At 62.6% G+C, this 115343-nt stretch carries 95 protein-coding genes and 1 tRNA gene (1 of these 96 running past the window's edge); 39 read left to right on the top strand and 57 right to left on the bottom strand.

Features of this window, described 5'->3' with window-relative positions; translation table 11 throughout:
* The 5 genes from OJ996_RS18905 to OJ996_RS18885 all read right to left on the bottom strand — a co-directional run.
* A protein-coding gene (locus OJ996_RS18905) for a DUF3431 domain-containing protein (RefSeq protein WP_264515218.1) crosses the window boundary here: on the bottom strand, positions 1-1522 show its 5' portion. Its footprint begins 413 nt before the window's first position; 1522 of the gene's 1935 nt are visible here — the first part of the coding sequence; its start codon is at positions 1520-1522; its stop codon lies beyond the left edge, outside the window.
* Between the two features lie 56 nt (positions 1523-1578).
* Positions 1579-2352 (bottom strand): hypothetical protein, encoded by a 774-nt coding sequence (locus OJ996_RS18900; protein ID WP_264515217.1) that lies wholly within the window; start codon positions 2350-2352, stop codon positions 1579-1581.
* Between the two features lie 70 nt (positions 2353-2422).
* Entirely contained in the window at positions 2423-3301 is an 879-nt protein-coding gene (locus tag OJ996_RS18895; RefSeq protein WP_264515216.1) for a hypothetical protein, read from the bottom strand.
* A 273-nt stretch (positions 3302-3574) separates the two neighbouring features.
* Positions 3575-4072 carry a twin-arginine translocation signal domain-containing protein gene (locus OJ996_RS18890; protein ID WP_264515215.1) on the bottom strand — a complete coding sequence of 166 codons (498 nt, stop codon included), beginning with the start codon at positions 4070-4072 and terminating at the stop codon, positions 3575-3577.
* Positions 4073-4553: 481 nt separating this feature from the next.
* Entirely contained in the window at positions 4554-7061 is a 2508-nt protein-coding gene (locus tag OJ996_RS18885; protein WP_264515214.1) for a phosphocholine-specific phospholipase C, read from the bottom strand.
* Positions 7062-7236: 175 nt separating this feature from the next.
* On the opposite strand from OJ996_RS18885, the gene OJ996_RS18880 reads away from it, so the two are divergent.
* Positions 7237-9174: an RNA polymerase sigma factor gene (locus OJ996_RS18880; protein ID WP_264515213.1), complete on the top strand. Its 1938-nt coding sequence runs from the start codon at positions 7237-7239 to the stop codon at positions 9172-9174.
* 31 nt (positions 9175-9205) lie between these two features.
* Here the strand turns inward: OJ996_RS18880 and OJ996_RS18875 are convergent, their stop codons facing one another.
* A complete protein-coding gene (locus OJ996_RS18875) occupies positions 9206-9613 on the bottom strand; it encodes a hypothetical protein (protein WP_264515212.1) in 408 nt (135 codons plus the stop codon).
* A 101-nt stretch (positions 9614-9714) separates the two neighbouring features.
* Here OJ996_RS18875 and OJ996_RS18870 point away from each other — a divergent pair, with 101 nt between their 5' ends.
* Entirely contained in the window at positions 9715-10761 is a 1047-nt protein-coding gene (locus OJ996_RS18870) for an AEC family transporter (protein ID WP_264515211.1), read from the top strand.
* 17 nt (positions 10762-10778) lie between these two features.
* Here OJ996_RS18870 and OJ996_RS18865 read toward each other — a convergent pair whose 3' ends face one another.
* The gene (locus tag OJ996_RS18865; protein ID WP_264515210.1) at positions 10779-11189 is read right to left on the bottom strand and encodes a hypothetical protein; all 411 of its coding nucleotides are present in this window, start codon (positions 11187-11189) and stop codon (positions 10779-10781) included.
* 263 nt (positions 11190-11452) lie between these two features.
* Between OJ996_RS18865 and OJ996_RS18860 the strand changes: the two genes are divergently transcribed.
* From OJ996_RS18860 to OJ996_RS18850, 3 genes are all read left to right on the top strand, one after another.
* Entirely contained in the window at positions 11453-11971 is a 519-nt protein-coding gene (locus OJ996_RS18860) for a hypothetical protein (protein WP_264515209.1), read from the top strand.
* Between the two features lie 12 nt (positions 11972-11983).
* Positions 11984-12853, top strand: a complete 870-nt coding sequence (locus tag OJ996_RS18855) for an NmrA family NAD(P)-binding protein (protein WP_264515208.1) — start codon at positions 11984-11986, stop codon at positions 12851-12853.
* A 105-nt stretch (positions 12854-12958) separates the two neighbouring features.
* On the top strand, positions 12959-14470 hold the full coding sequence (locus OJ996_RS18850) for a beta-propeller domain-containing protein (RefSeq protein ID WP_264515207.1): 1512 nt from the start codon (positions 12959-12961) through the stop codon (positions 14468-14470).
* Here OJ996_RS18850 and OJ996_RS18845 read toward each other — a convergent pair.
* From OJ996_RS18845 to OJ996_RS18835, 3 genes are all read right to left on the bottom strand, one after another.
* Positions 14467-15438 (bottom strand): hypothetical protein, encoded by a 972-nt coding sequence (locus OJ996_RS18845; RefSeq protein ID WP_264515206.1) that lies wholly within the window; start codon positions 15436-15438, stop codon positions 14467-14469. The genes OJ996_RS18850 and OJ996_RS18845 overlap by 4 nt on opposite strands.
* A 524-nt stretch (positions 15439-15962) precedes the next feature.
* Positions 15963-17180, bottom strand: coding sequence for an AAA family ATPase (locus OJ996_RS18840; protein ID WP_264515205.1), 1218 nt, complete (start codon positions 17178-17180; stop codon positions 15963-15965).
* The gene (locus OJ996_RS18835) at positions 17177-17467 is read right to left on the bottom strand and encodes a hypothetical protein (RefSeq protein ID WP_264515204.1); all 291 of its coding nucleotides are present in this window, start codon (positions 17465-17467) and stop codon (positions 17177-17179) included. Before OJ996_RS18835 ends, OJ996_RS18840 begins: the two co-directional genes overlap by 4 nt.
* A gap of 352 nt (positions 17468-17819) precedes the next feature.
* Between OJ996_RS18835 and OJ996_RS18830 the strand changes: the two genes are divergently transcribed.
* The 4 genes from OJ996_RS18830 (at position 17820) to OJ996_RS18815 (ending at position 24635) form a co-directional block, all read left to right on the top strand.
* Positions 17820-18638: an IclR family transcriptional regulator gene (locus OJ996_RS18830; protein WP_264515203.1), complete on the top strand. Its 819-nt coding sequence runs from the start codon at positions 17820-17822 to the stop codon at positions 18636-18638.
* Positions 18635-21595, top strand: coding sequence for a PSD1 and planctomycete cytochrome C domain-containing protein (locus OJ996_RS18825; RefSeq protein WP_264515202.1), 2961 nt, complete (start codon positions 18635-18637; stop codon positions 21593-21595). Before OJ996_RS18830 ends, OJ996_RS18825 begins: the two co-directional genes overlap by 4 nt.
* Positions 21596-21700: 105 nt before the next feature.
* On the top strand, positions 21701-23155 hold the full coding sequence (locus OJ996_RS18820; RefSeq protein ID WP_264515200.1) for a DUF1501 domain-containing protein: 1455 nt from the start codon (positions 21701-21703) through the stop codon (positions 23153-23155).
* Positions 23156-23876: 721 nt separating this feature from the next.
* Positions 23877-24635 (top strand): nuclear transport factor 2 family protein, encoded by a 759-nt coding sequence (locus OJ996_RS18815; RefSeq protein WP_264515199.1) that lies wholly within the window; start codon positions 23877-23879, stop codon positions 24633-24635.
* Between the two features lie 36 nt (positions 24636-24671).
* Here the strand turns inward: OJ996_RS18815 and ypfJ are convergent, their stop codons facing one another.
* Positions 24672-25565: a KPN_02809 family neutral zinc metallopeptidase gene (ypfJ, locus tag OJ996_RS18810; RefSeq protein WP_264515198.1), complete on the bottom strand. Its 894-nt coding sequence runs from the start codon at positions 25563-25565 to the stop codon at positions 24672-24674.
* A 156-nt stretch (positions 25566-25721) separates the two neighbouring features.
* Here ypfJ and OJ996_RS18805 point away from each other — a divergent pair, with 156 nt between their 5' ends.
* From OJ996_RS18805 to OJ996_RS18795, 3 genes are all read left to right on the top strand, one after another.
* Positions 25722-26225, top strand: a complete 504-nt coding sequence (locus tag OJ996_RS18805) for a hypothetical protein (protein ID WP_264515197.1) — start codon at positions 25722-25724, stop codon at positions 26223-26225.
* Between the two features lie 2 nt (positions 26226-26227).
* Positions 26228-26761, top strand: coding sequence for a carboxypeptidase-like regulatory domain-containing protein (locus OJ996_RS18800; RefSeq protein WP_264515196.1), 534 nt, complete (start codon positions 26228-26230; stop codon positions 26759-26761).
* A gap of 131 nt (positions 26762-26892) precedes the next feature.
* Positions 26893-28245 (top strand): basic secretory protein-like protein, encoded by a 1353-nt coding sequence (locus tag OJ996_RS18795; protein WP_264515195.1) that lies wholly within the window; start codon positions 26893-26895, stop codon positions 28243-28245.
* A gap of 42 nt (positions 28246-28287) precedes the next feature.
* Here the strand turns inward: OJ996_RS18795 and OJ996_RS18790 are convergent, their stop codons facing one another.
* Both OJ996_RS18790 and OJ996_RS18785 read right to left on the bottom strand, forming a co-directional pair.
* A complete protein-coding gene (locus OJ996_RS18790) occupies positions 28288-29310 on the bottom strand; it encodes a BPSS1187 family protein (RefSeq protein ID WP_264515194.1) in 1023 nt (340 codons plus the stop codon).
* A gap of 5 nt (positions 29311-29315) precedes the next feature.
* The gene (locus OJ996_RS18785) at positions 29316-30431 is read right to left on the bottom strand and encodes a serine hydrolase domain-containing protein (RefSeq protein WP_264515193.1); all 1116 of its coding nucleotides are present in this window, start codon (positions 30429-30431) and stop codon (positions 29316-29318) included.
* A gap of 111 nt (positions 30432-30542) precedes the next feature.
* Between OJ996_RS18785 and OJ996_RS18780 the strand changes: the two genes are divergently transcribed.
* Positions 30543-31247, top strand: a complete 705-nt coding sequence (locus OJ996_RS18780; protein ID WP_264515192.1) for a pseudouridine synthase — start codon at positions 30543-30545, stop codon at positions 31245-31247.
* Between the two features lie 2 nt (positions 31248-31249).
* On the opposite strand, the gene OJ996_RS18775 is transcribed toward OJ996_RS18780, so the two are convergent.
* Positions 31250-33199 (bottom strand): choice-of-anchor Q domain-containing protein, encoded by a 1950-nt coding sequence (locus tag OJ996_RS18775; RefSeq protein ID WP_264515191.1) that lies wholly within the window; start codon positions 33197-33199, stop codon positions 31250-31252.
* A 122-nt stretch (positions 33200-33321) separates the two neighbouring features.
* Between OJ996_RS18775 and OJ996_RS18770 the strand changes: the two genes are divergently transcribed.
* Both OJ996_RS18770 and OJ996_RS18765 read left to right on the top strand, forming a co-directional pair.
* Positions 33322-33774 carry a cupin domain-containing protein gene (locus tag OJ996_RS18770; protein WP_264515190.1) on the top strand — a complete coding sequence of 151 codons (453 nt, stop codon included), beginning with the start codon at positions 33322-33324 and terminating at the stop codon, positions 33772-33774.
* Between the two features lie 46 nt (positions 33775-33820).
* A complete protein-coding gene (locus OJ996_RS18765) occupies positions 33821-34447 on the top strand; it encodes a lipocalin family protein (protein ID WP_264515189.1) in 627 nt (208 codons plus the stop codon).
* A gap of 13 nt (positions 34448-34460) precedes the next feature.
* Here OJ996_RS18765 and OJ996_RS18760 read toward each other — a convergent pair whose 3' ends face one another.
* Positions 34461-36056, bottom strand: a complete 1596-nt coding sequence (locus OJ996_RS18760) for an OpgD/OpgG family glucan biosynthesis protein (RefSeq protein ID WP_264515188.1) — start codon at positions 36054-36056, stop codon at positions 34461-34463.
* Positions 36057-36264: 208 nt separating this feature from the next.
* On the opposite strand from OJ996_RS18760, the gene OJ996_RS18755 reads away from it, so the two are divergent.
* Positions 36265-38124, top strand: a complete 1860-nt coding sequence (locus OJ996_RS18755) for a choice-of-anchor tandem repeat GloVer-containing protein (protein ID WP_264515187.1) — start codon at positions 36265-36267, stop codon at positions 38122-38124.
* Between the two features lie 69 nt (positions 38125-38193).
* Here the strand turns inward: OJ996_RS18755 and polX are convergent, their stop codons facing one another.
* The 4 genes from polX to dnaX all read right to left on the bottom strand — a co-directional run bounded on the left by polX (position 38194) and on the right by dnaX (position 42924).
* Positions 38194-39927 (bottom strand): DNA polymerase/3'-5' exonuclease PolX, encoded by a 1734-nt coding sequence (gene polX / locus OJ996_RS18750; protein WP_264515186.1) that lies wholly within the window; start codon positions 39925-39927, stop codon positions 38194-38196.
* A gap of 63 nt (positions 39928-39990) precedes the next feature.
* Positions 39991-40998 carry an endonuclease/exonuclease/phosphatase family protein gene (locus OJ996_RS18745; RefSeq protein ID WP_264515185.1) on the bottom strand — a complete coding sequence of 336 codons (1008 nt, stop codon included), beginning with the start codon at positions 40996-40998 and terminating at the stop codon, positions 39991-39993.
* A gap of 29 nt (positions 40999-41027) precedes the next feature.
* Positions 41028-41330 carry a YbaB/EbfC family nucleoid-associated protein gene (locus tag OJ996_RS18740; RefSeq protein ID WP_264515184.1) on the bottom strand — a complete coding sequence of 101 codons (303 nt, stop codon included), beginning with the start codon at positions 41328-41330 and terminating at the stop codon, positions 41028-41030.
* Positions 41331-41358: 28 nt separating this feature from the next.
* Positions 41359-42924 carry a DNA polymerase III subunit gamma/tau gene (gene dnaX, locus OJ996_RS18735; RefSeq protein ID WP_264515183.1) on the bottom strand — a complete coding sequence of 522 codons (1566 nt, stop codon included), beginning with the start codon at positions 42922-42924 and terminating at the stop codon, positions 41359-41361.
* Positions 42925-43063: 139 nt separating this feature from the next.
* Here dnaX and OJ996_RS18730 point away from each other — a divergent pair, with 139 nt between their 5' ends.
* Complete coding sequence (locus OJ996_RS18730; RefSeq protein ID WP_264515182.1) at positions 43064-43474, top strand: DoxX-like family protein; 411 nt, start codon at positions 43064-43066, stop codon at positions 43472-43474.
* Here OJ996_RS18730 and OJ996_RS18725 read toward each other — a convergent pair.
* From OJ996_RS18725 to OJ996_RS18710, 4 genes are all read right to left on the bottom strand, one after another.
* Positions 43453-43716, bottom strand: a complete 264-nt coding sequence (locus OJ996_RS18725; RefSeq protein WP_264515181.1) for a hypothetical protein — start codon at positions 43714-43716, stop codon at positions 43453-43455. The two genes, OJ996_RS18730 and OJ996_RS18725, sit on opposite strands and share 22 nt — an antisense overlap.
* Positions 43717-43877: 161 nt before the next feature.
* Complete coding sequence (locus OJ996_RS18720) at positions 43878-44633, bottom strand: class I SAM-dependent methyltransferase (RefSeq protein ID WP_264515180.1); 756 nt, start codon at positions 44631-44633, stop codon at positions 43878-43880.
* Positions 44630-45385, bottom strand: a complete 756-nt coding sequence (locus OJ996_RS18715; RefSeq protein ID WP_264515179.1) for a DUF2071 domain-containing protein — start codon at positions 45383-45385, stop codon at positions 44630-44632. Before OJ996_RS18715 ends, OJ996_RS18720 begins: the two co-directional genes overlap by 4 nt.
* Positions 45386-45447: 62 nt before the next feature.
* The gene (locus OJ996_RS18710; protein ID WP_264515178.1) at positions 45448-46815 is read right to left on the bottom strand and encodes a hypothetical protein; all 1368 of its coding nucleotides are present in this window, start codon (positions 46813-46815) and stop codon (positions 45448-45450) included.
* 169 nt (positions 46816-46984) lie between these two features.
* On the opposite strand from OJ996_RS18710, the gene OJ996_RS18705 reads away from it, so the two are divergent.
* From OJ996_RS18705 to OJ996_RS18685, 5 genes are all read left to right on the top strand, one after another.
* Positions 46985-47890, top strand: a complete 906-nt coding sequence (locus OJ996_RS18705; protein WP_264515177.1) for a tRNA1(Val) (adenine(37)-N6)-methyltransferase — start codon at positions 46985-46987, stop codon at positions 47888-47890.
* An 88-nt stretch (positions 47891-47978) separates the two neighbouring features.
* Entirely contained in the window at positions 47979-50729 is a 2751-nt protein-coding gene (locus tag OJ996_RS18700; protein WP_264515176.1) for an ATP-dependent DNA ligase, read from the top strand.
* Between the two features lie 54 nt (positions 50730-50783).
* Positions 50784-51347: a 2'-5' RNA ligase family protein gene (locus tag OJ996_RS18695; RefSeq protein WP_264515175.1), complete on the top strand. Its 564-nt coding sequence runs from the start codon at positions 50784-50786 to the stop codon at positions 51345-51347.
* A 71-nt stretch (positions 51348-51418) separates the two neighbouring features.
* Entirely contained in the window at positions 51419-52549 is a 1131-nt protein-coding gene (locus OJ996_RS18690; RefSeq protein WP_264515174.1) for a hypothetical protein, read from the top strand.
* 94 nt (positions 52550-52643) lie between these two features.
* Positions 52644-53114, top strand: coding sequence for an SRPBCC family protein (locus tag OJ996_RS18685; protein ID WP_264515173.1), 471 nt, complete (start codon positions 52644-52646; stop codon positions 53112-53114).
* Positions 53115-53169: 55 nt separating this feature from the next.
* Here OJ996_RS18685 and OJ996_RS18680 read toward each other — a convergent pair whose 3' ends face one another.
* The 4 genes from OJ996_RS18680 to OJ996_RS18665 all read right to left on the bottom strand — a co-directional run bounded on the left by OJ996_RS18680 (position 53170) and on the right by OJ996_RS18665 (position 55784).
* A complete protein-coding gene (locus OJ996_RS18680) occupies positions 53170-53580 on the bottom strand; it encodes a YqhG/Tai3 family protein (RefSeq protein ID WP_264515172.1) in 411 nt (136 codons plus the stop codon).
* Between the two features lie 46 nt (positions 53581-53626).
* A complete protein-coding gene (locus OJ996_RS18675) occupies positions 53627-54652 on the bottom strand; it encodes an arabinan endo-1,5-alpha-L-arabinosidase (protein WP_264515171.1) in 1026 nt (341 codons plus the stop codon).
* 55 nt (positions 54653-54707) lie between these two features.
* Entirely contained in the window at positions 54708-55346 is a 639-nt protein-coding gene (locus OJ996_RS18670; protein ID WP_264515170.1) for a PEP-CTERM sorting domain-containing protein, read from the bottom strand.
* 96 nt (positions 55347-55442) lie between these two features.
* The gene (locus OJ996_RS18665) at positions 55443-55784 is read right to left on the bottom strand and encodes a winged helix-turn-helix transcriptional regulator (protein ID WP_264515169.1); all 342 of its coding nucleotides are present in this window, start codon (positions 55782-55784) and stop codon (positions 55443-55445) included.
* A gap of 165 nt (positions 55785-55949) precedes the next feature.
* Between OJ996_RS18665 and OJ996_RS18660 the strand changes: the two genes are divergently transcribed.
* Complete coding sequence (locus OJ996_RS18660) at positions 55950-56186, top strand: hypothetical protein (RefSeq protein WP_264515168.1); 237 nt, start codon at positions 55950-55952, stop codon at positions 56184-56186.
* Between the two features lie 65 nt (positions 56187-56251).
* On the opposite strand, the gene OJ996_RS18655 is transcribed toward OJ996_RS18660, so the two are convergent.
* The 7 genes from OJ996_RS18655 to OJ996_RS18625 form a co-directional block, all read right to left on the bottom strand.
* Positions 56252-56644: a YciI family protein gene (locus OJ996_RS18655; RefSeq protein ID WP_264515167.1), complete on the bottom strand. Its 393-nt coding sequence runs from the start codon at positions 56642-56644 to the stop codon at positions 56252-56254.
* A gap of 22 nt (positions 56645-56666) precedes the next feature.
* Positions 56667-57062, bottom strand: a complete 396-nt coding sequence (locus OJ996_RS18650; protein ID WP_264515166.1) for a YciI family protein — start codon at positions 57060-57062, stop codon at positions 56667-56669.
* Positions 57063-57207: 145 nt separating this feature from the next.
* Positions 57208-58476, bottom strand: coding sequence for an RNA polymerase sigma factor (locus tag OJ996_RS18645; RefSeq protein WP_264515165.1), 1269 nt, complete (start codon positions 58474-58476; stop codon positions 57208-57210).
* Between the two features lie 328 nt (positions 58477-58804).
* Complete coding sequence (locus tag OJ996_RS18640; RefSeq protein WP_264515164.1) at positions 58805-58984, bottom strand: hypothetical protein; 180 nt, start codon at positions 58982-58984, stop codon at positions 58805-58807.
* Positions 58981-59754, bottom strand: a complete 774-nt coding sequence (locus OJ996_RS18635) for an ATPase (RefSeq protein WP_264515163.1) — start codon at positions 59752-59754, stop codon at positions 58981-58983. The genes OJ996_RS18640 and OJ996_RS18635 overlap by 4 nt, the downstream gene beginning before the upstream one ends.
* Positions 59755-59980: 226 nt before the next feature.
* Positions 59981-61417 (bottom strand): SGNH/GDSL hydrolase family protein, encoded by a 1437-nt coding sequence (locus tag OJ996_RS18630; protein WP_264515161.1) that lies wholly within the window; start codon positions 61415-61417, stop codon positions 59981-59983.
* 203 nt (positions 61418-61620) lie between these two features.
* On the bottom strand, positions 61621-61806 hold the full coding sequence (locus tag OJ996_RS18625; protein ID WP_264515160.1) for a hypothetical protein: 186 nt from the start codon (positions 61804-61806) through the stop codon (positions 61621-61623).
* A gap of 174 nt (positions 61807-61980) precedes the next feature.
* Between OJ996_RS18625 and OJ996_RS18620 the strand changes: the two genes are divergently transcribed.
* On the top strand, positions 61981-62649 hold the full coding sequence (locus OJ996_RS18620; protein ID WP_264515159.1) for a YceH family protein: 669 nt from the start codon (positions 61981-61983) through the stop codon (positions 62647-62649).
* A 231-nt stretch (positions 62650-62880) separates the two neighbouring features.
* Here OJ996_RS18620 and OJ996_RS18615 read toward each other — a convergent pair whose 3' ends face one another.
* The 9 genes from OJ996_RS18615 to OJ996_RS18575 form a co-directional block, all read right to left on the bottom strand.
* Positions 62881-63045 carry a hypothetical protein gene (locus tag OJ996_RS18615; protein ID WP_264515158.1) on the bottom strand — a complete coding sequence of 55 codons (165 nt, stop codon included), beginning with the start codon at positions 63043-63045 and terminating at the stop codon, positions 62881-62883.
* An 84-nt stretch (positions 63046-63129) separates the two neighbouring features.
* Positions 63130-64881 carry an NACHT domain-containing protein gene (locus tag OJ996_RS18610; protein WP_264515157.1) on the bottom strand — a complete coding sequence of 584 codons (1752 nt, stop codon included), beginning with the start codon at positions 64879-64881 and terminating at the stop codon, positions 63130-63132.
* Positions 64882-65078: 197 nt separating this feature from the next.
* Positions 65079-66458, bottom strand: a complete 1380-nt coding sequence (locus tag OJ996_RS18605) for a hypothetical protein (protein WP_264515156.1) — start codon at positions 66456-66458, stop codon at positions 65079-65081.
* Between the two features lie 23 nt (positions 66459-66481).
* Positions 66482-68461, bottom strand: a complete 1980-nt coding sequence (thiC, locus tag OJ996_RS18600; RefSeq protein WP_264515155.1) for a phosphomethylpyrimidine synthase ThiC — start codon at positions 68459-68461, stop codon at positions 66482-66484.
* 519 nt (positions 68462-68980) lie between these two features.
* Positions 68981-71596, bottom strand: a complete 2616-nt coding sequence (locus OJ996_RS18595; protein WP_264515154.1) for a c-type cytochrome domain-containing protein — start codon at positions 71594-71596, stop codon at positions 68981-68983.
* Positions 71597-71741: 145 nt separating this feature from the next.
* Complete coding sequence (locus tag OJ996_RS18590; RefSeq protein WP_264515153.1) at positions 71742-72146, bottom strand: hypothetical protein; 405 nt, start codon at positions 72144-72146, stop codon at positions 71742-71744.
* A gap of 118 nt (positions 72147-72264) precedes the next feature.
* Entirely contained in the window at positions 72265-75075 is a 2811-nt protein-coding gene (locus tag OJ996_RS18585; RefSeq protein ID WP_264515152.1) for a PSD1 and planctomycete cytochrome C domain-containing protein, read from the bottom strand.
* Positions 75076-75145: 70 nt separating this feature from the next.
* The gene (locus tag OJ996_RS18580) at positions 75146-75646 is read right to left on the bottom strand and encodes a type II secretion system protein GspG (protein ID WP_264515151.1); all 501 of its coding nucleotides are present in this window, start codon (positions 75644-75646) and stop codon (positions 75146-75148) included.
* Positions 75647-75782: 136 nt separating this feature from the next.
* On the bottom strand, positions 75783-76541 hold the full coding sequence (locus OJ996_RS18575) for a YwaF family protein (RefSeq protein ID WP_264515150.1): 759 nt from the start codon (positions 76539-76541) through the stop codon (positions 75783-75785).
* Positions 76542-76785: 244 nt separating this feature from the next.
* On the opposite strand from OJ996_RS18575, the gene OJ996_RS18570 reads away from it, so the two are divergent.
* Together OJ996_RS18570 and OJ996_RS18565 are read left to right on the top strand one after the other, a co-directional pair.
* On the top strand, positions 76786-77013 hold the full coding sequence (locus OJ996_RS18570) for a hypothetical protein (protein WP_264515148.1): 228 nt from the start codon (positions 76786-76788) through the stop codon (positions 77011-77013).
* On the top strand, positions 77013-77282 hold the full coding sequence (locus OJ996_RS18565) for a type II toxin-antitoxin system RelE family toxin (protein WP_264515147.1): 270 nt from the start codon (positions 77013-77015) through the stop codon (positions 77280-77282). Before OJ996_RS18570 ends, OJ996_RS18565 begins: the two co-directional genes overlap by 1 nt.
* A gap of 96 nt (positions 77283-77378) precedes the next feature.
* On the opposite strand, the gene OJ996_RS18560 is transcribed toward OJ996_RS18565, so the two are convergent.
* On the bottom strand, positions 77379-79781 hold the full coding sequence (locus OJ996_RS18560) for a PPC domain-containing protein (protein WP_264515146.1): 2403 nt from the start codon (positions 79779-79781) through the stop codon (positions 77379-77381).
* Between the two features lie 36 nt (positions 79782-79817).
* A complete protein-coding gene (locus OJ996_RS18555; RefSeq protein WP_264515145.1) occupies positions 79818-81149 on the bottom strand; it encodes a DUF1501 domain-containing protein in 1332 nt (443 codons plus the stop codon).
* Between the two features lie 130 nt (positions 81150-81279).
* Here OJ996_RS18555 and OJ996_RS18550 point away from each other — a divergent pair, with 130 nt between their 5' ends.
* Both OJ996_RS18550 and OJ996_RS18545 read left to right on the top strand, forming a co-directional pair.
* Positions 81280-83823, top strand: a complete 2544-nt coding sequence (locus OJ996_RS18550; protein ID WP_264515144.1) for a protein kinase domain-containing protein — start codon at positions 81280-81282, stop codon at positions 83821-83823.
* A 44-nt stretch (positions 83824-83867) separates the two neighbouring features.
* Positions 83868-84806, top strand: a complete 939-nt coding sequence (locus OJ996_RS18545) for a phytoene/squalene synthase family protein (protein WP_264515143.1) — start codon at positions 83868-83870, stop codon at positions 84804-84806.
* A 1-nt stretch (position 84807) separates the two neighbouring features.
* Here OJ996_RS18545 and OJ996_RS18540 read toward each other — a convergent pair whose 3' ends face one another.
* From OJ996_RS18540 to OJ996_RS18515, 6 genes are all read right to left on the bottom strand, one after another.
* Positions 84808-85524 carry a hypothetical protein gene (locus OJ996_RS18540; protein ID WP_264515142.1) on the bottom strand — a complete coding sequence of 239 codons (717 nt, stop codon included), beginning with the start codon at positions 85522-85524 and terminating at the stop codon, positions 84808-84810.
* Positions 85525-85620: 96 nt separating this feature from the next.
* The gene (locus tag OJ996_RS18535; protein ID WP_264515141.1) at positions 85621-88968 is read right to left on the bottom strand and encodes a helix-hairpin-helix domain-containing protein; all 3348 of its coding nucleotides are present in this window, start codon (positions 88966-88968) and stop codon (positions 85621-85623) included.
* A 708-nt stretch (positions 88969-89676) separates the two neighbouring features.
* On the bottom strand, positions 89677-90438 hold the full coding sequence (locus tag OJ996_RS18530) for a hypothetical protein (protein ID WP_264515140.1): 762 nt from the start codon (positions 90436-90438) through the stop codon (positions 89677-89679).
* A gap of 10 nt (positions 90439-90448) precedes the next feature.
* Positions 90449-92008, bottom strand: coding sequence for a S8 family serine peptidase (locus OJ996_RS18525; RefSeq protein ID WP_264515139.1), 1560 nt, complete (start codon positions 92006-92008; stop codon positions 90449-90451).
* A gap of 102 nt (positions 92009-92110) precedes the next feature.
* Positions 92111-92827: a hypothetical protein gene (locus OJ996_RS18520; RefSeq protein WP_264515138.1), complete on the bottom strand. Its 717-nt coding sequence runs from the start codon at positions 92825-92827 to the stop codon at positions 92111-92113.
* 86 nt (positions 92828-92913) lie between these two features.
* Positions 92914-96267, bottom strand: coding sequence for a helix-hairpin-helix domain-containing protein (locus OJ996_RS18515; RefSeq protein WP_264515137.1), 3354 nt, complete (start codon positions 96265-96267; stop codon positions 92914-92916).
* Between the two features lie 377 nt (positions 96268-96644).
* Between OJ996_RS18515 and OJ996_RS18510 the strand changes: the two genes are divergently transcribed.
* Both OJ996_RS18510 and OJ996_RS18505 read left to right on the top strand, forming a co-directional pair.
* Entirely contained in the window at positions 96645-98105 is a 1461-nt protein-coding gene (locus tag OJ996_RS18510) for a PLP-dependent transferase (protein WP_264515136.1), read from the top strand.
* Between the two features lie 190 nt (positions 98106-98295).
* Positions 98296-98520 (top strand): hypothetical protein, encoded by a 225-nt coding sequence (locus OJ996_RS18505; protein WP_035602756.1) that lies wholly within the window; start codon positions 98296-98298, stop codon positions 98518-98520.
* Between the two features lie 142 nt (positions 98521-98662).
* On the opposite strand, the gene OJ996_RS18500 is transcribed toward OJ996_RS18505, so the two are convergent.
* Positions 98663-99817 (bottom strand): substrate-binding domain-containing protein, encoded by a 1155-nt coding sequence (locus OJ996_RS18500; protein ID WP_264515135.1) that lies wholly within the window; start codon positions 99815-99817, stop codon positions 98663-98665.
* A gap of 96 nt (positions 99818-99913) precedes the next feature.
* On the opposite strand from OJ996_RS18500, the gene OJ996_RS18495 reads away from it, so the two are divergent.
* The 8 genes from OJ996_RS18495 to OJ996_RS18460 all read left to right on the top strand — a co-directional run bounded on the left by OJ996_RS18495 (position 99914) and on the right by OJ996_RS18460 (position 109047).
* On the top strand, positions 99914-101281 hold the full coding sequence (locus OJ996_RS18495; RefSeq protein WP_264515134.1) for a sugar porter family MFS transporter: 1368 nt from the start codon (positions 99914-99916) through the stop codon (positions 101279-101281).
* The gene (locus OJ996_RS18490; protein ID WP_264515133.1) at positions 101268-101741 is read left to right on the top strand and encodes a hypothetical protein; all 474 of its coding nucleotides are present in this window, start codon (positions 101268-101270) and stop codon (positions 101739-101741) included. The genes OJ996_RS18495 and OJ996_RS18490 overlap by 14 nt, the downstream gene beginning before the upstream one ends.
* A 31-nt stretch (positions 101742-101772) precedes the next feature.
* Positions 101773-103665 carry a thrombospondin type 3 repeat-containing protein gene (locus OJ996_RS18485; RefSeq protein WP_264515132.1) on the top strand — a complete coding sequence of 631 codons (1893 nt, stop codon included), beginning with the start codon at positions 101773-101775 and terminating at the stop codon, positions 103663-103665.
* A 67-nt stretch (positions 103666-103732) separates the two neighbouring features.
* Complete coding sequence (locus tag OJ996_RS18480; protein ID WP_264515131.1) at positions 103733-105589, top strand: glycoside hydrolase family 32 protein; 1857 nt, start codon at positions 103733-103735, stop codon at positions 105587-105589.
* Between the two features lie 128 nt (positions 105590-105717).
* On the top strand, positions 105718-106143 hold the full coding sequence (locus tag OJ996_RS18475; RefSeq protein WP_264515130.1) for a hypothetical protein: 426 nt from the start codon (positions 105718-105720) through the stop codon (positions 106141-106143).
* Positions 106144-106225: 82 nt separating this feature from the next.
* Positions 106226-106298, top strand: a tRNA-Ile gene (locus tag OJ996_RS18470).
* Between the two features lie 151 nt (positions 106299-106449).
* Positions 106450-106986 (top strand): hypothetical protein, encoded by a 537-nt coding sequence (locus OJ996_RS18465; protein WP_264515129.1) that lies wholly within the window; start codon positions 106450-106452, stop codon positions 106984-106986.
* A 1146-nt stretch (positions 106987-108132) separates the two neighbouring features.
* Positions 108133-109047: a YceI family protein gene (locus OJ996_RS18460; RefSeq protein WP_264515128.1), complete on the top strand. Its 915-nt coding sequence runs from the start codon at positions 108133-108135 to the stop codon at positions 109045-109047.
* Between the two features lie 3 nt (positions 109048-109050).
* Here the strand turns inward: OJ996_RS18460 and OJ996_RS18455 are convergent, their stop codons facing one another.
* From OJ996_RS18455 to OJ996_RS18445, 3 genes are all read right to left on the bottom strand, one after another.
* On the bottom strand, positions 109051-109905 hold the full coding sequence (locus tag OJ996_RS18455; protein ID WP_264515127.1) for an ROK family protein: 855 nt from the start codon (positions 109903-109905) through the stop codon (positions 109051-109053).
* A 10-nt stretch (positions 109906-109915) separates the two neighbouring features.
* Positions 109916-110548, bottom strand: a complete 633-nt coding sequence (gene eda, locus OJ996_RS18450) for a bifunctional 4-hydroxy-2-oxoglutarate aldolase/2-dehydro-3-deoxy-phosphogluconate aldolase (RefSeq protein WP_264515126.1) — start codon at positions 110546-110548, stop codon at positions 109916-109918.
* Positions 110549-110652: 104 nt separating this feature from the next.
* The gene (locus OJ996_RS18445; RefSeq protein WP_264515125.1) at positions 110653-111423 is read right to left on the bottom strand and encodes a 3-keto-disaccharide hydrolase; all 771 of its coding nucleotides are present in this window, start codon (positions 111421-111423) and stop codon (positions 110653-110655) included.
* Positions 111424-111557: 134 nt separating this feature from the next.
* Between OJ996_RS18445 and OJ996_RS18440 the strand changes: the two genes are divergently transcribed.
* The gene (locus OJ996_RS18440) at positions 111558-111935 is read left to right on the top strand and encodes a hypothetical protein (RefSeq protein WP_264515124.1); all 378 of its coding nucleotides are present in this window, start codon (positions 111558-111560) and stop codon (positions 111933-111935) included.
* A 1-nt stretch (position 111936) separates the two neighbouring features.
* On the opposite strand, the gene OJ996_RS18435 is transcribed toward OJ996_RS18440, so the two are convergent.
* Both OJ996_RS18435 and OJ996_RS18430 read right to left on the bottom strand, forming a co-directional pair.
* Positions 111937-114078, bottom strand: a complete 2142-nt coding sequence (locus OJ996_RS18435) for an AMP-binding protein (protein ID WP_264515123.1) — start codon at positions 114076-114078, stop codon at positions 111937-111939.
* 135 nt (positions 114079-114213) lie between these two features.
* Complete coding sequence (locus OJ996_RS18430; RefSeq protein ID WP_264515122.1) at positions 114214-114870, bottom strand: hypothetical protein; 657 nt, start codon at positions 114868-114870, stop codon at positions 114214-114216.
* Positions 114871-115343: the final 473 nt, after the last annotated feature.

Below are 115343 nucleotides of genomic sequence, written 5' to 3'. Positions count from 1 at the left end.
ACTCGGTTCGAACGGCCAGACCCCGAATCCATTCGTCATCCTGTAATTCTCTCAGAAGCCAAGGAGGCGTGTGGTTATCATCCTTATACATGCCGGTGAGCGCCTGGACGTCCTTCCATGCGTCGCGGTGACGAAGCAATGCCAAGAAGTTAGGACTGTGCGGGAATGGATCGCCTTGGACGAAGATGGTCCAGTTCTCGCCGCTGTCGTGAGGGTAAGATTGCAGATGATGCAGATAGGTGTCCGCCTCCCGACCGCGGTTGGGCAGGACCTGCAGGTGGTTGATCCGCTCCAGCAGGCGCGGGTCGGAGATCTCGGGGCCTTTGTTGTAGACCGCGATGGTGATGTCCTCCGGAACCTCGAGCAGCCATTCGAGGTCTTCCCGATAGCGTGCCACTGCAAGGGTAGCTCGACCTTTCTCCCATTCCCGGGCGGGCTCCGGGATAAGATTCCGCCGCGAGGCCAGCTTGCTTTTCCTCAGCCTGTCCAGGATCGGGCTTTCAGCAGCCTTCGGATGGCGCTGCTTGAGCAAGGCGGAGATGCGGCTGGGTTGCCCGAAATAGATGACCTCGCTTGCCGGGTTGGCCCAAGTCACGTATTCGATGTCGAGCGTGAACCAGTGACTCGGTGAAGGACCCGCCCCGATGGCCGGATAAAAAGTAGCCACCCCGGTTTCTGCCCAGCGCGGGTAGACCGCTGCATTGAGAAACCATTCGTCGAAGCCATAAGACGGCCAGTTGCTGCCGAAGATCGGAAGATGCACGGTTGCCTCGCCGTTCTGGATAGTACATTGGCAGGGCATGGTTTCCTTGCTCGAGTGCCACAGGAACGCCCTCATGAGCAAGCCGATGGGACGGCCGCCACGAACCCCGAAGTGACAGGCGTTCATGGTCCGGTAGAAGCCGGGGTCATCGTTGTTCGCTACTCCGCCGTAGACATACGGAGCCCGCCACAGGCCCAGACCGGATGAGAGGATTTCCTCCGTGCGGACGATATCGTGAATCACCATCGGTGCGCGATCCGAATCCGTAATGGTAATCAAACGATCCTCTCCCTCTTCGATGGCGAGGAAACGCCACATTGCGCCGGGATTATGGCGGAGGGAGGAGCCCTTCATCAGAAAGACCTCGCAGCCAGCGGACACGAGGTCCTCGACGAGGAACCGCAGATCCGCTGCGAGATAAACCCGGAAGACGACATCGGGACGATCGGCTCCCAGCGACTTTGCGCCATCGATCAGGGGCTGGACGTAGTGGTCCCAAGGGGCGAAGCGCGAAACCAAGCCCTGCTTCCGGGCGTCCTTCATCAGCTCCCGGGAGATCGGAGGCAGATCTCCTTCCGCTGTGGTGCTGTTCTTCCAGAAGAGGCTGGCAGCCACGAGATGGCGGCCTTCCCGCGGATTGATGATCTCGGCGACACCGCACCATTCCTCAAGCAGGGCATGATCCTCGGGGGTCGCCTTCTGCTGGAACTCTTCGACCTGTTCGTCCGTAAAAACCGGAAAAATATCCGTCCAACTCATTTGGGCATTCGATTGAAAAAGGTTCCGTGGTCCGGTGTTGCCGGGGCCTTGGGGGGCTAGCGCTCTAGCAGTCTCATGAGCGTGCCCTCGTCGTCGGTGTGGAAATGGGTGATGAACTTCGCCTGCATCGCGAGGACCTTCTCTCCGTTCCCGCAGCCGCAGAAGTGCATGGCAGGCGCGCGCATCACTTCCATGAACGAGGGTTGATCATAATAGAAAGTGATAGGGGGATTGGAGATCTCCTTGGTCTGATAGGTGGTATCCAACAGCAGGCGGTTCCAAGCGGGTTGGTCCCCCCATTTCCTGCTATAGGGGATCTGTTCATCGATACGCTCCCACTCTTCCATCACGGCGTTGAAATACTCGCCCTTGATAATGAAGGATCCGCTGTTCACGCCGGGTGCGGCCAAGTCCCTGCCCTCGGATTCGGACAGGTAGGTGTTGAACTGCGGCAAGCTGATGCACCGGTTGGGTTCGCAGGCGTAGCGGATGATCTCGGGCCCGGTGAACCAATCATCGATCTTCGAGTTGATGATGAAGTCGCAATCGAGGAACATCACCCAATCGTAGCCCTCGGTAGAAAGCAGGTGTCGTGCGACATATTTGGACTTGAAGCAATTCTCGAGCGAAAGAGGGGTGTCGATTCCGATCTCCTCGACATTCTTCTGGGGATAGTCGAAGATCGGCGAGGTGCCGTTGTGAAGTATCTTCATGTCGCCTTCGAAGCCGCAGCGCTTGAGGCTAGCGACCAGCATCCTGGCCTGTTGTCGATAGACTTGGAGTTGATCCCGATCGATGGCGATGGTGTAGAAGAGAACTTTCGGAGGCATGTGGGGGTGGAAAGAGCGAGAGATGGAAGGCAGCCCGAGACGAGTGCCAAGAGGGCATTTCGCCGTGCCTTCATTTGAAGATGCCAAGATAAGAGTCCTTGGTTTCCTGATCGAACTCGGCGTTCTGAATGATGCTCCGGATTTGCTCGCGCTCAAACTTCGAGCGGGAGGCGATTTGGTTTAGAGTGGAGGCTCTTAGAGCCGGATCGGTGATCGAGATCGCCCAGACCACGGCGGATTGCGGTTCCGTACGTGCCACCGCTTTCGCCAAACCCGCCGCGCCCGCGTCACGAACCGTGCCCTCTTGGGATTCGAGCCATCGGGCTGCTTCGATGGGGCTCGTATTTCCCCACGCCTCCAAGGCCGGTTCGGCAATTCGGTTGATATTGGGGAGTTCCTTGTTGGCGGACAGGTAGGCAGCGGCAGCGGCGGGATCCTTCGTAGCCACTTGCCGGATGGCCGAATCACCGATACTTCCTTTCGGCACGATTCCCCCTTGCATCAGAAGCCCAACGATCTCAAGCGATTGGTCCACGCTGGTTTGCGAAGCTCCGCCGGACACGATCGAGCTGAAGATGATGTCCTGATTGAGCCCGAGCGCCGCGATCCTCTGGGGATCAGCGAGAAGGCCCTTGAGAGCTCGGGAATCCTGCTGCTGTGACAAGCCGAGCAGATATCCTGCCGAGAACTCGTCCTTCAGTCCCTGATCGGAGACAGAGCGGAGGAAGCTTTCAGCCAAAACGGGGTCCAGTGCTGCATTCCTTCCGATCAATGAGTATCCCTTTTGCAGATGTCCCTCTTGAGGAAGGCCCTTCAACCATTCGATGGACGCGCCGAGGTCTTCTTTCGAGTAGCGATCGGCGAACTCGCCGAGGAGTGTCTCGTAGAAGGGGCCGACCGGCATTGACTCAAGCGCCCTCTTGCAGGTTTCGATATCTCCCGATCTCATCAGGGCGATCCCGGAACGTTTCTGATCCTTGGAAGGTGGCCCCGAATGAGCGAGCAGGTCTTTTAGCAAATTCTCGCTCGCATCACCCGGAGCCTTGTCCCGATGCGTTTTGCCGATTTCGGGTTTATTGGGCTCGTCGCGCCTCTCCGTCACTCCGTCCGGCCTCTTCTTTGTTTCCGTCGTGGCTTCCCCCTTTTGCTCGCTGCATGAGACGAGAGGGAGCAAGGCGAGAAGAAGAAATCGGAGGTGTGACTTCATGGCCGGTCTAGTCAATTAGTAGCTGTAAGTAACAACCGACCTGAACACCCAGCGGAAATGCCAGCCGTTCGCCCCGCTTGAGATGATCTGCGGCGCTGTATCGTCGATTGATGGGTTGGTGGTTATCGTTTTTGTGGGGGTCGGGGCGGGGGAGTCAACCTCTATGTAGTCATTATCGACGAGGAGCGCATTGCTTGATGTCGGAGTCTTGTTCTCCGGCCAAGATCTTTCGGCTTTATCCTTGTCTCCGACATAATTTGAATTCGTCGAGTAATTCTCCGGTGTGGGCCGGGGGTTCTCATTGTCTTCGAGGTGGACGTCGCCGTCGATAGTGACCTCATACTCCTCTCTTGAGAGGACGGTTTCCTTTGCTCCGCTTCCGCTGGTGCCGCTGCCATTGGTGGCGAGGGCGATTCCTTGGGAAAGCATGGTGATGGCGCCAACGGTCAGCGCCGAGTTCTTCATGAAGCCGCGACGAGTGAGCGAACTGGAGGGGATCTTAGGATCGTTCATTGGGTTGGTAGTTATGCTTTAGAGCTTCTGATAAAAACTCTATGTGGCTGTTAGTCGGCAAGTATTTTGTGTGTACAGAAATCAGAAAATCACGACTCAATTTATCGTTGTATCGATTCTTATGAGTTCTAATTTCTGATGCTGTGTATTGGTTGTCAGGTGGTTGCTTGTTGTTGTGTCTGATTTTGAGGTTGGTCTCGATGGGTCGGGTTTGTTCCGTGTCCTGTTAAAGCGTGAGTTGATTGTAGGTGGTCAATCTCTGTTCTGATTGTACCCTCTTCTGCGGGTGCTCGGCTGTGCACGCTCACCGGGAAAGACCTGATCCTCAGTTTATGTGAAGGGGATAGCCTTCCCTTGATTTCGGGGGCGGGCAGCGTGTGGCGACGCCGCCGCTTTTCTTTACGACAAATGATGTGGGCCGCACTTCCGCCTGCTGGAGGGAGTCGCGACCAATCGAGAGACCTAAGGTAAGGGCCTCTTCTCAGTTCTCCGCGCCCAGCGCTTCGCGTTCCCGGCCGATCAGGGGATCGCTGGTGCCGTGCTCGCCGGTCTCGATCCGCCCGGCGTAGCGGCGGGAGAAGCGGGGGGCTCCGGCGATGGCGATGCCGAGGTCATACCAGCGCGAGCTCTTGGCGAGATCGAAGGGCAGGCTTTCCTCCGTGCCGGGTGCGAGGACGCGGGTGAGGGGATGGCTGCCGTAGGCGTGGTCGGTGATGGTGATCTCACGCGTTTCGGCATCGCGGTTCACGATGCGCAGCAGCAGGCGGCCACCGGAGTAGCTCGCGGAGACCTCCACCATGGGATCCGCGGCATCACCCGCATACTCGCGGTAGAAGCCATTCGGTCCGTAAGTACGAAGATGATAGTAGTTGTCCGGGAAGAGCGCCAACGGCCACTCGTAGGCCACGCTGCCGCCTGCCTTCACGGCGAAGGACCAGCGGCGGCACTCCTCCTGCGGGGCGGGGGCATCGGTATAGCTCGCGGCATCGTCGGCATGCGTCCAGCCGGGGGCGTAGACTTGGAAGGGAGAGCCTGCCGACTTCGCGCCGAAGCTCTTGTCGGAGGCCTCGAAGACGATGCGGAAGACTCCCGCCTCCCGCTGCAGGCCACCCTCGGCATGCAACTCGTAAGGTAGGGCACAGGAGGGCCGCGTGCCGGGCTCCTGGCGCGGTAGCAGCGGCGTGGTCCACGGGTTCTCGCGAATCTGCGCGATCTCCTCCGCTCCCAGCTTCCGGAAGCCCGCGGGGTTCTCCATGAAGCGCGCGCGGTGGATGCCCTCCACGAAGGCATCGCGGTCCACCGGCAGCGGGTGCTTGTCGCCCGCACCATCGTGCTGGCGGAAGGCGGCTGTTAGATCACCGCAGACGGTGCGCCGCCATTCGCCGATGTTGGTTTCCTTCACCTCGTTCCCGGTTTTGCGGCTCAGGAAGACCTCCAGGAATTGCAGCACGGAGGTGTGATCGAAGACCTGCGAGCAGACATAGCCGCCGCGGGTCCAAGGTGAGGCGATGACCATCGGCACGCGATAGCCGAGGCCGGTGGGCAAGCCCTTGGAATCCTGCTCCAGTCGCGTGTTCACCCCTGCCGATGCCGCGCCGCTGCCGGGCAGGTCCGGGTCCGGTGCCACGAAGGGCGGCACGTGGTCGTAGTAGCCGTCGTTCTCGTCGTAGGTCAGGATGAAGATGGTCTTCCTCCACTGCTCCGGATTCTTTGTGAGGATATCCAGCACCTCCGCCACATACCATGCGCCATACCAGGGTGCGCTGGGGTGATCGGAGAAGTTCTCCGGTGCCACGATCCATGAAACGGTCGGCAGCGTGCCCTGATCCACATCCTGCCGGAGCTGGTGCAGTACATCGCCCGCAGGCACATGCGTCTCGCGCAGTTCCTCGCCTTCCAGATACTGGATGGTGGTAACCTTGCGGTAGTCGGGATCGCCCGTGTTCACGGTGAAGGCCTTCCGGTGCAGGCGCTGCTCACGCTCGGGCAGGCGGGCGAAGTTCTCCGGCGAGCAGCGCTCGATCTCCACCGCCAAGCCATCGATCTGGGCCTGCAGCTTCTCCTGCCGCGTCACGATCTCTTCCGGCGCGAGCCCTTCCGGCGGGGCCTGCTCGGCCTTCTCGCGCAAGGCGGCCAAGCGCTCGCGCAGGGCGGCGACGCGCTGCGGCGAAAAGTCCACGTGATACTGCGAGAAGTACTCCAGGGGGTTATCGCCGAAGTTCGCCACCCACGAGGCCTCCAGCGGCTTCAGTCCCGTGGGGTGATCGATCTCGTTCTGATAGACCTTCCACGAGATGCCGTGCTCCTCCAGCCGCTCGGGGAAGGTGGGCCAGTCGATGTGGGTCACGTGATCCGCCTGGCCATTGCTGAGCAGCACCGGGCTGGCGGGATCGCGCGGATCGCGGCTGGTGCCGGTCCAGAGGTAGAGGCGGTTCGGCGTGGTGGAAGTTTGCAGCGAGCAGAAGTGCTGGTCGCAGATTGTGAAGGCATCCGCGAAGGCGTGGTAGAAGGGGATGTCACGACGGTCATAGTAGCCGAGCGTGAGCGGCATGCCGGCGTAGGCCTCGATGCCGGATTCCATCACCGGCAGCCAGCGGTCGTGCTTGCCGTGATTGCCCGCGGCCACCTCCGCGAAGCGGCTGTGCGGCAGGCAATTCATCCACGTGGAATTCGACTCGTGGATCTTCAGTCCGAAGGGCGCGTAGGTATCGCCCTGCGCATCCGTCTGCAGCCACACCGGATTCCCGCCGGGAATGGTGATCGCCCGCGGGTCATCGAAGCCGCGCACCCCGCGCAGCGTGCCGAAGGCGTGGTCGAAGGAGCGGTTCTCCTGCATCAGGATCACCACGTGCTCCGCATCGTAGAAAGTGCTGCCCGCCGCGGGCTCGATCCCCAGCGCCTTCGCGATCGAGGCCGGTAGCGCGGCCATCGCTCCCATCCCTCCGGAGAGGAGTCCGGCCTGCTTCAGGAAATCACGGCGTGACGGCATGCCCGCGATTCAATCAGCCCGGGCAGGCACTTGGAATTGGCTTTTTCGCCGGGGGAGTAGGCAAAATGGGTGGGCGGGAGGATTCTCCGAAAAAATCCCGTTCGGTTTGCCAGAACGGCTCCGCATAGGAGATGACACCCGCACATGCCACAAGGCATGGCGCGTCCCCTGGACCATGAACCCGCACGCCACGATCGAGGACGCCGAGCTCCTGAAGCTGTTCTTCCGCACCCGGAACGAGGGGCACCTGCGCGTGCTCATGGAGCGGCACCTGCCGCTTGTTTACTCGGTGGCGCTCCGTGTCTCGGACAGCCCGGAGCTGGCGGCGGAGGCGGCGCAGGATGTCTTCCTGAAACTCACCCGGAGCAACGAACTACTCATGACGCGCGGCATCCCCTTTATCGCCTGGCTGCACCGCAGTGCCCGGCATCGCGCGCTGGACCTGCTGCGTTCCGAGCGGGCGCGGCGGCAGCGCGAGCGGATCGCGGTGGAGCTGGCGGCCCTGCCTGCGGGCGAGTCGCTCTCCGCGGAGGCGCTGGGCATGCTGGACGAGGTGATCGGGGAGTTGCCGGTGCGGGACCGCATGCTGGTGCTGGAGCGCTTCTTCTCCGGGCGCACGCTGGCGTCGCTGGCGGTGCCGCTGGGGCTGACGGAGGATGCGGTGCGGATGCGGCTGAACCGGGCGCTGGAGAAGATGCGCGCGCTCTTCGCGGCGCGGGGCATCGCTACCACCACGGCGCTGCTGGCGGCCGCGCTGCCGCTGCAGGCGATCGTGCCGCCGCCGGTGTCACTCGCGCTGGGCGTGAAGGTGAAGGTGCTGGCGGAGAGTTCCGCTGCCGCGGGCTCTTCCGCTTGGGTGGCCGGGTTGCTGGGATTTCTCGCGGGCATTCCACGACCGGTGGCCGTGGCGGGGCTGTTAGGCGTCGCGGGCATCGCCGGCGGCATTTATCATTTGATGGCGGAGCCTGCGCCGGTGCTTGCTGATGCCGGTTCATCCGGCTCCCTTCCTGCGTCGGCGCGGTCCTCACCGGCGTCTGTCGCGGCACTGAGACCGGTATCCCTGCACGACGAGAAACAGCGGCTCGATCTGATCCGGCAGTGGCTCATGGATACGAGCCCGGAAGATCGTGATAGCGACCGGCGCTTGATGATGGCGGTCAACCAACTCTCGGTGGCGGGCACCCGCGAACTGCTGGCCGACCGGGAACTACTGAAGGACGTGCAGGGCCCGGAGCGCGAGGACGAGTTTCCGAATCCCATCTACCCCCGCCGCGGAAGCGCGGAGCACCTGCTGTGGCTGCACTACGCGAAGCTGGCTCCGCAAGAAGCCATCGACTTCATGGTCGCCACGGATCTCCCGGCCCACGGAATCCTGGTGAATGCGGCTCCGGTGATCGAAGGAGTCGCGAAGGTGGATCCGCAACGAGTGATCGACCTGATCAAGAATCCGCCCGGGGAATTGCCTCAGTCGCTGGGATTGGGTGGCTGCTTCGAGATCGTCTTGCCGATGCTCGTGAAGCACTCGAAGGAGGAAGCCTACGAGCTCATCCACCATCTTGAGCCCATGTCGCAGAAGGACTGGTATCTTGCTTATGTCGGCAGCCTCGGGCCGGACACGGATTGGCCGGCGGAGCGGGCCCGCTTGGATCGTGACTTCCCCGTCTATTCCGAGATCGGCTTCCGGCTGGAGGGCGTCCATGGCAATATGGCCGGGTTGTGGGCCTGCACGGATCCGGATGCGGCCTTCGCCTGGATCGCCACAGCGGAGAAGGACGCTTGGGAAGGCTACTTCGAGGCCACGTTCATCTGGCTGCAACGGGACCCGGCGGACGCGCTGCGCTGGCTGAAGACTTGGGAGCCGCCGGGCATCGACAAGAGCACGGTGTTCGCGAAGGTCCTGGTCTTCGGTGGTGCGGATGAGATCCGCTACGTGGACGGGCTGCTGGAGATGATCCCGGACCCGGCGATGCGGACGGAGACGATCCGCAAGGTCATGGAGAACATGGGCAAGGGGATGGAGCGGGAGTCTCTGGAGCATCTCAAGAACTCCCCGCTGCTGGATCCGGAAGCGAAGGCGGTGATCGACGAAATGATCGCGGGAAAGGCGTGGTAAGGGGGGCTCCGGGTGGGGGAAACTACTTCGCTCACCGCGCCTGAAGTTGGCGCGGGTTGAGCTCGTGCCTTGCGGGATCGACCAGCCATACGTCGACCTGCTGGGTGAAGTACACGTTATCTTCCTGCGGGTAATGACTGATGCGGCCACGCATGACGACGAGCTTCCCACCGAAAGCCTGTGTAACCACGAACGGGCCGGGCTGGGTCTGATACGGATTGGCCAGAAGCTTTCCCAGAATCTTGAGATCGAAGCGATCCGGTCGCGTGAGTCCGCGGGCGACGATGATCTCCCGCGCGTCCTCCCGCAGTTCCGGCGGGAGTTGGGTCAGCTCGGGCACCGGGACGGAGAGATACATCGAGCGCCCGCACCATGCCACGTAGCCCAGCAACAGCAGGGTGATGCCGCCGAAGAAGAGGAGCGCGCGTTTGCGTTTCATGCCCGATTGCCCGGGAGGGTGAGCGGTAGCGGGGCATTCCGCAAGATCCGACGGGTAGCCGCGTGCAGCCGGAGGCACGAGAGTGCTTCCGCCATGCGTGAATGATCCGGCTTGTTGCCCGCGCTTGGCCTGCCAATGCTCCGCGCGTGGACGCATCGAAGGCGGTTCTGGCGGCAGTCCTGCCAGTGTATTTGTTGATTCTGGCCGGGGCCTTCCTGCGGAAGATCGGAGTGCTCAAGAAGGAGCAGGACGAGCCCGTCTTCCACCTCGTCTTCAGCGTGCTCTACCCCTGCCTGATCCTGGACAAGATCCTGGGCAGCGAGAGCGTGAAGCAGCCGGGCGGCGTGCTCTGGGGCATCGGCGCGGGCTTCGTGCTCACGGTGCTGAGCTTCGGCGGAGCATGGCTGGCGGCGGGCCTGCTGCGCTTCCAGAAGGGCAGCGGCAAGCGCACCTTCACCCTCTCCGCCGGGGTGCAGAATTTCGGCTACACGGCCATCCCTGTGGTGGAGCAGGTGTGGGTGGGCGGCGGCGCGCTGGCCATGCTCTTCGTGCACAATCTGGGAGTGGAGCTGGCGATCTGGTCGGTGGGGGTGATGCTGCTCTCCGGGGACCGGCAGATCCCGTGGCGTCGCCTGCTGAATGGCCCGGTGGTCTCCGTGCTGCTCGGCCTGATCCTGGTGGGCAGCGGCGTGGATACCTTCCTGAATCCCGCGCCGGAGGGCTGGGTGCCGGACAATTGGTTCGAGGGCGGCATCTACGGTCTCGGAGCCGCGCTGCGGAAGACGATGGGCTGGCTCGGCGCCGGGGCCTTCCCGGTGGCGATCCTGATTACCGGCGCGGTGATGTTCGATCTCGTCGCGGCGGAGAAGCCCTCGCTGAAGGTGGTGCTTGGCGGCTGCGTGGTGCGGCTGGCGGTGCTGCCGCTCTTCCTGCTGGCCGCGGCCAAGTTCCTGCCCGCCCCGCTGGCGCTGAAGCAAGTGCTGGTGGTGCAGGCCGCCATGCCCTCCGCCATGACGCCGATCATGCTCGCGCGCATCTACGGCGGCAGGCCCGGAGTGGCCGTGCAGATCGTCATCGCCACCACGGTGGTGAGCTTGTTCACCCTGCCCTTCGTGATTGTGTGGGCTATGAAGTGGGTGGGGATCTAGGTGCGTTTCCCGCAGCGCTATGCGCCGGGCAGCAGCACTGTTCCGCCGTCCTTGCGGGACCACTCCAGTTCGCTCAGGTCGATCGCCAGATCGCTCAGGTAGCCTTCCCGTTCGCGATCGTCCGCGGGGCGCGGGAACTCCGCCCGGATCTTCACGGTGCCGCCCACGATTCCCACCCGCGTGGCGATGTAGCCGGGGGTGCCGTGATGGCTGCACTTCAGCGTCTCGGTGTATTCGCCGTGCGCGCTCACCGAGCCTTCCTCCGCTTCCACCGCATGGTCGGTGAAGGATAGGCCCGCGATCCGGCAGGAGAGCGTCTCCGGCTGCCCGTCGTTCAGCCGCTGCTTCTCGGCGAGATCACGCACCACGTCCTCGAACTCCTGCGATTCGAGGTGCTCCATCAGGGGCCGCTCGGGTTCCTCACTCATGTTCCGGGATGGGGCGGACATCGGAGTTGCGGTCGATCGGTGTTGGCATGTGGCAAGTGCCGCAGCTTTCGTGCCGAATGCCGCCCGTGCTCCAAGGACCCGATACCTTGCCTATAGGGCGAGCGTTCTGCAATCACGCTCTGCAAAAAGACGCCCCGGGCGCGCCATGCCGGTGGCAGCGCTGTGGCGAAGGTGCCTAGGGCCGTATCGCATCTCCCGCTCATCTTGCCGCGGGGCACGGATCCCGCTGGGAGCATGGGAATATGAGCGCTCCATCCCAAGACCCGAAGCCCGGTCACGCCCCCGAATTCCATCCCGATCCGATCACCGGCGAGCCCGGCGCACATCCGCTGGGCACCGGCATCGGTGCGGCCGGAGGGGCGGCTGCCGGTGCCGCCTTGGGCGCGCTCGGCGGACCCGTGGGGGCCTCCATCGGCGGAGTGATCGGAGCCATCGCCGGAGGTCTGGCGGGCAAGGGTGTGGCGGAGAAGATCGATCCCACGGCGGAAGAGGCCTACTGGCGGGAGAACTTTCATCGCGAGCCGTACTACGAAGAGGACAAGGACTTCGCCGACTACGGGCCCGCCTACCAGATGAGCGTGGCGCGCTATGAAGAGGACGCCCGCTTTGAAGATCACGAAGCCGCGATGGCCGAGGAATGGGACAGCGCCAAGGGCAGCTCGACCCTCCACTGGCTCCAAGCCCGTGCCGCAGCGAAGGCCGGCTGGGACCGGCTGCACCGCCGCCGCGATGGCAGCGTGGGCGACGAGGGACCGATCTAAGCGCTTCCCGTCATGCACATCATCCTTGGCGGTACCGGGCACATCGGCTCGGCTCTCGCAGGCCTCTTGAGCGTGCGCGGGGAGGAGGTCACCATCATCACGCGCAGTGCCGACAAAGCGCGGCGCTGGCGCGAGAAGGGCGTGCAGGCCTCGGTGGCGGACGTGCACGACACGGCATCCCTGCGCTCTATCTTCCGGCGGGGACGGAAGCTCTTTCTGCTGAATCCGCCTGCCGATCCGGCGACGGATACGGATGTGGAAGAGCAGCGAAGCCTCGACGCGATCATGGAAGCGCTGGAAGAGAGCGGGCTGGAGAAGGTGGTCGCGGAATCGACCTATGGCGCACAGGCCTGCGAGCATTGCGGCGATCTCGGCATCCTCCACTCGATGGAGCTGCGGCTGGCCGCGAAGGGCATCCCCTTCAGCATCCTCCGCGGGGCCTACTACATGAGCAATTGGGATGCGGCGCTGGAAATGGCGCGGGATGGAGGCGTGGTGCAGAGCTTCTACCCGGCGGACTTCGCGCTACCCATGGTCGCTCCGCGGGACATCGCGAAGGTCGCGGCACTCCGGATGACCGCGCCGGTCGGGGAGCAAGGCACCTGGCATGTGGAAGGGCCGGAGCCCTACACGGCGGGAGATGTGGCCGCGGCCTTCGCCCATGCGCTGGACCGCGAGGTGCGGGTGGAGGTGGTGCCGCGGGAGCAGTGGCAGAGCACCTTCCGTAGGGCCGGGTTCTCGCAGCCCGCTGCGGAATCCTATGCGAAGATGACCGCGCTGACGCTCGACCAGCACTACACCGTGCCCGGCGAGCCGGTGCGGGGCCAGACCACGCTGAAGCAATACATCTCCGATCTGGTGTGGAAGGGGCAGGGGAGCTAAGGCGGAGGGTGCCCCTATCCTCCCCGCTTGCCGATAACCTAACTTCTCGACGGACCGGCGCGGGGGGCTACAGTCGGAGCGTTCATCCTCCCATGACCCCCTCCCATGAACACAAACCCTCCCCCGGTGTACGCCGCGGGTGCGATCCCGGATCGCGCCCCATCCCCCTCCCACAGGCAGGCTAGGCCTTCCCTGCGATCCCTCGTCCCGGCACTGGCATTCGCGCTGCTCGCGGCGCTGCCGGCATCCGCCACCACGGGCACGATCTACTACAACAGCTATAGTACCGCGCCCGCCATGAACGTGCGCGCGATCGGTGTGGATGGCTCGAACGCCCGCACCATTTCCCTGCCGGTACCATCGCCCGCGCTGCCGGTGGTCTCGCGGGATGGCCGCTGGCTGCTCACCAGCTCCGGTGGCCCGCTGGCGCACGTGATGCTCAGCCAGAATGTCTTCCGCACCGATTTGACGAATGGCGCGACCACGCAGGTGACCCGCTTCATGGACACCTACTCGGACGGTATCACCATCTACGAGAACCCTCAGGGCGAGCCGGAGTTCGATACCTACTCCTACTACACCACCCACCTGCCGAACCATAAGGCCTTCTCGCCCACCGGGGACCGCGTCGCCACGCTCGATCTGGCCGCCGTCTCCGGGAAGCAGCCGGGCGGTGTGCGGCTCCCGGCGACGCAATCGCCCGTGCTGGAGGTGTATCCCGTGCCGCAGACCACCCCGGTGGCCACCTGGCTGGCGGGCGGCACCGAGCGCACCGGCGTGAACCAGGCGGGGGACGGGCTGGACTGGCATCCCACCCGCGAGGAGATGGTCGGAACCTTCCGCTCCAATATCCCTCTCACCAGCAATATCAGCTCGGGAGGCTTCACGGAGGGCACGGTGCTGCAGGTCTATGCCAGCTCCGGCACGACTCCGCTGCTGCGCCCCCTCACCGCACCCACGGGACGGTCCTACTATGACTTTAGTAATTTTTACATCCAGAGCGAGACGGAGCAGGACTACGCGCCCTCCATCTCGCGGGATGGCAGCAAGGTGGCCTACGTGCGGAACACGCTGTTCTCGGATTCACGGGTCGCCGGGGGCGCCATCCGGCTGGTCCGCTGCGCCATCCGCATCATCAACTACGACGGCAGCGGCGACCGCGAGCTGATCGCCTTCGGGAACAACTTCTGGATCACGAAGCTCGCCTGGTCGCCGGACGGCACGGAGATCGCCTTCGATGCCGCGCCGCGCCTGGTCTCGAACGGGCTGGAGTTGCAGATGGGGAACATGGCACAGTCCGCCATCTACATCGTGAAAGCCAGCGATGCCGCCCACCGCTTGCTGGTGCCCGCGCCTGCCGCGCATCCCACCTGGTCACCGCTGGGGGCCACGCTGCCGGCGGATCTGCCGCTGGTCCGTGCGGTGCGGGCCGGGAGTACGCTCCAGCTCCAGATGTCGAATCTCACGGTCGCGCGGCAATACGACATCGAGGTGAGCACGAATCTCGGGCAGTGGACCACCGACCAGACGATCACCGCCGCCGCGGCCAGCCAGACGGTGAACTACACCATTGCTCCCGGCGTGCGGGCCCGCTTCTTCCGCGTGCGCCCGCGCTAGCGCGCCGGCAGGTCGAGCCACCATACCCGCGACAGGTCACCGCTGCCCGCATGCCGCTGCCCCGGGAGGCGGCAGGGGTGCTCCGGCCTGCCGATGAGTCCGGCATCGATGCGGAGCTCCGCGGCGGCCATCCGCAGGGATTCCACCGCTGCCGCCGCCGGCGTGTGGAACCATGCGTGCAGGCTCTTGCCGCCGGTGTGCAGGATGGCCGCGAGCTCCCAGCGCGACTGGTCCCGCAGCCAGCGGATCATGGCGAGCGAGTCCGCCAGGTGCGCCGCCATTTCCAGCGCACCCGCGGGCTTCACGCCGCCGAAGCCATCGAAATCCAGCACGGTATAGGGCGCGTGAAGTACGGCATCAATCGTACGTGAGACCGTGCCGGGCCGCCACAGGGCGGGGGAGACCATGGGGCCGATCCCAGCATCCACCGCGGCCTGCCACTCTGCACGGGTCCGCCAGTGCGCGGCATGGGCAGGGCCGGAGTGATGCACCTCCCCGGTCCAGAGCCGTGCCTTCGGCGGGTAGAGCGTGGCGAGGAAGTGGCGCGGATCGGAGACGACCCGCGGGCCGTCCGGACGCTGCGGGGAGTCCTCCCACACCTCCACGCGCGGCCACGGATGAGCAGCCAGCAACTCGCGCAGGGTGCTCCGTGCGCTGCTGCGGAGTTCTGCCCGTTTCTGCTCGCGTGCCTGTTCGCGGGCACGCTGTTCGCGCCAGCGGCGGCGCTCGCCATCATCCCTGCGGCGCTCCGCCATCACCCCGGCCAGAGCGAAGATCCGGCGGCGGTGCTCGCCATCGCCCGGGTGCGCGGCGCAGGCGAATTTCCCGCTGGGGAAGATCACCAGATGTTCCGCCCGGCGGTCCTGCTGGTTCTCCGCGCAGGCCGGGCAGCGCGCGATGAGCTTCCCCGCACGCTGGCGCACGCGCTCCAGCAGGGAGGGATCGAGATGGGATTCGGTATCGGTCATGTATGTGTTTTGTTAGAGTCGGGTGATCTGGGAGCGCGGAACTCCGGCTTTGCGGAGTGGTCCGACACGAAACTCCTCTCTCCTCGGACAAGCTCCGGCCCGCAGAAGCCACCCTCGATGCGCTCGGCATCACGAGGCAGGAATGGATATCGCCGGTGGCTTCTTCTCAGACCGCCAGTGGTCACCCGCTACAAGGGTGCTTCTGCGGGCCGGAGGCTCCGCGCTCCCGGGCGCTGACGCGTCTGCGTTCGCCAATCGAGCCGCAGGCTGCACGCAGTCCAAGGCGGCGGTGCCGCGTCCGCGTCCACCGGCAGATGCGGCATTTTACGGGAGAGTCTGTCCCATCCGTCCCACTACCCTAGGGGTGTGGGACGGATGGGATGGAAGCGGTGGAGTCGCGGTGGGGTTACTGTAAATATAGTAGTATATTTTATACACTACCCATCCCTTCATTTGCGCCACCCTCTTGCCATTGCCGTCCCGTCCGTCCCACACCCCTAGGGTAGTGGGACGGACGGGACAGGCTAGGCCTCCTCCTTCCACCACAATTTGCCATCAGCGTCCTCGACGATGTTGTCCGGGAACTGCTTCAGGATCCTATATGCCGTGCTGCGACTACACAGTTCAGCATTCACCAGTCGCGCGGCGGCCTTTCCGATGGGTTCTCCGGCCATGCCCGCGAGCACTTTCCTGATCGAGGCGAAGGGGACCGCGGTTCCCTTCGCTCCCGCCTCCGCCCCTTCCAGAAACCCCGCCATATCAAACTCCGGATTCGGCTCAAACAAGCCGTTCCTCCGGAACCACGCGCTGGGGGCGCCCTCCGCGCCGTCGTTGTTCTTGCAGCAGGTCAGCACCACGGTGTCGTCACTCACGTCATTGCTCGCGGCTTCCAGGGCGAAGACGCAGCGGGCGGAGCTGCCGATCTGGTAGCTACCTGCCAGCTCGTGCAGAAGCTCGCGGCCCTGCTTGCGCCCGGCGTCCCCGCTCTTCTTCCGCATGTGGTGGATGACCAGCAGCGCGGGCTTCTCCGCCGGGTCCTCCGGCAGGCATTCGAAGACGGCGTCCAGCGCCCCGCGGTAGTCCGCCTGCTTGTCGCCATCCGCCGCACGGTTCCAGGGATCGATGATCACCAGCCCCGGCTTGAAGCTGGCGATCTTCTCCCGCAGCTCCTGACGGAAGCCCGGCTCCTGGAAGGCCAGCCCGTAGGTGGGGGGAGGGGTGATGCCCACCCAGCCCTCCAGCCGCTCCTCCTGCCCGCGCATCGCTTCCACCAGCTCCTCCTTCAGCCGGTAGGGGCCGTTCTCGCACTGGATGATCAGGGTGCGGAAGCGGGCATGGACGGGATAGCCCAGCCACGGCACCCTGCGGGCCCCGGCGATGGCCAGACCCAGCGCGGCCCGGCTCTTGCCCACCCCCGGCCAGCCGCCCAGCACGGTCAGGTTCCCGCGGGCGAGGTGGCACTCGCCCATCAGCCGGAAGTCCGCGGGCGGCTGGAAGTTCAGGAAGTCCGAGACCGTCCAGACCTGTAGCCACTGGCGCTTCGCCACTGCCGGGGCTGGCGCATAGGACTGCGAGGCCCGCGCGATGGCCGCCTCCGCTTCCGCATCCGCCGCGGCATTGGCTGCCAGTTGCTCCGCGATCTCCTCCTCCGACCTGCCCGCCCCGCGCATGAGCGCCTCCACGGTGATCGGCTTCGCATTCTCCTGTCCCGGGTAGTAGGGGATATTGAAGCTAAAGCTCATGCCGCACCTCCTTCCTGAGCGGCTTGCGACTGCGCTTGCTGCTCCGCCGCCAGCTGGTCCAGATAGGCGCAGAGGCTGGGGAAGGAGATCAGACGCGTCCCCGTCGCCTTGCCCGGCGGGCACAGGCTCACCGACTTCACCCGCCCGTCCCGGATCATCAGCGCCGCATGCGCTTGGCCGATCCCGAACAACTCCTTCACCTGCCGCGGGCGGATCCACTCCGGATCGCGCACCTCGTTCTTCATCCCTGCAATCGTTCCTCCTTGTTCAATGTGTCGTCCTGACATGTGTGCAGATGAACATGTGGTGCCGGGTCTTGGCTAGGGGCGCGTTCCTTGCCGGCCTCACTTCGGAAATTTCCCATTTTGGATCTAACTCCCGGAATTTCACCCATCTGCTTCCGGCTCAATCACTGGTGCTGATCGGTGGCAAAATCCGGGTCCCCACTGGTCCAATCCGCTTTGCTCAAATCGGGAATTTCCCCGGTCCCGGATTCCTCCTGAGAACCGCTGCCCGGCAGCGGCGAAACAAGCGTTGGGATTGTGTTTGGAAATGTTGGAATTTGAGGGCGATTTCTCGGTTAGAAACTTGAAAGGGGGGTGTGGATTCCTTTGTATTGGGAGGCGCACGCCGTTTCATATGACAAACGAATCTGACTGGGAAAACAACTCCGACAACCCCCGGGCCCGCTACATCGTGCCGAACCTCGATCGTGCCTTGGTCATGCTCGAGCTTCTGAGCTCCCGCCCGGAGGGTATCAACGTGAGTGACTTGGGCGTGGAACTGAAGATCCCGAAGAACAGCGCCTTCCGCATCGCGGTGACGCTGGAGAACCGGGGCTTCCTGGAAAAAGTGGAGAATACCAAACGCTATCGCCTCACCCCGCGCCTGCTGATCCTCGGCGCGATGTCGGTGACGGATGCGAATCTTTTCGAGAAGTCGCTCGATGTGATGCGCCGCCTGCGCGACGCCACCGGCGAGACCGCCCTGCTCGGCACCTTCGCCGATGACGAGGGCGTGGTGCTGGACCAGGCGCTGGGCACGCACCACTTCAAGTTCGCGGTGGATCCGGGCACCCGCTTCTGCCTGCACACCGCCGCCCCGGGCAAGGCGATGCTGGCCGGCCTGCCGGAGAGCGAGCGCGTGGCCCGCGTCTCGCGCCTGAAGATGCCGCGCTTCACGCCGAATACCATCACCTCGCACGATGTGTTTTTAAAGCATCTGAATGAGGTTGCGGCCCGCGGCTATGGCTTTGATCTTGGCGAGGAAATGGAAGGGCAGACCTGCATCGGCGCCGCTATCCGCGGTGCTACCGGTGCCGTGATCGCGGCCCTGTGGATCACCGCACCATCCTCGCGGATTCCGGATGGCCAGCTCGATGCCTTCGGTGCCGTGGTGAAGTCCCACGCCGATGAGATTTCGAGCCGGTTCGGCGCTGTTCTTTCCCAGATTGCATGAGGTACTTGTGGGTCATCGGACTTGGAGTCGCTGGAGCTTCCGCCCTCGGGCAGGAGTCTAACAGCGAGGGCGTGGAGTTCTTCCGCACGGAGGTGAAGCCGATCCTGGAGCAGAACTGCTTCAAGTGCCACGGCGGCACCGACGAGAAGGGCCACCCGAAGGTGAAGAGCGGACTGCAGCTTCTCAGCCGTAAAGGGCTGATGAAGGGCGGTGCGCATGGAGCCGCCATCAACGAGTCCGAGCCCGCGAAGAGCCTGCTGCTGGAGGTCATCTCCTACCAGAACGAGGACCTGCAGATGCCGCCGCGCGGCAAGCTGGCGGAGGAAGAGATCGCCAAGATCACCAAGTGGCTGGAGATGGGCGCACCGTGGACTCCCGAGGACGCGGAGCTCATGGTGGAGGTGCACGATCCGCTCGCCGGCGTGACCGAAGTCAACGAGAAGACCAAGGCCCACTGGTCCTACAAGCCGATGGAGCGGCCCCCGGTGCCGCAGGTGGCGGATGCCGCTTGGAACGCAAACCCGGTGGATGCCTTTCTGCGCGCGAAGATCGACGAGAAGGGCCTGCAGCCGGTGGGCGAGGCCTCGAAGCCCGCGCTGCTACGACGTCTCTCGTACGACCTGACCGGCCTGCCGCCCTCGCTGGAAGACATCAAGGCCTTCGAGGCGGATACTTCTCCGGATGCCTGGAGCAAGCAGGTGGACCGCCTGCTGGCCTCCCCGCAATACGGCGAGAAGTGGGCCCGCCACTGGCTGGACTTGGTGCGCTATGCGGAATCGAACGGCTTCGAGCGCGATAACGAGAAGCCCTTCGTCTGGCGCTACCGCGACTACGTGATCCGTAGTTTCAACCAGGACAAGCCCTACGACCGCTTCGTGATGGAGCAGATCGCGGGCGACGAGTTGCCAGACAAGACGGCGGACTCGCAGATCGCCACCGGCATGCTCAAGCTGATGGCATGGGACGACGAGCCCGCCGACCGCAAGCAGCACTTCTTCGACGTGATGGACGACAATGTCCGCACGGTGACGGAGGGCTTCCTGGCCATGACCGCGGGCTGCGCGCGCTGCCACGATCACAAGGGCGACCCGATCCCGCAGTCCGACTACACCAAGTTCGTGTCCTTCTTCCGCGGCATCGAGCCGATGGGGAAGGGGGGCAAGCAGACTCAGTTCATCGAGTCTCCCGAGTTCGAGCAGGAGCGGGATGCCCGCATGGTCGAGCTGAAGGCGGAGGAAGACAAGATCCGCAAGTGGATGAGCGGCGTGGAGGCGGATGCCCGCGCCAATGTGGAGCGCACCCGCCCGGAGGTGGCGCAGAAGGTGAACAACCTGGCCAGCATGGACCGCTGGCTGGTGACGGATGCGCGCCTGCGCCCGACCTCATGGTTCTATAGCGTGACCAAGCCTGCGGACGATTGGTCGGCGGTGGGCTTCCGCGCGGAGCAAGCGAATTGGCAGCAGGGCGTGGCCCCCTTCGGCACCGCCTCCGCGAATGCGCAGGCCCGCACGGTGTGGACCGGCTCGGACATCTGGCTGCAGACCAGCTTCGGCCTGGAGTCGATCCCGAAGGCGGTGATGATCCACCTCTTCCACGATGAGGACGCCACGATCTATTTGAACGGCCAGCTCGTGCTGCAGCGCGAGCATCACTCGATCGACTACGACCGCATCGAGGCTCCGGAAGCCTTCATGCGCGCCCTGCAGACCGGCCGGAACGTGCTCTCCGTGCATGTGAAGCAGACCGCGGGCGGACAATTCTTCGACATGGGTCTGGAGGTGGACGCCGTAACTCCGGCGGATCTAGTACTTCGCCGCGACCTGCGCGCCGCCAGCCGCCAGGACCGCATGAACTATCGCAAGGGCATGGCGCGTCTCGATGAGATCGCCGCGCTGAAGAAGGCTCCGGGCATCGAGGCCCTCGTCATCACGGAAGGTGGCCCGGTGCCGCCGCCGACGCTGATCCACCTGCGCGGCAGCGCGCATGCGGAGGGGGATGAAGTGCGCCCCGGCTTCCCGAAGATCTGGGGTGGCCAGGATGCCGTGATCCCGCCCGTGCCGGAAGGCGCGAAGAGCAGCGGCCGCCGCCTGGAGCTCGCCAAGTGGATGACCCGTGCGGACAACCCGCGCACCGCCCGCGTGATGGTGAACCGCATGTGGCAGCACCACTTCGGTCGCGGCCTGAGCCCGACGCCGAATGACTTCGGCTACCTCGGCACCGCTCCCACCCATCCCGAGCTGCTCGACTGGCTGGCCACCGAATTCGTGGCGAAGGGCTGGAGCATGAAGGCGATGCACCGCCTGATGCTGAACTCGAAGGCCTATCGCATGTCGATCGCCTCCGAGCCGAAGGCCGCCGCCGCGGACCCGGGCAATGATCTCTTTTGGCGCTTCAATCCCCGCCGCCTTACCGCGGAGGAGCTGCGCGATTCCATCCTGGCCAGCACCGGCGAGCTGAATCTCGAGATGGCCGGCCCCAGCGTCTACATCCCCATGCCGGAGGAAGTGCTCGCCACCTCCTCCACCAAGGGCGGCAAGTGGGGCACCAGCACACCGGACCAGGCCGCACGCCGCAGCGTGTATGTGAAGATCAAGCGCTCGCTGCAGTCGCCGCTCTTCACCGACTTCGACGGTGCGGACACGGATAACTCCTGCCCCAGCCGCTTCACCACCACGGTGCCCACGCAGGCACTGGCGATGATGAATAGCGAGTTCATCCACACCGAGGCCAAGGCCCTGGCCGGGCGCCTCAAGAGGGAGCACCCGGATGACCTGCAAGCGCAGGTGAAGCGGGCCTTCGAACTCGTCGTCTGCCGCAGCGCGGACGAATCGGAAGTCGCGCTCTCGCTCGCTTTCATCAACAAGTTGAAATCCGAGAACCAGCTCGATGTGGATCTCGCCCTGCAGCGCTTCTGCGTCGCGGTCTTCAGCTTCAACGAATTCTTCTACATCGATTGAGATGCAAGACTGGAAGATTCAAGACGCAAGACTTGAGTCTGTGATCCTCAACCGTGTCCTCCGGTCTTGTGTCTTGCGTCTTCAAGTCTTGAGTCTTCTTCAATCATGATCCTTCGCCCACCCACCGGCAATTTCTGCGGTCGCGTTCATCGCCGTGAGTTCCTCCACCAGATCGGTGGCGGTTTCACCTCGCTCGCGCTGGCAGGCATGATGTCCAAGGACGGCGCCTTCGCCTCCGAGTTGCAGTACGACAATCCGCTCTCGCCGAAGCAGCCTGCGCTGCCCGCGAAGGCGAAGTCGGTGATCTTCCTCTTCATGTATGGCGGCCCCAGCCACATGGACACCTTCGACTACAAGCCGAAGATGTACCCGCTGGATGGCAAGAGCATCCCGATCAAGACCTTCGGTCGCGGCGGCAAGAAGAACGAAGGCCGCGTGGTCGGACCCAAGTGGAAGTTCAAGCAATACGGCCAGAGCGGCAAGTGGGTCTCCGACCTCTTCCCGAACGTGGGCGAGTGCGTGGACGATATCTCCTTCATCCACTCCATGACCGCGGACTCGCCGATCCACGGCTCCGCGATGCTGATGATGAACAGCGGCTCGCTGCTCACCGGCAAGCCCTCCATGGGCTCGTGGGTGAACTACGGCCTCGGCTCGCTGAACGAGAACCTGCCCGGCTATGTGGTGATGCTGGACAAGACCGGCGGCCCCATCTCCGGCGCGAAGAACTGGAGCTCCGGCTTCATGCCCGCCAGCTACCAGGGCGTGGTCTTCCGCTCGCAGGGGAACCCGATCCTGAACCTGCAGAACCGCCCCGGCATGGACCGCGTGCAGCAGCGCTCGCTGCTCGATTTCCTGGGCGATATCAACAAGTCCCACCTGAAGGGCCGCGAGCACAACTCCGACCTCGCCGCGCGCATCGCCTCCTACGAGCTGGCCTTCCGCATGCAGGCCACCGCGCCGGAAGCCATCGACGTGGACAACGAGCCGGAGCACATCAAGAAGCTCTATGGCATGGATGGCACGCGCACGGATGACTTCGCGCGCAAGTGCATCCTCGCCCGCCGCCTCGTCGAGCGCGGCACCCGCTTCATCCAGATCTACTCCGGCGGCGCTCACAACGATGACAACTGGGATGCCCACGGCGACCTGGTAAAGAACCACGAGTTCCACGCCGGCAATACCGACAAGCCGATCGCCGGTCTGCTCAAGGACCTCAAGCAGCGCGGCCTCCTCGATGAAACGCTCGTCATCTGGGGCGGTGAGTTCGGCCGCCAGCCCACCGCGGAATACGCGGAAGGCACCGGCCGCGACCACAACTCCTACGGCTTCACCATGTGGATGGCCGGCGGCGGCATCAAGGGCGGCACCAGCTTCGGCGAGACCGATGAGCTCGGCGGCGAGGCTGTGAAGGATCGCGTGCAGGTGAAGAACCTCCACGCCACCGTGCTCCAGCAGATGGGCCTCGATCCGAATCACCTCAGCTACTTCTACGCCGGCCTCGATCAGAAGCTCGTCGGCGTCGAAGGCGCGGATCCGATCCAGGAGATCATCGCGTAGAGGCGCAGCCTTCTTGGACTGGTCAATCTCTCTCCGGGCTCGTGTCGGGCTACTTGCGAGCCGCCTTGTCATGAAACAAGTCGGCGCGAAAGGCATCGAGGCGGAGCCTCCTTGGACTGCGTGCAGCCTGCTGCCGCTTTCGGCAGGCAGCCTGCTGCCGTGAAGCAGCGGGAAGGGTCGCGGGTTTCTCTCCGGGGATGTATCCTACCAGCTCCCGTAGTTCACGTGGCTTTTGGTTACTGCGGGCCAATCGATCACGGATCTACGGATTGGACGGATTACACGGATTCTGAACCGATGAATGGGCCGGAGTTCACCGCCTTGCTCGAGGAAATCCGTAAATCCGTTGGAATCCGTAAATCCGTCGCTACTGCCCGAAGCACCGAAAAGTCACTTGGTTGAATCGACTTGGCATCAGGTTACTCCGGTGCCGCTCGGTCGGGAAGCTCGGCACCTGATGGTCCGGGATGACCGGGGAGCGGTGTCTCCGGCTTGGTTGAAGACGATCACCAGCTTCGCCTACGAAGAGATCGCGGAGAGAGACGGGGAATAAAAGCCGCAGTCTCCTTGGACTGCGCGCAGCCTGCAGCGGGAAGAGTCGCGGGCGCGCATTCCGCACGGCTCGCGATTGCAAAAGGGGGTGTCTTCCTGCCCGGAAGCTTGCGAATCCAAGCAATCAACGGTGGAACACTCCCTGCGGATGGTAGGCAAACCATCCGCCATGAATGCCGCCGATATCGTCCGAGCTTGCTTCGATGCCTACGACTCCCGCGACCGCGCCACGATGGAGCGCTTGCTCGCGGACGACTTCACCTTCAGCAGTCCGCTGGATGACAACATCAGCCGCGAGAAGTATTTCGAGCGCTGCTGGCCGAACGAGAGCGGCAAGACGGAGCGGAAGATCCTGCGCGTCTTCGCCGAGGGTAACGAGGTCTTCGTGACCTACGAGTGCACCCGCGCCAATGGCGAGCGCTTCCGCAATACCGAGTTCTTCCGCCTCGAGGGCGGACGGATCCGCCACGTGGATGTCTTCTTCGGCGGGGATGATCCATCAAAGGCTGCGGCGGAGGAACTGCGCTCGATCGTGGAGGAAGGCGTAGCCGCCTGCCGGGCGAAGGATGCGGATACCATGGTGACCCATCACGCCGCCGGGGTGCTTGCCTTCGATGTGATAGATCCGCTGCGTTACGAAGGCGCGGATGCCGTGAAGCAGCGCGCGCAGCAATGGCTCGATTCCTTCACCGGTGAGATTGGCTACGAGTTGAAGGATCTAGTGGTCGTCGCCAGCAGCGATGCCGGCTTCTGCCATAGCCTGAATCACGTCACGGGCACCAAGACCGACGGTCAGGAGATCAGCATGTGGTGGCGCGCCTCCATCGGCTTCGAGAAGATCGATGGTGAATGGCAGGCCACCCACCTCCACAGCTCCGTGCCCTTCGACATGGAAACGGGGAAGGCTTCGCTGGCTTTGACCCCTTGATTTTCGAAGACGCCGGATACCTGATTCGAGGTGCAATCAAAGGTCCTCGTAAGGCATCGAGAAGGTGTCGCCGTCCTCGATCTTCCCGCTCAGCAGTCCCTTCTTGAACCAGCGTGTGCGCTGCTCCGAGCTGCCGTGGGTGAAGGAGTGGGGGATCACGCGTCCCTGCGTCTTCTTCTGGATCGCGTCGTCGCCGATTGCATTGGCGGCGCGCATGGCTTCTTCGATGTCGCTGCGATCCAGCTTCAGCGTTTGCTGCGAATGATTCGCCCATACCCCGGCGAGGAAGTCGGCCTGGAGTTCGAGCCGGACCGAATACTCGTTGTACTTCGGCTGCCCGCGCATCGCCGCCACCTTGTCCGAGGTGCCCAAAAGCTTCTGCACGTGATGCCCCACCTCATGCGCGATCACATAGGCTTGGGCGAAGTCTCCCGGTGAATTGAAGGTCTCCGCCAGCTCGTCGTAAAAGCTGAGGTCGATGTACACCTTGCGATCCGCCGGACAATAGAACGGCCCCATCTCCGCACCGCCGGTGCCGCATCCCGTCTGAGTCCTCCCGCGATAGACCTGCAGGCCAGGCAGATCATACTTCCGGCCGACCCGCGCAAATTCCTTGGTCCACACGTCTTCCGTGCTGCCCAGCACCACCTTGACGAATCGGAACCGCTCTTCGTCCTCCGAGCTCACCCGGCTCTGCTGGGCCGGGCCAACAGCCCCTCCGCCGAGAAGGGTGTTCAGGTCGATGATGCCGCACTTGACCAAAAAGAAGGCAAGCACCACCCCGGCGATAACCCCCTTGATGCCGAAGGTCCGGCCGATGAAGGTGAGAAGGCCGAGCGCTCCGCCGCCCATGCGGGTCCCGCCGCCTCCGGCACTCCTGCCGCGCGCGTCATCCACGTTATCGCTTTCCCGGTTTCCCTTCCATTCCATGTTCGCCACTATTCATGGTCGCCGCCGTGGTGGCGAGAAATCTCCTCCTCGGGCCCATCAATTCCAGAAGCGGGTAGGTGGTATGTCGTGGAGACTCTCCACTCCATCCGCCATTTTCCAATCGTAGCGGCCCGGGAGTTATGCTTGTCTCCCCGCGTGTCCTCCGCGATCGAGAAGCTCTCTTGCAAAGGCTGCGGCGCCCCGCTGCCGCGTCGGAAGACCTCGCGCACCATTGTCTGCGAGTATTGCTCCTCGACCCTGCAGTTCGCCCTCGATCCCGGTCCGGAAACCGCGAAGGATGTGGTGAACCTGCGCAAGACCCTGAAAGACCTCGATCTCGCTTGGGAACGCTACAAGCGCTCGGTGGGCACACCGGATGGCACGGGCAACTACGATCCGCCGGATGAGAATACCGCGTTGGGCTACGCGGTGATCGGCGGCCTGGGCACCCTCGTGGCCACCGTTCTCTTCGGGGCCTTCACCTTGTGGTTCATTCCCATTCCTCTGGTCGTAGGCTTCTTCATCACCCGTCATCACTACCTCTTCGAGCTGCTGCGGGCCCGTGCCTACGCCGCCTCCGGGAAGCTCTATGCCGACCGCCGTGCGGAGCTCGTCACACGCCTCGCCGGACTGGAAGGCAAGATCGCGGTGGCTTCCTGAGCATGAGCAAGAAAAGGAAGACGCGGCAGGGAAAGATCCGCGCCCAAGCCCGTGGGCCGACTACCTCCCTGCGGGATCGGCAGGAGACGTCGGCTGCTGATGCTCCGAGAAGCATCTTCAAGCGGGATCCGCAAGAGACGGGGAAACAGTATGTCGACCGCTTGAGCACCTGGCTATGTCTGCGGATCGCGATGTTCTTCGTGCCGCTGGCAATCATCAATTGTCTACTTACTTGGAAGGAGCCCCGGCTCCGCTTTGCGGGAATGATCGTGGACCAATATGGCAAGGCCGTGCCGGGAGCTGTCGTCACATGGGACACTGAGAGCCGTAGGATCATCTTTCCCTTCGACCCCGACGGTCAGACGACGACCGATGGGGACGGCCGGTTCTGGATCAGATCAAGAAGTCTCACGGCGCACAGCCTGAAGCTTCTATCAATCTCGAAGGCGGGTTTCAGGGAGGGCGCCGAACGCCTTGTTGATCTGGAGGCCAAGGAGCATCCCGAGCTCACCTTTGCGATCCGGAAGATCGATTAGGTGTCGTCTCGCCAATTACTTTTCGCTCCTTCGACAAATTCCCCCGCTTCTGGCGCTGGATTGGGTCAAAGCCGTCACCGGGCGCTAAACCCCGGGGGCGCTTTCCGACGTTCTTGCCAATCCATCCGCCCATGAAATCCCGTTTCTCGCTCGCCACTCTTCTCCTGGTCTCCACCGTCTGCGCCGATCCGGCCGTGAAAGTCACCACCGGCTTCAGCGCCACCGATGCTGGCTTCAAGAGCGGCGGCATCCGTCCTCCCGCCATGAATGACGCGGGCAAGGATGCCTTCTTTCGCGTGGTCTCCGGCAAGGCGGACGAAGCCTGCGGCGTGCTGCCCGTGGTGAAGGATGGCCGCGGCCCCTCGAACCAGGATGATCCGGAGGCGAACTTCTTCTTCGCGAATGGCGACAAGGGCGGCCGCCTGAGCGTGGAGCTCAAGGCCCCGATCGAGGTCAAGGACATCGCCACCTACTCCTGGCACACCGGTGCGCGTGCCCCGCAGATCTACAAGCTCTACGCCGCGGATGGCACTGCCCCCGGCTTCAATGCCGAGCCCGCCGCCGAGGTCGATCCCGCCACCGCCGGCTGGAAGCTCGTCGCGGAAGTGGACACCCGCAAGAACGGCGAGGCCGGCCAGCACTCCGTGCTCATCTCCACCGAAGGCGGCGAGCCGCTCGGCAAGTACAGCCGCCTGCTCTTCGACGTCGCGGCGAATGACAACCCGCACGGTCAGGGCAACACCTTCTTCAGCGAGATCGACATCACCGATGCCAAGGGCCCCGCGCTCCAGCACTTCGAGAAGAAGGTAGAGACCTTCACTTCCAAAGACGGCAAGTTCAAGTATGTGCTCAATTCCTCCGAGAGCCCGGACCTGCACGAGTGGGCGAAGGTACACCTGATGCCGGTCATGGAGGACTGGTATCCCAAGCTCATCGAGATGATCCCGGTCGATGGCTACACCCCGCCGGACACCATCAACTTCACCATGAAGCTGGCCACCACGCTACCCGGCCATGCGCAGGGCGTCCCCGCCTTCGCCAGCGGTAATAACGTGACGCTGAACGCGAACTTCATGCGCGACCAGCAGGGCGGCGAGGCCATCGGCTGCGCCATCCACGAGATCGTTCACGTGGTGCAGTTCGGCAGCCCCGGCGGCTCCACCCGCGGCCAGCGCCCGCCCACCTGGGTCACGGAAGGCGTGGCCGACTACATCCGCTGGTTCCTCTTCGAGCCGCAGGCCAAGGGCGCCGAGATCACCCAGCGCAACTTCGCCAGCGCGAACTACGACTCCAGCTACCGCATCACCGCGAACTTCTACGACTTCGTGATCAAGAAGTACGAGAAGGACCTGATGAAGAAGCTCAACCTCGCCACCCACCAGGGCTACAGCGAGGACCTCTGGAAGCAGTGGACCGGCAAGACCGTGCAAGAGCTCGACGCCGAGTGGAAGGCCGCGAACAAGGAGCGCCTGGGCATCCAGTAAGCTTCCTCTCCGCGAGGGGCTAACCCGGGAGCGAAGCGGAAGTCACTTCTTCCGCTGCTCCATGCGGCAATCGGGATCGGCGGGCACGGGCTCGCCGGTCTGCTCGACAGGGTGGGTGAAGAGGTAGCGCCAAACTTCCTCGTGGAGATACTTGCCCTTCTCATCCTTCGGCGCTTGTCCGCCGGGGACCACACCGCTGTGGGCGCGCTTGGCATCGCCCTTCACATCGGCATCGCTGATCAAGCGGCGTGAGTTGCCGAAGGGCGGCGGGGTGTTCTCGACATTCACCAGCGGGCCGTAGTCCTGCAGCTTGAGCATCTGCCAGGAGCGGCAGTAGTGGTCGTTCTCCCAGCCATCGTCGAGGACATGGGTGAAAGCGAAGAAGCGCTTCCCCGGCGTGGCGGAGGGCAGGGACTGCCAGGCCTCGTATTGGTCGCGGGGACCGGAGAACATGACAACGCGGTCCACCTTCACCTGCTTGGCCATGCGGGCGGCGGTCGTGGAGCCGTGGGAAATGCCGCTGAGGATGACCTTCTCCCAGCGCAGGTCCTTGCCATCCTCTGTTAGAAATTGCTTCCACCCGCCCTGCGGGTTCTCTCGGTCGAGCCACTTCACGAATGCCACCGAGCGGCCCATGATGCTGTCGGGCTTGGGGATGCTGACCTTGTCGCTCAGGTCCTCGCCGGTGGCGGCTTCGAGCCGGATCTTCGAGAGGTAGAGGTCATCGGCAGGCGGCGCGCCGGAGTAGAGTTGGGAGAACCAGCCGTTCGCGTAGTGCACCTGGATGGCGTGCAGGCCGTAGGAAGACACCCGCTCGAAGAGCCCCTGGTTGTGCCCCATCAGCCAGATCACCAGCTTGCCTTGGTCCGGCACGCGGGTATCCACACAGGCGTGTTGCAGGTCGGCGGGCTTGCCGTCCTTGGTGAAGGCGAAGGAGATCTCGGGATGTTCCTTCGCCTGCGGGTCGATGGCGCTGGCGCGGGCTTGGAGATCGTAGCGCTTGGGGGCCGGGTCCTCGTAGGCGAGAGCGAGGGACGGAAGTAAGAGGATGCTAAGCAGTCTCATGGCTTTCATGCTTTCCATGCGGGCACGGCCTTTGCCATCTGCCACATCATCTGGTCGAGTGCCAGGTCGATGCCTTCACGACGGACATTCGTGAGCGCCGCCCATGACAGTCCGCCGGAGGTGCGCACCGCGATGGACGAGGTGCCGGGCAGGCTGCCATTGTGCCAGCGGTTGCGCGCGCCATTCACGGCCCAGCCGCAGGCGTAGCCGCCGTGGCAGGCGGGAGCGGTGGTCATGGTGGCGATGCTCTCGGGCTTGAGCAGGCCGCCGGTCTTGCCGCTGTGGACGAGGAACTTCACGAGATCCGCGGGCGAGGCGATCCAGCCGCCGTGGGAATCCATGCGGCGCACATTCATGCCGTAGGGAGACTCCCCCTCGTAGTAGACCACCTCGTTCTTCGCCCGCTCGTCGCGGGTGTTGCCCGCGAGTTCCATGCCGGTGATGCTGGCGGGCTTGAAGACCGATTCACCCGTGAAGCTGGTGTAGGATTTCCGGCTGACCTTCTCGATGATGCGCCCGAGCAGGCAGTAGCCGAAGTTCGAGTAGGAGTAATGGGTGCCCGGCTCGTGCTCGAGAGGCTGCTCTTCCAGAGTGCGCTCGATCAGGTCCTCGTGCCGGAGATCCGGATGCATGAACATGGGGTCGTTGCGGCTATTTCCCCAGCCGCCGCAGGTGTGATCGAGCAAGTGATGGATGGTAATCTTCTCCAAACGCTCCTGCCGGGCGGCAGGGAGATCCGCCTCGAAGTAGCGCCGCTTGCCGAAGACCGGCTCGTCCAGCTTCAGCTTGCCCTGCTCGATCAGGCGGAAGATCGCCACCGCGGTGACGGGCTTGGCCACGCTGGCGATGCGGAAGCGATGCTCCGGGGTGACCTTCTCCGAGCGATCCTTGTCGGCCATGCCGTAGGCGCCGCTGAAGAGCGGGCTCTCGTCCGTGCCGAAGGCGACCGAGAGGGCGGGCACTTGGAACTTCTCCATGAAAGCCTTCGCGATGGCCTCGATGGCATCCTGCTCGGCGGCGGAGGGCTCCACCGCTGCGGCGAAAGCGTGCGGGCTGAGGAAGCTGGCCGGGATCGCGAGACCGAGGCGTTGCAGGCAGGAGCGCCGGGTGATGGTGGACATGGCGGGTTTCCCTTCTGCAACGCTGCCGGGAGGGGCATCCTATCAGCGATTCCCGGGGCGGCCCGCCCGCGGGGTTGACTTGGGGCGGCGGGCCGGTCATGCCAGCGCCGCATGTTGCCCCTGCGGATCCTATTCCTGGACGAGCACCTTGTCGCGATCGACAAGCCGGCGGGGATGATCGTGCACCCGGGGCGTGATGAGGAATCGCCGGAGTGGATTGCGATGAAGCGCGTGCGGGACGAGCTGGACCAGCAGGTCTACGTGGTGCACCGCCTTGATCGCCCGACCTCCGGGGTCCTGCTTTTCGCCCGCGACCGGGCGACCTGCGCGATCGTGCAGCAGTCCTTCGAGCAGCGGCGGGTGCAGAAGACCTACCTAACCGTGGTGGATGGCGTGACGCCGGAGCGCTGGTGCTGCGAGCGTGCGCTGCAGAAATCCCAGGACGAGCCGCCGCTGAGTGCCCGCACGGATTTCCAACGCCTGCTGGTGGCGGAGGCGGGGAGCTTCCCGGAGATGCCGAACCTGAGCCTCTCGCTGCTGGAGGCACGGCCCTACACGGGGCGTTACCACCAGATCCGCCGCCACCTCGTGGACGATGGTCACCCGATCGTGGGCGACTACCGCTATGCCGGCGTGGATCGCTCGGATGAGCTGGGCAGCCTTCTCGGCACCGGCACCCGCATGCTCCTGCAGGCGAAAGTGCTGGAGATCTCGCACCCCTACACCGGCGAGATGCTGCGGATCGAGGCTCCGCATGATCCGGATTTCCTGCGCTGCTTCCCGGAGCTCTCCGGCGAGGTGGTGGCCGCGGTCTGAGCTCACCAAGTCTCGGGCGAGCTCACCTTCAGGCGGATGAACTGCTTGCCCGCGCTGAGCGGGAGGTCGCGCCAAAAGAGGCCGAGACCGTCGCTTTGCTCGGGTGACAGGGCAGGGGACCAGGATCCCAGGGTGCCACTGCTCTCGACGGCATAGCTCAGCCCGGGCACGGCCTTGCGATAGGTGAAGCGAAGGGAGTCTTGCGTGCGGGTGGTCGCGGGCAGGGCGCTGCGATCCGCTAGTACCGGGTTCATGCCCTGTGAGTATTCGATCAGATTGGAGACTCCGTCGCCATCCGGGTCTTCCTCGCTGCCTGCTCCGGGTCCACCATCGGGAAGCGTGAAGTGGATGTCCCGCCACTCCTGGAGCGCGGTCATGAACTCGAAGGCCCCGATATCCACGCGGCCTCCCGCAATCCGGCTGCGGCCACGATAGTCTTTCTCATTCGCTGCCGGGGTAAAGGGTAGCGCCGCGCTGTCGCCCGTGTCCTTTGCAGGAGAGCTCGCGGTGATGGCGAAATCGGCGGCAGGGGAAGCCGCTGTCAGTGTGCTGCCCACGAAGCCCGGAGATGTCGTGATGAGGCTGGAGTGGGTGTCCTGCGCGCTGGCGCTCTGCCATGCGGCGAAGCTGGTGCGCGCGGTGTTGTTCGAGATGAACTCGAAGCTGCCGCCGGGCGGGGCGTAGTAGAGATTCCAGTCGATGGCTCCGGCGGCAACGCTGCCGGTGTTGTTCCCTTTCAGGATGAATTGCGAGAAGGAGGAGGTGGATACCATCACATTGCGGCGGACCGTGAGGCCGCTCACGTGATTCTGGATCGAGAACTGGCCACCGCCTTGCGAGACGGTGTCGTTGCCGTAGATCGTGTTGTGGGTGAAGCTGCTGTTCGTGGTGCCGCCGTTGGTGGTTTCCGAGCCTCCGACCACGATGCCGCCGACGTGGCAGTGGTGGAAGACGTTGTTGCGGACCGTAACCCCGCTCACCACCTTGCCGGTGTTCTCGCTGCCGATGGAGATGGCGAAGTTGCAATCGTAGACATGATTGCGTTCGAGGATGATGTCGCGCCCGCCATCGACGTAGAGACCCGGCGCGCTGCGGGTGGCATTACCTCCGCCGGTGGTGAAGTTCCCGCCATAGACCGGGTTGAACTTCGAATCGATGCGGAAAACCACGTTGCCGGAGCAGATGCCGTTGCGCGCCTGGTCGAGTGCTTCCACCGGGTTTGTGCCCTCGAAGCCGATGAAGTCGATGCCGATGTTGTTGCAGTCGCGGACGATGTTGTTGGTGACGGCGAAGTTGGTGACGTTGCCGTTCAGCACCAGGGATTCGCTGGCACCGGTGCGGAGGTTGTAGACCTCGCAGCCATCGATCACGAGTTGATCGATCGGCGAGGATTGCTCGCCATACACCGCGATGCCGAAGCCGTTCGCGTTGTAGTTGTTCTGGGTCGGGCTGCTTTGCCAAATGTCGTGAACCTTGCAGCCGCGAATCTGGATGCCGGTGCCGCTGCCGCTGACATGAATGCCGACGGGCAACTGCGCGCGCTGCTCGGCGGCAGTGCCCGCGGTCTTGTAATCCGCGATCTCAAGGTCCCGCACCACGAGGTGATCGCAGTTGCGGATCGCGAGCACGGCGGTGAGATCGTCGGGCGGGGTCACGCCGCTCTGCGAGATGATGACGCTGCCTGTATCTGCCGCGAACTTCTTGAAGACGATCGGAAGTGCGGCGCTGCCGTGACGATTCTCGATCGTGACGCGCTCAATGTAGATTCCCGCGTGAATGTGGACGGTATCGCCCGCCACCACCGTGGCCGCCGCTTTCTGGATCGTGCGCCAGGGCTGGCCCTGCGTGCCGGGATTCGTGTCGAGCCCGGACAGACTCACGTGGTAGTCCGCGGCGGAAGCGATTCCTGAGCAGATAGCGAAGGCCGAAGCAGCGATCTCGCGGAGTGTCATCTGTCGTGGATGCTAGGTGGTGCTTCAACCAGGCGACAAGCGCTTGAAATGCGGACCCTCAAGGATGCCATCTTTGGTGGTATTGGCGAGAGGACCCTCAATGGATAGCCTGAAAGCGAGCTATGACAACCGATACCCCGGCGTGGACCTTGGAAAGAGCGCAGCCCGCAGCAAACCTCGATGTGTTCGGCGTGCGCGTGAATATCGTCGCTGAATCCGCCGATACGGGCGGAGCTTGCCTAGTGACGAGGATCTTCGCCCGGCCCGGCACGGGTGCCCCGCTGCACCGTCACGCGGAGATCGAGCGCTTCCATGTACTGCGCGGATGCCTCAGCGTGGAAGCCGATGGCCAGAAAGCCGAACTGCACGAGGGCGATACCGTGACGGTGGCCCCGTGGGTGAATCACCGCTTCTGGAACGAATCGGGGGAGGACGCGGAGTTCATCGCCGTCGCGACCCCCGGCGGGCACGAGAAGTTCTTCCGCGATGCCGACGAACTGTCCCGCAGCGGGCGCTTCAATCCGGAATCCGCAGCAGCCCTCTGCGCGCAGCACGGAATCGAGTTGGTTCACTGACAAAAGCTCGCTTTGAAAATCCTGCAGGCTTGATCTAGCTTGCAGGATGACCCCTCGTTTCTGCCTTCCCGCTCTCGCCCTCGCCGCCGTCCTGAGCTCCTGCGCTGCCGATGGCGGGCGCGGGGCCGCTGCCAAGCCGCTGAAGACCACCGGGAAAGTGAGCGTGGACCGCTATGCGGGGAAATGGTTCGAGATCGCGCGCTATCCCAAGTGGTTCCAGAGCGGCTGCGAATCGGCCACGGCGGAGTATTCGAAGAACAAGGACGGCACGATCAAGGTGGTGAACACCTGCATCCGTGCGGATGGATCAAGCCGCAAGATCGAAGGCGTGGCGACCCCCGTGGATGCCACTGCCAACCGGCTCAAGGTGACATTCCCGAACAACTGGTACTCGAAGGCGATCCCCGCTCCCAAGGAGGGGAACTACTGGATCATCGATCTCTCGCCGGACTACCGCCATGTCATCGTCGGCACGCCGGATCGCAAGAGCCTGTGGTTCCTATCCCGCTCCGCCACCATCCCGGCCAAGGAATTCGAGCGCATGAAGACGGTCGCGACCGGCCAAGGCTTCGACATGAACGCGCTGGTGATCGACGGCCACACGAAGATCGAGAAACGCGGGCGGGCCACCGTGCCAGTCGCATCGGCGCGACCGGCAGGGAAGAAGCGATAGGTGCTCGGTCCCCTCAGTGCGTGCGCTTCCAGAGGTAGACCCAGCGCTCGGAGACCACCTTGCCGGACTCGTCCTGCAGCTCGCAGGTCATGTCGATGTCGTTCACACCCTTGCCAGGATCGAGCACGAAGAAGGCGCGTAGCACCTGCGGCATGTGGACCGTCTCGCTGCGGCCGAGGCCGGCGGGGAGGTCATCCACGTTCGGCATGCTCAAATCGGTGAGACCCACGTGGATGAGCTTCACACCCTCTTGGTTCACGGTCACGACCGGCTTGAACTTTGAGATGTCATCCCATTTCGGATCGCCGACCTTCTTCTCCGGATAGAGCGGCTTGGCGAAGTCGATGCTCACCAGCACTTCGTCCGGCTTCTGCACGGGGTTGCCGGCACGGGTGGCCTTCGCGGCGAAGAGACCGGTGGGCGGCAGGTCGCGCACCCAGTGGAGGCGATAGTGGAAGCGGAAGGGCTTGCCGATCTCCGGCGCGGGCGTGGGTTCCCAGACGAGGATGACGTTGTCGTTCGTCTCGTCGATGGTAGGCATCTCGATCAGGTGCAGCTTGCCGTTGTCGAAGCCTTCGACCGGCTCGACCTTCACCGTGGGGCGATCGTGATAGCCGGCCTCCACGTCTTGATAGGAGGTGAAGGAGCGGTCCCGCTGCACCAGCGACCAGGAGCGTGGCTTCTCCATGGTGAAGACGCAGTGGCGGAATTGGTTGTGGGTATGCTCCAGCGGGCGGTAGTGGAGATTGCCGCTGCCGAGCTCCATCAGGAAGCCATCGCTATCGTGCACCTCCGGGCGGAAGTCATACGGGCGCGGGTGGGTGTTCTCGCCGAACCAGAACATGCTGGAGAAGGGCGCGAGGCCGAGCTGCTGGACCGGGCGGCGCAGGGTGAGCTCCGCCTCCACATCCATCACCGTCTCGGTGCCGGGCGTAACCGTGAACTTGTAGGCACCGGCCACGCTCTCGCCTTCGAGCAGGGCGACGGCGGTCATGGACTTGGAGTCCTTCGCGGGCTTCTCCAGATGAAACTCGGTGAAGTCCGGGAACTCCTCCGGCACGCCGGGCAGGCCGCTATTGATCGAGAGGCCGCGCGCGGAAAGCCCATAGGGCGACTTGGCAGGGATCGCGCGGAAATAGCTGGCACCGAGAAAGACGAGGAACTCGTCCATGTAGTCCTTCGAGTTCAGGTGCGTGCGCGCGCGCCAGCCGGCATAGCCCGGCGGGGCGGGCACGGCGGAGGGGACCTTCTGCTTACCGTAGTCGAAGAGCGAGGTGTCGAACTTCAGCTCCTTGTCCTCGCCCTCCTTGACCTCGTAGAGGGAGACAGTCTTCTTCGCGGTCCAGCCGGGGTGGAAGAAGTCGATGGAGAAGGGACTTTCGTCCCACCACAGGCCGGACTCCATCTTGAAGCGGATGTCGCGGTGCTGGTCGTAGCTGAGGTTCGCCCAGAAGTCGTCGAGCTTGTTAGCCGACGCCTGATAGGGCTTGGCGGCCAAGCCGCGCGCCTTCTCCTTCACGGCTTCGAAGGTGGCGTCATTCGCGGAGAGCAGCGCGGGAATGGCGGAGGCCAAGCAAATAGCGGCGGAAAGGTGGCGGCAGTGGGTCATGGAGAAGAGGCTTGGCAAGAATCTGGCAGGAGGGATGGCTGCTTGCAAGAGCGCGTCGGAAGAGGGCTGTGCGGTCGATGTCGGGATGGCGTGGGTATGTTGTTACTACCTTCTTCATTCCTTGACCGGAGATACATCTGCGCTTCATGGAAAGTTCACTCAAAAGGAATTGTGGGCAGTTGAACGGATCACCAGCGTTCGAGCCCTCATGAAACTAAATCCACTCCTCCTGTGGCCCGTCCTGGCGGCGGCCCCTCTCTCCCTCCAGTCGGTCTTCGCCCAAGGCGCGATCGTCGATGAGGTCCAGGTTCTCAGCTCCCTCTACGAGCCGACCGGAGACCTCGTGAATCGTGGCGACGGTTACTTCTACGGCGCGGCCCGTTGGTCCAACTCCGCCAAGTCCGGGGTGATCTTCCGCTTCGCCCCCGGCTCGGATGCGGAGGTGCTTTACACCTTCGGTACCATTGCGGATGCCGGCGTGCCGAACTATGGCGGGGCCAACCCGGCCACCGGCCTGCAGCTCGGGCCGGACGGGGCCTTCTACGGCACCACCAGCTATGGCGGCGCCCATACCCACGGGACCATTTACCGTATCTCCCCGGACGGCGTTTTCAGCGTCCTGCATGATATCAATGCGTCGGTGGATGGCTACGGTGCCTATCGCCTCATTGTCACCCCTGCTGGCGTCATCTACGGCGTGATGGGGGACGGCGGACCGCAAGGCGGCGGCACGATCTTCCGCATCGGCACGAACGGTGTCTTCGAGACCGTACATGCATTCGAGGATCCGGAGAGCATTCCGCCGAATACCGAGGTCCCACCCGGAACCCGCTTCGATTTCAGCAGCCCGGCTGAACTGGTTCTCGGCCAGGATGGCAAGATCTACGGCACCACCGGCATCGGTGGTCCGGTGAATCCTTTCGGCAGCTTCCGCTTCACCTATGGCGGATTCTTCCGCTTGGAGGACGCGGGAACGGTGACCGTGCTGGCCGAGTTCGATTCGCTGCAGGATCACGTGTGGCGGCTGGTGCCCACCGATGACGGCTTCCATGCCAATACGGAGGACGAGCTGCTCCACATCAGCTACACCGGCACCGTCACCGAGGTCGCCGAGATCGAGACCGAGGAAACGGGAAGCGTCTACCTGACCTCCCCCATCGAGAAGGCGGATGGCCTCTACGGGGTGTCCCTCTATGGTGGGGAAGAAGACGGCGGCTTCATCTACAAGCACGTCGAGGGTGAGGGAACCACCATCCTCTATAACTTCCCGGCGGACTATCGCAGCCGCCTCAAGTGGCTGTTTGCCGGGGCGGATGATGTCCTCTACGGGCTCACCGCTTACGCGGAAAGCCAGGTCCCCGAGACCAGTGCGTCCGCTTCCCGCGATGCCTCCGGGGCCCGGGATCCGAAGAAAAAGAAGCGTCTGCCGGACAGCGTGCTGCCGAAGGCCTTCCGTGTCCGCACCTCCCAAACCAGCGTGGAGAACTTCCTGCCGCTTGCGAAGCCAGACACGGCTTGGCTTCCGGCCAAGGCGAAGGATGGCGTGCGTGAAGTGGTGGTCGACGTGCTGGCGAACGACCGCGATACCGATGGCGGCACGCTCTCCATCATCGGAGTGGAAGCCGCGGAAGGCCTGATCGCCGAAGTGGTGGGCACGCCGAAGGGCCAGCGGGTGAGCGTGAGCACCACGGCGGCCCACCCGGGCAGCGGGGTCGTGAGCTACCACCTGTCGGACGGGTCAGGCGTCTCCACGGGCACCATCTCGGTCAAGTCTCCGGCGAGCGGTGTATTCACGGGGCAAGCCACGGCACCTGAAGTCGCTGCGGCACCGCTGACCGTGAAGTTCGGCAAGAAGAACAGCGTGACCGCCATCCTGGTGATCGGTGGCAAGAAGTATACCGGCAAGGGTTCGCTCGATGTCTCCGACTCCGCCGACATCAGCTTGAAGTCGAAAGGCAAGACACCGGTGAACCTGCACCTCGGATTGGTGCGCGGCAGTTCTCCGCAAGTGATCGCGACGGCCGTGGACGGCTCGGCGACCTACTCGGCCACCTGCTCTCCAAAGTAATCTCGGGGCTTTAGGTTTTTCCCCCGGAAACAAGGGGCCGCGGCGCATGGCGTCGCGGCCCTCACTCGTTCAGCGGCGCTGCTTCGGCAGCTTGAGCCACTCCGTCATCTCGGCCAGCGGCTTGGTGTTCAGCACATCCTCGCGGCGCAGCCAGCCCTTGCGGGCCACCTCCGCTCCGAACTTGATGAACTGGATCTGCTGCGTGGAGTGAGCATCCGGGTTGATCGAGCAGAGCACGCCCTTGTCGCGCGCGCGGTGCCACCAGCGCCAGTCCATGTCGAGGCGCTTCGGATTGCAGTTCAGCTCGATGACCGTGCGGGTCTCGGCAGCGGCATCGATGATTTTCTCATGGTTCACCGCATAGGCATCCCGGCGCAGCAGGAGGCGGCCGGTCATGTGACCGAGCATGGTGATGTAGGGATTCTCCATCGCGCGGATGATCCGCTTGGTCATCTCGTCCTCGGAGAGGGTGGTGGCATTGTGGACCGAGGCGACCGTGAAATCGAGCTGGGCCAGCAGCTCGTCATCAAAGTCGAGCGAACCGTCCTTGAGGATGTCCACCTCGGAACCGGCGAAGAGGCGGAAGCCTTCGTGGGCGAACTCCGTGTTCCAATTCGCGATGGTGACGATCTGGGCTGCCAGGCGGGCCTGATCCAGCCCGTTCGCCTGCGGGGATGACTTCGAGTGATCGGAGATGCCCAAGTACTGCAGGCCTAGTTCTTCCGCGGCAGCGGCCATCGCGGCCAGGGTGGACTTGCCGTCGGATTCCGTGGTGTGGGTGTGAAAAGTGCCGCGCAGGTTCTCCCATTCGATCAGGCGGGGCAGCTTCCCGGCGTCGGCGGCCTCGATCTCGCCGCGGTTCTCGCGCAGCGCGGGCGGGATGAAGTCGAGCCCCAGCGCCTTGTAGATGTCGCTCTCCTCGTTCACCGTCGGCGGGTTCTCGCCGGTGAAGCCGTATTCGTTGAGCGACCAACCGTGCTTCAGCGCCAGCGAACGGATCGCCACGTTGTGCTCCTTGCTGCCGGTGAAGTATTGCAGCGCGAAGGGGAACTGGCTGTTAGAAACCGCCCGCAGATCGCATTGCAACCCGGCCTCCGTGCGGATCGAGCACTTGGTGTCGCCCAGCACGATGATCTCCTTGGCCTGGGGCAGGGTGGAGAAGAACTTGGTGAGCTCCGCCGGTTCACTGGTGGCCACGATGAAATCGAGATCGCGCACCACCTCCTTTGCCCGGCGCATCGAGCCCGCCACGGAGGCACGCAGGACCGCAGGGTGACGCCGCAGCTCTTCCAAGATCTCCTCGGCCGCCAGCGTGGCTACATCGATGCGAAAGGCCGTGGCTGCCTGGGCGAGCCGCGCGATGGAATCGAGAATCTTCGTCTGCGTCTTCGCCCCGAAGCCGCTCAGGCCCGCCACCTTGTCGGCCTCGCAGGCGGTCTTGAGCGAGCCGATCGAGTTCACGCCCAGCTCCTTGTTCAGCAGGGCGATTTTCTTGGGGCCGAGACCTTCGAGTTCGAAGAGCTCGAAGAAGCTGTCGGGATAGTCGGCGCGGAGGTTCTTGTGAAAGCCAAGCTCACCGGTTGTGGCCAGCTCATGCAGCTTGTCGCGCAGCGCATCGCCCAAGCCCTTGATACCCGTGAGCATGTTCGCCTCCGCCAGTGCCACGATGTCGCCATCGAAGCCCTTCACCACATCGGCTCCCTGGCGATAGGCGCGGACCTTGAAAGGGTTCTCCCCTTGGATCTCCAGCAGGAGGGCGATCTCCTCCAAAACGGCAGCCATGCGCTCTCGGGTGACGGGCATGCGCGCAGGCTAGGAAACCATCTCGCGGGGAACAGCCGGAAAATTCGCGGGATGATGGCAAATTCAAGGCACCTGCAGGAAATCTGCCACCACCATACGATGGTCGCTGCGTTTCGTCGTTACCGCGGCACAGCGGATGGCGCGGAACTGGCGCGAGGCATGGATCTGATCGATGCGATGGATCGGGATGCGGCGCTGGTAGGTATTGCCCCAGCCGGTGCCAGCCTTGATGAAGGCGTCCTCGAAGTTCGCCTTGAGCAAGCTCTGGATCGGATCGGATGGCGGGGCATTGAAGTCGCCGCCGAGGATGGCAGGACGACCCGGAGCCGTATCCGCGAGGATCTGGAGCGTGTGCCAGAGCTCGGTGCCCCGCACCATACGGTTCTCGCTGTGGGTGCGCCAGCATTCGCTATTCCAGAGGCGCAGGTCGGTGGCGGCAGTCGCGAGATGGACATTGACCACCTCGATCAGCGTCTCATCCGGTTTCATGATCGTTACCTGCTGGTCGCGATAGAGTGGATTGCGCACCTCGCGGGTGATTTTCCAGCGGGTCACCACGCCATTGTCCTTGTGCGAGCGGTAGTCGCCGCGGCCGTGATAAAGCCGGTCGGCCACGTGCTTCACGTGGTAGGGCATGGCCTCCTGCAGCAGCACGATATCCGGCTCCCAGCGCTGGATGTCCGTAGCGGGATCACTGCCGCCGCCGTAGTTGAAGAACTTGCAGTTCAGCGTGAGCACCCGGACCAGAGGCTGGCCATCGGCCAAGCCGGCGGGACCGGGCTCGGGCGCGGACTTGCCGACATTCGCGATCACACGGGCTTCGTCCGAGCCGATCAGGACGGTCACCGCCCAGATCCCGGTGACCCAGAGCGAGAGCGGTGCCCGCAGGAACCAGAAGGCCGTGATCGAAAACACGAGCCCGATGCCGCTCCACACCCAGATCGGCATCACGGTGAAAGCCGCCATCCACTCCGGTTGCCGCGCGAAGGCGAAGACCGTGATGAGGTGGAGCAGCAGCGACAAGCCGACGAGGCTCCATCCGGCTCTGCGGCTGAAGCGGGAGTACCTCATCTCGTGGGGGAGGAAGGCGAGTGACTCGCTCAGAATGGCAGGCCCATGCCGCCGGTGAGCTTCTTCATCTCCGTGGAGGAGACTTCCTTGCCCTTGTTGATGGCTTCTTGGACGCCCTTCAGGACGAGATCCTGGAGAAAATCCACGTCCTCCGGATCGACCACGGACTTGTCGATCTTGATCGACTGCACATCGCCCGCGCAGGTGGCCACCACGGTGACCTTGCCGCCGCCGACACTGGCCTCGACGGTCTTGCGCGAAAGTTCCTCCTGCGCAGCGGCCATTCCGGCCTGCATCTGCTGCGCTTGTTTCATGAGTTTCTGGATATTCATGGGAAAGATTGAAGAGTTGGGGACTGGTTTACTTCTTCAAGGTCGCTTCGAACATTTCCAAAGCAGTTTGGATGAGAGGATCCTTATAAAATTCTTCCATCGGGTCCACTTTCGGAGTCGGTGGTTCCGGTGGCGCGTCCGGCTCCGGCTTCCACGGCGGGGCCTCGGATACCGGCTCAAACTCGGGCTCCGGATCGTCCGGGGCATTCGCGATCAATTCGTCGAGCGAGAAGACCACTCCTTCCACCTTCGGAGTTTCCTGAACGGGCCGAGTCAGTTCAGCCACCGGCTCGGGCTCTGGCTCCGGCGGGGGAACCAGCACCGGGGCGGGCTCGGACGGAACAAATGCCACGGGTTCGGCTGGCTCGGGCGCGGGTGCCGGTATCGCCGCCACCTCCACGATGGCAGCGGGCAAGGCCGCGGCAGCAGTCGGAGCGTAGCTCACCGGCGCGGCCAGGTGTTCGGTGGCACCGGCGAGCACCTTGATGACATCCGAGAGCCGAACCTCGCCGAGGGTCTGCACCGCCTTGATCAGGCCGATCTCAAGGTGCAGTCGCTTGTTCGACGCCCACTTCATCCGGCTCTCCGTCTCGGCGAAGACATCGATCACGGAGAGCAGTCGCTCCGGCGGATAGGCCTCCGCGGCGGTTTTGAGAGCGGTCCAAGTTTCGGCAGGAATACCATCGCCACCGGCCGAACTGTCCAAGCGGGAAACCAGCAGGGCGCGCACGCCGCCGATCAGCTCGCCCAACAGCTGGGAAAGCTCGCGACCCGCCTCCGCCTCGCGCTGCACGGTGGAGAGCGCCTTCGGGGTATCGCGCGCCAGCAGGCTGCCGAGCACGGTCGCCACGGTCTCGCGCGAGGTGAAGCCGAAGATATCCAGCACGTTCGCCTCGGTGATCGTGTCACCGCAGAAGGCCACCAGCTGGTCGAGCATCGACTGGGCGTCACGCATGCCGCCGTCCGCGCCCTTGCCGATCGCCCAAGCGGCGGACTCGTGCAGATTCACGCCTTCATTCTGCGCGATGTGTAGCAGGTGCTTGGCGATGATCTCGGTCGGGATCGGCCGCAGGTCGAAGCGCTGGCAGCGGGAGAGAATGGTCGGCAGCACCTTGTGCGCCTCGGTGGTCGCGAAGATGAACTTCACGTGCTCCGGCGGCTCTTCCAGCGTCTTGAGCAGCGCATTGAAGGCTGCCGTGGAGAGCATGTGAACTTCGTCGATGTAGTAGATCTTGAACTGACCCCGCGCCGGGGCGAAGCGGACGGACTCGCGGATGTTCCGGACGTCGTCCACCGAGTTGTTCGAGGCACCGTCGATCTCCAGCACGTCGAGCGAGCGGCCCTCGGCGATCTCCACGCAGACATCTTCATCCGGATCGAAATCCGCCTTGGGCCCGCCGGTGCAGTTCAGGGCCTTGGCCAGGATCCGGGCGGTGGTGGTCTTGCCGGTGCCGCGTGGACCGACGAAAAGGTAGGCGTGGGCGAGGCGCTTCTGGGCGATCGCGTTCCTCAGGGTGCGCACCACGTGATCCTGACCGAGGACGTCGTCGAACGTTTTCGGGCGGTATTTCCGGGCGAAGACCTGATAGCTCACGCGCGCGAGGGTAGGGGGGAATGGGAGTTTGTCAGCACCCGGTTTTGCCGCAGGCCCGGATTCCTGATTTCCGCTAGGGAATCAAGGGATTGCGGGCCTGCCTGCGACTTTCTGGCTGGCGCGGAGTGCCGTGGGAAGCTTGGCTCGGCTCATCGGCCCGCGCGCTCAAAACCGGCTCTTCCTCGCCTTGCGGATCTTGATCGGGTCGGTATGGGTGTTCCACGGACTCTACAGCAAGCTGCTCGACGGGATTCCGCGGCACCGCATGATCGTGGCGCGGGTGCTCGGGGATGATCTGGCGGTGATTGCGACGCGGGCCGTGGGTGTCGCCGAGATTCTGCTCGGGCTCTGGGCCTTTTCCCACCGCTGGCCGCGGACCTGTGCAGCGGTCCAGACTCTGGCGATCGTTACCATGAATACGCTGGAGATCGCCCGCGCTCCCGATCTGCTGATCTCGGCACCCGGGATGGTGCTGCTCAATCTCGGTTTCCTTGCGCTCGGATGGTACAGCGCGACCCGCCAAGCACCTCAGGCTAACCAACCCAGCTGAACCGCGCCGCAGGTGGCGAAGAGGCCCGCCAGCGCCGTCCAAAGGAAACTGAACCACCAGTGAACCACCGTCTCCATGCGCTTGCCGCGCCAGAGATCCGCCCGATAGACGAAGAATTGGCTGTAAAGCCGGATCAACCAGAAGGCGGCGAATGACCATGAAAGCCATGCCCCTGCTGCGGTGGGCAGGACGAAGATCCCCGGCTGGATCAGGCAGGGCAGGCCCATCATCACCAGCACCACGCAGATGAAGAGCGTGTGGACGAAGAAGACGGACTCGTTGACCGGTGTGAGCTGCTAGCAGTCCTCCTTCCAGCGGAGCTGCTTCCCGATCGGGATGTGAAGCAGCGCCAGCAGGATCAAGCCCACTCCGGCGATGCGTAGCAAAAGCGTGAGAAGCTCGATCATGGCAAGGCGATCACAAAGAAGCGGACCCAAGGGGTGACGGAAAATTCATCCACAGTCCTCAGCCCGGCCAGCTCCCAGCAGTGTCGCCAGTTTGCGGCAGAGTGGAAGTGCAGGAAGCCGGGGCCGAAGGCGATGAAGTTCGCCGGGTCCCGCAGGTGCTCCGCCAGCACGATGCGTCCGCCGGGTTTCAGGCAGCGCCGCGCCTCCGCAAACCAGCGACCGCGCTGTTCCAGACTGCGGAACTCATGAATCGCTAGCAGCCCGAAGATGGCATCCGCGGAAGCATCCTGAAGCGGCCAGCGGTCGAAGGACGCCGCCAAGGTTGCCGGGGTCGGCGGGTAGAGCTTCCGCGCCTTGTGGATCGAGGGCTCGGTGAGCAGAGCCGGATCGTAGTGATCAAGCACCGTGCAGCTCGCCGGCTGGAGTCTGTTAGAAAGCGCCTCCGACACTTCATCGAAGCCTGAGTGACAGACCACGATGTCCTGCGAGTTCGCGCCTGCGAGAGCCCGTTCGCACCAGCGCCAGCCATAGAGGTCCGAGCGATCGTAAACCAGATGCGAGACGCCCAATGAAACGAAAATGAAATAAGCGGCGCCGATGGCGGCCGCCACGCAGGCCAACTTCAGCCACAACGGATCGATGAGAATACTTCCCGCAATCGTCCCTAACAGAACTAGGGCCGCTGCCACATAGAGCGGCCAGTTGAAGCGGAATACGGTCAGCATTCCCTGCCATGGCGTGCGCTGCTTCATGCGGTGGCAGGTGGTGTGATCACGCGACCGCGTTCCCAGCGGTAGGCGATGTTGTTCACGGCGAAGGCATTCGCGGGCAGGGGCGTCGCCTTCGCGAGCGGTGAGTCTTGGAAGATTCCGACCTGCCAATCCAGCAGGCGCACCGGCCGCGGCGTCCATTCGGCCCGGCCTCCCTCGATCACCACGAAGGACCCATCGCCCTGCGGACTGAAGGTGAAGGGCATGGGCCCGGCGAAGCGGCGGGCGGTGCGCCAATCGGGGAAAGGCGAGCCTTCCGGCAGACCGATCTCGCCGCCGCAGTCGTCGAAGCTCAGGTCCAGCGTGCAGCGCCCGTCATCGCGCCGGGTGCGGATGCGGGTGACCGTGCCGCTGGTCTCGATATCCAGCTTCACCCGCGAGTAGTTGTAGCCGGTCATGAGGTTGCCGAGCAGCACCATCCGCTGCTTGTCCGTTTCGCTGCCCAGGATCTTGAGCCCGCGCAAACGGCGCCCCGATTCATCCTGCAGCCGGGCGAAGATCCGATAGCCCGCGAGGAAGAAATCATGTCCGAGGAAGGCCGGAAACGCCGCAGGACGCAGCTTGCGCGTCCAGACCATCGCCACCGTCACGAAGCCGAATCCCTCATAGGCATCGATCTCCAGTCCTTCCGGCACCATCGGTCGCAAGATCTCCTGTGGAAACGCGAAGGAAACGGCCACCACCCGGTCGAAATGGGCCACGACCGGGAAGGGGTGGCGCTTGAGATAATTCATCGCTCGGGTGGAGCCATCCGTATCCGAATGCATCCGCCGCCACAATCGCCATATCTCGCGAACTAGAGTTTCTTCCCCGCCGCCTCGGCAGCTTCCGGATCGATTTCCTTCCAGCCTTCGAGCACATGTTGCTGCATCGTCTCGCGTTGCTTCTGGTCCGAGAGTGAGCCGGCCCAGTCGAGGGCTTCCTGAGGATAGCGCATGCGGATCGAGTTGATCAGTTTGATCGAGGCATCGTTGCGCTGGGGACCGGCGGGCATCTTGTCGATCCAGTCGGCAGCAGCCAAGGGCTCGGACTTCACCCAGCGGTCGACAAGTTCCTGGGTGGCGAGATCTTTGGCCTGTCCGGCGGGGAGACTGTCGATCCACACGCGGGCGCCGGGAAGATCCGCCGCGACGTATTTCTTCGCCACGATGATCCCCGTGTCCCCCATGTTCGCGGCTTCCGTGCCGAGCGCGGCGAAGGCCTCGGCGGCTTTGCGCGGATCGGTCTCGGCAGCGTGCTTGATCAGGATGCCTTTCACTCTCGCTTCGCCTGGACCGCGATACGATTCGCCGAAGGCACGGGCAGCCTCGGGGTCCGTGCGCATCCAATCGTCCACCACGGAGCCCACAAGTCGGGCGTCCCGCCCGGACTTCACCCAGGTCTGGGCATATTTGATCGCCTGCGCCGGATCGTCCTTGGTGATCTTCTCGACGAACTTCCTTCGCTCTCCATCCAAGTCCGCTTGGGTGAAGCCGGAGAGCAGGTCGAAGGCCGCTTGGGGATTCTTCCCCGTCAGCGTCCCCATCACTCCTTCCATGGCACCGCGCAGCATCTTGTCGTCCAAACCGGAGAGCAGAGCCTTGGCCTCGGCGGGATCTTTCAGAGCAGCGTTGGCGAATACCATCTCGAGCATTTCTCCACGGCGGTCGATGTCGGGGCTTTCCTGAAGGAAACGCAGGGCGGCTTGCGGATTCAGCTGGGAAAGCCGGAACACGGTGGCCGCCAGGCCGCGTTCCTGAAGGTCGTCGCCGTCGAAGGCGGCACGCATTTCCGGGTCACCTGCATCGTAAAGTTTCAGGATATCGCGCAGTTCCACCGCCAGTTCTTCCGCCGCGCGTTCGTCAAGCGTGGCGCAGTTCTGGATCAGTTGCAGCAGGCCGGTGAAGCTGTCCTCGCAGTTCTCCCGACCCTTCGTCATGAACCACTCCCGTGCCCCGCCCGGGGCGAAGGGGACCGCCGACTTGAAGCCGCTGAGCTGCCGCTCGCTCTTCGTCTGCCGTCCGGTCTTGCTTTCGGCAAATGCGGTTTCTTCGGATGAGGCCCCCGCTCGGGAATCCTTCACGGCACCGCCAGCGTCGGCATCCGGAGCTTGGTAGCGCCCGGTTAGATAGGCCAGTGCCACCAAGCCGAGCACGGCGCCGCCCTTCCACCAGCTTGGGTTCATGGCGAGGAAGTTAGAACAAGGTCGGGGTAGGATTCAATACCATCCCATCTGGATCGCACCGCAGGTGGCGAAGGCTGAGGGGCTGGCACGTGGATCACAATCGCGGATCACGGCAGGGGAACTTCGCGCTTCCCCGCGGCCTTTTCACCGCAAAGGATCGCCGCCCGCCATGTCCTCGCCTCTTCACGATCCAGCATCTCTTTCCGGCATGGAACGCTGGCAGGCGGAGCGCGCCCGGCTAGAGCAGGAGTTCGGCGAGCGCATTACCCTCGATGCGCTGACCGGCCCGAACGGCCTCGACCGCGAGCCATGGCAGGACGACGCGGGCGGCGCGGCCGGATGGCTGATCGCCCAGCGGAAGGGCGGTCACCGCCATTCGATCGATGATGTGCTGACCGCGTGGTATGCCCTGCAGGTTTCTCCGGCAGTCACCGAGCATCTCGATTTGGGCACGGGCATCGGCACCGTGGGCTTGCTCACGCTCTGGGGAATGGGGGAGTCCGCGCATCTGACCTGCGTGGAGGCGCAGGAAATCAGCTATCGCCTGCTCCAAACCAACCTCGATGCGAACGGCATCCGTCACCGCGTCGATTGCTCGCGTGGCGACCTCCGGGATCTGGCGCTGGGCCGCCACTTTCCCTTGGTCACCGGCAGCCCGCCCTATTTCCCTGCGAATGCCGGGGTCGTACCGCAGGATTCCCAGAAGGCCCACGCCCGCTTCGAGCTGCGCGGGGATGTCTCCGATTATGCACGGGCCGCGGTGAAGCACCTCGCTCCCGGGGGGTGGTTCGTGCTGTGCTTTCCCTCACCGCAAAAGCAGCGCGCCCTCGATGGCATCGCTGCGGCGGGATTGGGAACCGTTAGGATGCGGGATGTGGTGCCTCGCGAGACGCTCGCGCCGCTCTTCACCCTCTTCGCCTGCCAGCATGCCGATGAGGCTGGCAAGACAACCGAGGTCGAGGCCCCGCTCACGGTGCGCGAGCAGAGCGGCCGCCTCACCGCGGAGATGGCGGGAGTCCGCCGTCGCTTCGGCTTCCTCGATGGCGAGGCTCATGGCGGGCATTCCGTCGGATGAGATGGGAAGATTGCGCTTTGCCCCCTCTGTCATTCCTTGCTCTTCCCGCTTGGCCCGGCCTTGATCCGCGGCCACCTTCCTCCAAGGCGTGATAGAAGTCCGGTTCCAACGCGGTTTGTATGTCCCCGAGGCCGATTTATGGCTGGATCCGTGGGATGCACAGCCGTGGGCCTTCGTCTCGCATGCCCATGCCGACCATTTCGCCCGCCACGATAAGGCCCTGTGCTCGACGGTGACCGCCGCACTGGTCCGCTGCCGCTACGGGGTCGCAGCCGAAAAGCTGGAACCGGCTGCGTTCCACACGGTCGTGGAACGAAATGGCTTCCGCTTGCGCCTGCTCCCGGCGGGACACATCGCGGGCTCGGCCATGCTGCATGTGACCCGCAAGGCGGACGGCGCCACGATGCTCTACACGGGTGATTTCAAGGTCCGGAAGGGCCGCACCTCGGAACCGGTGGTATTCCAACAGGCTGACCTGCTGATCTTGGAGACGACCTTCGGCCTTCCCCAGTTCAACTTCCCCTCGCAGATGGAAGTGGAGTCGGCAGTTTTGCGTTTCGTCCACGATACTTTGGCCGATGGCGAGGTGCCTGTGCTGCTAGGTTACTCGCTAGGCAAGGCACAGGAGGCTCTGGCCTTGCTGCATGCAAACGAGATCCCGGCCGTGCTGCATCCGAATGTGGCAGATATGACCCGGGCCTGCCTGGAGGCCGGGGTGTCCTGCCTACCGGAGCCTATCCTTCTCGATGGCCCCGTGCCGCCCGGCCATGCTGTGATCGCCCCGCCGAATGCGGTCCGGTCGAAACTTCTCCGTGCCGTGGGTAACCGCCGCGTGGCGATGCTCAGCGGTTGGGCCATGGTGCCGGGCGCCACCTTCCGCTACCGGGTGGATGAGGCGATCCCGCTTTCCGATCACGCCGACTATCCGGGGCTGATGGAGTGCATCCAGCGCGTGAGGCCGAAGAAGATCCTCACGGTGCACGGCTATACCCGCGAGTTCGCCGCCGAGTTGCGTCTCCGTGGGCAGGATGCCTGGTCCGCCTCGGGGAATGATCAGTTGGAGCTCGCGCTTTCTCCGCCATCCGCCCGCGGTGTGATGACTGGCAGCGGGGTGCAGACCACGGCAAGCGCCCGCCATGTAAGACCGATCTGTGCTCTAGCGGATTTCACCAGCCTGTGCCGCTTGACGGGGGAGACCAGCAGCCGCCTCGAAAAGATCCGCCACCTAGCCGCCTATCTCAAAGGATTGGAGAGCGAGGATGACCTCGTGCTCGCCGCGAGCTGGCTAACAGGCCGAGCCCTGCCGCGTGCCGCCGATCGCCGTGCGGTTTACGCCGGTTCCGCCACACTCCGCCGCGCCCTGCTTAAGCTGCCCGGTGCGCGGGAAGAGCGCTACCGCGAGATCTCGCTCTCGCAGAATGATGCCGCCCGCACCACTCGCCTCTTCCTGCAGGAGCTACCGCTGAAGCCGGAGCCGCTTACGTTGGAAGGTCTTGCCGCCTTCTTCACGGAGCTGGCGACCGCGCCGGGTTCCTTGGCGAAGATCGAGTTGCTTTCGTCCCGTCTGCGGACGCTTCATCCCGCGGAGGGTGAAACCCTCGTGAAGCTTCTAACAGGTGATCTGAGGATCGGCCTGAAAGAAGGTCTGGTGGAGGACGCCGTGGCCACCGCCTTCAGCGCGGAGCCCGCCGCAGTCCGGAATGCACACATGCTCACCGGCGATCTCGGGGAGACCGCCAGACTGGCCAAGCACAAGCGCTTGGAGCAAGCCGCTCTTCGCCCCTTCGTGCCGGTGAAGGTGATGCTTGCGTCTCCGATGCCCGATGCTGCCGCACTGGTGGACTACGTGAGTCAAGGGGCCGCCGCCACTCGCGGGATCTGGCTGGAGCCGAAGTATGATGGCATCCGCGCGCAACTGCATAAGCAGGGCAACCGTGCCGCGCTTTACTCGCGCGATCTGCGTCCGCTGGATGCCGAATTCCCCGAGTTGTTGCATGCCGCGCTCACCTTGCCGGGAGATTTCATCTTGGATGGAGAGATCATCGCTTATGCCGAGGGCAAGCGCCTGACCTTCCATGATCTACAGACCCGCCTCGGGCGCATCACGGTAGCGCAGTCGGATCTTTTTGCTGCCTCATCGGATGCGGGAGATGGTCATGGATCGTCCCTGCCTCCGGTCAGCTTCATTGCCTTTGATCTCCTCTGGCTGAATGAATCGGATCTGCTGCGCGAGCCGCTTCTGAAGCGCCGCACCTTGTTGGATGATTCGGGGATCGGGCAGGTTCATCCCGCGATCGTGCCGATCCAGCTCCTGCGCTCGGATGCGGATGCCGATGCGGTGCAGGCCGCTTTCAAGCAAGCCCGTGCGGAAGGGCACGAAGGTCTGATCGCGAAAGATCCGGAGAGCACCTATTCACCGGGGCGTCGCGGGAAGGCATGGCTGAAGCTGAAGACCTCCAGCACTCTCGATTGCGTGGTCGTGGCCGCGGAGCAGGGCCACGGCAAACGCGCGGAAGTTCTCTCCGACTACACCTTTGCAGTCAGAGATCAGGTGAGCGGCCAACTTCGCGTCATCGGCAAGGCCTACTCGGGCCTGACCGATGTCGAGATCGAGGAACTCACCGAGTATTTCAAGCGCCACACGCTTTCCACGGAACGGCGCAAGCATATCGTCGAGCCGAACCTGGTGTTAGAGATTGCCTTCGATTCGATCCAAGCCTCGAAGCGTCACGACTCAGGGCTCGCGCTGCGTTTCCCCCGCATCCACGCCATCCGCCGCGACAAGACTCCGGATGAGATCGACACGCTGCAATACGCCCGATCCCTGGTGGATAGCTAAGGAAGTGCTAAAGATTGCTGGAAAACCCGCGATCCTGCGCGTCATTCGGCGGCAATGGACGAGCAGCTACTTCTCTTCGACATGCCTCCGGCGCGGAAGACTCGCGCGGATGTGTTCGCGGTGGTTCGCCCGGACGCCCTTACCGCGCAGCATCTCTATCGTTTCACCGATCTCCACTGCCGCAGGCACGGCGTGAGGGCGAAGAAGCGGCCACCGGAAATTCTCCACATCACCTTGCGGTCCTTCGGAAACTTCGAGGATCTGAAACCGCAGGATCTGAAGAAGATCCGCCGCATCTGCAAGACCGCGGCTCTTCTCGTCACACCTTTCGATGTGAGCTTCGATGCAGTTCTCCCATTCTCGAACGGCCCCTTGGCGCTCGTGAGCGAGGAAGCGAATGCCGATCTCCATCACCTGCACTGGCTTGCCATGGGAGCTCCGGAGCGGAGGCCGAAGTTCACTCCGCATGCGTCCCTCGCCTATCCCTCCGCGGGCTTCGAGGAGGAGCCGGTTCCACCGGTGGAATGGCGTGTGGACGAGCTGATTCTTGTCCGCAGTCTCGTGGGGCAAACCGAGCACGTTGAACTGGGACGCTGGATGCTCGGCGGGAGCCTCTAGGGGACCTCATCCGATACGCTGTCGTTGAAATCCATTTACACCTTCAGCGTTCTCATTATCTCTGAGGGTCAATGAAAAAACTGTCTTCGGCTGCTCTCTTGGTGGCCGGTTTGGCTCTCGGCATCATTCTGGGCAAAGGGCCTCTCTCGTCGGTTCCGGAAGCCGGGACGGATGCTTCCGCACCTGAGGCCGGAGCCCCGCGTTCCGCCAAGTCCACGCGCAACTCCGCTTCGATTCACCCGGGTGTAGCCGCAATTCGCCAAGCGGGCTCCGATCAGCTCGCGGCTTTCACCGAGCAAGCTGCCACGATGACCGATCCGGTCGAGATCCGGCGCCTGCTTTCGGAATGCCTGCTCCACATGACCGCCGACAACTGGCGTGAAGTGATCGCAACCTTCGGGAAGATCTCCGAGGACAGCGGTAGGGATCCGGCCGACGAGTGGAAGCTGGCGCTCTTCCGCGCCGGGCAAGTGGCAGGGGCGGACGTAATGGATACCTACCTCGACGACAACTTCGACAAGCGCAACGTCCGCTCTTGGCAAACCCTCTACGGCTGGGCCTCCAAGGATCCCCGTGCTGCGATTGAATGGTTGAAGAAGGTGGAAGCGGATGGTCATAAGACGAACAGTGATCACTATGCCGCCGTTCTTTCCGGCGCCGCATTGAGCAATCCTCAGGATGCGCTCAAACTCCTCGACGAGCTTCCTGCCGACAAACGCAAGGGCTGTGCCGGCAATCTGGTCTGGAACGTCGTGCAGAACGGGGGAGTGCAGGCTTTGGAACCGGTGCTTCAATACGCTTCCACACTGGACACCTCGAATGCGGCGAATGCTCAGCTTGCAGGTGATCTCTTCCACGAGGCTACCCAGAAGTTGCTTTGGAAGGCGGATCACTCCCGCGATGTGGATCAGGCCTGCGAGGTGATGACGAAGCTCCAACAGTATGGGCGTGATCCTAACAAACTCACCCAGACGGTGCTCGAGAAGTACCGCTACTACTATGTTCCCGACAAGCTCCGCCTTCTCGATGCCGCGAGTAAGGGTTCCAAGGATTCGGAACTGGATCTCGGATATCTTACAGGCTTCGTCGAGATGACGATCCGCGGCGATGCTGACATGGCCGCCGCCCGGGACTGGATGGACAAGAATCCCGACTCGCCGTTGATCCCGCACCTGGCACCGAGAATCCCGCGGGGGCAGTGAGCAGGGTGCAATTTTCCGGCGGTTGGAAAATAATTGTCCCGATTCCGGGATCTCGTTCGTCGGTATGATGAAACACCGAATTACCTGAACTACCATGAACTCTGAAAGCACTACCACTACCGGAACCGTCCGTCTTCACCGTGTGATCCGCGCCAAGGCGGAGCGCATCTACCGCGCCTTTATCGATGCCGATGCGATGGCGAAGTGGCTGCCGCCCCATGGCTTCACCGGCAAGGTTCATCACATGGACGCTCAGGTCGGTGGCACCTACCGCATGTCCTTCACGAACTTCAACACCGGCAGCAGCCACGCCTTCGGCGGTCGCTTCCTGGAAATGGAGCCTAACAAGAAGCTCCGCTACGATGACCAGTTCGAGGACCCGAAGCTGCCGGGCACCATGATCACCACCGTGGAACTGCGGGAGGTCTTCTGCGGCACGGAGGTGAATATCACCCAAGAGGGCATCCCTGCCATGATTCCGGTCGAGGCCTGCTACATGGGCTGGCAGGAGTCCCTGCAACTGCTGACGCTCTTGGTCGAACCGGAGATCCCGGACCAGATGTAAGCTGCGAGGACCCCGTTCCCGGAGGGGGTGACGGCTTGGCTGTCACCCCTTGCTATTATTCGTTCACGGCATCCAGCAGCCAGACTCCGTCGGTTTTCACCAGCTTTACGGTCACGCTGTGCTTGTATTCGCCCGAGCCGGCGTTGAGCACCACCGTGGCCTTGTCATCCTTGATTACCGGCTTCTGAGCCTTGAAGGGTTTGTCGGGAATGTCCTGCGCGTTCAGCACCGGATCGGCATCGAGCTCATCCGAGTTCATGGCCTTGGCATAGGCCTTCTTGAACTTCTCCGAGGCGAGCTTCGACTTCGCGACCCAGACCTTCGTATCCTTGTTGGCCTCAACCTCGGCCACGTAACCGGCGTAGAACTTCTCTGCCACGGCCGAGGGCTCATCTGCTGCCCGCAGGACGGTAGACGAGAAAACGAAGGCACAGAAGGCGAGAATGAAGGAGGGGATCCTTGTCATCCCTGCATCATGCGGAATCTCTTCGGGCGGGTCAATCCGGCGTGTCTCACTTGCCCTCCGGCGGCGCTACCTGTGGCCAGCCGTCGTCGCTCCATGTGATCGGCATCACGCCGAGTGTCGCCTTGCCACCCATGCGTTCGTCCGCCTCGAAGTGACAACTGAACCAGCTCTTGCCGTCCTTCTCGATGATCCCGGCGTGCCCGGGGCCGGTGAAGGGGCCGATCTTCATGTCCAGCACCATGGTGCCACCGCCGTCGATCATGAGTGAATCGTCCTTTGCGATATACGGGCCCTTGATGTCCTCGCTGCGACCGACCTTGATGTGGTAGGTGCTTTTGTTCCCGGCGCAGCAGTTGCCGCGGTTCAGGAAGAGGTAGTAGAAACCCTTCCGCTTGTAGATGTAGGCGGCCTCGATCGATTGGCCCGCGGCTAGCGGGGTCATCGGCTCGTCCGGCTTGAGACGCTTGCCGGTCTTCGGGTCCAGTTCGATCAGCTTGAGCCCGCTCCATTGCGAGCCAAAGGACATCCACAGTTTGCCATCCTCGTCTTGGAAGATAGCCGGGTCGATGGCGTTGAAATCGCCGCCATCGCGTGACTGGACCACGGGGCCGTGGTCGGTCCATTTGAAGGCGGGGTTCTCGGGATCGAGCGTGGGAGTCGTGGCGAGGCCGATCGCGGAGTGCATCGCGCCGAAGCTGGAGACCGAATAGTAGAGGAGATATTGCTCACCTACTTTCAGGATGTCCGGGGCCCAGTAAACGCCGTCGTTCTTGGGCACGTCGTTGGAGATCCATTCCGGCGGATTTTCCAAGACGCGTGGTCCTCGTTCCCAAGTGACCAGATCCTTCGAGTGCAGGGAGGCCACGCCGCGGCCGGTGTAGAAGCACCAGAAGGTATCGCCCTCCCGGACGATCATGGAGGGATCTCGTGCGGTCACGCCCCGACTCGCGGTTGCATCCAGCGGACCTCCCGGTTCCACCTTCGGATCTTCTGCTGCGGCCAGCCCGCAGAGGCAAGCCGCTGCGAGGATGTTAGGCAAGATTACATCGCGGGTGAGAGTGGTCCCAAGCATGGGATGAACACAGGGATCACCGCATGCCGAGACAAGAGCAAATAGCCCTGCTTTCTCAGCGCTTGCGGCGAAGGATCAGCGCCCCGAGTCCGATGAGGCCGAGCAGGCTGCTGGATGGCTCCGGCACCAAGTTGAAGGCGAAGGCTCCGACCTGACCCTCGCAGGTGGGATCGTCGAGGTGAGCTCCGGCGATGAACCCGCTGACCACGCCTGAGCCATTCGCGACGGCAGTACCGATCAGGGTGTAGTTCGCGAGTGTTGGTGTGGTGCCGGGAGTGCCGACCACCTGAGCTTGTGCGGTGGTGCCGCCGAAGGTGACTTGAGCGCCGCGCGGATTTCCATCCCAAGCGGCGACGGCATAGAGGGTGACGATGCTCCCCGGGGCTAGGCCGCTCAGAGTGAAGTTGTGGGAATTCTCGTTGTTGCCGAAGGTGTAGAAGCCGTCAGTGGTCAGCGGCTCGGTCGCGTTATCGAAGCTGAAAACGCCGACGTTTTCGATCGAGAAGGTGATCCCGGTTCCTTCAATGTTGCTGACCGAGGCGGTCGGCGTGTTGGAGAGGAAATTGCCGGTCGCGGCGGTGGTTCCGGTGGCGACCGGGGAGGTCGAGCTACCGAAATCGAGTTGGAGGACGACGGCCTCCGCGAGGACGGTGAGGCTCGCCAGCAGGGACGTTGCGAGAGCAAGGGTTTTCATGTGTGGGTCGTGAACAGTAAGCTACCCTTAACATTTCACAAGGGGCCTCGTATATGTCCACGATCACGTATCAGTATCCCTACGCATGTCCCGGGATCATGCGGAGGCGGCGGGATGATCCAGATTGAGCTGGCGCACCTCCTCAAGCAGGGCTGAGAGCTTGATGCCGACCTCCGTGAGGTCGTAGTCCACGCGGGCGGGTAGCGCGGGGTGCTCGGTGCGGATGAGCACGCCGAAGTCCACGAGCCTGCGCAGGCGCTCGTTAAGGACCTTGGTGGAGATGCCGGGGATGAAGCGTTCTAGCTCGCCCGGGCGCTTCACGTCTTGTGCCACCGCGGCCACGATGGAGGAGCTCCATTTGCAGCCGATCACATCCTCGAAGCGATGGTAGGCGGTGCGATCCTTGAGGGGGATAAACTTCGGCTTCTTCGCTGGCATCCCGCTGATGGAAACCCGCCATGGCAAGAGCTGTCGAGAGGGAACCTTTCGGTGCCCACCCCTCCGTAAAGTGGCCTCTGTGGCGAAATCGCGGAGGGCGGATGATGGCGACGCGATCCGGAACACGAGCGATCGCGAATCACAAAGAACCAACACAAAAGTATCATGAAAACGTCCGCTATCTTCTATCATGCCGGTTGTCCTGTCTGTGTGGAGGCCGAGCAGAGCGTGGCCCAGGCGCTCGATCCCGCCCGCTACGAGGTGGAGATCGTCCATCTGGGCGAGCAGGCCGGCCGGGTGGCCGAGGCCAAGTCCGCAGGAGTGAAGTCCGTGCCAGCGCTGGTGCTGGCGGGCCAGTCCTTCCACATCAACTTCGGTGCCGGTATCGAGGCGCTGGGTTGATCCAGTAGCTGCGAGCGGCCCCGCTTCCTTCCGCCGGTGCGGAGGGAGCGGGGCTTTGCTTGTGGTCAGGAGTCGACGCCACGGCGTGCTTCGCTCTCGCGGATCATCTCGCTCAAGTCCGCGGCGGGGCGGATCTCGAAGGGGCCGGCCTTCACACCGGGGTGCTTCGACATGATCTGGATGGCATGGTTCAGGTCGCGGGCTTCGAGGATGAGGATGCCGCCGATCTGTTCCTTGGTCTCGGCGTAGGGGCCGTCGGTGATGGCGACCTTGCCATTCTCCCAGCGTAGGGTGGCGGCGGTCTGTGGCGGCTGAAGGCCCTCGCCACCGGCGAAGTGGCCGTTCTTCCGCAGCTCGTCATCGTAGCTGAAGCACTCGTCCACCATCGCATTGCGCTCGGCTTCGGAGAGGGACTCGAACTTGTTCGGGGCGATGTAGCCCAGGCAGATGTATTTCATCGAGTGGATGAGGGTCTCGGGTTCAATCGAAAGTGCCTTCGGGGAACTCGAAGATGGGACGCAGCTCGACCACATCGCCGGGTTCGGCGGGGACGCGGCGGGCCCATACGAGGGCTTCCTCGCGCGAGCCGATCTCGAAGAGCCAGTAGCCGCCGATGACTTCCTTCGATTCGATGAAGGGGCCGTCGGTGACATTCGGCGTGCCGCCTTCGAAGCTGACGCGTGCGCCCGAGCTAAGAGGGGTCAGTCCGTCGATGTCGATCATCTTGGCGGCCTTGCCGAGTGCTTCGTTGAACTCGCCCATCTTCTTCATCTTTTCGAGTTCCTCGCCTTTCGGGACCCAGTCTTCCCCGAGCCGTTCTTCGGGCGGGGTACCGGGCTGATAGACGCGGGGGATCATGAGCATCAGGAATTTCATCGTTTGGTGTCGGTTGAAGCTTGGTTTCAATAGCTCGACGAACGAGGCGGAGGGATTTCGACAAGGCTTTCCGATTTTTTTGGACCGGGATGGATTGGATGGATGGGATTGAGAAGAAGGCTAGGGAGATGAATTGTGGGGTATCCTATTCATCGTGGTCCTTTTGATCGAGTTGCTGGAGGCGTTTTTCGAGGAAGCGGCGTTCGGGTTCCTGCTGGGTGAGGGCGAGGGCGCGGGTGTAGGATTCGTGGGCCTCGCGGTGCTGGCCGAGACGGCGGAGGAGATCGGCGCGGACGGAGTGGGCGAGGTGGTAATCGGTGAGATCGCCGCGGGAGAGGATGGTGTCGATGTGGGCGACGCCGGATTCCGGACCATCGCGCATGGCGATGGCCACGGCGCGGTTCAACTCGACCACGGGCGAGGGCTCCATCTGGTAGAGGGCGGTGTAGAGGGCGACGATCTGTGGCCAATCTGTAGCGGCGGTATCGGGGGCCTCGGCATGTACGGCGGCGATGGCAGCTTGGAGGGTGTAAGGGCCGAAGCGTTGGGTGCGCAGGGAGCGTTCGACGAGGGCGATGCCTTCCGCGATACCCTCGCGGTCCCAGAGGCTGCGATCCTGCGCTTCTAACAGGATGAGCTCGCCCTCCGGAGTGCTGCGGGCGGCGCGGCGGGATTCCTGCAGGAGCATGAGGGCGAGCAGGCCGATGACCTCCGGCTCGGGGAGGAGTTCGAGCAGGAGGCGACCGAGGCGGATGGCTTCACCGGAGAGGTCGGCGCGGGTGAGCGAGCTACCGGAGGAGGCGGAGTAGCCTTCATTGAAGACCAGATAGACGACCTGCAGCACGGTGGCGAGGCGCTCCGGGAGTTCCTCCGGGGAGGGGACCTGATAGGGGATGCGGGCGTCGCGGATCTTCGCCTTGGCCCGCACGATGCGTTGGGCGAGGGCGGGTGTGGTGGTGAGGAAGGCGCGGGCGATCTCCTCGGTCTTCAAGCCGCAGACTTCGCGTAGCGTGAGCGCGACGCGGGCTTCTTGGGCGAGCGCGGGGTGACAGCAGGTGAAGATGAGGCGCAGGCTGTCATCGTACAGGCCCGTGTGATCCTCAGACGGGTCTTCCGGGCTCCGGGCTTCCAATTCTTGGACGAGCTTGTCCTGAGCAGCATCGAAGCGGCCGCGGCGGCGCAGGGCATCGATGGCGCGGTTGCGGCCGGTGCTGACGAGCCAGGCGCGGGGATTGGCGGGGATGCCGTCCTGCGGCCACTTCTCCAGCGCGGCGGTGAAGGCATCCTGCATCGCATCCTCCGCGCGGTCGAAATCGCCGAGCAGGCGGATGAGGGTGGCGAGGATCCGGCCGGACTCCGCGTGATAGAGCGTCTCCAAGTGTTCCCGAACCGCTTCGATGGATGTCTCCGGCATTGGAGGAAGGGAGAGCGTGGGGAGGGGCGGGGATCAATCGGAAACGTCAGGGGCGGTGTCCGTGCGAGGTGAGGCGGGATGGAAATGTCATGAAATGTCTGTGGTTTTGAGAAAGTTGTCGGCGCGACCTGAAGTGATCCCGGCATTGAAGCATGGATCGGGGGGCAAGGCGAGAAGGGGAGGGCTTGCCGGCCTCAGATCGGAAATTTGTGATTCCGATCCCGGTGTGGGGATGGGGGGACTACCGCGGAGGCGCAGAGGTCGCGGAGGGTCGCAGAGATGGATGCCCCGGGCTTGGTGTAGGCTCCAGAGCGGGCTTGGAAGCTGGCTACTTGACCTTCACCGCGACGACCTTGCCGTCTTTCCAAGTGAGGAGCGGCATTTTCCAGCGGCGGTGTTCAGCGCGGAGTTCGCGGGCCATTTTCTTAGCGGCCAGCAGGCCTCGTTCCTTCGACGTGATCGTGCCGGAGGTAGGAGTTGTCTTTGAAAAGCTGTCGGCTGGCTTCATGGATGCAGCAGGTTGCGCAACTTTGTGAGGCTAGCATCTCCAGACTCCAAAATCAACTGTGGAGGCTCAGACACGTTTCTCCAAAGAAACCAAGCATCGGCGAGCGAAGCGTAAGCTCCCACAAAGTTGTTGATACTGCGTTGGTAACGGCGGTGAATGTCTGCCGTTGGGATGTGGTGGCCGCCCTTTCTTACGCGTTGAGCAACGCGACGAACTGCCAAGGAGGGGGATGGAATCCAGAGGTAATGGATCTCGATGCGGTAACCGGCTGCTTTAGCTCTCTGAATGATGGCGACTTGGGCGTGGCCGCTAAGAGTAGACTCCAAAGCGAAAGAGACTTTCGCCATCAGACAGACCTCGATCTCTTCTAACAGAATCCTACCAGCTTTGAAAGCGACGGATCGAGGGGCGAAAGGGGAAAGCCCACGGGCGATCTCGTCGGCATTCAGAAAACGAGGTGGAGCGTCGAACAAAGTTGTCAGATAGGCTTTGGCGAAAGTGGTCTTCCCTGCGCCATTGCAACCTCCGAAGAGATAAAGTACGGGGTCGGCTTTATCTGGTTGATTGGTGAGGACCCGTTTCCAGACGTAATCCTCGCCAACTTCTTCACCTTCTTCGTTCATGATCGGGAGGGATGTTAGCATAAACGACCAAGGGCCGTCTTCCGGCGATAGCCACGAGTGAAAAGACTGCCAGGAATCCCAATCAGGCACGGCCATGATTAGCATCCAATCTCCGACTTGGCAGTCGGAGGCTTCTTCGCGCTTCATCGGACTGACTCTTCCCATGCACCGCACGAGATTCAACTTTGGATTCCAAGGGACAGGTGCGGAGGTCTCTATTTACGAGAACTCTTCAAGGAATGCAGTCGTGAGATGCACGTGAGCGCGGTCTCAGGCTCGCCGTTTGAGATGGCGGAACTTGAGGACGGTCGATTGCAGCTGCGTGTCGTGATCGAGATCTAAGCGGCAAGCTGAGATCTGAGATGGTGCCTTCTCATCCATCATCATTGGCGAGGCGGATGCCGCAGCGGCGGATGCGGACGGTGGCGGTTGCGTCATTGGTGCGGAAGGCCAAGGTCGGGGGGACTGAAGTCACCCCGGCGGGCACGAGGACGGGCGGGGTGCGGAGGGCGACGATGCCGTCTTGAGGGACGATCTGGGCACCGATATCCCCGCCTGCCAGCATGTCGACGGCGAGCGCGCTCCCCACCTGGAGCGTGACGCCGGCGATGCTGCCGGACATCACCTGAAGCTCGACGACTCCTTCCACCATGCGCCCGGTCGGCGGGCCGCCGAGATTCTCGCCGAAGTTGTTGAGATAGAAATTTCCGAGGGCGCCGCCTTGGGTGATTCTGAATTCCCACCAGTTCCCCTCCGGGCTGGGGATCAGGCTTCTCTGGTCGACGCTGCCTTCGGCCGGAGGGAAGAGATACCAGCCATTGGGGCGGTCCGTGCCGACGAAGACGACATTGGGTGTGATCCAGTTCTGGTTCTCCCAGGGATCGAAGTCGAAGCGGAAATGCTTCTTCAGGGTTTCGTGTAGCTTGCGGCCGATCATCGAGGCCGGGTAGGGAAGGGGATGGTAGTTGTTGCTGCCGATGTAGTAGCTATCGAGACCGACGCCGTTGTCGCTGCCGGGGACGGCTTCCATCAGGTAGCTCCAATCGCAGAGCGGGACATTGTGGATGGCAGACTCCTCGCGGACAATGGTGTTCAACTGGACGACAAGGGCCTGACGGACGGTGTTGTCGATGCCGACACTGCCGATGGGGAGCACCGTGACGGCGACCGGATGGATACCGGCAGCACGGAGGGCGGCCCAATCGGCCACGATCTGGGCGCGGTAGGCTTCCGGAGTGGAGATCTGGGCCGCGTCGTTCGTACCATAAGCCAGGATGCAGACATCTGCATCGCTGGCGAGGATCGTGGGGAGATGGATGGCGCTGATCTGATACGAGCGCTTCCCGCCAGCGTAGAAGCAGAAGGCCTTGTTCACCGGGTCGGCCACCAGCTCCCAGCGGGTGCCGCCGAAGAGGCGGGCCCAGTTGAAGTAACCCCGGGCAGATAGGTGGACCAGATTCGCACTTCCCTGGCCGGTGACAGAGTCCCCCATGACGGCGATCTTCTTGATCAGAGGCTTCACGGGGCCGACCTCGAGGCGGTAGAAGCGATGGGCCTCACCCGGTCCGGGGGTCTCCGTGAAGGTCATGGGTAAGCCGGTGGCTTCTTCCTCCGCGCGCGCGGTTTGCCAATCGGCGGCGGCGAGGCTTGGCGAACTCTGGAGATGGTAGGTCTGGCCGGGGAGGGTGGGCCACTGGAGGGTGACCTGCCCGGCTGCATCGCGAGCGATGGAGAGCGGGGGTAGCTCCTGGGCGGGGAGGAGGGACGGGATGAGAGCTAGGGTAGCCCGCAGGAGAAGACGGAAGATCATCACGGTAACAGCTGCGCCGTGATAACAGGAGAAAGAGCCTCTACAAGGATGTTAGGGGATGGGGAAGGGGGCTGGGCTGGAGCTTTGGCGAGGATGGCGATGGATGGGGGGCGCGATGATGTTACCGCGGAGACACAGAGGTCGCGGAGGGGCGCAGAGATTTTTGGGACGGAGATCTCAGCTACACAGGGCTGAAGGGCCGCTTAAGGGATCTTCACCTCGATGATCTTGCCGTTTCTCCAAGTCAGGAGCGGTAGTCCCCAGCGCTTGTGACTGGCTTCCAGATCCTTGGCCATGACCTGCGCCGCGAGCAACCCGCGTTGACCCGGGGTGAGGGTCAAAACGGCTAGAGCTTTGGGAGAGGAAGAGGTTGGATCGACCGATTTCATGGAATCAAGCGTGCTCTGAGTTGTTCCAAGCTAACGCCGGGGAACTCCAATTGCAATGCCGGTGGCTTGGTGGTGTTGTCCCAGAGGAGCCACGAGTCGGCGAGCGGCGGCAATGCGTCCGTGTGCTTTCTCGTGGTGCCTCAGGGTCCGCTGTCCTTACACTTCGGCGCGGCCATGCAGCACTTCCCTGAAATCCAGCTCACCTTTCAAGAAGCCAGGGTCCTCGGCTGCTTGTTGGAAAAGGAAATCCTCACGCCCGACAGCTACCCGCTCACGCCCAACTCCCTGCTGCTGGCCTGCAACCAGACCACCAGCCGGGACCCCGTCACCCGCTTCACCGGGGACGAAGTGGCGGAGGCCCTGCGCGGACTTTCGGAGAAATACCTCGTCGAAAAGAACCTCGGCGGCCGTGCCCCGAAGTTCGAACACTGCATCCAGGACGTGCTGAGCATGCAGCGGAGCGAGCGCGCCGTCCTGACCGTCCTGCTGCTGCGCGGTCCCCAGAGCGCCGGGGAAATCCGCCAGCGCACCGATCGGCTGCACACCTTCTCCTCCCTGGAGGAAGTGGAAGAGACGCTCACGTGGTTCATCGACTACCCGCACGGTCCGCTGGTCCGCCGTATCCCCGTCGGCGAAGGCCGCCGGGTCGAGACCTTCGTCCACCTCCTTTCACCCGCCGCCGCAGACGGCTACTCCGGCACCGTCACCCCTTCCGCCGCCGCCGACACTCCTGCGGAGAACGATTGGCGTGCCGCCATCGAGGCGCGACTCGCCAGCCTCGAGGCCGAGATCGCAGAGCTCAAAGCCGGCCAAGCACCGCGATCCGTCGATGGGAATCCGTGAGAGTGTTGAGTGTTACGCCTTGTTCGGCTTCGAGGCTGGTGATTCGGGGCCGCATCCCAGCGAGATTCCGTCGATTGAGTTTCTTTATAAAGAGACAGGCACTATGCCGGTCCTCAGCCGCAAACTAGGGCATTAGGATGGGGGGGCGCAAGGCGGGTTGAGCCTAATAGGTTCAGATTTTAAGGGCTGGTCCCCGGGGAGGGAATTTTTCGATGCGGGGACTGACCCCAGTCACGGAGAGCTCTGGAGATGGTAGATCTGGCCGGCGAGGGTGGGCCATTGGAGCGTGACTTGGCCGACTGCATTACGCGCCATGGAGAGTCGCCGCAGCTCTTGGCAGTGGAGCAGAGACGGAATGAGAACTTGGGTAGCCCGCTGGAGAAAACGGAAGATCATCACTGAAACAGCTTTCCCGAGGCATTTCCACCGGCCCAGAGTAGGATTGCGATCTCAAGGCTTTTTAACTTTGCATTACGGGCGTTAGAATTCAAATACTGCTCTCCGACTTTCTATAGAGGCAACAAAATTCTTAGCCTCATTGAGTTGAGATTCTAGCTCTCGGTGAATGATCGAAATTAAATCAGAGATCTTCGAGCCAACTGAAATGTCTTGGAGGAGATCCTTCAATTTAAATCTATAAGTTCCGGAGCTGTCTCGCGATTTATTTATGTCAACGGAGGAGTAGTCAAGGTTAATTAGTTCTGTGATATAGTTTGATTCGGTCATGTTGTTAATCGGATAATGTTTGCTTGATTCCCAAGTGTAAGAGTCGAGTCTGCGTGTTTCCTTGTCAATCGTTAAGATGTCGTCTCCGAAAAATTTCGTGGCAAATTTATTTTGTCCCACCTTGCTTCCTTTTTCCAGTAAGAGAGCAGTAAATGATGGGACTCGAAAATATTTCTCGAAACGGTATCTGTCGATCTGCGAAAGAAATATCAGCTCTTGTCTCCAAGCGTGCCACTTAACGGCCATGGTTTCGTAAAATTTGACAGCATTTTTGTCAGGATGATTTTTTATGCAGAGTGCCGCGTGGTATTCTTGAACGCTTTTGTGGATGTATTTGACCTCTTCGCTGTCTCTAACCATTAGACAGGTGATGTCTATAATGTCGGACAGTAAGTTGTCTGGCTCCATTTTAATTGCAAGAATTTGCAAAGTTGTTTTGGCGTGTTGGCTAAGGTCCTTGGTGGTGAATGATGTCTCGCCTTCCTTTCTTGTGATGAAAGAAAGGGTGTTAAAGAAGTCCTCCAGCGAAGAATCTTCCAATTTTGACTTGCGAGGGCGAGTGTAACCCCCTTTGTTTTTATCATGACTTAACAGGAGTAGTGGAAAAAGTGAGTCGTAAAAGGCAATCCCATTTTGAGGGATGCTTTGATCTATTCGGTGTCTTATAACCAAGAGTGCCACCATTAGAGGCGTAGTCAGGAGGTCTCTCATTCCTGTGCTCTCCTTGTTGATTTGCTGAATAATGGTGGTCGCGGTTGAAGTGCTGGCGCACATCTTCTTGATTATCTCCTCGTGATCGTTATCTTCGAGTTCAGCAACTTTAAAGACTCTCAGAAACGGACATGAGCTGATGCCGGTGTCAGGCCTAGAAGTGATGACGAATTGAATTTTCTCAAAGCGCCGGGACAAGCTTTGGATGTCTGAAATCAATTCTTCGCGAGTTTCATGCTTCGCTTCGTCAAAAGCATCTAAGAATATTGTAATTCTTCCTTCTGAGGCGAGAAGTTCAAATATTTTGACATCGCATTCGATTCCTAAGTCGTTTAGCTCTTGAATTAGATTGTCAACGAGACGCGCGTTCCCTCTTGCCTTTCTAAGCTCGATAAAGACTGGGATTTTTCTATTGAGGCAAAAGTCCACCGTGGCAAGGTATCTCAACAAGGTCGACTTGCCGAGGCCGGCTGTGCCCTCAAGTAAGATATTCCCATCATGCTTAAAATCTTCGAGTTGGTTAATCGTTACTCGTTCCCTGCCAATGATAGCCTTTGCTGGATAGTAAAATGTAGTTAAGTCGACTTCTCTTTCGGTTTGTAAAATTGTCTTTACTTTCCTTAGTGCGATGATGTTCTTGAAGATTGTATCTGTCTGCTTCTTTATTTTTAGCTTTTTAAGAGAGATGTTTAGGTGGGATTTTGCCAAGGTGTAAAGATCTGATGTCGCAGACTCGACGAGTTTCTTCACGGCTGCGGCAGTTAAAATCAACGTGGGTGTGGCTGGGTCAGGCATGACTATTATTTATGGTGTGTCTTCTCTACTTGCTGAGGCAAGGGCTCGGCTTGGACCTCTTTCTTTCGCGAGCCCAAGTGCCGGATTCCTTGGATGTTGGCTTGGTGCAAAAGGCGTTCAGTTCGCCCTGCTGTTATTCCTGCAATGAGCATCGACTCGGCGCTTGCCGATGTCGGGGGCAATCGAAACGAATAGGGTTACGGAAGCACATTGGATTCTGTTATGCTTGATGCCGCCTTCTTCGCTGCTTTTCTAGCCTCGATTTTGAGAAGCTTGCGAATCGCAGACTTGGCGAATTTGTTCTCAAGTTCCTGGGCATTGACGAGGATCTGATCGCGGAATGCGACCAATGCTCCCCGGCTTGAGTATCTGAAGAAGAGGTGCCGGGCGGAAGTCGCTCCGCTGGCGAGGTCATGCCGGTCGGAATCGCTGAGGCGGACCATCCGCCAGTGTCTGCTCCATCGCGTGACATGCATGGCGAGGATTAGGTCCTCGCCCTCGTTAGCCTTGCGCAGCCAGTAGCCGAGTTCAGAGTCCTCCTCCAGCACTCGCCCATGGAGGTCTAGCAAGCTGTCGATCTGGCGATGGATCTTGTGCTTGGCGGGATAGCTGTATTTGACCGGGCACTCGGCTTGGAATGCGAGCCGCGGGTCCTCCCGGAGGGCTCTCCAAAGTGAGTCGTAGAAGATCTTTGATCGTTCACCGCCTTCCTTGGTTTGATCGTAATCAACCGGTTGCCAGCCATTCAGCTTGGCGATGATGTGGGTGGCGGTGCGCCCCCGGCAGACGATGGTTCGGGAGAAGCCGGGGGAGGAGAACGAAATCTGGTCGAAGTCGAGGTGTTGAACGAGGAATTCAATCACTTCCTGTCGCTCATGCACGCCATACCATTCGGCGAGTTGCCAGATCTGGCTCGCCCGTGAACTCAGTAACATCTCTTCTAAGTCGGAAATCGATCCCGCGACACGACGTTCACAGATGTCGATTTCGTCGATGACTTCCGCGTTGCGAAACCAGGTTTGGAGCGTCGGCTTGGCGTCGAAGGCGGGGAAGTTCATCAGGCAACGTATCACCAACTCATCCCAATTTGCGGCAGGAGTTTGAATGAGGGAACGCAAGGGTTCCAGATTCTCAGGGGCCTTGAGGAGCGAGGCGGAATGGATCGCCCTGGAGCGGTTCATCGAGGCCTCCGCGCTTTTCCTCTCCGAGCTCTGTTGTTCCGGGTTGAAGAAGCGAGTGATGTGGGGAGCGAATTCCCGGAGACGAAATCTGCCAATAGCCTCCAGAACATTTTCCCGGAAGGGCAGGGCGTCGTCCTCTAACCAAGCTACGATCCGATGGTGGAGGGAGGGATGGTAAAGGTGCTCGCAGGCGATGGGGACGAGACAGGCGCGACGAAGGGGATCTCCCTTTGCCGCGCGCTCGAAGCAGGCATCAATTTGGCCGGAAGGTAGAGCGATGATCTCCGGAAGGAGTCCATTCAACCGGGTGCCGAATCCGACCTGCAAGGACCAAGCGCTCTTCAGCTTGCCGCAGAGAGCGCTTAATTTCTTCAAGGTGTCCCGGTCTGCGGTCATGCGCAGACGCAGTTATGGCGAACTTAGGCCGGTGTGTAAACCTCCGCGCCTTTTTCGACGAACTCCTGACTCTTGTCGGCCATGCCTTTTTCCAAGGCGGCTTCTTCGGAGATGCCCTGTTCCGCGGCATATTTCCGCACGTCTTCGGTAATCTTCATGGAGCAGAAGTGGGGGCCGCACATGGAGCAGAAGTGGGCGGTTTTGGCACCGTCCTGTGGGAGGGTTTCGTCGTGGAATTCGCGGGCGGTGACGGGGTCGAGGCCGAGGTTGAACTGGTCTTCCCAGCGGAATTCGAAGCGGGCCTTGCTGAGGGCGTTGTCGCGGTACTGGGCACCGGGGTGGCCCTTGGCGATGTCCGCGGCGTGGGCGGCGAGCTTGTAGGTGATGACGCCGTCCTTCACGTCCTTCTTGTTCGGCAGGCCGAGGTGTTCCTTCGGCGTGACGTAGCAGAGCATGGCGCAGCCGTACCAGCCGATCATGGCGGCACCGATGCCGCTGGTGATGTGGTCGTAGCCGGGCGCGATGTCGGTGGTCAATGGCCCGAGGGTGTAGAAGGGAGCCTCGTGGCACCACTCGAGCTGCTTGGCCATGTTCTCCTCGATCATGTGCATGGGGACGTGGCCGGGGCCTTCGTTCATGACCTGGCAACCCTTCGCCCAAGCGCGCTTGGTGAGCTCGCCCTGGACTTCCAGTTCGCCGAACTGGGCCTTGTCATTCGCATCCGCGATGGAGCCGGGGCGGAGGCCATCGCCGATGGAGAAGGAGACGTCGTAGGCGGCGCAGATGTCGCAGATCTCGTCCCAGTGGGTGTAGAGGAAGTTCTCCTTGTGATGGGCGAGGCACCACTTCGCCATGATGGAGCCGCCGCGGGAGACGATGCCGGTCATGCGGCTGGCGGTCATCGGCACGAAGCGCAGCAGCACGCCGGCGTGGATGGTGAAGTAGTCCACGCCTTGCTCGGCCTGCTCGATGAGGGTATCGCGGTAGAGTTCCCAGGTGAGGTCCTCGGCCTTGCCGTTCACCTTCTCCAGCGCCTGATAGATCGGCACGGTGCCGATGGGCACGGGCGAATTGCGCAGGATCCACTCGCGGGTGGCGTGGATGTTCTTGCCGGTGGAGAGGTCCATCACGGTGTCGGCGCCCCACTTGGTGGCCCAGCGCATCTTCTCGACTTCTTCCTCGATGGAGGAGGCGACGGCGGAGTTGCCGATGTTCGCATTGATCTTCACGAGGAAGTTGCGGCCGATGATCATCGGCTCGCACTCCGGGTGGTTCACATTGAGCGGGATGATCGCGCGACCGGCGGCGACTTCGCTCCGCACGAACTCCGGCGTGATCTCCGCGGGGATGCGCTGCGGGAAGCGGGAGAAGATGGAAGGGGTGTAGGGGCTGGCGGGGAGCTGGGTGCTGCCGGCGTGCTGCTTGTCGAGGTGATTGCGGACGATGTCCTCCTTCATGTCCGCGATCTTGGCGCGGCGCATGTTCTCGCGGATGGCGATGAACTCCATCTCCGGGGTGATGATGCCTTGGTCGGCATACCACTTCTGCGTGACGGGCTTGCCGGTGGCGCGGAGCGGGCGGCGGCGCTCCGAGGTGAGGCCGGGGAACTCGACGAACTTGTTGGCGCGCTCCGACTTGGAGGCGAACTCGACGTGCTTCTCGGTGAGGTAGCCATTGTCCTGCGGCTGGACCTTGCGGCCCTCGTATTCCTGCACGTCCTGGCGGGCGAGGATCCACTCGCGGCGGAGGGGAGGCAGGCCTTCATCCGAGGTGCCGGTGAAGGCGGGATCGCCCCAGGGGCCGGAGCAATCGTAGACGCGGACGGGCTCGTTCTTCTCGATGCGGCCGTTGAAGGTCTTGGTGTCGTTCAGCGCGATCTCGCGCATGGGGACGCGGACGCCGGCGTGGAGCTGGCCTTCCACGTAGACGCGGGTGGAGGCGGGCAGGGGCGCGCGGGATTCGTCGTGGTTCGAGGCACCGGTCGATTCTTCGGGAGCGATCATGGGGAAAGTTTGCTAGTGTTCAGGTGGAAGTTTGAAGGAAGAGAAGAAAGAAAAAGGCCGCACGGGAACGCGCGGCCTTGAAGGAAAAGTTCGGGTTTGGGACGAGCTTCCTAGGGCGGTGCGATCCGCTTCAGGTTCGGAGGATTGGGGCCGCGCGCCGGCCGATCTCAGTTCCGCGAACGGGGAACTCTCCTGTCGTGTCGGGCCACTGTAGGCAGGGAATGCGGCGTGCCAAGTAGGAAGTGGGGAGGGGGGAAGGGCCCGGGGCAAACGACACTTGGATTTTGGGAACCGCGAATGGACGCCAATGGACGCGAATGGGAGCCAATCCTTACTTTGAGCCGGTCGGTATTGTTGGCGGCTTGCCTGATCCCTTCGGGAGTTGGGGCTTTTTGCTGCGATTCGGGGGGGCGGGAGGGCATCCACCCGTGCTCCGCAGCAGGCTGCGTTCGCGAAAGCGGCAGAAGGCTGCGCGCAGTCCAAGGGCTCCGCCGCTTCTGGTCCTGAGTGGCTGCGCACTTAGGGCTTCGGTGCCTTCATGCCGACGTATTTGGCCTTGAGCTCTTCGGCCTGGGCTTTGACGGGCTGGGCGGCTTGCTGGCTTTGCTCGGCCTTGGTCTTGGCTTCGGGGAGTTCGGCGTTGGTGGCGGCGAGCTTCTTGTCGAAGTCGGCGATCTTGGCCTTGGCGGCTGCGACGGCCTTGCCCGCTTCTTCGAGCGCCTTCGGATCGGCGGGGGGCTGGACGAGGGCGAGTTCGGCGAGCTTCTTCTCGGCCGCGGCGGTTTCCTGCTTGGCGGCTTCGAGGCCGGCGCTTTGTTCCGCGGCGGCTTTTGTTAGAGCCTCGAGATCCGCGCTCAAGCCTTCGGCTTCGGCGCCGAGCTTGTCGGCCTCCGCCTTTACCTTGATGGCCTGGGCATTGACTTGGGCGGCGGCCCAGTGGACCTCGCGGCCTTGGAGCCATGCGAGCTGTTGCTTGGTCTGCTCGGTTTGGGCGGCGGCATCGTTCGCGGCTTTCTCGACGGGAGGGATGGCATCGCGGGCCGGTTGGATGGCGGCCTCGTTTTGCTTGATGGCGGCTTCGGCATCGGTGGCGCTCTTTGCGGCATTCGCGATGGTGGCGGGCAGGGTCTCCACTTTCTTGGCGAGAGCAGCGGCTTCGCCATCGAGCTTCGTGAGTTCATCCGCGGCGGCTTTCTTGCGGCCTTCGATCTCGGCGATGGCGCCTTCCTCGCGGCCTTTCTCGGAGCGTGCGCCCTCCAGGTTCGCGGCGGCGGCTTCCGCCTTCGGGCGCTGGGCACTCACGCCGGCTTCAAGCCCGCCGATCGCATCCGCCCGGTTCTCGGCCTTTGCCTTGGCGAGCTCGTCTTCGAGTCGCTTCAGTTCGGCGGCGGCGGCTTGATGCTCCTGATCGGCGGTGGCGATCTTTTGCTCAACGGAGGCGATGAGGACGCGCTTGGCCTCCGCTTCCTTGCTCACTCCATCGAGCTTGGCGCGGGCTTGATTCGCCTGCTCCTGCTTGCCGGGGAGCTGCTCCTTGGTTTGGGCCAGCTTTTGCTCGGACTCTTGCTTGAGCTTGTTCGCATTCGCCTGCGCGTCTTTCGACTGCTGCACGGCGGCCTCGGTATCGGTCAGGCGCTTGCGGGCTTCGTCGAGCTTTTGCTTCGCGCTGTTAGACGCGGCCTCGGTGGTGGCGAGGGCTTGCGGGTGATTCTTGATCTGCTCGCGCAGGCTCGCGAGACGGCCTTCGATGGAAGGAGGGTTCGCATCGAAGGCTCCGGCGGGATTGCCGCTGGCGATGTCCCATACACTGATCTGCCCGCGGTAGTCCGCGGCGAAGGCGCGCTTGCCCTCGTAGTCGATGGCGACGGCGACCGGCAGATCGGGCTGGTCCTTGTATTCGCGGGCCAGATTGAAGTCGGGTTTCCAGAGCTTCACCACCTTGTCGCGACCGGAGGTGATGAAAGAGCCATCCCGCGCCCAAGCGAAGGCGAGCACGCCGCCGGGGTGGGCATCGAGCTTCTTGACCTCGCTGCCGCCATTCATCTCCCAGAAGCGGACGGTGCCGTCTTCCGAGGCGCTGGCGAGGAGGTTCGAATCCGCGCGGAAAGAGGTGGCGGTGATGGCGGCCTGGTGGGCGCGGAGGGTGTGGAATTCATTCGCGCTATCCGCCTCCCAGACCCACACGCCGCCATTGCGATCGCCGGTGGCGAGGAGGATGCCATCCGGCGAGAAGTCGAGCGCGGTGACCCACTCGGTATGCTTCTTGATCGAGTGGAGCTGCGAGCCGTCCTCCGCTTTCCAGATCTTGATCAGCCGGGAAGGGGAGCCGGTCGCGACCATCGAGAGGTCGGGCTTCAGGTCGGTGGCGAGTACGCTGTCGAATTCATTGCCTGCCACGAGCATGCGCTCGCCGGTGACGACATCGAAGGTCACGGTGACGCCGGACTTGCCGGGCACGCCGCCGCCGACGATGAGGTAGCGGGCATTCGGCGTGAAGGCGAGCGAGGTGGGGTCGCCTTCGGGGAAGGGGAGGATGCCGGTGAGTTCGAGGCTATTCGTATCGAAGAGCAGCACCTGCTTTTGGCCGGTGATGGCGAGGAGCGGGGCCCAAGGCGAGCTGGCCATCGCGTTCACGGAGGAGGCGCGATGAGCGAGCACGGGCGGCTCCAAGAGCACGTCCTGCGGCATTGGCGGCGGGCCGTCCGGCTTCTGATCGGCGGCGGAGGCGATGGTGGTGTCGAACTTCGGCTTGGTCGGCTTGCGGGCGGAAGAGCTCTTATTCTCCAGCAGGCCGCCCTCGATCCACGCCTTCAGGATCTCGATCTGCGCGCCGCCCAGCTTCTCGCCTTCCGGCGGCATCTTGGGCTCGGCGCTGTGCATGACGACGGCGATCAGCTTCGAGCCGGTATCCCCGGGCTCCGCGATCTTGCCGCCGGAGCCGCCCTTCATCGTGCCGGAGAAGGTGGAGAGGTCGAGACCGCCCTTCGCCTTGTCCGGGTTATGGCAGTTCAGGCAGCTCTGCTGGAAGACCGGCAGCACGTGGTCGTCGAAAGTCACCTTCTCGGCAGCCGGGAGGGGGCCGAGGAGGAGGGCCGCGAGCGAGAGGCGGGTCGTAAGGGTGTAAGAGGATTTCACCAAACCGAAACGAATACGAAACGCATCGTATCGATTCTTGCTGAAAAAATGCGTGCCCGGGAAAGGCCTCTTCCGGGAAAACGAAAGCCCGGCACTGGGCGGTGCCGGGCTTTCTTCAGGCGTCTAATACACACTCAAACTTTGCTCAAGAACCCAACGGTAACCTGAAGCTGAAAACCGTGGCGATGAGTCCGATCCCGATTGGAATTAAGGACGCGACATCGCTGCTCACCACCTTCGCGAAATGGAAGAAGGCGTTGTGCTGCGGCGTCGGGAAAAGGACGTCGGGCAGAAGGATATAGGCTACTCCCATCAACGCCGGCAGGGCGCCGATCGTCAGGAAGAAGGCCGCGCGGCGGCTGAACTTGCCCTTCAACAACAGCTTGGGGCCGTCGATGAACCAGTTGCGGAAGAACTCCCCGTCGAATTGGGACAGGACTTCTTCCACGGTAAGATGCCGCCGGCGATTTTCCCGCATCGCGGGTTCAACCAAGGTCTCCGCGGCGACAGCGGGATCCTCGGGCTGGGCTGGGTGGGACAGCATGGACACCGGTCTACACGCGATCGCGTAGGTAGACAATCCCAAAGAATAAATTTTTGAACAATCCTGAGATTTCGTTGTCGTGGGATGTATGGGGGCGATTCCCGGAACTGTCCTCTAACTCGTCTCAGTGATTGAAGATAAACTCCTTCGAGTTCAGCAGGGCCCAAAAGACATCCATCAGGATCTGCTGCTTTTCCTTGTCGTCCTTGCCCTCGTTCACGGCCGCCATCAGCTTGCCGTTCTCCTCCGCGGTAGGTTCGCGGTTCACGGTCTTCAGGTAGAGATGGCGGATGATTTCCTCCGGAGTCTTCTTCTGCTCCATCATCGACTCCACCACCTTGCCCTGCTGGATGCGGTTGTGGGTGGCGTCGCCATTGAGGAGGTGGAGGGCCTGGGAGAGATTCGGCTCCATCTTCACTTCACAGGAGCAGACGGTGGCGCGGGTGGCGCGGCCGAAGGTGGTGAGGAAATAGGTGGAGGTATTGCCATCCGCGATCTGCACGGCGCGGGAGCCGAGCGGCAGGCCCTTGAACTTGTTCGGGGTCTGTGTGGCCTGCGAGATGCAGTCCAGCAGCACCTCCGCGCGGACCCGGCGGACGAGGGCGCGGGAGAAGTTGCGGGTGTCCGTTTCGTTGGTCTCGTTCACCGCGCTGGAGAGTTGGTAGGTCCGGCTGGTGCAGATGTCGCGGACCAGCTTGCGGACGTCGTAGTTGTATTCCACGAACTTGCCGGAGAGCGCGTTGAGCAGCTCGGGATTCGCCGGCGGGTTGGAGATCCGCACGTCGTCCACGGGATCGGTGATGCCGACCCCGAAGAAGTGGGACCAGACGACGTTCGAGACGTTCTTCGCGAACCAGGGGTTATCCGTGGAGGCGAGCCACTCGGCCACCGCTTCACGTCGTGACTTCTTGCCGAAGTCGTCCGGAGTCTTCGCTCCGAGGAAGCGGGGTTTCACCGGTTGCTTGGTCACGAGGTGGGGCACCTCGCCGCCGCCATCGAAGACGACGCGCTCGCGCGGGTCTTCCGCCGGCTTCCGCTTCACCTGCGCAAAGAAGGAGGCGAAGCCGTAGTAGTCATCCATTGTCCAGCGGTCGAAGGGATGGTTGTGGCACTGCGCACACTGGATGCGGGTGCCCATGAAGACCTGCGCGACGTTCTCCGTGAGCTTCAGGGTGTCCTGCTCGATCTGGAAGAAGTTCGTCGGCGGGCTGGAGAAGGTGCCGCCCTCGGAGGAGAGGATCTCCTCCACCACCTTGTTGAAGGGCACGTTCGCGGTGATGCGGTCGCGCAGCCAGTTGTAGTAGCCCAGTGCCGCTTTGTAGGAGACCTGCTGTGGGCCGTTGTTGAAGGTGCGGATCTGCAGGAGCTCCGCCCACTTCATGACCCACATCTCAGAGAATTCCTTTCGCGAGATCAGCTCGTCGACGAGCTTCTCGCGCTTCTGCGGATCAGTGCTGGCGAGGAATTGTTCGCGCTCGGAAGGCTCCGGCAGCTTGCCGACCACGTCGATGAAGACGCGGCGGATGAAGGTCTCGTCATCGCAGAGCGGGGCGGGGATGATGCGCAGCTTGTGCAACTTGTCGTAGACGAGCTTGTCGATGTAGTTGAACTCCGGCAGCTCGGGGCGGGTGTAGTCGAGGTTCTTCGGGATGACGATCGACTGCGCCACTTCCGTGAAGGTCATGAAGCGGCCTAACAGGAAGGCCTCGCCGCGGTTCTTCGAGGCGGACATCCCGCTGCGGGAGTTCACCGAGACCGAGTTGTCATTCGAAGTGGAGAAGGTCGAGAGCGTGGTGACATCGCGGTCCGTGCCATCCGAGTAAGTGGCCTTGACCGTGTAAGGAGTTTCCAAGCCCTCGCCCTTCAGAACGACCTGCGGCGGCTCGATGGTAATGCTGGTGGGCTGCGGGATCTCGCCCTTGTCGTACTCCGCGCCATCGCGGATCCAATCCACGAGCGTCTTATAAGCAGCACTGTCTTTCTCGAAGAGCTTGCCACCGGTGTGTGGCACGGAGCCGATCGCCTTGGTGACGAGCAGGGATTCCTCCGGCAGCGCGAGGTTCACGCGGCGGCCGGGGTTCTCACGGGTGAGGCGGAAGTGGTCGCCTTGGGAATCGAAGCCGAAGAGGGTGAGATGGAATCCATCCTTGCCGCGCGCGGAGCCGTGACAGGAGCCGGTATTGCAGCCGGAGGAAGTGAGCACCGGCATCACATCGAGCTGGAAGGAGACGGGGCGCGGCTTGGCGGCGTCCTTCACCGTCACGGGGATCTCGGTCTTCAGGCCGCGATACTCGAAGAGCATGGCGGTGCTACCGTCCTTGAGCGGCTTGAGCTCGGTGCCTTCGAGCTTGGCGATGCTGGGATCGGCGAGGGTGACCTTGACCTGACGGGTGATGTCCTGGGTGGCGGCGTCATTGAAGCGGGCCATCACCAGCACCTTGTGGAAGTCAGCCGCGGTCTCCAGGGTGACGGACTTGGGGAAAGCTTCGATCGCGCCGATTGCGGGGTCCGGCTCGGCATTCCAATCCGGCAGGGCGGTCTTCGGGCGCGGGGTCATGACGATGCCCTCCGGCCATGGGGCTCCAGCGGCGATCCAGGTTTCCAGCGCGGAGATTTCTTCCGGCTTCAGGGGGCCACCCTTGGGGGGCATGATTTCATCGTCGTCCTCGTCGAGCTTCACCCGTTTGAGCAACTCGGAATCGGCGGCCTTCTCAAGGAGGATGGCCGGGCCGGATTCGCCGCCTTTGAGGAATTCTTCGCGCTTTGTGAGCAGCAAGTCGCCCTTGGTTTTCTCCGGGCAGTGGCAGGACACGCACTTGGTTTCCAAGACCTTCCGGGCTGCATCGAAGCTCGCGGTATCCTGAGCCAAGGCCGGGCCGACGAGGGCCAGACCGGCAGTGGAGACACGGAGTCCGAGGGAGAAGGCAAGACGCATGGGGCAGATACGACGCAATCATGAAACGCTTTTCAAATTCCGGGAGGCTAAAACACCTGCAGCAGATGGGCTATGCTCTTACTTCTGGCCCTCGCTCTTTTTTGCCTGCAACCCTTGCTCCCAGATAGAAGAAAAGCATCGCGAGACCGCCTCCGGCAAGGGATAGCTTCACACGTCGCTGGGCCGGTGTATCCGGTCGCTCATCCGGATCACTCCAGGAATTCCAGTCGTCCGAATCATTGCCTTGGGTAGAGGTGAGCCCATCTTTCCCGCAGGAGTAAACCCCGAATCCGCCCGGATAGCCATCACCGGCCACATAACGGTAGGGGCGGTTCCACGGGTCGGTCGGAATCTTGTCAGCCATCTGGACCCAACGTCTGCCGACGAGTGATGACGGGCGGATTACGAGGGCTCCGAGCCCGAGTTCCGAGGGCGGGAGTTCGCCACAGTTGATGCGGTAGGTTTTTACCGAGGAGATGATCGCGTTGATGTCGGCGGCGGGGCGATTCAGCGATGCCTCCGAGGCGGTGTTTAGCGCGAAGGTGATGCCGAGAAGGCTTATCGATGGCAACGGCGTCACGGTTGATGAAACGCGCAGGGTCCCGATTTTGTCGGTGGATGATGTGGACGGCGGGCTTCAGAGATTCGGATCGCTCTGGTCCGCTGAGCCTTCGGCGTATGGGGCTTGATGGAGGTGCTTGACGGTCTCAGGTCGCCGGGTCGATTTCTGCGACGGAGAGTGCTTGGGTCCGACCGCTCTTGGAGAAGGGCAGCAGGAGGAGGCCGTAGATGGTGAAGGCGACGGCTTGAAGAGTGATGAGGTAGTAGGGATAAGGGCCCATGTAGTCGAACATGGTGCCGACGGCGGGCTTGCCGTTGAGGAAGCCGTAGTTCGCTCCCAGCAGGACATTCAGCAGCATCACGCCGCCCATATAGACCCAACTCCAGAGTACGACGCGACGGAAGGTGCCGGGCTCCGGCGTGATCCGTGCGCCGAAAACCAAGGCGAGTGCGGCGACCGGCACGCCCCCGTGTTGCAGGAAGAAGGCATAGTACTCCGGGGTGTTCCAATCGAAGTAGAGGGTGGGGGTGAGCAGGCCTTGGACAGTGCCCCCGATGCCCCAGAGATAGCCGACCTCCACCCAGCGGGTGCGGCGGGTGACGAGGGCAATGGCCAGCACGATGGAGACGACATCGCAGAGGTAGAAGGGCAGGGCGGTTTCGCGGACGAGTCGTCCGGCGAGCGCGATGTCCTCCGAATCGCGGTAGCGGAGCCAAGTGAGCAGGGGATCCGCGGCGACAGCGAGGACGAGGATCACCGCGAGCGCGGTGTTCGCCAGGCGCTTGAGGTGATCGGTGACAGTGGAAGAACGGTTGAGGCGGATCATGCCGATGGCAGCCAGAACCGTGCAGAGAAGGGCGATGCCGTGGGAGGAGCCGAAGCATTCGAAGGCGCGGGTATCCATGGGAAGAAGGGGTAGGAAGGGAGCGAAGAGACCGGGCTGTCCGGTCGCGTTCACGGGCTCTCATACCGGGTCTTCCCATCATTTCCCAACATCGGTTTTCTCGATGTAGGTATCGATGAAAACGATATACGCGGAGGGGTGATCCGGTGGATGATGGAGGGTTGTTCCGGGTGAACTCAAGCAGAGCCGGGTTCAACCGGAAACCAAGGCTCGCAAAAAATCGGGGAGCCGCTACCTTCAAGTCATGACGGCGGAAGCCCTCCTGCAAAAGAGCGTCCGGTATGACCGGAGTGGCAAACCGATCGAGGTCGTGATTCCTTACGAGGAATTCGTCGACTTCGTCGAGAGTCATGGCCTCGACTTGAGTTCCGATGAAAAGGAGTCGATCCGTGAAGCCAAGGCGGACCGGGAAGGAGGACGGAGCGAGAACTTCGTCACTTTGGACGAGCTTGAGAAGGAGCTCGGTCTCTAATGCGGTCAATTGTGTTCCATCGCCGGGCTGCGAAGTATTTGAGTCGAATGCCTCGCGAGCGTGCCATCCAAGTGCGTGATGCCCTGCGGGAAGTGGCCGGGCTGGCAAACATCGCGGATCATCCCGACATCAAGCCGATGAGCGGCAACTTAACCGGATGGTCGCGTTTGAGAGTGGGAAGTTACCGCGCGATTTTGACCGTGATCGAGATCGACAATGTGCTCTATGTGGATGCGCTCGGACCACGTGGGGACATCTACAAAGGCTGAGATGTGTCGCTATGGGGGCAGGAGCGAGCATGGGGCTACGGGCTGCCCATGTGCGAAACGCCTTTGGCGTAGGGGATTCGGTGCACCCGGAGTTTTCTACTTCTTCTGCCGCAGTTGCTCCAGTCGCGAGAGCGGCTTCTCCACCGGAGCGGCGGGGGCGGTCTCGGCTTGGGCCACGGGTTGGGGAGGCGGCGGTGGCGCGTTCTCGGCGGGTTTGTCGATGCGCAGGGTGCCGCCTTGGCCGACCTGATGGAGAATGGTGGCTCCGTTCTCCGGCACGGTCACTCGACAGAAGAGCGCGGTGTGCTTGCCGACAGTGGAGTCGCCCGCGATTTCCAGCGGAAAGTGAACCTCGGCTTGTCCGTTCGGGAAGTTCACCGGCGCGGTTTTGGCACCATGCGGCAGGCCTAACAATTCGGCCGTGGCATTGCCCTCGAACTTGCCGGGATACTCCACCTTGCAGATCATCGTGGTGGGCTTGCCCTGCTCGGTGGCGGCCATGTCCATAGTCATCGCCAGGTAGGGGTCGGCCACGCGCAGGGGAACGAGCGAGGTGGAAACCAGCACGGGGCCCTGTGGCGTATTGGCCTCGCCCAGCACGCAGACCTGCCACTCGGCGGGAGGAGCATCGCCGTTGGCATTGATCTCGTAGAGCGCTTCGCTCTGGTCGCCATTCATGGTGATGGTGGCCGGGGAGCCGATGCCGGGGGGATTCCACATGAAGCGCAGCGTGATGGCCTCGGTGTAGCCTTCCTTGCGCTGGGCCTTCACCTTGAGATGCATGGAGCCGTTCTTCACGATCGGCACCGCGGGTGCCTCCAGCTCGAGCTTGTAGGGCGCCTCATCGGTCACCGCCACCGGCACGCGATCGCTGCTAGCGGAGTGGTAGGGGCCCTGGTTGTTGATCTCCACATGATGGACCGTGTCCACCAGTCCACCCGAGATCTGCGGCGCATCGCCCGCGGCCTTCACCTTGAAGCGGTGCAAGCTGCCAGCCACGGGGGCATCCGCTGCGGCTTCAAAGACGACCGGCATGGCATTCACCGAACGATGAACCAGCGGGGCCTTCATGGTTACGCCGGCGGGCAGGCTCTCGGCTTCGAAACTCATGTCGCAGCCGATGTTCTCCCGCGCGACGTTGACCATCGCGGCGTAGCGGTTGCCGCGCGGGACGGGGATCACCTTCCACTTCTGGGAGTTGTCCCGCTCCACCACGGGCAGCGATGCCGCGATGGCCGCGTCACGACGCAGGATTTCCAAACGATAGGTGAAGTCCGGGCCGCCGCGCTGGAGCTGGTCCTTGATCACCGCAAAGTATTCGCCCTCTTCCGGGGCCGTCCATTGCAGCACCGAATCCGGGCCGCCCTGGTCATCGTTGTTCGCGAGGTTCTTGCCCTTCGCATCGCGGATCGAGAGCACCGGATCCAGCGGGGAGCGGAGCTCGCGGGCCAGCACCTTGATCGTGAGGTTCTCGCCCTTGACCGCCTTGAAGGAGAAGAAGTCGACATCGCGTTCTTCACCGATGATGCCGTGACCGGCACTGGGAAGATCCGGCAACTTTGTGCCGCTCTTCACGCCTTGGTTAGGCTCGGCTTCGTTCGCGGAGGCGATCGGTGAAACCTTGATCCAATGGGGAGAAGGCGCATGCACGCCATCGCGGGAAGGGAAGAGCGCGAATTTATCGCCGGCATCCGCGGGAATGGTGACCGTCTCGGTATAGTCGCCCGCGGGATCGCCGACGAACTTGAATTCAACCGTTTCACCCGGCTTTGCCCCCGCGGGGAAGACCGCTTTCGGGCGCGGAAAGGTGCCGATGCTGACGCGATACTGGCAACTATCGTCGCCCTCGTATGCCGCTTCCCGCACCAGCACCTTGTAGTCGCCATCCTCCGGGATGATCACGGAGACGAAGGGGTCGGTGCGCAGCAGCGCGGCATCGTCGCAGGAGGCGATTTCAAAGCCTTTCGGATCCACGATCGCCACGTAGGCATCGAACATCTTGCGACCCAGGCGCATCGCCTCCACCTCGGCGGTGAAACGCTGGCCTTTCTTCAAACTACAAACATAGTAGTCCGCATCTTCCTGCTTGGCGATGCCTTGCACGGTGGTGTTCAGCTCGATGCGCTGGGCCTCCTCCGGCGTGTCGTTCGGGTCCACTTCGTTGACGGTGGGGAACTGGCCGACGAAGAAGGAACGCAGGAAGCTCACACCGCCGCCGGTGCGCACCCGCAGGCCATGCTCGCCGAGAGGGGCATCCGGCTTGATGAAGATCTTGGCCGAGGCGTGTTGGTGGTTTTCCACCGCGAAGGAGCGGAACTCGATGCCGGGCTGATAGGCCAGCACCTCCTGCAGTCCGTCAAGCCGCTCGCCGTAGAAGTGCATCTCGATCTCCGTACCGCGCTGGCCGCCACGAGGCTCGATCAGGTTCAGCGTCGGCGTGAAACCGGCCAGAGCCGGTGCCGCCAGGGAGAGCCACGCAATTCCGCTAGAACACTTCATTCGACATTCGGAAATTCGGAATTCGTCATTCCTCGCTCATGCCTTCTTCGCCAGCAGCACATCCAGCACATGCCCGCCATCCACGATCTCAATCGGGCGGCCGCCGGGAGCCATGAGCTCCTTGTCACTGGTGATGCCGATCTGGTTGTAGATGGTCGTCGAGAGATCCTCGACGGTGACGCCGTCGGTATCCACACCGCCGCCGAGCGCGTCAGAGGAACCGTGGACGTAGCCTTGCTTGAAGCCTCCGCCCGCGAGCATCACGGAGAAGACGCTCGGCCAGTGGTCGCGACCGCCGGTGGGGTTGATCTTGGGCGTGCGGCCGAACTCGGTGGTGACCATGACCAGCGTGGAGTCCAGCATGCCGCGGCGCTCGAGATCCCGGATCAGCGTGGCGATCGCCTTGTCGACCGGCGGCATCTGGCCTTCGATCGCGCCCTTGATGTTATCGTGGTGGTCCCAGCCGCCAACGGTGAGCGAGACGAAGCGGGTGCCGGCTTCGATCAGGCGGCGGGCGAGCAGCATGCGCTGGCCGGCTTCGTTGCGGCCGTATTCGTCCTTCAGGGCGTCCGGCTCGGTCTTCAGGTTGAAGGCCTCGCGGGCGCTCTCGGAGGAGATCAGCTTGTAGGCGTGCTGATAGAAAGCATCCATCGCGTCGATCGCGTCGGACTTCTCCAGAGCGCGGAAGTGCGAGTCCACGGTTTCCAGAAGCGAACGGCGGCGGTTGAAGCGGAACTCGTCGCAGCCATTTGGCAGGTTCAGGTCGCGGACCTGGAAGTTTTTGTTCGAGGGATCCGAGCCGAGCGCGAAAGGTCCGTAGGCGGAGGAAAGGTAGCCGGAGTTTGCGAATTCGTTTGGCACGGAGGGGACGCAGACGTAGGGCGGCAGATTGTTCTTGGAGCCCAGTTCGTGCGAGATCACCGAGCCGTAGGAGGGATACTCGAGGGCGGGGGAGGGCCGGTAGCCGGTGAACATGTTATGCGTGCCACGCTCGTGGGCAGCCTCGCCGTGCGACATCGAGCGGATTATCGTCATCTTGTCCGCCAGTTGCGCGAGGTCCTTCATCTTCTCGCCGAACTGGATGCCCGGGATCTTGGTATCGATCGCACCGAAGGGGCCGCGATACTCGGCGGGGGCGAAAGGCTTCGGGTCGAAGGACTCCTGGTGAGCCATGCCACCGGGGAGGAAGATGTGGATGATCCCCTTCGCCACGCCCTCGCGGGTTTCGTAGAACTTCTGGTCGCCCTTCGCCTGCTGGCGCAGGAATTGGGGGAGGGTGAGACCCAGCCCGCCGATCAGGCCGACGTGGAGGAATTCGCGGCGCGATGTGTAGCGATCAAGCGGATTGCCGGGGCATCGGATCTTCATGGGGATAGGAGACGGTTCTTCGAACACGGGATACGCCGGAACCCGTGAGTAATATTTCATCGGAGCGTAAGGAATTTTCGATGACAATTGAAGGGTTGGCGCGGTCGCTGACTTGCTGCATCCTGCTTGCATGCAGCCCCCCGAAGTGAATTCGCTCGAGGTTTTCGGTCCCGTCGGGGCCGGGGCCTGCGGTCGCGTCTACCGAGCGCGCGACGCTTCGGGCGAGATGGTGGCGGTGAAGGTCTTCGACGCGGCGGCGGTAAACCGGGCGCTGCTGGAGGAAATGGCGCTGCGGGCGGAGGATCCTTCCTGGCCGGAGGGATTGCTCCCTGAGCGGGCGGCCGACTACCGGGGCAAGCAGATCATCCGGATTACCAAGTTTCTGGGCGACGAGGTGGGGGAGGCTTGGATCCCGCGCTCTCTACAACATCGACTGGACCGCTTCCCCGGGGAGAACTCCTGGTCCACGGTGCTGGAGATCCTGCGGGCGCTGGCCGCCCTGCACGAGCGGCAGGTGGCGCACGGGAATCTGAAGCCGGGGAACATCTTCTTCGATGAAACGGGCAAGGTGGTGCTGACCGACTGGGCTCTCGGCAACATGCCCGGGATCCAGAGTTTGGAATATACGGATGCGATCCTCTATCAGCCGCCAACCCAACTCCGGGCCCCGGATGGCTATCTGCGCGAGAAGGGTTATCGCTGGGATGTCTTCGCCTTCTCCGTGCTGGCATTCCGCCTCCTGACCGGGGCCTTTCCTCGTTGCACGGCCACTTTCGATCAGGTGGCTCCGGAGCCTGGCAAGACGCGGCGCGACGGGATCGCGGCGAATCTCAAAAGCGTGGCGAAGTCGATCGAGGCGAAGCCCGAGGTCGTTTGGCCCGATGCTCCGGCGAATGCCTTGGAAAAGGTGTATCGCGAAGTCCTCGACCGCTGTCTTGCCTTGGATGACAGCCTGCGCCCCGCCAATGCCGGCGCGGTGCTGGCCCTGTTCCAAGTCGCGGATCGGGAGCTCGCCGCGGAGCAACAGCGGGATGCCGTGCTGGACCAGCACCGCCGAGCCCGCCGCGGCACATGGAGGGCGAATGTGGCGGCAGGGGTCCTCGCCGGAGGCGTGGCGATCCTGTCGATTCTCTATCAGATGAAGCGCTCCGAGGTCTCCGCGGAGGAAGCGGGTCGCCGAGGTGATATCCAGCGTTTGGAAGGACTGCTGGCCGAGGCCGCGGGAAGCCGGAGCGGAATGGAGACCGAACTTGCGGCCACCAAGAAGGCTTCTGAGTCCGAACGGCGGGAACTTCAATATGAGAAGGACCGCTGGCTGGCCCGTCTGGAAGCATCGCAGGCAACCGCCGATCATCTCTTCACCTGGGCGATGGAAAAGGGGCATCGCAAGCTGCCGCCGCTCGATGGTCGCGAAGTCCGGCTGAAGCGTCTGGAGGGCTACTTCCAGGACTTCATCATCCGCAATGCCGATGTCCCGGAGTTGAAGGAAGAGCGTGCCCGGGCCCGGCTCCAGCTTGCGGAGGTTTCCTTGGCCAAAGGCGATTCCAAGCTCGCCACCGAGCGCTTGGCCGAAGCGCTTGCCTCGACCGGTGACCTTCCTTCCGGACCCGATCTGGAGCTGCGTCTTGCCACCGACCGACTCTTGCTCGCCCTGCTTCTACAGGCCCGCAACGATGAGACGGCCCCCTCCGCCTTCGCCACCGCGCGCAGGGCGCTGGAAGCCGTGCCACAAGCCGAAGTCGATGCCGACCGCGTGCAGGAACTCCTCGCGATCCTCGATATCAACGAATCCAATCTGATGGTCGCCACCGGCCGCGATGCCGAGGCCTACGAACGGCTGCAGCGCGCCACGAAGGTGCTGAACGATCTGGTGGACCAACGTCCCGATCACGTGATCCTGCGTTCGGAGCTCGCGTCCTGCTATCTCGCCTCGGCCACGATCCTCGATGGCATCGGCCAGATGGGCGATGCGCGCGAGGCCCGCGGCATGGCGGCGGAAGATCTGCTGGCCATGCTCAAGGATGATCCGGGCAACCTCGAGCTGCGTCTCGAACTTGCAGGCTGCTACGGGGCGATCGCCGAGGCGGCGATGGATTCCGCCGACGTCGCCGGCGCCGAGTCCATGTCCGGGGCCGCAGTGAAGATCCTGGAGGATCTGCTGGTGAAGCTTCCGGAGAATACCAAGGTGCGGGCTCGCCTCGCTGCCCAGCGCGGCCTGATGTCCGGCATCCTCCGGGATCGCGGCAATCTCAGTCAGGCCCACCAGTTGATGGATGAAGGCCTGCAATTCGTGGAAGGCGCGGCGGTGGCGGATGCCGCCGACCATTTCGTGCGCTACCGCTACGCAATCCTACTCTGGCAAAAGGGGCGGCTCGTCGGTTTCGAGGAACAATTCGAGAAAGAGATCGAGCTGGAAACCCGCGCCGCGGAAATCCTGCGCAAGCTGGTCGATAGCGACTACGGACTGCTCCGGGCCGAACAGGTGAAGCGCACCCTCGGTCTTGTCCTCGCCGATCTCGGCCTCGCCGCCCAGCGTGGCAATCGCATGGAGCTGGCACGCGCCGCCTACGGCGAATCCGTCGCCACTTGGTCCATCCTCTGCCGCGAACGTCCCCAGAGCCAGGAGTATGAGGAATACCTCGCCCGGTGTCAGGAAAGACTCGACGGCCTGTGACTTGAGGCTTGAAGCGGGCGTTCCACTCAGGCTCGCTTCCGGCGGTGGATCGCATTGATCGTCAAGTTCTGAAAAGTGTCTCGCGCTCGTTCTATCTGAGCCTGCGAGCACTTCCGGGCCCCATGCGTCCCGCCACCTCCACCGGCTACCTGCTGGCACGGGCCAGCGATACGCTGGCCGATACCGCCTCCATCCCGGTCGATGATCGCCTTGAACTCCTCGATGCCTTCTCCGACCGCATCGCCGGCAAGTCCTCCCGCTGGTGCCAAGACAAGCTGAAGACCTTCATCGCCCGGCAGGACAACGAGTCCGAGAAGACCCTGCTCGAACGTCTCGACGAATGCTTCGATGCACTCTTCCGGCTGGATGATCTCCAAGCCGATGCCGTCCGCGATGTGGTGACCACGATTATCAGCGGTCAGCGCCTTGATCTGGTCCGCTTCGACGAGGCCAGCCGCCTGCTCCCGAAGAGCCTGAAGAACGAGCACGAGCTGGAGGACTACTGCTACCGCGTGGCCGGTTGTGTCGGAGGCTTCTGGACCCGCGTCGGCTTCCTCACCTTGGGCGACCGCTTCTCCGATTCCGCGCCGGACGACCTGAAAGAGCTGGGCGTTCGCTATGGGATGGGCCTGCAACTGGTGAACATCCTGCGCGATCTGCCCGAGGATCTGGCCAACGGGCGCTGCTACCTGCCCGTCGCCGATCCCTTGGACCCCGCGCAGTTGATCCCGGCGCGTAGCGAGTGGCTGAAGCACGCCGCCGTCTGGCTTGAGTCCGGCCGTCGATATGCTCACCGTCTGAACTTGCTGCGTCTGCGCGCCGCCTCCGTGCTGCCCGCTCTCATTGGAGACGATACCGTGGCCTTGATGGCAGGCGCGGAAGGACTGCCGGCTACCAAGCTGAAGGTCCCGCGCTCGTCTGTTAGACGCTCGATCTGGCGGGCGGTCTTCTGGCCGCGCAGAATCGCCCGCAGCGGGACTTGAGTTACTGGCCCGGTGGCTTGATCACGACCGGGGGTGCGTCCTCATACAGGTTCACCATCGGCTTCTTGCTTTGCGGATCCATGTAGGCGATCGCGATGTCGCGCTTGCCCGCCACCGAACGCCAGCGCGAGTTGTAGAATTCCACGAACTCCTTCGGCTTCACCTCGTACATCACCTTCGCGTCGAACTGGTTGAGGTGGTTGACCTTTTTTACCGACTCGATGATGGCGGTCTTGCCCGGCGCGACCACCACGCCCTTGGCCCCGGCGAACTCGCCGAGGTCGAAGCGGATGTTGGCCGGGGTGAGGTTCATCGCTTTGGTGGTGCCGAGCGGGAAGGCGCTCTCGTCATCGGCCATCGGCACGACGAGGTAGGGGGCCTCCGGCTTGCCGGGATTGGGCAGGAAAAGGAAGAGAACCTTCGAGCTGTCGGGCACGTTGACGGCGGGCAGGGCGGCACGCTGCTTGCCCGGCTCGGGTGCGGCTTCGCTTAGAAGGAAGCTGGCCTTGCCACCGGTGATGTTGACCTCGACGGGAAGGGAAAAGACCTCGGTATAGAGCGGGACCTCGGCGAGGCTGCCCGGCTCCGGTCCGGGGAGAAAGACCTTCTTCACGCCGTTGACATGGGTGAAGCAGAGGGTGCGAAGGGTGACCTTGCGGGTCTGCGCCGCAAGGGGAGCCGCGAGGGCCAGCATGAGGACGAGGAAACGGGGAATCATGATTGGGTTAAAAGATGAAGCCCCCCGGCGGCACTTGGCAAGCCGGGGGGCTGAAGGAAGCAAAGCGTGAGGCTTTGAGCTGGGATTCAGCTTGGATCAAACCTCGTCCTTGCCGAGCCAGCGGAAGGAAGTAACCACGAAGCGGCGGCCGAAGGTCTGGTTGATCAGGCTGAGCGCTCCGGTCACGGTCTGCGGCTCGTTGGTAGAATCCACGAAGTCTGGCAGACGTTGCACTATCGCTTCGCACCAAGCGCGGGCGATGACCTTGCTGTCCGGATCAAGGGCCTCGCCGTAGGTGCGGATGCGGAAGGTATCCGAGCGCACGGCCACCACCGGGCCGAGGGCGGAGAGGATGTCTCCCTGCGTCAGGTAGCCGGGAGCGCCCGCGGCATTCATCCCCTGCATGGCTTCCGGGAAGGTATAGCCCGTGAGCTTGTCGAGAGCGAAGGTGCGGGAGTCTTCCGAGAAGCGGGCATTGATGGAATCGGTCTTGTCGATCGCCGTTTGCAAGGCACCGGCCAAGGCCTTCTCCTTGTCGTTGCCCGGGCGGCGGTTAACGAATTCTGCCAGTGAAAGGAAGGGGCCGCGCTCGCGGATCTCTTCCACGATGTTCTCCGCCAAGGTTTGGATCTGGCCCTTCTCCAGCGTGCGCATGCCGGTCCAGCGGGCATGGCGGCCCTGCAGCATCCCGGCCTTCTCCACGGAGGGGCCGCCGGCGCGGCGCATGCGGGTGAAGGGATAGGAGGCATCGCTTTCCACTCCGGTTGTGGGAGTCGCGGCACCATCGACGAGCGAATAGTAATCCACGTCTTCCATGTTCAGCGAGGCGAGGAGCGCGGTCCAAGCGGCCACCGAGGTGGAGTTCACGTTGAAGGCCCCGTCGATCATCAGGTGCGCGGCGCTGGTCTGGTAGCCATCCGCGTCGGTGAGTTCTGCCACGGTTTCCTCTGGCGAGGTGTTGCCCGCCGGGATGATCCGCGAATTGAGGAGTTGCTCTTCACCCTTGAAGAACTTCTCCGCTACGGAGTTCAGGTTGCGCGTGCCAAGCACGGGGCCCGAGTAAGGGGAGAGGGTGGAAAAGAAGTAGCTGTCCCACAGTGCGTTGTTCGCCATCCACGCATGGTCGAGCATCCGGTAGTCCTTGGTGCTCGCCGCGGAGACGGCACCGGACGGGATCATGCCGCTGGCGAAGGATTCGCCCACCGTGTAGGTAGCACCTGGCAGGAAGCCTTGGTTGCAGAGCTGGGCGTGGCGGAGTTGCGCGAGGCTCTGCACCGGCAGCATCGGGATTTCATATTGCGGTGCGATACGAGTGCCGTTCGCCTCGCTGTGGCCGGTGAAGAACTTGCCGCGGTTCAAGGCATCGATCGGGAAGCGATAGCTGGGAGCCAAGCGCTTGAGCGAGACCTCGAAGGGGTGGATGCCCATGTCCTCCTTGGCCAGATCGATTCCGACCAAGCTGGTATTGTGGCTGCCCTGCACCCACGGCTTGGACGGGGTGTCCGTGTCCAGGGTGGTCTTCGCATAGAAGCTGAATTGGGCGAAGGCCTTGGCGCGGGTGAAGTTTTTCAGCGGCGTGCTCGGGCTTTCATACATCTCGCTGCCCAGATAGGGGCGCTCAAGCCGCTCTTCGCCATTCGGGAACGTAGAGGAGCCCTTGCTCAACGCTGTCCGCAGGGTGCTGTCATCCACGTAGTCCAAGTCTAGCGTGCCGGAGCGCTTGCGGGTGCTGCCTTGCACGAGGTTGAGCTCGATGGATAGGCGCGGGCCGGTCGTGGCCGTGGACTTCATCGGACCGAAGCCGACATCGATGCGGTCGTTCAGAGCGAGTGGCAGCACGCCCCAGCCATCGTTTGTGTACTTCAGGTCGTCCGGAGTCAGCCAGTCGAGCCAGAAGCCGACGCCCTGCGAGGGATAGCCCGGTGCCAGCGGGATGTTGCCGGTGAAGCCGACACCGCCCGAGTTGGTCCAGTCGAAGAAAGACCCTTCGTTGGATGCGAAGGACCACTTCCCGTCCACCGATTCACCGAATACCCGGTTCTCGCCCGGCTGCATCGTGATCGAGCCGGTGCGAGTCTGCGAGTAGCTGTTACGAATGTTCACACCGAAGGTCTTCGGGGTGGACGAGTTACCGTCCATGTTCACGTAGAGCTGGTTGAAGTGGGCCATGGTCCGGGTCAGCGGCTGGCCGTTGCGGTAGAAGCGGAAGCCCAGCGGCAGGTCCTTGAAGTCGATCCGCAACTCGTCGAAGTTGATCGGCACGCTGTACGGGTTGTAGAGCGTCACGATCGGCGAGTAGATCAGATAGACCATGTAGTTGTCCGCGGCCGTGCTGGTCTGCTTGTCCACGCCGCCCGCCCATGGGCCGTGGGCATCCTTGGCCACCATCGAGAACTGCATTTGCACCTTGGCCACCACCGGCATCAGCACCATGCCCTTGGCGGTTTGCGGATTGGCCTTGTAGGTCCGCGAGCGGGCATCGTACTTCACGGGGTTATACCCGCTCGGCACCGCGGCCTTCATCGTGGCACCCGTGAGCTTGGCGTAGAGGTTGGCATACTCGAATGCCTGCGCCCAATAGGGATTGGAAAGTTCGCTGGTCACCGATTCGTCATCGTAGATCCGGCGGTTCGAGTAATCCGCTGGCAGGCTTGTGCCGGAGAAGAGCAGGCTCAGATCCTTGCGCAGGCCGCCGCGCGCCGCGTCGGTTACCAATCCCTTGCTGACCACGGTCACCTCGTGCTGGCGCTCCTTCAGCTCCGGCATGTCTTGGATCAGGTCGCTGGTCGGCAGGGTGAAGGCCTTTGCTTGATCGGTTTCCTTGTCCCACTCATAGCTGTCCAAGCCGTCCACGGCTTCCAGACCGAAGCGCGGTGCCGCACCCATCGCGGCCTGATGAGCTGCATTGCCCAGATCCTCGCGCTCCTTGCGGACCAGATCGATCTTCGCCTTGGTGCCTTCGTCGAAAATCGCCCAAGCGTAGTTGCCGCCCGGCTTCTGGCCATCGGCGGAAGGAGTGCCGATCTTCTTTGCCAACACTTTGTCGGTCACCGGTGCTTCCTTGCCCAGCGAACCTTCGCCCATCAGCTCCGCACCATCCTGGGCATCCGGCAGTGTGGCGGGGGAAGAGGTTCCTTCCTCCGTCCCGGAGGCCAGATAACCGAGAAACTGGTTATCTTTATCGGGCACCGGGGTAGCTGCCGTCGGCAATTTACCGTTCCAGACACCGGCCAGCCATCTCGGGGCACCGTTATTCGCGATGCTGCCGGGAGCCGTGATCCGTTGGTCGGCACCGGCCTTCTTCTGTAACTGACCGATGGCCAATGCTAAAGCCATCCGGGCGTTGCCCCTGGCCACCTGCATCGCGTCGTTCTGAGTCGAGGCACGCAGCGATACCGTAGATACGGTCAGAAGTCCTACCGCCAAGACAGTGAGAAGCACCATCAAGGATAAGGAGATGACCAGGGCGAAGCCCCTGGGATGTCTGCGTCGGAGGAAATCTAAACGGCGAAGTGCCGAGAATGAATTGGGTTTCATAACGGTTACTGTCAAAAATAGCCGTCACGTCCACCTACTGTAAATACATAATGGATTCACCTACCCGATTGGGGGAGGCTCGCCTACCCGGGTGGAGGGGGGAGGCGGAAACCCCCACTCTCCAATGGGGTAGAACGATTCTGTATTACAAAATGACCTCTTTTCCTGATGCACCAAAGGCTAGGCTTTAAACACCTCGGGTGTAATTCAAAGCTGTTGCATGATTTTGCAGGTTTTGGTCGATATCCTGCGTTAAGACAAAAAAGTTGAGTAGGGGAAGGGTACTACCCACTCCGGGTAGGGCGGCAGCGCTTCCCGAGGCTTGGTGACGGTCTGAACCGACCCGGTTTCGGGCGTGCAGAAGCGCTCGGAATCCGGGGTGAATCGCGGGTGCTCTACGCGAGAACTCTCGGGCGTAGAAAAGGGGGGTGACCAGGCTTACGATATATGTGTGTTCTATCTTTTGTGATGTCCCCATTCGAACCGCAGGCTCCTTCGGAGCCCCGCGAGGATCGCCGCTTTGGGATGGCGTGATGGCGAGAGATCGTGGTGTTGAGAGGGATAGCGGCCGCCCTATGAAAGAGGCGGATTCCTTGATGGCACATGGATACCACCCTACCAGCGACCGATCACGGCCTCGGGGATGACTACGCTTTTTTCGCCCTTGCGGACTTCCTTTCTGCCGATATTCGCGGCGGGCACGTCCGCCAGCAGGCAAGGGGAGCGCTGGCCCTGCGGTGCAAGCAGCGATTCCGTGGGGATGCGGATCCAGCCCTCGCAGCGCTTGCCGCCCCAAGGATCCAGGTAAGTGATGGGGAAGCCCTGCTCGCCTTTCCCCAGCTTCGCAGGCACGGCGATGACGGTGATAAAGTGGCCCTGCACCGACTGCCACTGGCCCTTTCGCAAAACATGGCGGCGCATGCTGAGCAGCGGTGGCACGCCGCTTTTGAGCGAGCTGTGAAGGCGTGCGCGGGTACGCTTCAGCAGCTTCTCCGGGGTCTCCCGGCCTTGCAGGAAGAGCCCGTCATGAGTGACCACCGGCAGATAGAGCGGGCGGTTCATCTCGTTCACCGCGGTTACGAGGTCCTCCACGTTCATGCCCGCATTGGTCCAGCGCGTGCGGCCCTTCAGGGTCTCGGAGGGGCGCAGGCCGAAATAGCGGATCCAGTGCCGCATCCGTGCCTTGTCGCTATCCCCGGGCAGTTCGGCTGCGGCCTTTTGCCAGGTGGTGCTGCCACAGCGGAAGGAGCTCAGGAGCGCGGCGGGACCGCAGGCATTGCCGGAGATGTCCAGTTGGTTCGCCGCCTTCCCGCCGGGATTCGGTGCCTGCAGCATCTCCGCGGCCGGGCAGGTCGCAGCGAGCAGGGACAGGATCATCAGCGGAAGCTCAATTCGAAGTCGGCGCGGCATAAACATCGGTGCGCCGGTTGTTTGACGGCTTGATGTCGCCCGAGCCATTCGAAACCTGCGATTGCACCCGCGCCCCTGCATCCGTGACGGTGAGCGGCAGCGTGAAGGTGGAGATGGCTCCGGGCCGCAGGGTGGAGACATACATGGTGCTCGTACCTGCGGGCGTCGTCACTGTCACCGGCGCATTGATCAGCGTGGTCGTGCCGCGGTTCTGCACCACCACCTGGAGCTGCGTTTGCCCGTTCGCATTGGTGGAAATGTAGTTTGCGGCGATGGCTGCATCCGGGATACCCGCGACTCCGCCTTGGAAGACCCGGCCCAGATCGACCATCCCGGATCCGTAGTAGGAATCGTCGCCCGGCGCGCCGGCATCGTTGAGGTAGTCCGTGAGCTTCGAGTAGGCGGAGGAACTGGTGGTCTTCGGTCCGCCTTGGGACATGACCGCGGCGGTCGCCGCGGCCACGATGGGTGCGCTGGCAGAGGTGCCGGTGAAGTAGACGGTCTTCCCGCCGGTCCATGCTGTTAGAAGGTCCAGTCCGGGCGCGGTGACGGAGACGCTGCCGCTGTTCGAGAAGGGCAGGTAGCTGCCATTTGCATCCACCGCGCCGACGCTCACCACGCCTTCATAGGCGGCGGGATAGGAGACTTGCGTGTAGCCTTCGTTCCCGGCGGAGGCGAAAATCTTGATGCCTGCGGCGAGAGCTTGGTCGACGGCATCCTTGAGCAGTGCGGAGTTACCGTACGACCCCATGGAGATATTGATGATGTCCACGCGTGCCTCCAGTGCCGCCATGATGCCCTGCGTCATCAGGAATGTATTCGAGCGGCCGTTGTCATCCGCGATGCGGTAGGAGGCCACGTCCGCGGCCGGGGCGATTTGTTTGATCAGATCGTTCACCGCGGTTCCGTGGCCGTTCTGATCGGCGGGGTTTTCGGGCAGCTTGACGAAGTTCCGGTTATTTGCCCCATCGAGTGTGGAACCGGTATCGAGGACCACGAACTTCACGTTAGCGCCAAAGTTCGCGTTGTCTCCCTTGATGCCCAGCCACGAGAGCAGCGTGTCGCCCATGCCCACGGCACCTTCCGGGAGGCCTTCGGTGGCCGGCGTGGGGAGATTGACCGGATAAATGTAGGCGGTCTCCTCACTGCCATCCAGCAAGCCGTTCAGGTCATCCAGCGACAGGAAGCCCACATGCAGGGCATTCAGTTGGTCGATCGAGCCGAGGATGGCGATCCCTTTGCTTTTGGCCTTCGTCAGGAACTGCTCCATGGCCTCGCGGCTGGAGAAACGTAGCGAACGTTGGTACTCCAGCGCACCCTCCTCCTCGGCCGCGGTATCGCGCTGGATCTTCACGGACGGGCGCTTCTCCGTTTTCTTCTCCAGCGGCGGCGGGTCGTAAACCGGCTTCGGTGCCGGAGCCTCGACGACCTGTTTCACCGGGGCGGGCTGACTGGCAGAACGGGTAATCCACCAGCCTGCTACCCCGCTGCCCAGGATCGCGAGCAGGATCGCCAGCCGTTGCGTGCCCCTTTTCATGTCTTCCCCATAAACCCGGGCATCCCTTTCCGGTAGCGGAAAATCAATCAAACCGACCCGGGCCTCGCGCGCGGGGGCTCGTTTTCGGGAAGGTTTCCCCCCTCACTGGCCCGGCGGCTTGATTACGGCCGGAGGTGCGTCCTCATACAGGTTCACCATCGGCTTCTTGCTTTGCGGATCCATGTAGGCGATCGCGATGTCGCGCTTGCCCGCCACCGAGCGCCAGCGCGAGTTGTAGAACTCCACGAACTCCTTCGGCTTCACCTCGTACATCACCTTCGCGTCGAACTGGTTGAGGTGGTTGACCTTTTTTACCGACTCGATGATGGCGGTCTTGCCCGGCGCGACCACCACGCCCTTGGCCCCGGCGAACTCGCCGAGGTCGAAGCGGATGTTGGCCGGGGTGAGGTTCATCGCTTTGGTGGTGCCGAGCGGGAAGGCGCTCTCGTCATCGGCCATCGGCACGACGAGGTAGGGGGCCTCCGGCTTGCCGGGATTGGGCAGGAAAAGGAAGAGAACCTTCGAACTGTCGGGCACGTTGACGGCGGGCAGGGCGGCCCGCTGCTTGCCCGGCTCGGGTGCGGCTTCGCTTAGAAGGAAGCTGGCCTTGCCACCGGTGATGTTGACCTCGACGGGGAGGGAGAAGACCTCGGTGTAGAGCGGGACCTCGGCGAGGCTGCCCGGCTCCGGCCCCGGGAGGAAGAGCTTCTTCACACCGTTGACGTGGGTGAAGCAGAGGGTGCGGAGGGTGACCTTGCGGGTCTGGGCTGCGAGAGGCGCCGCGAGGGCGAGCATGAGGACCAGGAAGCGGGGAATCATGATTGGGTTAAAAGATGAAGCCCCCCGGCGGCACTTGGCAAGCCGGGGGGCTAAAGGAAGCGAAGCTTGAGGCGTTGACCGTTTGATCAGACCTCGTCCTTGCCGAGCCAACGGAAGGAAGTGACCGTGAAGCGGCGGCCGAAGGTCTGGTTGATCTGGGTGAGGGCGCCGGTCGCAGTGTCCGGCGCATCGTTGGAATCCACGAAGTCCGGCAGACGTTGCACGACGGCCTCGCACCAGGCACGGGCGATGACCTTGCTCTCAGGATCAAGGGCCTCGCCGTAGGTGCGGATGCGGAAGGTATCCGAGCGCACTGCCACCACCGGGCCGAGGGCGGAGAGGATGTCTCCCTGCGTGAGGTAGCCGGGAGCACCCGCGGCATTCATTCCCTGCATGGCTTCCGGGAAAGTGTAGCCCGTCAGGGCGTCCGCGCCGAAGGTCTTGGAGTCTTCGGAGAAGCGGGCATTGATGGAATCGGTCTTGTCGATCGCCGTCTGCAAGGCACCGGCCAAGGCCTTCTCCTTGTCGTTGCCCGGGCGGCGGTTAACGAATTCCGCCAGCGAGAGGAAGGGGCCGCGCGCGCGAACTTCTTCCACGATGTTCTCCGCCAGATTTTGGATCTGGCCCTTTTCGAGACTCCGCATGCCGGTCCAGCGGGCATGGCGGCCTTGGAACATGCCGGCCTTCTCCACCGGCGCACCGGTCGCGCGGCGCATGCGGCTGAACGGGAAGTCCACCTTGGACTGAATTCCCGTGGTCGGTGTCGCGGCACCGTCCACCAGTTCGTAGCTATCCACATCCTCTTGATTCAGCGAGGCAAGGAGCGCGGTCCAGGCGGCCACCGAGGTGGAGTTCACGTTGAAGGCCCCGTCGATCATCAGGTGCGCGGCACTGGTCTGATAGCCCTCGGTGTCGGTGAGCTTCGCCACGGTTTCTTCCGGGGAGGTGTTGCCCGCCGGGATCATCCGCGAGTTGAGGAGTTGCTCTTCGCCCTTGAAGAACTTCTCCGCCACCGAGTTCAGGTTGCGGGTTCCCAGCACGGTGCCGGCATAGGGCGAAAGACTCGAGAAGAAGTAGTTGTCCCACAGCGCGGTGTTGGCCATCCACGCGTGGTCGAGCATCCGGTAGTCCTTGGTGCTCGCCGCGGAGACGGCACCGGACGGGATCATGCCGCTGGCGAAGGATTCGCCCACCGTGTAAGTGGCACCTGGCAGGAAGCCTTGGTTGCAGAGCTGTGCATGGCGGAGTTGGGCCAGGCTCTGCACCGGCAGGAGAGGTACCTCATACTGCGGCGCGATCCGGGTGCCATAGGCATCGCTATGGCCGGTGAAGAACTTGCCACGGTTCATCGCGTCGATCGGGAAGCGGTAGCTCGGAGAGAGACGCTTGAACGAAACCTCGAAGGGGTGGACGCCCATCTGCTCCTTGGCCAGGTCGATGCCCACCAAGCTGGTGGTATGCCCGCCTTGGACCCATGGCTTGGAGGGTGTATCCGATTCCAGCGTGGTCTTCGCGTAGAAGCTGAACTGGGCGAAGGCCTTGGCACGGGTGAAGTTCTTCAGCGGCGTGCTGGGGCTCTCATACATTTCGCTGCCCAGATAGGGGCGCTCAAGCCGCTCTTCGCCATTGGGGAAGGTGGAGGAGCCCTTGCTCATCGCGCTGCGCAGCGTGTTGTAATCCACGTAGTCCAGGTCCAGCGTGCCGGAGCGTTTCTTCGTCGTTCCTTGCACCAGGTTGAGCTCGATCGAGAGGCGCGGGCCGGTCGTGGCAGTGGACTTCATCGGACCGAAGCCGACATCGATGGTGTCCGAAAGCTTGAGCGGGAGGATGCCTTGGCCGTCATCCGCTGCGGTGCGGATATGCTGCGGCGTAAGCCAGTCGATCCAGTAGCCGATCCCCTGCGAGGGATAGCCCGGGGCGAGCGGAAGATCGGCGGTCAGGCCGGTGCCACCGGCATTGACGTAATCGAAGAAGGTTCCGGAGGCCGAGTTCCAGCTCAGATCGCCGCTGACGGATTCGCCGAAGACCCGGTTCTCACCCGGCTGCATCACCACGGGGGCCACCTTGGTTTTCGAGAAGCTGCTGCGGATGTTCAGCCCGAAGGCCTTGGCCACATCCGAGGTATTGGGGTGATTGACGTAGAGCTGGTTGAAATGCGCCATCGAGCTCGTCTGCGCCTGGCCGTTGCGGTAGAAGCGGAACCCTACCGGGAGATCCTTGAAGTCGATCCGCAGTTCGTCGAAGCTGATCGGCACGCTGTACGGGTTGTAGAGCGTCACGATCGGCGAATAGATCATGTAGACCATGTAGTTGTCCTCGGCGGTGCTGGGATTGCGGTCCACGCCGCCACTCCAGTTACCGTGGGCATCCTTGGCCACCATCGAGAACTGCATCTGCACCTTGGCCACCACCGGCATCATTACCAGGCCCTTCGCCGCCTGTGGATTGGCTTTGTAAGAACGGGAACGCGCATCGTACTTCACCGGGGTGTAACCGGTGGGAATGTTCGCCTTCACGTTGGCACCCGAGAGTTTGCTGTAGAGATTGGCGTACTCGTAGGCCTGCGCCCAGTAGGGATTGGAAGCCTCGGTTTCCACGCTGGGGTCATCGTAGATGCGCTTGTTCGCATAGTCCGCCGGCAGGCTGGCACCCGCGAAGAGCAGGCTCAGATCCTTGCGCAGGCCGCCGCGGGCCGCGTCGGTTACCAATCCCTTGCTCACCACGGTCACCTCGTGCTGGTGGGCTGCCAATTCGGGCATCTTGTCGATCAGGTCGCCTGTCGGCAGCGTGAACATCCGGCCTTGGTCGGTTTCCTTGAACCAGTCGAAGCCATCGAGGTTCTCGACCGCCTCCAGGCCGAAGCGCGGTGCAGCCCCCATCGCCGCTTGACGCGCGCCGTTGCCCAGATCCTGCCTCTCCCTTCGGACAATATCCACTTTGGCCTTCGTTCCTTCGTCGAAGATCGCCCAAGCATAGCGGCCGCCCACACCATTCCCGTTCGCGGCAGGGGTGCCGATCTTCTTGGCGATGACCTTGTCGTTGTCGCTGGCTTGTTCGCCCAAGGATCCCTCACCCAGTAGCTCAGCTCCACCTTGCGTGTCTGGCAGGCTCTCCGCGGAGGAGGGCGATCCTTCTTCCGAGCCGGAAGCGAGATAGCCGAGGAACTCGCCGCCCTTGTCCGGCACCGGAGTGGCTGCCGTGGGCAGTTTGCCGTTCCACACGCCCGTCAGCCAGCGCGGGGCATCATCGTTCGCGATCGTTCCGGGCGCGGTGATCTTCTGATCCGAACCCGCAGTCTTCTGGAGTTGCCCGATCGCCAGGGCCAGAGCCAGCCGCGCGTTGCCGCGGGCCACCTGCATCGCCTCGCTTTGGCCGGATGCCCGTAGCGAAACCGTCGTGAGGGTCATTAGACCTACCGCCAGAACGGTGAGTAGCACCATAAGCGAGATTGCGATGACCAAAGCGAAGCCTCGGTTTCCACGCTTTGACTGATCATGCAGCAAACGCTGCTTTTTCTGTCTAGAGATGTGTTTCATGGCGATCCTTTGCCGCGAAACTAAGGCGTTCATTCGTTCTGTAAATACAAAATGAATCGCCTACCATGAAAATGGGACATATTTGAGCGAAGAAGCTATGAAAAGTGCGGAATCGTGAGTCCGTGCTTTTGAATCACACAGACATTTCATGACCTCCTGCCTTCTTCGGTCCCAAGTCGCTCATGCAAAAAGTGAGCCAGCCCTCCCTTGATTTATATTTCCCATGATCCGGCTTGCCGAAGCCGGGCCTCCACCCCAAGCAAAGGGCGCGCATGCGCGACATGAAGTCATCTCCTGCTTGGCAGGAAGTCGATCTGGGGATCCCTTTGCCGGATTCGCCCCACGCCTGTTCCGTTTGCCTCCCCACGTGGAAGGCGGTGGTGGGCTACGAGGAGGCCCGGGACAAAGTCGTTAGACGCATGCGGATGGGGTATCCACGCTTCTTCCGCCATCCCCTTGTGGATCGCCTCACCGGCATGGCCGCGACGGAGATTGCCGTGGATGGCGAGGAAGTTTTCCTGTTCCCGACGAAGGTCGCAGCCCAGCGTGCGCAGCGTTGGATCGAGCCCCGCGGGGAAGTCGCCGTGCGCCACGCCGGTTTTCAAGGTCTGCCGGTTCTTGCGGTGCCAGCCAAGGCTCGCCAGGTGGCCGTCGACTACCAGCGCTTCACCGGCGAACTGGTAAGCAGTCGCCAGGCGGAGGACATCATCTCCGGCAAGCCGCGAGGGGGAAACAAAACCCACCTTCTCCAGCGCCGTCTCGGCAAGATCGCCGGCACCGACCCGAAGCAGGTTCACATCTTCAACAGCGGAATGGCCTCCATTACCGCCGTGTTGCGCTCCCTGCCGGGAGTGAAGGAAGGCCGCAAGACCCTGCAGATCGAGTTCCCCTACGTCGATGCACTCAAGGTCCAAGAGCTTTTCGGCAACGGCGTTGTCTTCCTCAATCAGGCGGAAGGCGAGTCCTTCGACGAAGCGCTGCGCCGTATCCGCCAGGGCGAATTTGCCGGTGTTTTCACCGAGGTGCCTAGCAATCCTTTGCTCCGCACCGCCGATATCCCGCGCCTCTCGGCTGCTTGTGCCGAAGGAGGCGTGCCCCTGATCATCGATGATTCCGCCGTCGGACCCTCGAATGTCGCGGTCTTGCGGTACGCCGATGTGGTCACGAGCAGCCTGACCAAGTGGCTTTCGGGAACGGGTGATGTCATGGGGGGCATGGCCGTGGTCCGTCCTGATTCTCCCTTCGCGGGCCAGCTTCTCACTGCTTTGGCCGAGGAGTGTGCCAGCAGTTCGCCGCTCTATGTCGGCGATGCCGAGGTTTTGCTCTCCAATCTGAAGGGTTATCCCACGCGGATGGCTCAGCACAACGCCAACGGCGAAGCGCTGGCCGCGATGCTTTCACAGCATCCCGCCGTGGCCCAGGTTTACCACCCGAGCGTGGTGAGCCGCGAAAACTACGACCGCATCAAAGCCCCGAGAGGCGGCTACGGACCCTTGTTGTCGTTCGTCCTGAAAAATCCCAAGAAGGCTCCCAAAGTTTTCGATGCCCTCCAGGTTTCGAAGGGCCCGAGCTTCGGCACGCCGTTCACCCTTGCGTGTCCTTACACCCTGTTAGCCCACTATCGGGAACTGGATTGGGCCGAAGGATGTGGGGTTTCGCCAGAACTCATACGGGTTTCCTGCGGTACGGAGGAAACTTCGCTGCTTTTGGCTCATTTTGCTGCGGCTTTGGAGCTAGCCTGACCCTGATTCTTCGCAAAAACGGAGTTTTTTGCGTCACTTGAGCTACGCTTAAGTGAGAATGAGTGTAACATTAGCAAATTCCCTTGCGTGCGCTGGATAAACCGCTGGAATCGGGCACACCCGCGTCCCAAAAAGCGACTTCTTCACCGGAGAACCGCTTGTTCAAACCGATCCCAAGGCAGTAGAACGCATGAAACGCAAACCCAAGCTCGCGCTGCGAGTGAACCAAGAAAACCCGAATCATCATCTTTGGAACAATCGCGGCGTCTGGTGGTGTCATCTCACCGTCCACAAGCCGGATGCGACGGCCGAGCGTCTGCGCTTCTCCCTGAAAACGCGCGACGTGGACCAAGCCCGCGAGCGCCGCGACCGGATCTTCCGGCAAATTGCGGAGCACTACGAGATCGCCGCCTGACCGGCGACAACCGGCAACGACTCACTCCGGGTGCGGTTCTTGGGCCGCGCCCGTTCAGTCGTTGGACAGCCTAGGGGGCTGCGGGAGCCTTTGTTAGGAACATGGCGGGGTAAGCATCCCCGCCATTTTTGTTAGCCTTCGTCTAGCGCTTGCGAGTCGTGGAACCAGTCGCCAAGTATGCCCCGCAGGTTTCCCGGACAATGATCTGAGGACGCAAGGTAATTGATCGCGCGGGCAGCGAAGGATTGGAGATGCGTTCCCGCATGCTGTTGAATGCCGTGAGCGCGATATCGCGGCAGGGTTGCTGCATGGTGGTGAGCGGGATGGTGAGGAGATTGGCAAAGCGCACATCGTCGAAGCCGACCAAGCGCAGATCCTCGGGCACGCGCACCTTGAGGCGATTGAGAGTTTGGAGCAACTGGGCGGCGATGTGATCGCTGGTGCAAAGGATTCCCTCCACACGTCCGCTCTGGGTGATGGTCCGGACAAACTTCTGATCCATGGGATCACCGATGCGGACGAAATCGCGCGGTACTTCGATGCCATTGGCGAGCATGGCGGATTGCGCTCCGGCAATCCGTTGATCCACGGTCGAGGCGGTGAAGGGTTTCGTTACGTAGGCGAGGCGCTTCAGGCCCAGCTTGATGAGATGCTCCGCCAAGAGATAGCCGCCGGCGAAGTTGTCCACGCCGACCAGATCGTAGTCGCTGCGGCGAGGAAAGGCGACGGCATCGCGATCAATCAGCACGATGGGAATGCCGGCTTGGCGGAGCCGGGTGAGAATCCGCATGTTTGCCTCGTCGCGGTCGATCTGATGCTCGAAGGGGACGACGAAGGCTCCCGCGAGTCCGGCTTCGATGAAACGCTCACAGAGCTCCTCGGCTTCCCCAACGCTCATACGCGGTTCGTTGATCGAGCGAGCGGGACCCTGATCTCCCCACCAGAGGCCGAAATCATGGACGCGGGCGAGATTCGCGAGTTCGCCGCAGATGGTTTCGAAGATCTCCGTGTGACGCAGGTTTGGCACTAGCATGCCGAGCTGACGCGTGGATGCCGATGAGCTGCGGGGCTTGCCGCCTGTCTCGACGATGTAGGTGCCGGAGCCGGGGCGGCGTTCGACGAGGCCTTCCTCGTGAAGGGTGAGGAGGGCGCGGCCGATGGTGGGACGGGAGACTTTGAAGCGTTCGGCGAGCTGGATTTCGCTGGGGAGCTTGTTGGAGCGGTGGAATTTCCCAGCCAAAATCTCGGTGATGAGGGTGCGGGAGATCTCGTGGTGCTTGGACTGCTTGTCACTCATGCGGTAAGGTCCGGTTGTGAGCTGTCATGACTGCTTTCTAAAAGCAGTCAATCCGTTGGGTTGCCGTTTGGCAACTCCGGCGATGAGTTTCGGGATGTGAATCAAACCCATGAGCACGTCCGGATCACGCCCGCCCTGATGGGGGCTACCTTGGTGGGGGCCCTCGGCGGCCTGCTGTTCGGATTCGATACGGCGGTGATTTCCGGCTGCCAGGACCAGTTGAAGGAGCTGATGGAACTGACGGCGGGGGAGCAGGGCTTCATGACGGCTTCCGCGCTGATCGGCGCGGCGATCGGATCGCTGGCCGCGGCGAAGCCGGGCGATCTCTTCGGCCGCCGCGACTGCCTGAAATGGACGGCGGCTTTCTATCTGCTGTGCGCGCTGGGATGTGCCTTCGCAACTGAGCTGTGGATGATCGTGGCGGCGCGGATCCTCGGGGGGATCGCGGTGGGGGCTTCCTCGGTGCTCGGGCCGATGTATCTGGCGGAGATCGCGCCGGCCTCATGGCGCGGTCGTTTGGTGGCGTGCTTCCAAGTGAACATCGTGCTCGGGGTGCTGATCGCTTATTTCTCCAACTATCTCATCGGCGGGATGGGACTCGGGGATCACGAGTGGCGGTGGAAGCTGGGAGTGCAGGCGCTGCCTGCGGCGGCTTTCCTGATCACCTTGTTCTTCATCCCGCGCAGCCCGCGCTGGCTGGCGATGAAGGGGCTGGACGCGGAAGCGCGCGAGACGCTCGGCAAGCTCGGGGTCAGCGGCATTGAACAGCAGCTCGCGAGCATCAAGAGGTCGCTTGATTCGGGACGGTCCGCCGGTGGCAGCGTGCCGTTGTTCTCGAAGGCATTTCGCAGGCCGGTATTCCTTGCGATTGCGATCGCGCTCTTCAACCAGCTCGGCGGGATCAACGCGCTGTGGTACTACGCCGACACGATCTTCGCGATGGCCGGCTTCAGCAAGGAGTCGAGCGCCTTGCAGGCGGTGGGACTGGGCGCGGCGAACATCATCGCAACCTTGTTCGGCATGGCGATCATCGATAAGGTGGGACGCAAACCGTTGCTGATGTGGGGTACGGCAGGCTGTGGCCTGGCGCTTGCGGGCGTCGCATGGATCTTCACGAGCGGTGCGAGTCCGGGATTGCTGGTATGGTTGTTCGGCCTCTTCGTGATCTGCCATGCCTTCGGCCAAGGAGCGGTGATCTGGGTCTTCATCAGCGAGATCTTCCCGACCGCCGTGCGGAGCAAGGGGCAGACGCTCGGCAGCTTCACGCACTGGTTCATGGCCATGATCGTATCGTGGGCTTTCCCGCTGGTGGCGAAGGATGTGGGAGCCCCCTTCGCCGGGCTGCCCTTCGGCATCTTCGCCGCGATGATGGTGTTGCAGTTGTTCGTGGTGGGGATGCTCTTCCCCGAGACCAAACAGATCGCCCTTGAAGACATCGATGAACGAATCCATGGCAGCCACTGAGACCCCAGCAGGGACGCAGACCTTCGAGGCGAAGATCGTGCCGGGGCATCAGGTTGCCTCCGGAAGGAACCTCGACCCGCGTTTCCCCGGAGGCACGATCCGGATGCAGATTCCCCACTTCAGGGAACTCGGAGTCGATCTATCCTCCTACCATCCGGGAACGATCAACGTCAGCATCGCGCCGCTGCGCTACGAAGTGATCGCGCCGCGGTGGACGCTGCGGGCGGTGAAGTGGCATCCGACCGAACCGGTGGAGGACTTCTCTTTCTTCGACGTGGAAGTGCTGGTTAAGGACGAGGTGGTGGGGAAGGGACTGATCTACCATCCGCACCCCGACACCAAGCCGGAACACTTCCAACGCGCGGACGTGCTCGAACTGCTGCTGCCCTTCATCGAGGGGCTCGAGTACGGAGCGGTGCTGCAACTGCGGACCGACAAGAGCCAGATCCTGATCTCCTGAGCCGACGATGAACTTCCACCTCACTCCACCGATGCGACCCTTGTGCGTGGCCAGCCTGCTGGCCGGTCTGGCTGCGGCATCGGATGCCGCTGAGTGGAATGCGGGGGACGGGGATTTCGGGAGTGCGGTGAACTGGGCGGAAGCTTCGGTGCCGAGCGGTGGCGCGACCGCGGTGAACATTGCCAACGGAGGCAGTGCTTCGATCGATCCGGCCGGATCTTACACGATCGGTGCTTTGATGCTCGGGAATCATTCCGGGGAAGGAAGTATCGTGCAGTCAGGTGGCTGCCTGAATGCACGCCGCATTATTATCGGTGGCGACGATAGCAGCGGCGGCAGCGGGGTGGGGACGTATTCGATCCATGAAGGCACCCTGCGCTCGGTAGCGGATGAAATTTGGATCGGATCGAAGGGCGGGCAGGGGAGTTTGGACCTCGGCGGAAGCTCGCTGGTGAGCAGCGCGAGCTGGGTAGTCGTTGGACGCGATGGTGCGAGTGGCGAGCTGCTTCTCTCCGGATCCGCGCAGCTCGAGGTGCTATCAGGAAACCTTCCGGTGGGATGCAATTCCAGCGGGCATACCTCGATCATGGAGGTGGGTGATTCCGCACGGGTGAATGCCGCGAACGAGATCTGGATCGGGTGGCTGGGCGACAACAGCAACCACGGGGTGCTGAATCTATCCGGGCATGCAAGCGTGAGCACCGGCAGCGGTCTCGTCGTCGGTCGCAGCGGTGCGAGCGGCAGAGCGGAGCTTGCGGAAGATTCATCCCTGGATGTGGGAGGGCATCTGGTGTGCGGGGCGGATCCCGGAAGCCTGGGTGAGATGATCATTCGCGATGAAGCGCACGTGCATGCGGGCAAGCAGGTGCTACTGGGCCTGGGCGGCGCGAGCGGGGTCATCACGGTGAACGGCGGATGTCTTACCGGGCATGCGACACCGGGCGATGATGCGAGCGGTGCGGGAATCTCCTTCCGTGGCAATGGTGTGCTGAGCGTGAAAGGAGGAAAGGTATCCACGCCGGGTTTCAGCAAGACCGCGGGGAGTGCGCGGGTGATCGTCAGCGGCGGCACGGTGCGCGCGACCGGGACTACAAGCGGCGGCGGTTTCTTTGCCGGTTTCTCGGATGACGATCTGTGGATCGGCTCGGGCGGAATGACCTTCGACACCAAGGCGCTGACGATCGAGATCGAACAAAACCTGCGGGGGGAAGGGAAGCTGGGAAAGCGAGGTACGGGAAGCCTAGTAATCAAAGGCAGTGACGGACACGCAGGCGACACCGAGATCAGCCAAGGTCGCCTGACCCTGCTGGCACCGCTGCTGAGCGATGCACAGCGGGTGCTGATCAGCGGGGTGGGAAGCCGGCTCCAACTGACCCACGCTCAGGTGGATCGCGTGGCGAAGCTGGTGATCGACGGTGTAGCGCAGCCCGCCGGGCGTTACGAGGCGCCGGGCAATCCGGGCGGCGGCACGGAGATCGCACAGATCGAAGGCACGGGGGCGCTGGAGGTGCGCTTCGGACCGGGTGACTTGAGTTTTGCAGACTGGATCGCCGGACATGAACCGGCCAGCGGGTTCGATGCGGACACGGATGGCGACGGGATCGGCAATGGCGTGGAGCAAGTCTTCGGCAGCGATCCCAACGCAAGCACCGCGCTGCCACCGCTCGAATGGCAGGAGGATGGAGTCGCGCTGATGGTGCATCCGCTGGCTGCGACGGTGGCCGCCGATGTGGCTTACCACTACGAGTGGAGCCGCGATCTCGGGAGCTGGCAACGTGATGGCGAGGCAGATGCCACGGGAATGCGGGTGGACATCACCAGTTCACCGGTCGCCGGGGGAATCGAAGTCCGATACGAGGTCAGCTCGGGAAGCTCGCAGAAGCTCTTCGGCCGGGTGGTGGCGCGCCAAGTTTCCGATCACTGATCCCAAATCCCGAAAGCTCTTTAATCAACAAGCCGTCTTCATGAATCCCAGCTTACTCCTCACACCCATGACGCTCCGACTCGCTCTCATCAGCCCCTTACTGCTTGGCTCCGCACTGGCCGCCGAGGACATCCTGATCGCGGACTTCGAGGGCGCGAGCTATGCGCCGTGGCAGGCGAGCGGCACGGCCTTCAATGCGGGGCCGGCACGAGGCAGCAGCTTGGGGCCGCTTGAGATCTCGAATGCGGTGGGAGGAGGAGTAGCCTGCAGCGAGAACTTCAATGCGGGCGGCGGGACCGGGAACGATGGTCCGCAGGGGAAGCTGCTTTCACCCGCTTTCACCATCGAGCGGAAGTACATCGCCTACCGGATCGGCGGGGGCGACTACGAGCGCCATGCCTGCATGAACCTGCTGGTGGACGGGAAGATCGTGAAGAGCGCGACAGGCCGGAACTCGGATGCGCTGTATGCGGCGAGCTGGGATGTCTCGGCATGGTCGGGGAAGCAGGCGCAGATCGATATCGTGGATGAGGCGAGCGGCGGCTGGGGGCATATCCTGGTGGACCATCTGGTGCAGACGGATGCGCCGCCGGTGCTGCCGGTGGTGACGACGCCGGTCTACCAGGAGGCGGCGCGACCGCTGTATCACTTCACCGCGCGGCAATGGACGATGGATCGGCTGAATCCAGGGATGCGCCAGGAGGGATGGCTCAACGACCTGAACGGGATGATCTACTACAAGGGCGAGTATCACATGTTCGCCCAACGCTGGAACAAGTGCTGGATCCACGCGGTGAGCAAGGATCTGGTGCACTGGGAGGAACTGCAACCGGCCTTCTGGGAAGAGGCGCTCGATACCGGGGTGCAATCGGGCTCCTGCGTGATCGACGTGAACAATAGCTCGGGACTGGGCCAAGCGGGTGGCGAGCCGCCGATGGTTGCGTTCTGGTCGCGCAACGACAACAAGTCGCACTGCATTTCCTACAGCTTGGACCGCGGGCGGACCTGGCAGCACTACGCGAACAACCCGGTCTTCGTCTTTCCGGAGCGCGATCCGAAGGTCTTCTGGCACGCGGCCTCCAACAAGTGGGTGATGGTGATGTACGGGAGCGACAAATATCACATCTTCACCTCGACGAACCTGCTGACCTGGAACAACGAGAACAATCCGATCCCGAACGCCTTCGAGTGCCCGGACTTCTTCGAGCTGGCGGTCGAGGGATCACCCGGGACAAAGAAGTGGGTGCTAGTGTATGCGGACGGGCGCTACTCGATCGGTAACTTCAACGGCACGAAGTTCACGGAGGAGCAGCCGCGGCAGTTGGGCGATATCGGCGGCGTGGCCTTCTATGCGACGCAGAGCTTTGACAACGTGGATACGGGTGACGGCCGGCGGATCCAGGTGGCGTGGATGCGTGAATCAAACTTCGCCGGGCAGCCTTTCAGCCAGCAGGTGACCTTTCCCTGTGAGCTGAAGTTGAAGAGCACGCCGGCGGGCCTGAGGATGTTCCGTCAACCGGTGCGGGAGATCACGAAGCTGGCGGGTGAAGTGAAGAGCTGGCCCTGTGAGACCTATACGGCGAACCGGTCGATTACGGTATCGGAGTCGGGGGAGGCATTCCGGATCGAGGCGGAGGTGGAGATTCCGCAGGGCTCGACGGTGCTGATCAACGTGCGGGGCATGGAGCTGCGCCTGCAGAAGAACAGCCTGCGGGTGGGGGATAGCTTCGGCAGCATCCCGGATGATGTGAAGAAGGTGGAGATCCTGGTGGACCGGGCCTCGGTGGAGGCTTTCGTGAACGAAGGGCAGATCTCCTGCACAAAGGTGCTCCGGCCGAATGCGCCGGGGATCACGCTGAAGGTGCAGGGCGGCGAGGCGACGGTGCACTCGCTGAAGCGAACGGCGCTGAAGGGGATGTGGTAGGGTGATTTGCCAGCTCCGGGGCGAGGGGGGGCATCCCGGAGTGGCAGGGGATTCGGCTGGAACAACAAGGTCGCGCCGCGGCGCTGGCCCAAGAAAACCAAGCATCCACCGCCGAGACCCTGCTGGCCTTGGATGCATGGAACCGGGATGAGATCCGCGCCGAGGAGTGCCAGGAGATCACGGCGCGAACCACTGCCCTGCTGAGGGAGGGGGACGCGGTCGCTGCCCTTAAGTGTTATGAACAGGACCCGACCCCTCCGGCCATGTTCGGCGGGGATGCCACGCTGAGACAAGCCTTTGAACGACATCTGGATCCCGGCCAGCAGGAGGAATTCCGGAAGATGACGGGCGAGGTGGCCAAGGCTGAAGTGCTGAAGAAGGTCAGCGGTGGAGGATATCTCCAAAGCGATGAGCAAGCGGCTGAAGATCACGCGCCTGAGGAGCGAGGAGTAGAAGGAGGTGCTCCTGCCATCCCGATAGAGAGGTCCGAGGCCCCGGGTGCGGGATCAAGAGGGAGTGGTCGGACCTTGCCAGAGGCCGTCGGCACGGCGTAGTAATTGCCGCCCCGATCACGAAAGAGGTTTCCAAGCTCTGATCTGCCGGAAGCGGCGGGTGTGATCGGCGCAAGTCATTGAAGGGCCTGTAGCTCAGTGGTTAGAGCAGGGGACTCATAATCCTTTGGTCGTGGGTTCAAACCCCACCGGGCCTACCTTCTTAAGATGAGAGGGTTGTGAAAGTTGGAGGCTAACAGAAATTCCGTTCGGTGGCCAAAGGGGTTTCGGTGACTGACTTGATCGCCGTTCGCTGGGTGGGATATAAATGGGCCCATGCCATTACATTCCCCCCGTCATTCGGACGCCGTGCTCCTCGATATGGTCGAGCACATCCTCTACGCATTCAATCAAGCCTCCGCCGTCTTTGTGTGGGCTCAGGCGAAGGAAGAGAACCCCCTCGCAGTTCGGGGCCTAGGAAAGCACTGGCCGGTGATTCACAATGCGTCCCTTGAATCTACGCTGATCAATATGCGGGCGCTGAATGAGTTCTTCCGAGCGCCGGGGGTGGGAAAACCACCTATGAATGATGATGTTCGGGCCAGCGATTACCCCAACTACATCACTCAGGGATCCTTCCTCACCACCGACAACGAGAAAACGATCAACAAGCATTTAGCACACATCTCTGTCCGAAGGGCGGAGGTAAAACCTGAATGGCTGATCAGGACGCTGATCGATTCCGCCTTTGAGCGCATGGTGCACTTCCTCGGATATTTGCTGAGAGACTTCCCGCCACTGCATGCGCATCATCCTCAGTTTATGAAGGTCGTTGAGATCCGGGACGCGCTGCGCGAATACACGCCAATCGGGCGCATCTACACCTCGATTCTAGGCAAAAAATAAGCCTCGCCCGGATCTCTCCAAGCGGGGCTGTTTCATGCTGGGATCGTGGGTCTCCTCCGCCTCGCCCGCCGGAGCAAAAGGGCGGACCATGGGAGGGCCACGGCGAGCAGGAGGAGCCAGTGGGGGATGTAGATCACCCAACCTTTTTTGCCATTCTGATTCAGAGCCCATATCAATTTTTCGCGGGCGGTCTGGGGCGACAGTAAATGCTCTTCCCATTCGGCAGGTGACGGGATTTTGGTATCGCCCCGCTTGAAGAGAGGAGCAGGGAAGAGGTCAGTGCGTGTCGACCTGCCGACTGGATCCCGCCGGAGTCGGATTGCGAGTGGAAGTCGGTCCGGGTTTCCCGAGATCGAGGCAGAGGATCTATCGTGATATAGCGACCACGAGTCCTTCTCCACGAACGAGACATAGGATTCCGAATCCCTCCACGCCCAGCAGACGAACCCCATCACAAGGATGCCGGACCAGAAGATGATGGAGCGATGCAGGGCGAGCTTCACGGGAAAGACATCACAGCACATGGGAAAAAAGAAAAGCCCCGGCACCATCAGCACCGGGTCTGCCATCATTGAGTCGGCCCAATCTTCACTGGCCATTATTCGCCGTGCCACGTTCGCCGGTGCGGCTTGTTGCCACCTTGATAGGAGCCGCCGTCGTCAGTTCTAACGTAGAACTGGCAGTCCTTGTGGTGATCGGAATGCACCTGCAGCCACCTGTCATAGATCTTCCCTATCCTGCAGCCACCCGTAGCAGTCCGGGCCGGAGGGCGCCGGATGGGTGGGGGCTCGCCCATGGCGGCATGAAAGGAGAATCCTGTGGAGGATAGAACTCAGAGTCAGCAAACTTGAGTTCGTTCTAATCCTCAACAGGGCGTCCTAAAGGAGCCTAAGGGACCTTGTGTAACAGCCCCCGGTGCCGATGGCTCAAGGGAGAATACCAAGACCGCGGGCCTAGACAACAAAAAGCCCGCCGGTTTCCCAGCGGGGCGGAGGTGGCTTCAGCCCGCCTTCATCAACCTGCGGCGGGCGAACTCTTTCCGGCTCCGGTCTCGTGCTGATTTTCGGCAGGGGAGTCAGGTGCAGTGAAGCAAACTTCCGGGAAGATTGCTTGCCGATGAATCGAAGGTGCCCATGCTCAACCCTTATGTCCGGACCGCTGTTCTTGGTAGTAGATGCCCGTGAGCTCTCGGATCGCCTGAGCAGCACGGCGCCCCCGGTGCTGGTCGACGTGAGGCTCGATACGGACTGCGAGTGTAGCCGGATCCCGGGAGCGGTGAACAACTGCGTTTTCGAGGTGGCCTTTCTCGACCGCATGGCGGAGATCGCTCCGGATCGGGCGCGTCCTGTCTGCGTGTATGGTGCGGATGACGGGAGCTTGGAAAGCCGGATGGCGGCGGAGAAACTCTCCCGTGCGGGATGGAGCGATGTGCTCGATTTCCGCGAGGGGCTCAGCGGATGGCGGGCGGCAGGCTACGAGGTGGAGGAGCGATCCGCTCAGGCCGCCCATCCCCCGATTCCGAGTGGATCACACGCTCTGGATCTCAACGAAAGCCGTGTGCTATGGACGGGGCGCAATCTCCTGAACCGCCACGACGGCAGCATCCCGATCAAGTCCGGGGAGCTGAAGATCGAAGCAGGGCGCTTGGTCGGCGGCGAGTTCACCTTGGACATGCGCGGGATCACCTGCACCGACTTGAACGGGGACAAGCTGCACGATGTCTTGATCGACCACTTGCATAGCGACGACTTCTTCGACGTGGAGTTCTATCCGGAGGCCCGATTCGTGATCACGCAGGCCTCGCCTCAAAATGGTGCTTCGCCCGGTTCACCCAACCTGAAGGTCGCAGGTGAACTCACCCTGAAGGGGATCACCCAGCCGGTGGAATTCGCCGCCTGCGCGGGAGTGACAAGCGAGGGCAAGCTGGCGGCGCAGGCGAGCTTCTCGATCGATAGGACCAGGTGGAATGTCTTCTATGGTTCCGGGAAGTTCTTCCGGAATCTCGGCGGTCACCTGGTGAACGACCTGATCGACCTGAACCTGAGGATCGTCGCGGAGTAAGACTCAGATCCCGGCGAGCAGAAGGGCTCCCTTGATGCCAGCCTGCTGGCCCAAGAGCGGGGCCACGACATAGGGGGTGGCCTCAAGCGGCGCGAAGTATCCGGCGGCGATCGAATGGAGAAGCTGCTCGGTGTGTTGGTGGAAATTCTCTGCCTGGGAGACGCCTCCGCCGACGATCACCCGCGAGGGTGAAGCGATGCCGAGAAGGGAGAGGATGCCGTGGGCAATGTACCAGGTCTCCATGGCCCAAGCCGGGTGATCGGCGGGGAGATCGGCGGCGGCAAGTCCCCAGCGCTTGGCGATGGAGGGGCCGCTGGCGAGGCCTTCCAAGCAATCGCCGTGGAAGGAGCAGACGCCCTCGAAGCTGTCCTTCGGGGCCCGCGGAACCTTGATGTGACCGAACTCGGAATGGAGGGCGCCATGAATGAGGCGACCGCCGGAGAGGATACCGGCGCCGATGCCAGTGCCGATGGTGATGTAGGCGATATCGTCCAGCCCACGCGCGGCACCCAAGCGTGCTTCCGCAAGGGCTGCGGCGTTCACATCGGTCTCCAAGGTCAGGCGAGCCTGCGGGAATGCCGCCTGCAGGGTTCCGATGATGGAGAAATCGGCCCAACCGGGCTTGGGCGTGGCGAGTAGCTTGCCGTAGGAGTCGCGTCCACGGACGACGCCTACCGGACCGAAGGCGGCAATTCCGATGGACTCGGGCGTGCCACGCTCGGCGATCCATGAGATCGCCTGTTGAAAGGTTTCTGCCGGGCTGCTGGTCGGGAAACGCCATTCCTCATGGACCTGGCCCTCTGCCGTGCCGATGGCGACGACGGTCTTGCTTCCCCCGAGTTCAATGCCCGCGATCATGGGCACCGTCCTAGCGGACGGCTGCGGCTGCGGCTAGCGCCTCGCGAGTCAGGCGGGTGATTTCCTGCCAGTGTCCCCCGTTTACAAGTTGCTTGTCGACCATCCAGGAACCACCGATGGCGGCCACCACGGGAACCTTGAGGTAGTCGGCGAGGTTGGAGCTCGTGACGCCGCCGGTGGGAATGAATTTCACACCGGTGTGGCCGTAGGGCCCGGCCAAAGACTTGAGCATGGCGGTGCCGCCTGCGGCTTCCGCGGGGAAGAACTTCAGCAGCTTGCAGCCGAGGGACAAGGCCGCCTCCACCTCGCTCGGGCTCATCACTCCCGGAGAGAATTGGAGGCCGAGATCGGCGGCTTTCCGCACGGTGCGAGGATTCAGGCCTGGCGCGAGGCCGAACACGGCCCCGGCCTCCTTGGCGCGCGATACCTGGTCGTCATCCAAGAGAGTGCCGGCCCCGAGAAGAATCTCGGGAAAGCGGGCTGCAATCCGGCGGATGGATTCCTCCGCCGCTGCCGTGCGGAAGGTGATCTCCATGATGTCGAGACCGCCTTCCAGGAGAGCTTCTGCCAAGGGTTCTGCCGACTCGGGGCTGTCGAGAACCACGACGGGCACGATGCGTTTCGCGAGGATGCGTTCGATCATCAGGAGGGAAGTCTGGGTATAAGAAGAAGCTGGCCAAGAGGCCTTTGTGCCAGCCGGGCGGGTTTCCCGCTATCACTGGAAACCCGTCGGGGAGAGGTCTAACATCAGGGCTTCAGCTCCAGGATCTCGATGTTCTTGAACTCCACCGGGTGGCTCTCGGACTGGAGGCTGATGTAGCCTTCGGTGAGGTCCTCGCTACCGGAGGCTTCGATCAGGGGCTTCGCATTGCCATCGCCGGAATCGAGCTTCAGGTCGGTGTATTCCATCACAACCTTGCCGTCGATGAGTTGCTTCACGAGCTTGCCGCCGCGGACTTCGGCCTCGGCCTTCACCCAGACGTCGAGCGGGCGGGTGGGTTCCTTGCAGGAATTGCAGTGGGTCTTGTTCACCTTGCCATCCAGCGTGATGTAGGTGCCGGGCGTGCAGAGATTGCCGGTGCTCTTCACGCCATTGCCCGCGCCGAGGAGCTGGAACTCCAGGGAGCAGGGGAAGTCCTGGTCCTTGCCCATGGTTTCCGGGGCTTGGGAGTGCAGCATGATGCCGGAGTTCTGTTTGGCCCAGCCGGGTCCGCCTTTCACTTGCTCGCCGGTGAAGCGGTATTCAAGGCGGATGCGGTAGTTCGAGAGCTTGGACTTGTAGTAGAGGTGGCCATAGGCTTCGCCCCACTCGGGGTAGTTGGTGTAGTCCACCTTGATCGCACCGTCGGCGACGGTGAAGGTCTTCTTCGGGTCCTCACCGAGCGCGAAGCCGCGGATCTTCGGGGTCCAGCCGTCGAGGTCCTTGCCATTGAAAATGGAGGTCCATTTCTCTTCCTCGGCCGAGGCGCAGGAGATGAAGAGGGCGGCGATGGCGGCGGTTCGGAAGAACGATTTCATGGTTGGAGAGTGATAACGGAAGTAGGCAGCATTTGTTGCACTCTCAATCGGGTGGGCAAGGCCGATCCGGGCATTGTCCGATTTGCGAATCGATTTTACTGAATAAGCAAACCGGCCGCGGCGTTTACGCTTTGATGAACACCTTCCGTTCGATCGTCGGGGCCGTCGTGTTGACGGCCGGGGCCTGCTTCGCTGCCGAGCCGTCGCCGCTTCTGGAGGCACCTGCGGCCAAGCTGATCAGCCTGCAGACCGAGGGGCGGCAGGAGCAGGTGGTGATCGCGGCGATTCTCGAGGGCACGGTGAAGGACGGGCCCTTCGAGGCGACTCATGCACGACGGGTGATCGCCGTGCATCCGACTCCGGAGAACGGGAAGATGGTGCGGCGCATGTGCACCTACAACTTCCTGTGGAACGAAGCCTACGGCTGGTTCACCTACGAGAAGCGGGAGGAACGCGGGGGCGATGCCCTGTGGATCTGGAGCGAGCTGAGAGGCGAAGTGGTCGTGAGGTGACTCAGCGCATCGCGAGTTCCTCGCAGCCCTTCAGGTCGAGCTTGCCGGATGCGAGCACCGGGATCTCGGTGACGGGCACGATCGCCTTGGGGCACCAGAGAGAGGGGAAACCCGCGTCCATCAGCTTGTAGCGGAGGTCGATGCATTCCTGCTCCAGGGCGGGGCCGGCGATGGTGGAGAGGAGGATGATGGCTTCGCCCTTCTGGGAATCCGGGATGCCGACGATGGCGATCTTGCGCTCTGCCTCGGCATCGAGGCCAAGGGCTTTATTGACGGCGGCTTCGACTGTTTCGTGCGGGACCATCTCGCCGGCGATCTTCGAGAAGCGGGAGATGCGGCCTTCGATGTAGAGGAAGCCGTCGTCATCGATGCGGCCGACGTCGCCGGTGCGGAACCAGCCGTCGTTGGTCAGGACCTCGGCGGACTTCTTGGCGTTGTTCAGGTAGCCGGGGAAGATGTTCGCCCCCTTGAGCCAGATGACGCCCTGCTTGTCTCCGGGCACCGGCTTCTCAGTGGCGGGATCGGTCATGCGGAAGGCGATGCCGGGGAGCAGGTGGCCCACCGAACCACGACGGGAGGAGGGAATCACGGTGGTGTCTGCCGGGGCGGGGAACTCCGGCAGGTTCACGTTGGTGGCCGGGGAGGTTTCGGTCAGGCCGTAGCCCTCCTGCGGCGGGATGCCGAAGCGGTCTTGGAAGGATTCTGCAAGGTTGTCCGGAAGCTTCTCGGCACCGGTCACGACGAGTTGGAGAGAGCGGAGCTGCTCAGGCTCCACGCGCTTCATATAGCCGCGCAGGAAGGTCGGGGTGGCGAGAAGGATATTGACGCCGCGCTGGGCGATGAGTTCGCCCAAGCGTTTGGTTTCCAAAGGGTTGGGGTAAGTGACGAGGTCAATGCCCTCGATGATTGGATACCAAAGGGTTACCGTGCAGCCGAAGGAATGGAAGAGGGGCAGGCAGCCGAGGATGGCGGCGCCGCGGTCAAGGTCGAGGCGGGTGCCGAACTGGCAGACGTTGCCAAGGACGTTGCGGTGGGTGAGGGGGACGCCCTTCGGCTCGCCGGAGGAGCCGGAGGTGAAGAGGAGGATCGCCTCGTCGCGATCGCGCTTCTTGCCGATCCGGAACATGGTCGCCAGCGCGGAGGCCGGGAGCAGCTTGCCGAGGATGGTCCAAGTGATGATTTTCTTCTTCAGGGAGGGCAGGACGCGCTCGATGAAGATCAGGTCGCGGTTCGGCGGCCAAGGGAAGGAGGCGACCTTGCGGACGAAGGGATCGGCGGTGATGTAGCGGTCGAGCCCGGACTGGCGCATGGCCGAGCGGATGGCCTCGTGACCGGCGGTGAAATTGAAGTTCACCGGGGTTTTACCGGCGAAAAGGGCGGCAAGGTTGGCAATCAGGCCGGCCTTGCCCGGGGGCAGGATGATGCCGATGCGCTCGTTGTCGGTGGACTCGCGGAGGTATTTCGAGAAGACAAGGGCGGCGCCGAGAATGCGGTCGAAGCCGATGGTGGAATCGTCCGAGCCGTCGTGGACCTTGTTGCCGCTGTGCTTTTTCAAGCCCTGAAGGAGGGCGGTGGCGAGGGAGGTCTTGAGGAGCGGGCGGCGGGAGAAGGATTCCTCGACCAGCTCCTGGAGTCGCTCGCGGTAGGCTGCCGGGCTGGCCTCGGCGGCGGGGATTTCCTTGGCGACGCCGATGACGGCGTGGGGCATGGAGCCGGGGCGCTCGATGCTGAGGCTGGCCTCGCGGGGGTAGTCGACCATGACCGGGAGGACCGGCAGGCCGAAGGAGCAAAGGGTGCGGAGCGTCTTGCCGGGGATGTGGCAGGGCATCGCGTTGCGGGCCGCGGACTTGCCTGGGACAAAAATGAGGACGCCTCCGGAAGCGAGAAGCGGCTTGAGTTCCTCTCCGGCAGCGGCTGGGGAGGGTTCGTCAGCGGAGAACAGGGCTCCGGAGCCGGATTTCTCGAGATGGGCCTGTACCGCCGGTTCGAGCTTGGAATGCTCCTCGATGAACCAAGTGATCTTCCGCCCGGTGAAGAGCTTCTCAATATGGGGTAACTCGTTAAGGCTGATACGGCCGGGGATGACGAGGCAACCGCTGGAAGGAAGGCGTTCGGCGTGAAGGATCTGAACGGGACTGGACATCGTGACGCAGGAAAGACGTAGAGAAAGAGACTTCGCTTGCGGGGTATTGAAGCGAATCGGGCGGGGCAGGCACGGATTTTTTGCCCCGGGGGCAGAAATGGTTCCCGGAGTGGCCAGAGTGCCGGGAAGGGCCTGCTAGCGCGGAAGGGTTTCGAGAAGGAGCTTCTTCAGCTTTTCCCAGCGGATGGGGGTGCCATTGAGGAAGCTCGATTGGGAGGCGACGACGGAGATGCTGCCGAAGCGCTCCGGGAACTCGTCACGGAGGGCGGAGGAGAGGCCGTAGTTGGGGTCGGAGACGACGGCAAACTTGAGATCGGGGGCGGCGATGCGCAGGGCATCGGTCCATTTGCGGACGAAGGCGGTCTCGACATCGCGCGAGGGGTCCTGGATGAACTCGACGGTGGCCATGTCGGGGCGGTTGTCGGCCCGGAGGGAGATGTGGATGGCGCTGTCTTCCTTGCGGAGTTCTTCCTCGATGCGCTGCTTGAGAATCTTGAAGTGCGCGTGGTGATGGCGCTCGTCGAGCTTGCGGCGCTGCTCTTCGGTGAGCTTCAGGCTGAAGCGGCTGAAGCGTTCGGGATCATCCGCGCGGCGGGAGAAGTCGACCAGCAGGCGGGTGATATCGCCGTGGGCGAGCAGGGTGCGCAGCTTGGTGGCAAAGGCTTGGGCGAGATTCAGCGAACCGGGTGACCATCCTTCCTGCGAGGTGACGACATCCTCATGGCCGCGGAACACTTCGCGGTGCCATTCGGGGATGGCACTGGTGGCGGGCTCACAAGACAGGATGAACATCGGAAGATGAAATAGCAGCGAATGGGGGGGCTGTCTAATGCGGGGTGATCGGAGTCTTGTCGGCAAGCGTTTCTTGTAGAGCGTCCGGCATGTGAGCGGTGGAATAGACGGAGATGATCCGGCAGCCCATCACATGGTTGTCGTCGCCATGGTTTGCGAGCAGGTGACGATGGATGTTCGATCCTTGAGGGAGAGAAGACGAACGCCAACGGCGATCAGGATGAGGCTTGCTAGACCTTTAGTCGGGGCCTCCTTGTGCTCCTTCAGAGCACGATTTCTTTTGCTGCGTGACCCAGGGTTGCGTCGCTGTGCTCCTTACCCTGGGCTTTCTCATTGTCGCCCCTGTGGGCATGCGCGTCAGGTTAAGGCTCCGGAGTTCCAGGTTTGATTGAAGTTCGCCCGTTTCCTTTTGTCGTAGCAGCAGTATTTGACCAGGGCTCGCAGCGTCCGGTGCTCATGCTCCGGGTCACCTG

The sequence above is a fragment of the Luteolibacter rhizosphaerae genome (assembly GCF_025950095.1).
Classification (GTDB): Bacteria; Verrucomicrobiota; Verrucomicrobiia; order Verrucomicrobiales; family Akkermansiaceae; genus Haloferula; species Haloferula rhizosphaerae.
Note: the sequence above shows the minus strand (reverse complement) of the source record. Positions and strands in the feature narration are given on the sequence as shown.

Coding starts and splice junctions, on each gene's coding strand:
- OJ996_RS18820 (WP_264515200.1), top strand. CDS start 21,701: ATGATCCTTCGCCCACCCACCGGCAATTTCTGCGGTCGCGTTCATCGC.
- OJ996_RS18780 (WP_264515192.1), top strand. CDS start 30,543: ATGTTGCCCCTGCGGATCCTATTCCTGGACGAGCACCTTGTCGCGATC.
- OJ996_RS18790 (WP_264515194.1), bottom strand. CDS start 29,310: ATGAGACTGCTTAGCATCCTCTTACTTCCGTCCCTCGCTCTCGCCTAC.
- OJ996_RS18460 (WP_264515128.1), top strand. CDS start 108,133: ATGTCCGGACCGCTGTTCTTGGTAGTAGATGCCCGTGAGCTCTCGGAT.
- OJ996_RS18830 (WP_264515203.1), top strand. CDS start 17,820: ATGACAAACGAATCTGACTGGGAAAACAACTCCGACAACCCCCGGGCC.
- OJ996_RS18720 (WP_264515180.1), bottom strand. CDS start 44,633: ATGAAGCAGCGCACGCCATGGCAGGGAATGCTGACCGTATTCCGCTTC.
- OJ996_RS18765 (WP_264515189.1), top strand. CDS start 33,821: ATGACCCCTCGTTTCTGCCTTCCCGCTCTCGCCCTCGCCGCCGTCCTG.
- OJ996_RS18575 (WP_264515150.1), bottom strand. CDS start 76,541: ATGGATACCCGCGCCTTCGAATGCTTCGGCTCCTCCCACGGCATCGCC.
- OJ996_RS18640 (WP_264515164.1), bottom strand. CDS start 58,984: ATGAAGCCAGCCGACAGCTTTTCAAAGACAACTCCTACCTCCGGCACG.
- eda (WP_264515126.1), bottom strand. CDS start 110,548: ATGATCGAACGCATCCTCGCGAAACGCATCGTGCCCGTCGTGGTTCTC.
- thiC (WP_264515155.1), bottom strand. CDS start 68,461: ATGATCGCTCCCGAAGAATCGACCGGTGCCTCGAACCACGACGAATCC.
- OJ996_RS18550 (WP_264515144.1), top strand. CDS start 81,280: ATGCAGCCCCCCGAAGTGAATTCGCTCGAGGTTTTCGGTCCCGTCGGG.
- OJ996_RS18835 (WP_264515204.1), bottom strand. CDS start 17,467: ATGTCAGGACGACACATTGAACAAGGAGGAACGATTGCAGGGATGAAG.
- OJ996_RS18845 (WP_264515206.1), bottom strand. CDS start 15,438: ATGACCGATACCGAATCCCATCTCGATCCCTCCCTGCTGGAGCGCGTG.
- OJ996_RS18895 (WP_264515216.1), bottom strand. CDS start 3,301: ATGAGATCGGGAGATATCGAAACCTGCAAGAGGGCGCTTGAGTCAATG.
- OJ996_RS18525 (WP_264515139.1), bottom strand. CDS start 92,008: ATGAAAAGGGGCACGCAACGGCTGGCGATCCTGCTCGCGATCCTGGGC.
- OJ996_RS18510 (WP_264515136.1), top strand. CDS start 96,645: ATGAAGTCATCTCCTGCTTGGCAGGAAGTCGATCTGGGGATCCCTTTG.
- OJ996_RS18675 (WP_264515171.1), bottom strand. CDS start 54,652: ATGCTTGGGACCACTCTCACCCGCGATGTAATCTTGCCTAACATCCTC.
- OJ996_RS18865 (WP_264515210.1), bottom strand. CDS start 11,189: ATGAGTGAGGAACCCGAGCGGCCCCTGATGGAGCACCTCGAATCGCAG.
- OJ996_RS18745 (WP_264515185.1), bottom strand. CDS start 40,998: ATGAGGTACTCCCGCTTCAGCCGCAGAGCCGGATGGAGCCTCGTCGGC.
- OJ996_RS18885 (WP_264515214.1), bottom strand. CDS start 7,061: ATGCCGTCACGCCGTGATTTCCTGAAGCAGGCCGGACTCCTCTCCGGA.
- OJ996_RS18560 (WP_264515146.1), bottom strand. CDS start 79,781: ATGAAGTGTTCTAGCGGAATTGCGTGGCTCTCCCTGGCGGCACCGGCT.
- OJ996_RS18825 (WP_264515202.1), top strand. CDS start 18,635: ATGAGGTACTTGTGGGTCATCGGACTTGGAGTCGCTGGAGCTTCCGCC.
- OJ996_RS18530 (WP_264515140.1), bottom strand. CDS start 90,438: ATGATCCTGTCCCTGCTCGCTGCGACCTGCCCGGCCGCGGAGATGCTG.
- OJ996_RS18680 (WP_264515172.1), bottom strand. CDS start 53,580: ATGACAAGGATCCCCTCCTTCATTCTCGCCTTCTGTGCCTTCGTTTTC.
- OJ996_RS18585 (WP_264515152.1), bottom strand. CDS start 75,075: ATGCGTCTTGCCTTCTCCCTCGGACTCCGTGTCTCCACTGCCGGTCTG.
- OJ996_RS18670 (WP_264515170.1), bottom strand. CDS start 55,346: ATGAAAACCCTTGCTCTCGCAACGTCCCTGCTGGCGAGCCTCACCGTC.
- OJ996_RS18880 (WP_264515213.1), top strand. CDS start 7,237: ATGAACCCGCACGCCACGATCGAGGACGCCGAGCTCCTGAAGCTGTTC.
- OJ996_RS18630 (WP_264515161.1), bottom strand. CDS start 61,417: ATGATCTTCCGTCTTCTCCTGCGGGCTACCCTAGCTCTCATCCCGTCC.
- OJ996_RS18650 (WP_264515166.1), bottom strand. CDS start 57,062: ATGAAATTCCTGATGCTCATGATCCCCCGCGTCTATCAGCCCGGTACC.
- OJ996_RS18435 (WP_264515123.1), bottom strand. CDS start 114,078: ATGTCCAGTCCCGTTCAGATCCTTCACGCCGAACGCCTTCCTTCCAGC.
- OJ996_RS18610 (WP_264515157.1), bottom strand. CDS start 64,881: ATGCCTGACCCAGCCACACCCACGTTGATTTTAACTGCCGCAGCCGTG.
- OJ996_RS18890 (WP_264515215.1), bottom strand. CDS start 4,072: ATGAACGATCCTAAGATCCCCTCCAGTTCGCTCACTCGTCGCGGCTTC.
- OJ996_RS18695 (WP_264515175.1), top strand. CDS start 50,784: ATGGACGAGCAGCTACTTCTCTTCGACATGCCTCCGGCGCGGAAGACT.
- OJ996_RS18490 (WP_264515133.1), top strand. CDS start 101,268: ATGGCAGCCACTGAGACCCCAGCAGGGACGCAGACCTTCGAGGCGAAG.
- OJ996_RS18535 (WP_264515141.1), bottom strand. CDS start 88,968: ATGGTGCTTCTCACTGTCTTGGCGGTAGGACTTCTGACCGTATCTACG.
- OJ996_RS18520 (WP_264515138.1), bottom strand. CDS start 92,827: ATGATTCCCCGCTTCCTGGTCCTCATGCTCGCCCTCGCGGCGCCTCTC.
- ypfJ (WP_264515198.1), bottom strand. CDS start 25,565: ATGGAATGGAAGGGAAACCGGGAAAGCGATAACGTGGATGACGCGCGC.
- OJ996_RS18800 (WP_264515196.1), top strand. CDS start 26,228: ATGAGCAAGAAAAGGAAGACGCGGCAGGGAAAGATCCGCGCCCAAGCC.
- OJ996_RS18565 (WP_264515147.1), top strand. CDS start 77,013: ATGCGGTCAATTGTGTTCCATCGCCGGGCTGCGAAGTATTTGAGTCGA.
- OJ996_RS18685 (WP_264515173.1), top strand. CDS start 52,644: ATGAACTCTGAAAGCACTACCACTACCGGAACCGTCCGTCTTCACCGT.
- OJ996_RS18840 (WP_264515205.1), bottom strand. CDS start 17,180: ATGAGCTTTAGCTTCAATATCCCCTACTACCCGGGACAGGAGAATGCG.
- OJ996_RS18625 (WP_264515160.1), bottom strand. CDS start 61,806: ATGAAATCGGTCGATCCAACCTCTTCCTCTCCCAAAGCTCTAGCCGTT.
- OJ996_RS18540 (WP_264515142.1), bottom strand. CDS start 85,524: ATGATTCCCCGTTTCCTCGTCCTCATGCTGGCCCTCGCGGCTCCCCTT.
- OJ996_RS18690 (WP_264515174.1), top strand. CDS start 51,419: ATGAAAAAACTGTCTTCGGCTGCTCTCTTGGTGGCCGGTTTGGCTCTC.
- OJ996_RS18755 (WP_264515187.1), top strand. CDS start 36,265: ATGAAACTAAATCCACTCCTCCTGTGGCCCGTCCTGGCGGCGGCCCCT.
- OJ996_RS18740 (WP_264515184.1), bottom strand. CDS start 41,330: ATGAATATCCAGAAACTCATGAAACAAGCGCAGCAGATGCAGGCCGGA.
- OJ996_RS18770 (WP_264515190.1), top strand. CDS start 33,322: ATGACAACCGATACCCCGGCGTGGACCTTGGAAAGAGCGCAGCCCGCA.
- OJ996_RS18570 (WP_264515148.1), top strand. CDS start 76,786: ATGACGGCGGAAGCCCTCCTGCAAAAGAGCGTCCGGTATGACCGGAGT.
- polX (WP_264515186.1), bottom strand. CDS start 39,927: ATGCCCGTCACCCGAGAGCGCATGGCTGCCGTTTTGGAGGAGATCGCC.
- OJ996_RS18455 (WP_264515127.1), bottom strand. CDS start 109,905: ATGATCGCGGGCATTGAACTCGGGGGAAGCAAGACCGTCGTCGCCATC.
- OJ996_RS18635 (WP_264515163.1), bottom strand. CDS start 59,754: ATGAAGCGCGAAGAAGCCTCCGACTGCCAAGTCGGAGATTGGATGCTA.
- OJ996_RS18430 (WP_264515122.1), bottom strand. CDS start 114,870: ATGTTCATCCTGTCTTGTGAGCCCGCCACCAGTGCCATCCCCGAATGG.
- OJ996_RS18660 (WP_264515168.1), top strand. CDS start 55,950: ATGAAAACGTCCGCTATCTTCTATCATGCCGGTTGTCCTGTCTGTGTG.
- OJ996_RS18855 (WP_264515208.1), top strand. CDS start 11,984: ATGCACATCATCCTTGGCGGTACCGGGCACATCGGCTCGGCTCTCGCA.
- OJ996_RS18605 (WP_264515156.1), bottom strand. CDS start 66,458: ATGACCGCAGACCGGGACACCTTGAAGAAATTAAGCGCTCTCTGCGGC.
- OJ996_RS18445 (WP_264515125.1), bottom strand. CDS start 111,423: ATGAAATCGTTCTTCCGAACCGCCGCCATCGCCGCCCTCTTCATCTCC.
- OJ996_RS18480 (WP_264515131.1), top strand. CDS start 103,733: ATGACGCTCCGACTCGCTCTCATCAGCCCCTTACTGCTTGGCTCCGCA.
- OJ996_RS18555 (WP_264515145.1), bottom strand. CDS start 81,149: ATGAAGATCCGATGCCCCGGCAATCCGCTTGATCGCTACACATCGCGC.
- OJ996_RS18620 (WP_264515159.1), top strand. CDS start 61,981: ATGCAGCACTTCCCTGAAATCCAGCTCACCTTTCAAGAAGCCAGGGTC.
- OJ996_RS18850 (WP_264515207.1), top strand. CDS start 12,959: ATGAACACAAACCCTCCCCCGGTGTACGCCGCGGGTGCGATCCCGGAT.
- OJ996_RS18665 (WP_264515169.1), bottom strand. CDS start 55,784: ATGCCAGCGAAGAAGCCGAAGTTTATCCCCCTCAAGGATCGCACCGCC.
- OJ996_RS18870 (WP_264515211.1), top strand. CDS start 9,715: ATGATCCGGCTTGTTGCCCGCGCTTGGCCTGCCAATGCTCCGCGCGTG.
- OJ996_RS18500 (WP_264515135.1), bottom strand. CDS start 99,817: ATGAGTGACAAGCAGTCCAAGCACCACGAGATCTCCCGCACCCTCATC.
- OJ996_RS18860 (WP_264515209.1), top strand. CDS start 11,453: ATGAGCGCTCCATCCCAAGACCCGAAGCCCGGTCACGCCCCCGAATTC.
- OJ996_RS18760 (WP_264515188.1), bottom strand. CDS start 36,056: ATGACCCACTGCCGCCACCTTTCCGCCGCTATTTGCTTGGCCTCCGCC.
- OJ996_RS18645 (WP_264515165.1), bottom strand. CDS start 58,476: ATGCCGGAGACATCCATCGAAGCGGTTCGGGAACACTTGGAGACGCTC.
- OJ996_RS18815 (WP_264515199.1), top strand. CDS start 23,877: ATGAATGCCGCCGATATCGTCCGAGCTTGCTTCGATGCCTACGACTCC.
- OJ996_RS18710 (WP_264515178.1), bottom strand. CDS start 46,815: ATGAACCCAAGCTGGTGGAAGGGCGGCGCCGTGCTCGGCTTGGTGGCA.
- OJ996_RS18875 (WP_264515212.1), bottom strand. CDS start 9,613: ATGAAACGCAAACGCGCGCTCCTCTTCTTCGGCGGCATCACCCTGCTG.
- OJ996_RS18485 (WP_264515132.1), top strand. CDS start 101,773: ATGCGACCCTTGTGCGTGGCCAGCCTGCTGGCCGGTCTGGCTGCGGCA.
- OJ996_RS18705 (WP_264515177.1), top strand. CDS start 46,985: ATGTCCTCGCCTCTTCACGATCCAGCATCTCTTTCCGGCATGGAACGC.
- OJ996_RS18440 (WP_264515124.1), top strand. CDS start 111,558: ATGAACACCTTCCGTTCGATCGTCGGGGCCGTCGTGTTGACGGCCGGG.
- OJ996_RS18615 (WP_264515158.1), bottom strand. CDS start 63,045: ATGATCTTCCGTTTTCTCCAGCGGGCTACCCAAGTTCTCATTCCGTCT.
- OJ996_RS18655 (WP_264515167.1), bottom strand. CDS start 56,644: ATGAAATACATCTGCCTGGGCTACATCGCCCCGAACAAGTTCGAGTCC.
- OJ996_RS18715 (WP_264515179.1), bottom strand. CDS start 45,385: ATGAATTATCTCAAGCGCCACCCCTTCCCGGTCGTGGCCCATTTCGAC.
- OJ996_RS18515 (WP_264515137.1), bottom strand. CDS start 96,267: ATGGTGCTACTCACCGTTCTGGCGGTAGGTCTAATGACCCTCACGACG.
- OJ996_RS18775 (WP_264515191.1), bottom strand. CDS start 33,199: ATGACACTCCGCGAGATCGCTGCTTCGGCCTTCGCTATCTGCTCAGGA.
- OJ996_RS18900 (WP_264515217.1), bottom strand. CDS start 2,352: ATGCCTCCGAAAGTTCTCTTCTACACCATCGCCATCGATCGGGATCAA.
- OJ996_RS18795 (WP_264515195.1), top strand. CDS start 26,893: ATGAAATCCCGTTTCTCGCTCGCCACTCTTCTCCTGGTCTCCACCGTC.
- OJ996_RS18505 (WP_035602756.1), top strand. CDS start 98,296: ATGAAACGCAAACCCAAGCTCGCGCTGCGAGTGAACCAAGAAAACCCG.
- OJ996_RS18785 (WP_264515193.1), bottom strand. CDS start 30,431: ATGTCCACCATCACCCGGCGCTCCTGCCTGCAACGCCTCGGTCTCGCG.